The sequence below is a fragment of the Cylindrospermum stagnale PCC 7417 genome, assembly GCF_000317535.1.
Classification (GTDB): Bacteria; Cyanobacteriota; Cyanobacteriia; order Cyanobacteriales; family Nostocaceae; genus Cylindrospermum; species Cylindrospermum stagnale.
Genome location: NC_019757.1, coordinates 3,215,929 through 3,331,271, shown reverse-complemented (window position 1 = coordinate 3,331,271; position 115,343 = coordinate 3,215,929). Strand labels below are relative to the sequence as shown.

General features: G+C 41.8%; 104 protein-coding genes, 1 tRNA gene, 1 pseudogene and 1 riboswitch (2 of these 107 only partly in view). Of the genes and pseudogenes, 52 read left to right on the top strand and 54 right to left on the bottom strand.

What is annotated here, in order from left to right:
* The 4 genes from lepA to CYLST_RS13540 all read left to right on the top strand — a co-directional run.
* Positions 1-1,788, top strand: partial view of a translation elongation factor 4 gene (gene lepA, locus CYLST_RS13555; RefSeq protein WP_015208300.1) — the 3' portion only. It extends 24 nt beyond the left edge of the window; only the last 1,788 of its 1,812 coding nucleotides appear in the window; its start codon lies beyond the left edge, outside the window; its stop codon occupies positions 1,786-1,788.
* 750 nt (positions 1,789-2,538) lie between these two features.
* Positions 2,539-3,729, top strand: coding sequence for a glycosyltransferase family 4 protein (locus CYLST_RS13550; protein ID WP_015208299.1), 1,191 nt, complete (start codon positions 2,539-2,541; stop codon positions 3,727-3,729).
* Between the two features lie 254 nt (positions 3,730-3,983).
* Positions 3,984-5,831, top strand: a complete 1,848-nt coding sequence (locus CYLST_RS13545; RefSeq protein ID WP_015208298.1) for an alpha-amylase family glycosyl hydrolase — start codon at positions 3,984-3,986, stop codon at positions 5,829-5,831.
* 242 nt (positions 5,832-6,073) lie between these two features.
* Positions 6,074-7,093, top strand: a complete 1,020-nt coding sequence (locus CYLST_RS13540) for a cyanophycinase (protein ID WP_172642160.1) — start codon at positions 6,074-6,076, stop codon at positions 7,091-7,093.
* Positions 7,094-7,119: 26 nt separating this feature from the next.
* Here CYLST_RS13540 and CYLST_RS13535 read toward each other — a convergent pair whose 3' ends face one another.
* Positions 7,120-8,328 (bottom strand): RNA-guided endonuclease InsQ/TnpB family protein, encoded by a 1,209-nt coding sequence (locus CYLST_RS13535; RefSeq protein WP_015208296.1) that lies wholly within the window; start codon positions 8,326-8,328, stop codon positions 7,120-7,122.
* A gap of 354 nt (positions 8,329-8,682) precedes the next feature.
* Here CYLST_RS13535 and CYLST_RS13530 point away from each other — a divergent pair, with 354 nt between their 5' ends.
* Positions 8,683-9,687 (top strand): cyanophycinase, encoded by a 1,005-nt coding sequence (locus CYLST_RS13530; RefSeq protein ID WP_245587502.1) that lies wholly within the window; start codon positions 8,683-8,685, stop codon positions 9,685-9,687.
* Positions 9,688-9,920: 233 nt separating this feature from the next.
* On the opposite strand, the gene CYLST_RS13525 is transcribed toward CYLST_RS13530, so the two are convergent.
* The 5 genes from CYLST_RS13525 to CYLST_RS13505 form a co-directional block, all read right to left on the bottom strand.
* On the bottom strand, positions 9,921-11,105 hold the full coding sequence (locus CYLST_RS13525; RefSeq protein WP_015208294.1) for an IscS subfamily cysteine desulfurase: 1,185 nt from the start codon (positions 11,103-11,105) through the stop codon (positions 9,921-9,923).
* 37 nt (positions 11,106-11,142) lie between these two features.
* Positions 11,143-11,751 carry a type I restriction enzyme HsdR N-terminal domain-containing protein gene (locus tag CYLST_RS13520; RefSeq protein ID WP_015208293.1) on the bottom strand — a complete coding sequence of 203 codons (609 nt, stop codon included), beginning with the start codon at positions 11,749-11,751 and terminating at the stop codon, positions 11,143-11,145.
* Positions 11,752-12,072: 321 nt separating this feature from the next.
* Positions 12,073-12,552 (bottom strand): thioredoxin-dependent thiol peroxidase, encoded by a 480-nt coding sequence (bcp, locus tag CYLST_RS13515; RefSeq protein WP_015208292.1) that lies wholly within the window; start codon positions 12,550-12,552, stop codon positions 12,073-12,075.
* A 309-nt stretch (positions 12,553-12,861) separates the two neighbouring features.
* Positions 12,862-13,335 carry a WD40 repeat domain-containing protein gene (locus CYLST_RS36775; RefSeq protein WP_425389083.1) on the bottom strand — a complete coding sequence of 158 codons (474 nt, stop codon included), beginning with the start codon at positions 13,333-13,335 and terminating at the stop codon, positions 12,862-12,864.
* A gap of 30 nt (positions 13,336-13,365) precedes the next feature.
* The gene (locus tag CYLST_RS13505; RefSeq protein ID WP_051056121.1) at positions 13,366-14,730 is read right to left on the bottom strand and encodes a serine/threonine-protein kinase; all 1,365 of its coding nucleotides are present in this window, start codon (positions 14,728-14,730) and stop codon (positions 13,366-13,368) included.
* A 243-nt stretch (positions 14,731-14,973) separates the two neighbouring features.
* Between CYLST_RS13505 and CYLST_RS13500 the strand changes: the two genes are divergently transcribed.
* From CYLST_RS13500 to CYLST_RS35925, 6 genes are all read left to right on the top strand, one after another.
* Positions 14,974-15,816 (top strand): FAD-binding domain-containing protein, encoded by an 843-nt coding sequence (locus CYLST_RS13500; RefSeq protein WP_041233096.1) that lies wholly within the window; start codon positions 14,974-14,976, stop codon positions 15,814-15,816.
* Between the two features lie 509 nt (positions 15,817-16,325).
* Positions 16,326-16,742, top strand: a complete 417-nt coding sequence (locus tag CYLST_RS13495; protein WP_015208290.1) for a hypothetical protein — start codon at positions 16,326-16,328, stop codon at positions 16,740-16,742.
* A gap of 204 nt (positions 16,743-16,946) precedes the next feature.
* Positions 16,947-18,341 carry a TldD/PmbA family protein gene (locus tag CYLST_RS13490; RefSeq protein ID WP_015208289.1) on the top strand — a complete coding sequence of 465 codons (1,395 nt, stop codon included), beginning with the start codon at positions 16,947-16,949 and terminating at the stop codon, positions 18,339-18,341.
* 419 nt (positions 18,342-18,760) lie between these two features.
* Positions 18,761-19,282, top strand: coding sequence for a hypothetical protein (locus CYLST_RS13485; protein WP_015208288.1), 522 nt, complete (start codon positions 18,761-18,763; stop codon positions 19,280-19,282).
* 139 nt (positions 19,283-19,421) lie between these two features.
* Positions 19,422-19,916, top strand: coding sequence for a DUF4365 domain-containing protein (locus tag CYLST_RS13480; RefSeq protein WP_015208287.1), 495 nt, complete (start codon positions 19,422-19,424; stop codon positions 19,914-19,916).
* A complete protein-coding gene (locus tag CYLST_RS35925) occupies positions 19,913-20,752 on the top strand; it encodes a hypothetical protein (RefSeq protein ID WP_015208286.1) in 840 nt (279 codons plus the stop codon). Before CYLST_RS13480 ends, CYLST_RS35925 begins: the two co-directional genes overlap by 4 nt.
* Positions 20,753-20,808: 56 nt before the next feature.
* Here CYLST_RS35925 and coaE read toward each other — a convergent pair whose 3' ends face one another.
* The 5 genes and pseudogenes from coaE to CYLST_RS13445 all read right to left on the bottom strand — a co-directional run bounded on the left by coaE (position 20,809) and on the right by CYLST_RS13445 (position 25,519).
* Positions 20,809-21,405, bottom strand: a complete 597-nt coding sequence (gene coaE / locus CYLST_RS13470) for a dephospho-CoA kinase (protein ID WP_015208284.1) — start codon at positions 21,403-21,405, stop codon at positions 20,809-20,811.
* 87 nt (positions 21,406-21,492) lie between these two features.
* A pseudogene (cobA, locus tag CYLST_RS35920) lies at positions 21,493-23,073 on the bottom strand (uroporphyrinogen-III C-methyltransferase).
* Positions 23,074-23,225: 152 nt separating this feature from the next.
* The gene (locus tag CYLST_RS13455; RefSeq protein ID WP_015208281.1) at positions 23,226-23,687 is read right to left on the bottom strand and encodes a tetratricopeptide repeat protein; all 462 of its coding nucleotides are present in this window, start codon (positions 23,685-23,687) and stop codon (positions 23,226-23,228) included.
* Positions 23,688-23,691: 4 nt separating this feature from the next.
* On the bottom strand, positions 23,692-24,633 hold the full coding sequence (locus CYLST_RS13450; protein ID WP_015208280.1) for a homogentisate phytyltransferase: 942 nt from the start codon (positions 24,631-24,633) through the stop codon (positions 23,692-23,694).
* 43 nt (positions 24,634-24,676) lie between these two features.
* Entirely contained in the window at positions 24,677-25,519 is an 843-nt protein-coding gene (locus CYLST_RS13445; RefSeq protein WP_015208279.1) for a methyltransferase domain-containing protein, read from the bottom strand.
* A 240-nt stretch (positions 25,520-25,759) separates the two neighbouring features.
* Here CYLST_RS13445 and CYLST_RS13440 point away from each other — a divergent pair, with 240 nt between their 5' ends.
* Together CYLST_RS13440 and CYLST_RS13435 are read left to right on the top strand one after the other, a co-directional pair.
* Positions 25,760-27,094 carry a TrkH family potassium uptake protein gene (locus tag CYLST_RS13440; protein ID WP_015208278.1) on the top strand — a complete coding sequence of 445 codons (1,335 nt, stop codon included), beginning with the start codon at positions 25,760-25,762 and terminating at the stop codon, positions 27,092-27,094.
* 132 nt (positions 27,095-27,226) lie between these two features.
* On the top strand, positions 27,227-27,922 hold the full coding sequence (locus CYLST_RS13435) for a potassium channel family protein (RefSeq protein WP_015208277.1): 696 nt from the start codon (positions 27,227-27,229) through the stop codon (positions 27,920-27,922).
* 6 nt (positions 27,923-27,928) lie between these two features.
* Here CYLST_RS13435 and CYLST_RS13430 read toward each other — a convergent pair whose 3' ends face one another.
* Together CYLST_RS13430 and queA are read right to left on the bottom strand one after the other, a co-directional pair.
* Positions 27,929-29,077, bottom strand: a complete 1,149-nt coding sequence (locus CYLST_RS13430; protein WP_015208276.1) for a tetratricopeptide repeat protein — start codon at positions 29,075-29,077, stop codon at positions 27,929-27,931.
* An 82-nt stretch (positions 29,078-29,159) separates the two neighbouring features.
* Positions 29,160-30,338: a tRNA preQ1(34) S-adenosylmethionine ribosyltransferase-isomerase QueA gene (gene queA / locus CYLST_RS13425; RefSeq protein ID WP_015208275.1), complete on the bottom strand. Its 1,179-nt coding sequence runs from the start codon at positions 30,336-30,338 to the stop codon at positions 29,160-29,162.
* Positions 30,339-30,669: 331 nt separating this feature from the next.
* Here queA and CYLST_RS13420 point away from each other — a divergent pair, with 331 nt between their 5' ends.
* Complete coding sequence (locus CYLST_RS13420) at positions 30,670-31,059, top strand: hypothetical protein (RefSeq protein WP_015208274.1); 390 nt, start codon at positions 30,670-30,672, stop codon at positions 31,057-31,059.
* A 171-nt stretch (positions 31,060-31,230) separates the two neighbouring features.
* On the opposite strand, the gene CYLST_RS13415 is transcribed toward CYLST_RS13420, so the two are convergent.
* Positions 31,231-31,746: a YraN family protein gene (locus tag CYLST_RS13415; protein WP_015208272.1), complete on the bottom strand. Its 516-nt coding sequence runs from the start codon at positions 31,744-31,746 to the stop codon at positions 31,231-31,233.
* A gap of 15 nt (positions 31,747-31,761) precedes the next feature.
* On the opposite strand from CYLST_RS13415, the gene CYLST_RS13410 reads away from it, so the two are divergent.
* The 3 genes from CYLST_RS13410 to CYLST_RS13400 all read left to right on the top strand — a co-directional run bounded on the left by CYLST_RS13410 (position 31,762) and on the right by CYLST_RS13400 (position 33,914).
* Positions 31,762-32,277, top strand: a complete 516-nt coding sequence (locus CYLST_RS13410; protein WP_041233095.1) for a pentapeptide repeat-containing protein — start codon at positions 31,762-31,764, stop codon at positions 32,275-32,277.
* Positions 32,278-32,398: 121 nt separating this feature from the next.
* Positions 32,399-33,460, top strand: coding sequence for a trypsin-like peptidase domain-containing protein (locus tag CYLST_RS13405; protein WP_015208270.1), 1,062 nt, complete (start codon positions 32,399-32,401; stop codon positions 33,458-33,460).
* A gap of 256 nt (positions 33,461-33,716) precedes the next feature.
* Complete coding sequence (locus CYLST_RS13400; protein ID WP_015208269.1) at positions 33,717-33,914, top strand: hypothetical protein; 198 nt, start codon at positions 33,717-33,719, stop codon at positions 33,912-33,914.
* Positions 33,915-33,959: 45 nt separating this feature from the next.
* Here the strand turns inward: CYLST_RS13400 and dnaG are convergent, their stop codons facing one another.
* Positions 33,960-35,867 (bottom strand): DNA primase, encoded by a 1,908-nt coding sequence (gene dnaG / locus CYLST_RS13395; protein ID WP_015208268.1) that lies wholly within the window; start codon positions 35,865-35,867, stop codon positions 33,960-33,962.
* A 134-nt stretch (positions 35,868-36,001) separates the two neighbouring features.
* On the opposite strand from dnaG, the gene tftA reads away from it, so the two are divergent.
* Entirely contained in the window at positions 36,002-37,354 is a 1,353-nt protein-coding gene (gene tftA, locus CYLST_RS13390; RefSeq protein WP_015208267.1) for a hormogonium tapered terminus morphoprotein TftA, read from the top strand.
* Positions 37,355-37,449: 95 nt separating this feature from the next.
* Here tftA and CYLST_RS13385 read toward each other — a convergent pair whose 3' ends face one another.
* Together CYLST_RS13385 and CYLST_RS13380 are read right to left on the bottom strand one after the other, a co-directional pair.
* Positions 37,450-38,223 (bottom strand): hypothetical protein, encoded by a 774-nt coding sequence (locus tag CYLST_RS13385; RefSeq protein ID WP_015208266.1) that lies wholly within the window; start codon positions 38,221-38,223, stop codon positions 37,450-37,452.
* 173 nt (positions 38,224-38,396) lie between these two features.
* Positions 38,397-38,804, bottom strand: coding sequence for a hypothetical protein (locus CYLST_RS13380; protein WP_015208265.1), 408 nt, complete (start codon positions 38,802-38,804; stop codon positions 38,397-38,399).
* A gap of 746 nt (positions 38,805-39,550) precedes the next feature.
* On the opposite strand from CYLST_RS13380, the gene CYLST_RS13375 reads away from it, so the two are divergent.
* Complete coding sequence (locus CYLST_RS13375; RefSeq protein ID WP_015208263.1) at positions 39,551-40,447, top strand: hypothetical protein; 897 nt, start codon at positions 39,551-39,553, stop codon at positions 40,445-40,447.
* Positions 40,448-40,620: 173 nt separating this feature from the next.
* On the opposite strand, the gene CYLST_RS13370 is transcribed toward CYLST_RS13375, so the two are convergent.
* Positions 40,621-41,559: a DMT family transporter gene (locus CYLST_RS13370; RefSeq protein WP_015208262.1), complete on the bottom strand. Its 939-nt coding sequence runs from the start codon at positions 41,557-41,559 to the stop codon at positions 40,621-40,623.
* A gap of 220 nt (positions 41,560-41,779) precedes the next feature.
* Between CYLST_RS13370 and CYLST_RS13365 the strand changes: the two genes are divergently transcribed.
* On the top strand, positions 41,780-42,130 hold the full coding sequence (locus CYLST_RS13365; RefSeq protein WP_015208261.1) for a hypothetical protein: 351 nt from the start codon (positions 41,780-41,782) through the stop codon (positions 42,128-42,130).
* An 81-nt stretch (positions 42,131-42,211) separates the two neighbouring features.
* On the opposite strand, the gene CYLST_RS13360 is transcribed toward CYLST_RS13365, so the two are convergent.
* Positions 42,212-43,234 (bottom strand): ATP-grasp enzyme, D-alanine-D-alanine ligase, encoded by a 1,023-nt coding sequence (locus CYLST_RS13360; RefSeq protein ID WP_015208260.1) that lies wholly within the window; start codon positions 43,232-43,234, stop codon positions 42,212-42,214.
* A gap of 748 nt (positions 43,235-43,982) precedes the next feature.
* Here CYLST_RS13360 and CYLST_RS13355 point away from each other — a divergent pair.
* Positions 43,983-44,231: a hypothetical protein gene (locus tag CYLST_RS13355; protein WP_015208259.1), complete on the top strand. Its 249-nt coding sequence runs from the start codon at positions 43,983-43,985 to the stop codon at positions 44,229-44,231.
* A 667-nt stretch (positions 44,232-44,898) separates the two neighbouring features.
* A complete protein-coding gene (locus CYLST_RS35915; protein ID WP_085960611.1) occupies positions 44,899-45,102 on the top strand; it encodes a hypothetical protein in 204 nt (67 codons plus the stop codon).
* Between the two features lie 204 nt (positions 45,103-45,306).
* Here the strand turns inward: CYLST_RS35915 and CYLST_RS13345 are convergent, their stop codons facing one another.
* From CYLST_RS13345 to acnB, 4 genes are all read right to left on the bottom strand, one after another.
* Entirely contained in the window at positions 45,307-45,762 is a 456-nt protein-coding gene (locus CYLST_RS13345) for a DUF29 domain-containing protein (protein ID WP_015208257.1), read from the bottom strand.
* 78 nt (positions 45,763-45,840) lie between these two features.
* The gene (locus tag CYLST_RS13340) at positions 45,841-46,038 is read right to left on the bottom strand and encodes a hypothetical protein (protein ID WP_015208256.1); all 198 of its coding nucleotides are present in this window, start codon (positions 46,036-46,038) and stop codon (positions 45,841-45,843) included.
* 14 nt (positions 46,039-46,052) lie between these two features.
* Entirely contained in the window at positions 46,053-46,301 is a 249-nt protein-coding gene (locus tag CYLST_RS13335; protein ID WP_015208255.1) for a type II toxin-antitoxin system RelE family toxin, read from the bottom strand.
* A 73-nt stretch (positions 46,302-46,374) separates the two neighbouring features.
* Positions 46,375-49,035 (bottom strand): bifunctional aconitate hydratase 2/2-methylisocitrate dehydratase, encoded by a 2,661-nt coding sequence (gene acnB, locus CYLST_RS13330; protein WP_015208254.1) that lies wholly within the window; start codon positions 49,033-49,035, stop codon positions 46,375-46,377.
* A gap of 273 nt (positions 49,036-49,308) precedes the next feature.
* On the opposite strand from acnB, the gene CYLST_RS13325 reads away from it, so the two are divergent.
* The 4 genes from CYLST_RS13325 to CYLST_RS13310 all read left to right on the top strand — a co-directional run bounded on the left by CYLST_RS13325 (position 49,309) and on the right by CYLST_RS13310 (position 51,777).
* On the top strand, positions 49,309-49,629 hold the full coding sequence (locus tag CYLST_RS13325) for a 2Fe-2S iron-sulfur cluster-binding protein (protein ID WP_015208253.1): 321 nt from the start codon (positions 49,309-49,311) through the stop codon (positions 49,627-49,629).
* A 261-nt stretch (positions 49,630-49,890) separates the two neighbouring features.
* Entirely contained in the window at positions 49,891-50,073 is a 183-nt protein-coding gene (locus CYLST_RS13320; protein ID WP_015208252.1) for a hypothetical protein, read from the top strand.
* Between the two features lie 50 nt (positions 50,074-50,123).
* Positions 50,124-51,167 (top strand): DUF3326 domain-containing protein, encoded by a 1,044-nt coding sequence (locus CYLST_RS13315; protein ID WP_041233094.1) that lies wholly within the window; start codon positions 50,124-50,126, stop codon positions 51,165-51,167.
* 28 nt (positions 51,168-51,195) lie between these two features.
* Positions 51,196-51,777, top strand: a complete 582-nt coding sequence (locus CYLST_RS13310) for a CPBP family intramembrane glutamic endopeptidase (protein ID WP_015208250.1) — start codon at positions 51,196-51,198, stop codon at positions 51,775-51,777.
* A 110-nt stretch (positions 51,778-51,887) separates the two neighbouring features.
* Here the strand turns inward: CYLST_RS13310 and fcmC are convergent, their stop codons facing one another.
* The 4 genes from fcmC to CYLST_RS13290 form a co-directional block, all read right to left on the bottom strand.
* Positions 51,888-52,379 (bottom strand): filament morphology membrane protein FcmC, encoded by a 492-nt coding sequence (gene fcmC, locus CYLST_RS13305; RefSeq protein ID WP_015208249.1) that lies wholly within the window; start codon positions 52,377-52,379, stop codon positions 51,888-51,890.
* 8 nt (positions 52,380-52,387) lie between these two features.
* Complete coding sequence (fcmB, locus tag CYLST_RS13300) at positions 52,388-53,533, bottom strand: filament morphology actin-like protein FcmB (protein WP_015208248.1); 1,146 nt, start codon at positions 53,531-53,533, stop codon at positions 52,388-52,390.
* A 276-nt stretch (positions 53,534-53,809) separates the two neighbouring features.
* Positions 53,810-54,424: a DedA family protein gene (locus tag CYLST_RS13295; RefSeq protein WP_015208247.1), complete on the bottom strand. Its 615-nt coding sequence runs from the start codon at positions 54,422-54,424 to the stop codon at positions 53,810-53,812.
* Positions 54,425-54,614: 190 nt separating this feature from the next.
* Entirely contained in the window at positions 54,615-55,697 is a 1,083-nt protein-coding gene (locus tag CYLST_RS13290; protein WP_015208246.1) for a Gfo/Idh/MocA family protein, read from the bottom strand.
* A gap of 470 nt (positions 55,698-56,167) precedes the next feature.
* On the opposite strand from CYLST_RS13290, the gene queC reads away from it, so the two are divergent.
* Positions 56,168-56,863: a 7-cyano-7-deazaguanine synthase QueC gene (gene queC / locus CYLST_RS13285; RefSeq protein ID WP_015208245.1), complete on the top strand. Its 696-nt coding sequence runs from the start codon at positions 56,168-56,170 to the stop codon at positions 56,861-56,863.
* A 39-nt stretch (positions 56,864-56,902) separates the two neighbouring features.
* Here queC and CYLST_RS13280 read toward each other — a convergent pair whose 3' ends face one another.
* Positions 56,903-58,252 (bottom strand): hemolysin family protein, encoded by a 1,350-nt coding sequence (locus CYLST_RS13280; protein WP_172642184.1) that lies wholly within the window; start codon positions 58,250-58,252, stop codon positions 56,903-56,905.
* 321 nt (positions 58,253-58,573) lie between these two features.
* Complete coding sequence (locus CYLST_RS13270; RefSeq protein ID WP_015208243.1) at positions 58,574-59,269, bottom strand: hypothetical protein; 696 nt, start codon at positions 59,267-59,269, stop codon at positions 58,574-58,576.
* Positions 59,270-59,560: 291 nt separating this feature from the next.
* Between CYLST_RS13270 and CYLST_RS13265 the strand changes: the two genes are divergently transcribed.
* Positions 59,561-59,633: transfer RNA gene (locus CYLST_RS13265), tRNA-Met, on the top strand.
* Between the two features lie 224 nt (positions 59,634-59,857).
* On the opposite strand, the gene CYLST_RS13260 is transcribed toward CYLST_RS13265, so the two are convergent.
* Positions 59,858-60,292, bottom strand: a complete 435-nt coding sequence (locus CYLST_RS13260; protein ID WP_015208242.1) for a hypothetical protein — start codon at positions 60,290-60,292, stop codon at positions 59,858-59,860.
* A 101-nt stretch (positions 60,293-60,393) separates the two neighbouring features.
* Here CYLST_RS13260 and pyrE point away from each other — a divergent pair, with 101 nt between their 5' ends.
* Both pyrE and CYLST_RS13250 read left to right on the top strand, forming a co-directional pair.
* Positions 60,394-61,011: an orotate phosphoribosyltransferase gene (pyrE, locus tag CYLST_RS13255; protein ID WP_015208241.1), complete on the top strand. Its 618-nt coding sequence runs from the start codon at positions 60,394-60,396 to the stop codon at positions 61,009-61,011.
* A 240-nt stretch (positions 61,012-61,251) separates the two neighbouring features.
* Positions 61,252-61,476 (top strand): DUF5615 family PIN-like protein, encoded by a 225-nt coding sequence (locus tag CYLST_RS13250; RefSeq protein ID WP_342663891.1) that lies wholly within the window; start codon positions 61,252-61,254, stop codon positions 61,474-61,476.
* Between the two features lie 122 nt (positions 61,477-61,598).
* Here the strand turns inward: CYLST_RS13250 and CYLST_RS13245 are convergent, their stop codons facing one another.
* The 10 genes from CYLST_RS13245 to CYLST_RS13200 form a co-directional block, all read right to left on the bottom strand.
* Complete coding sequence (locus CYLST_RS13245; protein ID WP_015208240.1) at positions 61,599-61,961, bottom strand: group I truncated hemoglobin; 363 nt, start codon at positions 61,959-61,961, stop codon at positions 61,599-61,601.
* A gap of 308 nt (positions 61,962-62,269) precedes the next feature.
* Complete coding sequence (locus CYLST_RS13240) at positions 62,270-63,184, bottom strand: RpnC/YadD family protein (RefSeq protein ID WP_015208239.1); 915 nt, start codon at positions 63,182-63,184, stop codon at positions 62,270-62,272.
* Between the two features lie 55 nt (positions 63,185-63,239).
* Positions 63,240-63,683 (bottom strand): hypothetical protein, encoded by a 444-nt coding sequence (locus CYLST_RS13235; protein WP_015208238.1) that lies wholly within the window; start codon positions 63,681-63,683, stop codon positions 63,240-63,242.
* Positions 63,684-63,938: 255 nt separating this feature from the next.
* Positions 63,939-64,343, bottom strand: coding sequence for a type II toxin-antitoxin system VapC family toxin (locus CYLST_RS13230; RefSeq protein ID WP_015208237.1), 405 nt, complete (start codon positions 64,341-64,343; stop codon positions 63,939-63,941).
* A 9-nt stretch (positions 64,344-64,352) separates the two neighbouring features.
* Positions 64,353-64,592 carry an antitoxin gene (locus CYLST_RS13225; RefSeq protein ID WP_015208236.1) on the bottom strand — a complete coding sequence of 80 codons (240 nt, stop codon included), beginning with the start codon at positions 64,590-64,592 and terminating at the stop codon, positions 64,353-64,355.
* A 146-nt stretch (positions 64,593-64,738) separates the two neighbouring features.
* Complete coding sequence (locus tag CYLST_RS13220) at positions 64,739-66,661, bottom strand: hypothetical protein (protein WP_015208235.1); 1,923 nt, start codon at positions 66,659-66,661, stop codon at positions 64,739-64,741.
* A 39-nt stretch (positions 66,662-66,700) separates the two neighbouring features.
* A complete protein-coding gene (locus tag CYLST_RS13215) occupies positions 66,701-67,828 on the bottom strand; it encodes a hypothetical protein (RefSeq protein WP_015208234.1) in 1,128 nt (375 codons plus the stop codon).
* Positions 67,829-68,144: 316 nt separating this feature from the next.
* Positions 68,145-68,324, bottom strand: coding sequence for a PCP reductase family protein (locus CYLST_RS13210; protein ID WP_015208233.1), 180 nt, complete (start codon positions 68,322-68,324; stop codon positions 68,145-68,147).
* A 111-nt stretch (positions 68,325-68,435) separates the two neighbouring features.
* Positions 68,436-69,809, bottom strand: a complete 1,374-nt coding sequence (thiC, locus tag CYLST_RS13205) for a phosphomethylpyrimidine synthase (RefSeq protein WP_015208232.1) — start codon at positions 69,807-69,809, stop codon at positions 68,436-68,438.
* Positions 69,810-69,816: 7 nt separating this feature from the next.
* Positions 69,817-69,913, bottom strand: a riboswitch (TPP riboswitch).
* A gap of 315 nt (positions 69,914-70,228) precedes the next feature.
* Positions 70,229-70,975, bottom strand: a complete 747-nt coding sequence (locus CYLST_RS13200; protein WP_041233633.1) for a Uma2 family endonuclease — start codon at positions 70,973-70,975, stop codon at positions 70,229-70,231.
* Between the two features lie 195 nt (positions 70,976-71,170).
* Between CYLST_RS13200 and CYLST_RS13195 the strand changes: the two genes are divergently transcribed.
* The 3 genes from CYLST_RS13195 to CYLST_RS13185 all read left to right on the top strand — a co-directional run bounded on the left by CYLST_RS13195 (position 71,171) and on the right by CYLST_RS13185 (position 75,383).
* The gene (locus CYLST_RS13195; protein ID WP_015208230.1) at positions 71,171-71,779 is read left to right on the top strand and encodes an rRNA large subunit pseudouridine synthase E; all 609 of its coding nucleotides are present in this window, start codon (positions 71,171-71,173) and stop codon (positions 71,777-71,779) included.
* Between the two features lie 237 nt (positions 71,780-72,016).
* Positions 72,017-73,993: a serine/threonine phosphatase gene (locus CYLST_RS13190; protein ID WP_015208229.1), complete on the top strand. Its 1,977-nt coding sequence runs from the start codon at positions 72,017-72,019 to the stop codon at positions 73,991-73,993.
* Positions 73,994-74,105: 112 nt separating this feature from the next.
* On the top strand, positions 74,106-75,383 hold the full coding sequence (locus tag CYLST_RS13185) for an FHA domain-containing serine/threonine-protein kinase (RefSeq protein WP_015208227.1): 1,278 nt from the start codon (positions 74,106-74,108) through the stop codon (positions 75,381-75,383).
* Between the two features lie 58 nt (positions 75,384-75,441).
* Here CYLST_RS13185 and CYLST_RS13180 read toward each other — a convergent pair whose 3' ends face one another.
* The gene (locus tag CYLST_RS13180) at positions 75,442-75,663 is read right to left on the bottom strand and encodes a DUF4327 family protein (protein ID WP_015208226.1); all 222 of its coding nucleotides are present in this window, start codon (positions 75,661-75,663) and stop codon (positions 75,442-75,444) included.
* 663 nt (positions 75,664-76,326) lie between these two features.
* Between CYLST_RS13180 and CYLST_RS13175 the strand changes: the two genes are divergently transcribed.
* The 6 genes from CYLST_RS13175 (at position 76,327) to CYLST_RS13145 (ending at position 85,285) form a co-directional block, all read left to right on the top strand.
* On the top strand, positions 76,327-76,734 hold the full coding sequence (locus CYLST_RS13175; protein WP_015208225.1) for a tetratricopeptide repeat protein: 408 nt from the start codon (positions 76,327-76,329) through the stop codon (positions 76,732-76,734).
* Between the two features lie 73 nt (positions 76,735-76,807).
* Positions 76,808-76,963: a hypothetical protein gene (locus CYLST_RS34495; protein ID WP_157162581.1), complete on the top strand. Its 156-nt coding sequence runs from the start codon at positions 76,808-76,810 to the stop codon at positions 76,961-76,963.
* 361 nt (positions 76,964-77,324) lie between these two features.
* Positions 77,325-80,291 carry a CmcI family methyltransferase gene (locus CYLST_RS32760; RefSeq protein WP_015208224.1) on the top strand — a complete coding sequence of 989 codons (2,967 nt, stop codon included), beginning with the start codon at positions 77,325-77,327 and terminating at the stop codon, positions 80,289-80,291.
* Positions 80,292-80,310: 19 nt separating this feature from the next.
* Positions 80,311-82,317 (top strand): glycosyltransferase family 4 protein, encoded by a 2,007-nt coding sequence (locus CYLST_RS13155; RefSeq protein WP_015208223.1) that lies wholly within the window; start codon positions 80,311-80,313, stop codon positions 82,315-82,317.
* A gap of 124 nt (positions 82,318-82,441) precedes the next feature.
* The gene (locus CYLST_RS13150; RefSeq protein ID WP_015208222.1) at positions 82,442-84,574 is read left to right on the top strand and encodes an O-linked N-acetylglucosamine transferase, SPINDLY family protein; all 2,133 of its coding nucleotides are present in this window, start codon (positions 82,442-82,444) and stop codon (positions 84,572-84,574) included.
* Positions 84,575-84,646: 72 nt separating this feature from the next.
* On the top strand, positions 84,647-85,285 hold the full coding sequence (locus CYLST_RS13145) for an REP-associated tyrosine transposase (RefSeq protein ID WP_015208221.1): 639 nt from the start codon (positions 84,647-84,649) through the stop codon (positions 85,283-85,285).
* Positions 85,286-85,355: 70 nt separating this feature from the next.
* Here CYLST_RS13145 and CYLST_RS13140 read toward each other — a convergent pair whose 3' ends face one another.
* From CYLST_RS13140 to CYLST_RS13130, 3 genes are all read right to left on the bottom strand, one after another.
* Positions 85,356-87,584 carry an O-linked N-acetylglucosamine transferase, SPINDLY family protein gene (locus CYLST_RS13140; protein WP_015208220.1) on the bottom strand — a complete coding sequence of 743 codons (2,229 nt, stop codon included), beginning with the start codon at positions 87,582-87,584 and terminating at the stop codon, positions 85,356-85,358.
* Positions 87,585-87,803: 219 nt separating this feature from the next.
* Positions 87,804-88,394 carry a type IV pilin-like G/H family protein gene (locus CYLST_RS33360; RefSeq protein WP_015208219.1) on the bottom strand — a complete coding sequence of 197 codons (591 nt, stop codon included), beginning with the start codon at positions 88,392-88,394 and terminating at the stop codon, positions 87,804-87,806.
* A 306-nt stretch (positions 88,395-88,700) separates the two neighbouring features.
* Positions 88,701-89,261: a Uma2 family endonuclease gene (locus tag CYLST_RS13130; protein ID WP_015208217.1), complete on the bottom strand. Its 561-nt coding sequence runs from the start codon at positions 89,259-89,261 to the stop codon at positions 88,701-88,703.
* Positions 89,262-89,408: 147 nt separating this feature from the next.
* Between CYLST_RS13130 and trxB the strand changes: the two genes are divergently transcribed.
* The 4 genes from trxB to CYLST_RS13115 all read left to right on the top strand — a co-directional run bounded on the left by trxB (position 89,409) and on the right by CYLST_RS13115 (position 93,098).
* Positions 89,409-90,779 (top strand): thioredoxin-disulfide reductase, encoded by a 1,371-nt coding sequence (gene trxB, locus CYLST_RS13125; RefSeq protein ID WP_015208216.1) that lies wholly within the window; start codon positions 89,409-89,411, stop codon positions 90,777-90,779.
* A gap of 69 nt (positions 90,780-90,848) precedes the next feature.
* Positions 90,849-91,745 carry an ABC transporter permease gene (locus CYLST_RS13120; RefSeq protein WP_015208215.1) on the top strand — a complete coding sequence of 299 codons (897 nt, stop codon included), beginning with the start codon at positions 90,849-90,851 and terminating at the stop codon, positions 91,743-91,745.
* Between the two features lie 111 nt (positions 91,746-91,856).
* Complete coding sequence (locus CYLST_RS35220; RefSeq protein WP_015208214.1) at positions 91,857-92,021, top strand: hypothetical protein; 165 nt, start codon at positions 91,857-91,859, stop codon at positions 92,019-92,021.
* A gap of 144 nt (positions 92,022-92,165) precedes the next feature.
* The gene (locus CYLST_RS13115) at positions 92,166-93,098 is read left to right on the top strand and encodes an ROK family protein (protein WP_015208213.1); all 933 of its coding nucleotides are present in this window, start codon (positions 92,166-92,168) and stop codon (positions 93,096-93,098) included.
* Positions 93,099-93,165: 67 nt separating this feature from the next.
* Here the strand turns inward: CYLST_RS13115 and CYLST_RS13110 are convergent, their stop codons facing one another.
* From CYLST_RS13110 to CYLST_RS34490, 3 genes are all read right to left on the bottom strand, one after another.
* On the bottom strand, positions 93,166-93,588 hold the full coding sequence (locus tag CYLST_RS13110) for a hypothetical protein (protein WP_015208212.1): 423 nt from the start codon (positions 93,586-93,588) through the stop codon (positions 93,166-93,168).
* 193 nt (positions 93,589-93,781) lie between these two features.
* Positions 93,782-95,419: a CTP synthase gene (locus CYLST_RS13105; protein WP_015208211.1), complete on the bottom strand. Its 1,638-nt coding sequence runs from the start codon at positions 95,417-95,419 to the stop codon at positions 93,782-93,784.
* Positions 95,420-95,426: 7 nt separating this feature from the next.
* Positions 95,427-95,624 carry a hypothetical protein gene (locus CYLST_RS34490; protein ID WP_157162580.1) on the bottom strand — a complete coding sequence of 66 codons (198 nt, stop codon included), beginning with the start codon at positions 95,622-95,624 and terminating at the stop codon, positions 95,427-95,429.
* A gap of 69 nt (positions 95,625-95,693) precedes the next feature.
* Here CYLST_RS34490 and CYLST_RS13100 point away from each other — a divergent pair, with 69 nt between their 5' ends.
* Positions 95,694-97,523, top strand: a complete 1,830-nt coding sequence (locus CYLST_RS13100) for an N-acetylmuramoyl-L-alanine amidase (RefSeq protein WP_015208210.1) — start codon at positions 95,694-95,696, stop codon at positions 97,521-97,523.
* 254 nt (positions 97,524-97,777) lie between these two features.
* Here the strand turns inward: CYLST_RS13100 and CYLST_RS13095 are convergent, their stop codons facing one another.
* Together CYLST_RS13095 and argZ are read right to left on the bottom strand one after the other, a co-directional pair.
* A complete protein-coding gene (locus CYLST_RS13095) occupies positions 97,778-98,284 on the bottom strand; it encodes a DUF2085 domain-containing protein (RefSeq protein ID WP_015208208.1) in 507 nt (168 codons plus the stop codon).
* A gap of 38 nt (positions 98,285-98,322) precedes the next feature.
* Positions 98,323-100,434 (bottom strand): bifunctional arginine dihydrolase/ornithine cyclodeaminase, encoded by a 2,112-nt coding sequence (argZ, locus tag CYLST_RS13090; protein ID WP_015208207.1) that lies wholly within the window; start codon positions 100,432-100,434, stop codon positions 98,323-98,325.
* A gap of 258 nt (positions 100,435-100,692) precedes the next feature.
* On the opposite strand from argZ, the gene CYLST_RS13085 reads away from it, so the two are divergent.
* Complete coding sequence (locus tag CYLST_RS13085) at positions 100,693-101,118, top strand: GNAT family N-acetyltransferase (protein ID WP_015208206.1); 426 nt, start codon at positions 100,693-100,695, stop codon at positions 101,116-101,118.
* Positions 101,119-101,381: 263 nt separating this feature from the next.
* Here the strand turns inward: CYLST_RS13085 and CYLST_RS13080 are convergent, their stop codons facing one another.
* Entirely contained in the window at positions 101,382-101,990 is a 609-nt protein-coding gene (locus CYLST_RS13080) for a DNA-3-methyladenine glycosylase family protein (protein WP_041233627.1), read from the bottom strand.
* Between the two features lie 339 nt (positions 101,991-102,329).
* Here CYLST_RS13080 and CYLST_RS13075 point away from each other — a divergent pair, with 339 nt between their 5' ends.
* The 4 genes from CYLST_RS13075 to CYLST_RS13060 all read left to right on the top strand — a co-directional run bounded on the left by CYLST_RS13075 (position 102,330) and on the right by CYLST_RS13060 (position 107,715).
* Positions 102,330-104,966: a CHAT domain-containing protein gene (locus CYLST_RS13075; RefSeq protein ID WP_015208204.1), complete on the top strand. Its 2,637-nt coding sequence runs from the start codon at positions 102,330-102,332 to the stop codon at positions 104,964-104,966.
* Positions 104,967-105,121: 155 nt separating this feature from the next.
* The gene (locus tag CYLST_RS13070; protein ID WP_015208203.1) at positions 105,122-105,484 is read left to right on the top strand and encodes a hypothetical protein; all 363 of its coding nucleotides are present in this window, start codon (positions 105,122-105,124) and stop codon (positions 105,482-105,484) included.
* Positions 105,485-105,714: 230 nt separating this feature from the next.
* On the top strand, positions 105,715-107,208 hold the full coding sequence (locus CYLST_RS13065; RefSeq protein WP_015208202.1) for a hypothetical protein: 1,494 nt from the start codon (positions 105,715-105,717) through the stop codon (positions 107,206-107,208).
* A 198-nt stretch (positions 107,209-107,406) separates the two neighbouring features.
* Positions 107,407-107,715: an RNA recognition motif domain-containing protein gene (locus CYLST_RS13060; RefSeq protein WP_015208201.1), complete on the top strand. Its 309-nt coding sequence runs from the start codon at positions 107,407-107,409 to the stop codon at positions 107,713-107,715.
* 104 nt (positions 107,716-107,819) lie between these two features.
* On the opposite strand, the gene CYLST_RS13055 is transcribed toward CYLST_RS13060, so the two are convergent.
* The gene (locus CYLST_RS13055) at positions 107,820-108,854 is read right to left on the bottom strand and encodes an NADP-dependent oxidoreductase (protein WP_015208200.1); all 1,035 of its coding nucleotides are present in this window, start codon (positions 108,852-108,854) and stop codon (positions 107,820-107,822) included.
* Positions 108,855-108,913: 59 nt separating this feature from the next.
* Complete coding sequence (locus CYLST_RS13050) at positions 108,914-110,131, bottom strand: TetR/AcrR family transcriptional regulator (RefSeq protein ID WP_015208199.1); 1,218 nt, start codon at positions 110,129-110,131, stop codon at positions 108,914-108,916.
* A 154-nt stretch (positions 110,132-110,285) separates the two neighbouring features.
* On the opposite strand from CYLST_RS13050, the gene CYLST_RS13045 reads away from it, so the two are divergent.
* Positions 110,286-111,143, top strand: a complete 858-nt coding sequence (locus CYLST_RS13045) for an acyl-CoA desaturase (protein WP_015208198.1) — start codon at positions 110,286-110,288, stop codon at positions 111,141-111,143.
* On the opposite strand, the gene CYLST_RS13040 is transcribed toward CYLST_RS13045, so the two are convergent.
* A complete protein-coding gene (locus tag CYLST_RS13040; RefSeq protein WP_015208197.1) occupies positions 111,111-111,635 on the bottom strand; it encodes a methylated-DNA--[protein]-cysteine S-methyltransferase in 525 nt (174 codons plus the stop codon). The genes CYLST_RS13045 and CYLST_RS13040 overlap by 33 nt on opposite strands.
* Positions 111,636-111,987: 352 nt before the next feature.
* Between CYLST_RS13040 and CYLST_RS13035 the strand changes: the two genes are divergently transcribed.
* Both CYLST_RS13035 and CYLST_RS13030 read left to right on the top strand, forming a co-directional pair.
* Complete coding sequence (locus CYLST_RS13035; protein ID WP_015208195.1) at positions 111,988-112,908, top strand: ribonuclease D; 921 nt, start codon at positions 111,988-111,990, stop codon at positions 112,906-112,908.
* Positions 112,909-113,273: 365 nt separating this feature from the next.
* Positions 113,274-114,113 carry a tetratricopeptide repeat protein gene (locus CYLST_RS13030; protein ID WP_015208194.1) on the top strand — a complete coding sequence of 280 codons (840 nt, stop codon included), beginning with the start codon at positions 113,274-113,276 and terminating at the stop codon, positions 114,111-114,113.
* A 21-nt stretch (positions 114,114-114,134) separates the two neighbouring features.
* Here CYLST_RS13030 and CYLST_RS13025 read toward each other — a convergent pair whose 3' ends face one another.
* Positions 114,135-115,343 carry the 3' portion of a sodium:solute symporter family protein gene (locus CYLST_RS13025; protein WP_015208193.1) on the bottom strand. 447 nt of this gene lie beyond the right edge of the window, so only the last 1,209 of its 1,656 coding nucleotides appear in the window; its start codon lies beyond the right edge, outside the window; its stop codon occupies positions 114,135-114,137.

Here is a 115,343-nt window from a genome sequence, read left to right as displayed (position 1 = left end):
ATTCGCAATTTTTGTATTATTGCTCACATTGACCACGGGAAATCAACCCTCGCCGATCGCTTACTACAAGCCACTGGCACCGTAGAAAGCCGGCAGATGAAGGAACAGTTTCTCGACAACATGGATCTGGAACGGGAGCGCGGCATTACAATTAAGCTGCAAGCTGCCCGGATGAACTACACAGCTAAAGATGGTCAGCAGTATGTGCTGAATTTAATTGATACTCCTGGTCATGTAGATTTTTCTTATGAAGTGTCGCGCTCTCTTGCTGCTTGTGAAGGAGCGCTGTTGGTAGTAGATGCTTCCCAAGGTGTGGAGGCCCAAACTTTAGCGAATGTGTATTTAGCGCTGGAGCATAACCTGGAAATTATCCCGGTTTTGAATAAAATCGATTTGCCGGGGGCAGAACCAGAGCGAGTAATCGGCGAAATTGAAGAAATTATCGGTCTAGATTGCAGTGGTGCGATTCTGGCTTCCGCTAAAGAGGGACTGGGAATTGATGAAATTTTAGAAGCAGTTGTCTCGCGCGTACCGCCACCAGCCAACACAGTCAATGAACGCTTACGGGCGCTAATTTTTGATAGCTACTATGATAGTTACCGGGGAGTAATTGTCTATTTTCGGGTAATGGATGGCACGGTGAAAAAAGGCGATCGCATCCACTTGATGGCATCGGACAAAGAATACGAAATTGATGAGTTGGGTGTACTCTCTCCTACCCAAAAGCAAGTTGAAGAACTGCACGCCGGGGAAGTAGGCTATTTAGGCGCATCAATTAGAGCTGTCGCCGATGCGCGGGTGGGAGATACAATTACCCTAGCTAACGCCCAAGCTACGGCAGCTTTGCCTGGTTACACCGAAGCTAACCCAATGGTCTTTTGCGGGATGTTCCCCATTGATGCAGACCAATTTGAAGACTTGCGGGAAGCCCTGGAAAAGCTCGAACTCAACGATGCGGCGCTGCACTACGAACCGGAAACTTCTAGCGCGATGGGGTTTGGCTTCCGTTGCGGGTTCTTGGGGTTGCTGCACATGGAAATTGTCCAAGAACGCTTAGAGCGAGAGTACAACCTAGATTTAATCATTACAGCCCCCTCGGTGGTTTACAAAGTAATCACCATCAAAGGTGAAGAACTGTACATTGATAATCCTAGCCGCTTACCCTCGCCTAACGAGCGCGAAAGAATTGAAGAACCCTACGTCAAAGTAGAAATGATTACGCCGGAAGTCTACGTTGGCTCTTTAATGGAGTTATCGCAAAATCGGCGTGGCATCTTCAAAGACATGAAATATCTTACTCAAGGACGCACCACACTCACTTATGAGCTACCCTTAGCGGAAGTTGTCACCGACTTTTTTGACCAAATGAAATCGCGATCGCGTGGTTACGCCAGCATGGAATATCACCTCATCGGCTACCGCGAAAATCCTTTGGTGAAGCTGGATATTATGATTAACGGCGATCCTGTGGATTCCCTGGCCATGATTGTCCACCGCGATAAAGCTTATAACGTCGGACGTTCAATGGCAGAAAAACTCAAAGAATTGATTCCTCGCCACCAATTCAAAGTACCAATTCAAGCATCTATTGGCAGTAAAGTTATTGCCAGCGAACACATCCCCGCCTTGCGGAAAGACGTACTTGCCAAGTGCTACGGCGGTGATATTAGCCGGAAAAAGAAACTCTTACAAAAGCAGGCAAAGGGTAAAAAGCGGATGAAATCTGTGGGCACAGTGGATGTACCCCAGGAAGCTTTTATGGCAGTGTTACGCTTGGATCAAAACTAATCTAGGTTAGTCAACACCCACCACTAACTGATAGCGAATAGGGGAGTAGGGAAGATTCAATTGATCTAACCTGCTCCCCATTGCTTATTGGCGATCGCGATAGATCTGTATTGTTCTGTTGTCCATCCAGTTACTTAGCTAAGTTTTTAACTTTATAGGACTTACGCACACTCTACGAATTCTTGGCGTTCTTGACGCCTTGGCGGTTCAATAAATTAAGCTTTTTAGCGATTTTTGCGTAAGTCCTGCTTTATATACTGCATTGACAATACTTAAGTAACATAACCTCTCCCCTGCTGTCGGGTGAGGCTTTAATCTTACTCCCCTTCCCTTGCTCTTAAGGGGTTGGGGGTTAAGTCTATCTTATATTTTTTTACGCCCACCTACTTATTGATTGAATCAAGCTGTAAAAAAAACTGGAGAGCCGGAAAGTATAAGCTAGAAAGCAAACTCCGAAGTGTTCTTGTCAGATTATGTACATATTTATTAGCCGTAGCCCATTGATTACCAAGGCTGTCGGACGCAACTCCTATACTGGAAGCTGCTGCCGACAGCCTTTGTTTTTATAGTTTTTATGAAAAGAGGTGCAGTAACTTCCCCAAGTTTGACAACCTTTGATAAGCTTTATCAAAACAATGATTAAAAAAATCTAAAAATTTTATTGACTAGACTCGCGGCGATTGTCACAGTTTGTATTTTTAGATAAATGTAGTTTCTTAGATAATTGTAAATCATCGGGGAGTTGAGTCAATGAAGATACTAGTACTAAGTTGGGAATTTCCGCCAAGGATCGTCGGAGGAATTGCGCGTCATGTGGCTGAGTTGTATCCGGAATTGGTGAAGCTAGGCCATGAAATCCACTTGATCACGGTAGAGTTTGCTCAGGCATCACTGTATGAAGTGGTTGAGGGAGTATTTGTGCATCGGGTGCCAGTGGCTTATAGTAACGATTTTTTCCACTGGGTAGTTAACCTGAACGCGAGTATGGGGCATCACGGTGGTAAGTTGCTGCTGGAGGAAGGGCCGTTTGATTTAATCCATGCTCATGATTGGTTAGTGGGGGATGCTGCGATCGCTCTCAAACATAACTTTAAAATCCCTCTAATTGCGACAATTCATGCTACCGAATACGGGCGCTACAACGGTATTCACAATGATACCCAACAATATATTAATAGCAAAGAAAACTTACTAGCTTACAATGCTTGGCGAGTGATTGTTTGTACCGACTATATGCGAAGGGAAGTAGAACAAGCGCTACACACTCCTGGGAACAAAATCGATATCATTTATAACGGTATCCGCGCCGAAAAGAAACAGCAGCACAAAGATTTTTATGCTCAGGATTTTCGCCGCCAATTTGCCGGTGATCATGAAAAAGTTGTTTACTACCTCGGTCGAATGTCCTATGAAAAGGGTATACCTGTATTGCTCAATGCTGCTCCCAAGATACTCGCACAAATGGGGGGGAACGTTAAATTTGTGATCATTGGTGGCGGGAATACCGACCATCTCAAGCGCCAAGCTTGGGATTTAGGCATTTGGCACAAATGCTACTTTACCGGCTTTCTCTCTGATGAATACTTAGATAAATTCCAAACGGTGGCCGACTGTGCAGTGTTTCCTAGCCTTTACGAACCATTTGGGATTGTTGCTTTAGAAGGCTTTGCTTCTCGCGTACCTGTCGTAGTTTCTGATGCCGGCGGTTTTCCGGAAGTAGTACAACACACCAAGACAGGTATCGTTACCTGGGCCAACAACCCTGATTCCCTAGCTTGGGGAATTCTCGAAGTTTTGCAAAATCCAGGTTATCGGCAATGGCTGGTTGATAATGCTTATGATGATTTAGGACGACGCTTTAGCTGGCCGAAATTAGCCAAACAAACAGTGGCTGTTTATCAGCGAGTTGTGCAAGAGCGATCGCAAGTTGAGTGGTTTTAAATTGGTTACAGTGTTTCATATATGGCATTAGGGACGGCTAAAATTAGCTGTCCTAAGGAACTGATGACAAAGCAATTGCTACATTAAAAGATAAAATAAAGAAATGTAATCTTTTGTTAAATTTACATAAATCCCTGATTAAGCGTTGATAAATACACGAAAGGCACTGCTTCAGTTTTTTGATCAGAGCCTGTTTAGTCTGGTTTCAGACTTTATTTTTTCAATTGTGTAATCAGTTAATTAAGGATGAGCAGATGAAACTACTACCTTTGGATAAGCTAGGAGCTAGAGAAAACAATGGTATTGTTGATTTTGGAGTATTTCTCCCTTGGGTTGCTAAAAAGGACGGGAATAAACTATGGGTGAAAGTAATCCACGAAAAAGATCAATTTCTGCAAATTACTCAGCCATCGATATTTGAATTAGAGCATTCTATCGACCCAGAGTATGGTGATTATTGGTCAACTCAGATAAACATCAATACTACACCCAAACCACACCTAAATGCAGCATGGGGAGAACCAGGAAGGTATGTTTACCGCTATTGTCTCCAAAATCCCAATAAGGGAGAAATAGATTGGATTATCGACCCTTTTGCCAGAGAGTTTGGTGTAGGTAAATTATCCGCCTTTACACTGGGATATCAACCTTATGAATGGAGTCCCAATGAAAGTACCTGGAAAAGTCCAGACTTAAAAGATATTGTACTGTATGAATTGATGATCAGTGAGTTCGGTGGAGATATTGAGCGAACAATTGAACGCTTAAGTTATCTGGCAGATTTGGGAATTAACTGTATTGAAGTTATGCCCCTTTCTAACGTAGCCTTGACAGTAGATTGGGGCTTTTTGCCGATTGGCTACTTTGGTGTAGATGAGCGCTTTGGTCAAAGAAAAGATTTACAAAATTTAATTGATGCTGCACATCAAAACAAAATTGCTGTAATTGTGGATGCTGTCTATGGTCACACCAGCGATCATTTTCCCTACTCTTATCTTTACAAGCAATTAGGATACAATGAAAACCCGTTTATGGGGACATTTGCTAAAGACCTCTTTGCTGAGAGTACGGATTATAAACGCAAGTTTACCCAAGACTTTTTCTACACAGTTAACTATCACTGGTTGGATGTTTATCACGTCGATGGTTTTCGCTATGACTGTGTACCCAATTATTGGGATGGTTCTACAGGAGTTGGTTACGCCAACTTAGTTTTCAACACTTACAAAACTGTTAAAGAAAAAGCAGGTGCGGGTGAGTACTGGCAGAGATTTTTTAACAATAACACCATCAATTTAATTCAGTGCGCTGAACAATTAGAAGGACCAAAAGAGGTTCTGGAACAGACTTATAGCAACAGTACCTGGCAAAATGAAACCTTGGGTGCAGTCAAAAATGTAGCGGCTGGAAGCCGAAATGATTTAGTTAACCTCGGCTTTAAACTTGGTCTAAATGGCTATCCAGAAGAAATTACAACCAACGGCGACAAAATTGCCAAGACAGCGCTGCAATATATTGAAAATCATGACCACTCCCGTTTTGTCTGCAACTTTGGCACGATTGCACGTGATAACGATTTATTACAAGAAGGTAATCGCAGTCTGTGGTATAAAGTTCAGCCGTACCTAATTGCGTTCTTAACCGCCAAAGGTATTCCCATGCTATGGCAAGGGCAGGAATTTGGTGAAAACTATTATCTGCCAGAACAAGGTTTTGGGCGAGTAATGTTGCTGCGACCTGTGCGATGGGATTATTTTTATGATTCCATTGGTAAAAGCATGATTGGCTTAGTACGGAAGCTGATTAAACTGCGTCGTCAGCAATCGCAGTTTACTGAAGGTAATCATTTCTTTTACAACAATTACGATCGCTATCACTCGAAAAATGTCTTGCTCTTCTCTCGCCAACATGGTAATAAATTTAGCCTGGTAGCACTTAACTTTGGCGATAGTGATCAGGATGTACCCTTCTGGTTTCCCATTGCTGGCGATTATCAGGAAGAACTTCACGGTGAAAATAATTTAATTGGCGTCCCCAGTTATTCAGAATATTGGGTAAAAATTCCTGGCAACTACGGCAGAATCTGGACAGTAACGATCTAGATCAGGTGCTCAAAGTCCCCATCCAGCCTCCACCGTGCCTTTGGCACGGTTGGGCAACAGCGATCGCTAATTGTCTGGTTTAAAAACGCACAAACAACGGCAGATTAAGCAAAATAATGCAGTAATCATTAATTTTCTGGGTTATTTTGCTTTAAAAAACAGTACAAAACCTGTACGCTGGGAATTCTACCCTCTCTGGTGAGAGAGTTAGCAATAATTGCAGTTTGTACCAGAAGGTTAGCATGACAAAGGCATTCCCAAATATAGCAAGGTACTTGAAGACTGTAGGAAACAAGTTGTTGAAGATGGGAACCTTGCTCATAACCCGTGTTACAGCAAACTTGACAAACTTCTTCAAAGGCAAGGCTGTTGTTCTCCCTCCCACCCTAGCTGGCCCCGTTCATAACTTGGGTGGAGGTGGTCCCGATGTCGATGAAGCTATTCAGTGGATGATCAACCAAGTGAGGGGATCTACTAACAACGCCGCCAAAGTTGACGTGATAGTTATTCGCGTTTCTGGTAATAGCGATTACAATCGGCTAATTTATGCCATGAAAGGCGTCAACTCTGTAGAGACTCTTGTCGTCAGCAGTAGGCAAGAAGCAAACAAAGCTGAGATTGTTGAGAAAGTCAGAAATGCTGGCGTGATTTTCTTTGCAGGTGGCGACCAATGTCAATACATCCGCAACTGGAAAGGCACCAAACTGGAGAATGCCGTAGAGACAGTCTACAACCGGGGAGGTGGCATTGGTGGAACCAGTGCAGGCGCAATGATCCAAAGTGATTACATCTACGATGCTTGCGCTTCTTCTACAAACGGCATTGAAACTAGAGACGCACTTGAAGATCCCTACCGAGACATTACCTTTACTTACAACTTGTTCAAATGGAACAATTTGCAGGGAACGATCATCGATACGCACTTCGACAGGCGGGAAAGAATGGGTCGGATTATGACTTTCATTGCCCGTCAAATTAAGGACGGTGTCTCTAAAAGCGCTTTAGGCATAGCGGTTAGCGAAAGTACATCGTTGGTTGTGGATAAAAACGGTCTAGCGAAAGTTATAGGTAAGGGTGCAGCATACTTTGTACTTGGTGATCATCAGCCGGAAGTATGCGAACCCCGAACTCCTCTAACATTTTCCAACTACAAAATTTGGAGAGTTAAGAGCGGCGACACATTCAATTTGAGAAATAGACCGATATCTGGGTACTATCTCAGGAGCGTTAAGAAGGGGCGAATTGACTCTAATCCCTACTAAGTCATTCGCTGCACTCCAATTGTGAACTACCCACACTGACCTGACGGTACAGTGTGGGCTTCCTGCCCAACAGAAAGCGTAGTAGTGGATTTCTTACGTCCTCCCTGACTACGACTTACATCTGGGCGACAGGCTTTATCCCCCGTTCCAGAGGTCAAAATTCGTAGACCCTCATCTCTGAGGTTGATACTTGCGTTCACATCCCTATCATGCTGAGTTTGGCAGTTTTCACAAGTCCAAAATCTTAGAGCAAGCGGCAAACTACCAACTTGATTAAGACACACATGACAGGTTTTTGAACTCTTAAAAAATCTATCAACTTCTAGATAAATTTTCCCTTCCATTTCTGCCTTGTATTTCAACATGGTGCAAAACATTCCCCATCCAACCTGATGGATAGACTTAGCCAGACAATGATTTTGCATCATGCCCTTAATATTGAGATTTTCAACCACAATCACTTGGTTTTCGTTAACTATCCTCCGCGATAGCTTGTGTAGAAAATCGTCACGACAGTTAGTTATTTTTCTATGAACTCTAGCAACTTTTTTTCTAGATTTGCTCCGGTTAATAGAACCTTGTTGCTTTCTAGATAGTTGTTGTTGTTTAAGTTTTAAATTCTTTTCATGCTTGTTTAGTATTCTCGGGTTATCAAACTTAGACCCATCACTGGTAACAGCAAAATGAGTCAATCCCAAGTCAATACCTATTGCTTTACCTTCGGCATTGGATAACGGCTTATCTTGACCATCATCAAATAGAATAGCTGCAAAGTATTGGTTAGAGCCGTTCTTGGATATAGTTACAGTTTTGACTTTTCCCTCAATCGGTCTATGGATAATTGCGGTTACATCTCCTATTTTTGGGAGGGTTACGCAATTATCAGCCACCTTGACATTCTGAGGATATTGTATTGACTGTTTACCGTGTTTAGATTTGAATCTAGGGTATTTAGCCCGGTTTTCAAAAAAGTTATTGAAGGCTACTCCAAGATTCAAACAAACTTGTTGCAAACATTGTGAGTAGGTTAGTGACAACCACTCATGCTCTTTTTTTAACTGCGGAATTATCTTTTTAACTTCGTATCTAGACAATCCCTTGCCAGTTTCAATATATGTTTGGTTCATCAAGTTCAGACAATAATTCCACAACCAACGACAAGAGCCAAAAGCCTGGGCTAGTGACTGTTGTTGTTGGATATCTGGATATAACCTGACTTTAACGACTTTTAACATATTAGAGTAAACGACGTTTAGTATAAAAGAGGATAACACGGAAAATGTTCGTTTCCTCCATGTCCTTCTGTTTCCCCTGCGGGGAAAATTGGTCAAAGGACTGTCGTCAACTCACCCGCCATTCATCCCACGCTCCCCTTCGGGTGAGACGTGGGGCTTCTGTCGGATTGAGCTAAATTCAAAATTAAGAATACAATTTTTGAATTTAGAATCTATTCCCCATCTTCCCCAATTGTCTGGCTACAATTCCTGTACGCTGTGAATTTCCACCCCCAAATGAGAGATTGAACATAATTGCAGTTCGATTCAGAGGGCAAACTGATGGCAAATGCATTTTTCGGGAAGAATTCACCAATGCCTGGAAGCACAGCCACAAAGTTCTTGAAGATTGGGGGAACGCTGCTGTTGATCATGGGAAGCTTGCTGACATTGCCAGGTATTGCTAAGACGACAGGCTATTTGCAGGGCAACGCTGCCAATGTCAATCCCCCATTAGCTGGCCCCGTCTATGACTTAGGCGGGGGTGGCCCCGATGTGGATGAGGCGATTCAGTGGATGATTAATCGGGTTCGCGGCTGCACCAATTGCTCCACTAAGGTTGATGTTGTAGTCATTCGCGTTTCTGGTGATGATGGCTACAATCAGCCAATTTATGCCATGAAGGGTGTAGATTCTGTGGAAACTTTGTTGATTAAAAGTAAACAGGACGCCAACAACACTGAGGTTGTGAATAAAGTAAAAAATGCCGAAGTGATTTTCTTTGCAGGTGGCGACCAATGTCAATACACCCGCAACTGGAAAAATACCAAGCTGGAGACTGCTATCGAGTCAGTTCACAGCCGAGGAGGCGGGATTGGTGGCACTAGTGCAGGTGCAATAATCCAAAGTGATTTTGTCTACAATGCTTGCTCACGGGCTGTTGAGTCTAGGGATGCACTCGAAGATCCCTACCGGGACATTACCTTTACGCAAAACTTTTTCAACTGGAGGAATCTTCAGGGAACCATCATTGATACACACTTCGACAAGCGGGAAAGAATGGGTCGTTTGATGGCCTTTATTGCTCGTCAGATTCAGGACGGTGTCTCGAACAGTGCTTTGGGGATAGCGGTGAGTGAAGATACCTCGGTGGTTGTGGATAAAACCGGGTTGGCGAAAGTTATGGGTAATGGTTCAGCTTACTTTGTACTTGGCGATCGCAAACCAGAAATATGCGAACCCAGAACTCCGCTGACTTTTTCTAACTACAAAATTTGGAAAGTTCGGAGTGGTAGCACTTTCAACCTGAAAAACAGACCAACGACAGGATACTATCTCCGCAGTGTCAAAAGGGGACGGATTAATTCAAATCCCTATTAGAAATCTGCTGAAAAACAATGTAGAGACGTTGCATGCAACGTCTCTACAAGGGTCTTGATGCATATTTACAGCATTTTTCAGGTAAATGAAGTATACGGGTAGACAGCATGCTGTGCCCCTACGATAATCTGTACCTCACCAAGTTGCAATCTGCTGTAATTTTCACTGCTGTGTCTATTGATCAACTTGCTTGGAAGCCAACAAATATCCAATTAATTCTTGTGGGATGGGCGTTATACCCGTCCTAGATCCTGTCTAACGACTGACGAATTTCGTAGACTTTGAATTGTAGAAATTACCTGTTCTGCGACTTTGTCAATTTCCTCTACCGTGTTGAAACGTCCTATACCAAAGCGTATCGAGGCATAAGCTAGCTGTTCTGGGTGTCCTAGCGCCGTGAGAACATGAGAAGGTGCCGTGTTTGCTGAGGTGCAAGCAGAACCAGAAGACACCGCCATTACCGGCTGCAATCCGAGGGAAAGCGCGGCACCATCCACCCCCTCAACACTGATATTCAAATTTCCTGCTAGTCGCTGGGTGGAATCTCCGTTGAGATGAATTCCCCCCAAGCTTGAAAGCTGTAACCACAATCTTTGCCTGAGTTCCGTAAGGCGTTGGGTTTCTGCCACTTGTTCTGCCAAAGCAATTTCTACAGCTTTCCCAAAACCGACAATTTGCGGCGTGTACAAAGTCCCAGAACGCATTCCCCGCTCATGTCCACCACCATGCAGCTGAGGAGCAAGTTGGACTCTAGGATTGCGTCTGCGGACGTATAGCGCCCCAATGCCCTTCGGCCCGTAGATTTTATGTGCTGTCAGGGACATCAAGTCAATTTTCATCCCTTGCACATCCAGGGGGATTTTACCAATTGCCTGAGCTGCATCTGTATGAAATAAGATTTGGCGATCGCGGCAAATTTCCCCAATTTTTTCTAACGGCTGCACTACACCAATTTCGTTATTTGCCGCCATCACCGACACTAAAATTGTCTCAGGACGCAAAGCTTTTTCTAACTCGGTTAAATCAATCAGTCCATCTTTCTGAACCGGCAAAATTGTAATTTCAAAACCGAGAGTTTTTAAATATTTACAAGGGTCAAGAACTGCACTATGTTCAGTCGCCACAGTAATAATATGCTGACCTTTAGAAAAATAAGCTTCAGCCACACCTTTAATAGCTAAATTGTTAGCTTCTGTTGCCCCACTGGTAAAAACAATTTCTTCTGGGGTGGCATTAATAGCTGCTGCTAAAATTTCCCGCGTTTGTTTAACAGCCGCTTCTGCTTCCCAACCGTAAACGTGATTAATACTAGCTGGGTTGCCAAAGTTTTCTGTGAAAAAGGGAATCATCGCAGCTAATACCCGTTCATCTACGGGGGTGGTAGCGTGACAATCGAGATAAATAGGGCGAGTAGACATAATTACTTCAAAAATTGACCTAGTTTTTTTAAGATATTCAGAACTGTATATAATTCATTTTCGCGTCTATATAAAGTAAAGCATACATTGGCTTATCTTGTTGAGTTAGTTTGATAAATTGAAAATCTTCTCCATTGATTACCAACGAATATACAGGATGATTAGCCTTAGGATTAGCCAGCATATAAGTAAGCGCTTGGGGAATAGCCTTAGCTAAAGAGAAACTAGACCTTTTAGCCTCAATGACTATTAACCATAACTGATTCTGGAGAACCAGTACGTCAATTTTGCCTTTGATAATCTCTTTAGTTTCTTCTCCATTCTCTTGAATATCTATAATTATTTCTTCACTAATTTCTATAGATTCTTCTGTGGCAAGATGAAAAGGAGGACGATAAAAACCAGCCAAATCTAACAGGGGAGATAATATTACCATCTTCACAGCATTTTCTAAGATGGGTGGACGCTTAATTAAGCTGAGAAAATTAGCTTTAACTCTATCTAGATATTGCTTTTCTAAATCTGTAATTGCTGGGAGATTGTCAAACCATTCTGTAAAAGAATCTTCAGTTTCAGCCTGTCGCAGACCAAATCTTTCTTCTAAATAGGCAATACTGACATTTTGCGCTTGGATAAATTGAACCATAATAAATACAATAGCGGTGATATTCCTATTGTATATAGCGGTTCTCGATTGTATGTAATACACCTTGACCTCTCTCCAAACCTCTCCCTAACCCTCCCCTGCAAGGGGAGGGAAGAGGAGCAGCTTTTATTGTTGGGGGAGAGGCTTTGAGGCTTGCTCCCCTTAAGAGCAACAAAAGTTTTTCCTTTCCCCTCTCCTCTTAGGAGAGGGCTAGGGAGAGGTTGTTGGGGTTGGTGGTTAGGTCTGTATTGAACTCAACTGCAAACCGCTATAAGATATGTCTGACAGTGTTTAAGTGATGTGATCAAATCAAACCAAATTTCATTTAACTACCAATTCTTGCAATTTTGTTAACACTGCTTGAGCATGACCTTTGGCTTTGACATTGGGCCAAGCATGGGCGATGATTTTATCAGGTGAAATAAGAAATGTTGAGCGAGCCACACCCATATATTCTTTACCCATAAACTTCTTTAAGCGCCAAGCACCATAAGCCTCTGTAAGAATATGTTCAGGGTCACTCAAAAGGGTAATTGACAAGTTATGTTTATTAATAAATTTGCAATGTATTTTACCAGAATCTGGGCTTACACCTAATATTTTTGCTCCTAGTTCGCTGAAGTCTTGATATAACTCGGTAAAGTCTTTTGCTTCGGTGGTACAGCCGGGGGTGTCGTCTTTGGGGTAGAAGTAAAGGATAACCCACTGTCCGCTTAAGTCGCCGAGAGTAACTTGGTTGTCGTTTTGGTCAGGTGTAGAGAACTCAGGCGCCGGTTGTCCAGCTTGGGGAATATTGGTCATGATGGGATTTTCAGAGATTGCGGCTTGAGTATTCTAACGGGATATTGCGCTTTAGGACTACAGGGTTTTTGTCTCACGCAGAGGCGCAGAGGCGCGGAGAAGAATGTACGGAAGTTATTTGATAGTGTTAAGAATTTATCAGCACCAGACGATTAAAATCGCGGCTACCAGAACAAAGCCTGCCTAAGCAGGCTCTAAAATCCTTGACTTTAAGTTAGTCCGCGCAGGCGGACTTTGTTTTTATAGCCGCGATTTTAATCGTTAGGGCTAGGTGCAAGATATGACTAAGCGTGTTTTTCTGGTTTCTAGCTAATTAATTTCCCATACTTTTACTGTACAGTCATTACCTCCACTAGCTAAAATCTTTCCATCCTTGCTAAAGGTAATTGCATTAATACCGTTTGAATTTCCAGGGAAAGTGCAAATTTCCTCCTCAGTTCTGAGATTCCATAGTTTAATTGTGCCATCATAACCGCCGCTAGCTAAAGTTTGACCATCTGGACTCATAGCTAATGATTTAATAGGGCCTATATGTCCAGTTAGTTTACCAATTTCTTCACCACTATTCAAATTCCATAAACTAATTACTGGTTCATTACTACCACTAGCTATCATTTGAAATCCTGGTATGATTACTACAGAATTAACAGGATATATATGTGCAGAAATAGTCTTTATTGAATTTGAGTATACATTAATTTTTTTGTCTTCACTACCACTAACTATAGTCTGACTATCTGGACTAATTGCTATAGAATTTACAAAATCTGAATGTTTATCTATATTACGAATATGGGAACAATCCTTTAATCTCTATACCTGAATTCCTTTGTAACTTCCACTAAATAAGGTTTGCCCATCTGGACTAATTATTAATGATTTTACAGGGCTCATAGAAGCTCGAAAGTTACGAATCTTTTCTCCTGTGTCAATATTAAAAATCTCAAGATAACCCTCATGGTCATTGGCACTAATTAATGTTTCTCCATCTAAACCAATTACTAGAGAGTTAATTGAACATTGTTGTCTTGAATGTGAAAAAGTCCGAATTTGTTCTCCACTGCTAATATCCCAAAGTCTAATTGTGGCATCGTTGCTGCCACTAACTAAAGTCTGACCATTTGGGCTAATTGCTATACAAGTTACAGCTTGTGCGTGTCCTGGAGAATCCCAACGACCACCTAGATTTTGCTTAAGATAGATATTTTGTCCGTTGATTTGAGGTAGTGGATATGCAGATAGTGGTTGAGATAATTTTTGTGGATACAAAGCTTGCTCAATTTCTTTCAGACTTTGCAAAATTATCTTAGTATCTGCTGGACGCTTATTAACCGAACGCGCCATTAAATCATCAATAAAATCTGCTAGTAAATCTGATATATCCGGATATTTTTCACGCCAATTCCACTCATCATCTGTATTGGGGTCACAATAGTTATTACCAATTTCGTCAGGTTGCTTTCCTGTAAGCAGATAGACAAAAGTACGACCCAATGCAAAAAAGTCTGATTGTGGAACGGCTTGACCAACCACTTGTTCTAATGGGGCGTAGCCAGGAGTGTGAGTTGTCGTAATGGCTCCTTCAGAAAGTTTTTGTTCGTATGTTTGAGTGACTTCTCTTGCTATGCCAAAGTCAATTAATACCAGATATCCATCTGGTTTAAGCATGATGTTAGATGGTTTAATATCTCGGTGAATAAGCGGTGGTTGCTGTTGATGTAATTCATGCAATGTATTTGCTATTTGAATTAACCAATCAACTGCTGTTTTTTCATTAATTGGGCGATTACTTCTATTTTCTAGCCAGTCGTGTAAATTTTCTCCCTCGATTTTCTCCATTACTAGACAGTAAACAGGTGTTTGAGTGTTTTTTGGGTAAAATGTGAAATCATCTTCTCCTTGGGGAATACCAGGATGATTCAGCCGACGTAAAACTTTAGCTTCTCGCTGGAATTGCTCTACAGCCTTGGGTGTATTTTTTTTCAGAACTTTGAGAACTTTCGGGATACCATTACGATCTATCACCTCAAAAGTTTTGCCAAATCCCCCTTTGTCACTCAGTAACCGGGTAACTCGATAACGCCCTTCAAGCAGCAATTCAGAACCGCAGCTTTGACAGCGTGGTAAATTATCAGGATTATCAGGATTTTGGCAGTTGGGATTGATGCAGCGACTCATCTTGTAGCAAGGTAACAGATTTATCCCATATTGTAACGTTAGTTACTGAATGAGCCGGAAGAAAATTGACAATAATGGCGCATTTGTTCATTAGTTAATTTGCAAAAATCTTGCTTTCCGCCTTTGCGCCTTTGCGCGAAACAAAAAAATATTTATATTCTCTCCACCAAAGGAAAGTGATAATAATGAATGAGTATGCTAAAAGTAGCCATATTTTGTCTATTCCTACCCTGCGAAAGTCCCATGACTGAAGATATGCGCCGCGAATTTGCTAACCGTGAGGAATTGGTAGCTTACCTCCGCGAACAATTCCCCACCGCCGATAACCATATCAGCGATACTGTGGGGGGACGCCAAGCGGCTGAGGAAGTATTGCAAAAAATCAACCCAGCGCTTTACGGAAAAACACGTAATTTATTAACAGGTGCTGTCACGCGACTTTCGCCTTACATTCGCTATGGCGTACTCAGTTTGCGAGAAATTCGGGATTATGTACTTGACCATGTACAGCAGCGAGATGACGCCACTAAACTGATTAACGAGTTGGGTTGGCGCGACTACTGGCAGCGGTTATATGTCAAATTAGGAAACGGCATTTGGCAAGATCAAGAAGAATACAAAACTGGTTACGCACCCAAACGCTATGCAGCAGACTTACCTCAGGACATCAAAGAAGGTACGACAGGGCTAGTTTGCATTGACAGCTTTAGCCGCGATTTGCAAGAAACTGGCTACCTGCACAATCACCCCCGGATGTGGATAGCAGCTTACATTGTCCATTGGCGGCAGATTCGTTGGCAAGCAGGAGCCAAATGGTTTTTGCAACATCTTCTTGATGGTGACCCAGCTAGTAATAATATGTCTTGGCAATGGGTTGCTAGCACCTTTAGCCATAAACCCTATTTTTTCAACCGCGAAAACCTAGAACGCTATACCAAAGGCGTTTATTGTCGCAAATGTCCGCTTTATGGTCATTGTGACTTTGAAGGCAGCTATGAAGAACTGGAACAGCGCCTTTTCCCTCATGGGGAATTTAACAAACAACCCAACAGCCAAAGTTGGCAAAAAGGAAAAAAGCGAATCTAAAAGTTTTTAGTTCGTTAGGGAGATAATTCAAAAACCTTAGCGAACCTCTGCGTGAAAAAACATCCCCACAAAAAAAATCAATAATAACTTTCTGATTTTACAGACAATGATAGCACAAAAAGTCAAGGGGTAAATATCAATCGCTCAAATAACGTAATTGCGTTAAATTGTTGACATTATTATCAATATTATTGAGAATAGCCCTATTTATTGAGAAAAATAGAATAAAAAAGAAATTTTCTAAAATTTATATTTAAAAAACTTATAGCAACGCAACACCTGCGTCTTTGCACGACGGATACTTTTGATTGTGAGATCCAAAAGTAAGGTAGGATTGTTAATCATATAAACTAGTACAGCACGGCGCAAATAAGCAGACCATTCCAAATTAACAAAACGCTTACGCTGTAATGATTTTGAATTTTGAATTTTGAATTTTGAATTCTGCCTTGCGGTACTAGCTAGTTCTGATTATTTAAAATCTTGCCAAACCAAACTTGAAATCTTTGATGAATCAACCAATTGTTTGGGTACATGGAGACTGTCTGAGTCCCAAAAATCCTGCATTACAAGAATACGCCAATGCTCCAGCCGTTTGGGTTTGGGACGATGCTTTGATAACAGAATGGCAACTAAGTCTCAAACGCCTCACCTTTATATATGAATGTTTGCTAGAGTTACCCGTTGTCATTCGCCGTGGCGATGTGGCGCAAGAGATTTTAGCCTTTTCCCAAGAGCATAATGCTAACTTAGTTGTGACGGCGGCAAGTCCCAGTCCCCGGTTTAATGATATCTGCAAGCAAATTGAGCATTCTGTAGCTGTGGAAGTGCTAGAGGTGGAGCCATTTTTTGAGTATGACGGCTATATTGACTTAAAGCGCTTTTCGCGATATTGGAAAGTAGCTGAAAAATATGTTTTTGAATAGCTGAACAAGAATTACCCATAATTTTTCGTTTATACATAATTTTTTTGCCTGTTGTCTAGCTTAAAAAGCCCAGACAGAATATGGAATTTTTTATTAATTCTCCTACTGGTTTGTGAGTGGCGTAATTGAAATTCCGCATTCAGTAGCAAATATTGCCCGAAAAATTGGAAAATAAATGTAGTTCGTCATGGTGACTACCTAGAAATGCCGACTACACTTGCTGACGCACAAAATTTGCTCTCGGACCTGATCGCCCGCTACGCATCCCGCGTGGATTATCTGATGATTCGCCTGGAAGAAGCAGAAGGGACGGATATCTTGTTGCGCGGCGACAAGGTAGAAACTCTCTGCGAAGGCATATCTATTGGTGGACATATTCGTGCTTGTTATAAAGGTGGGTGGGGGTTGAGCAGCTTTAACCAACTGGCGACAATTAAAGAACGGATTGAAGAAGCGATCGCAGCTGCGCGAATGGTTGGTGATGAAGAAACCTTACTAGCCCCGATTAATCCGGTGCAAGCAGTCTGTCAGCTACCCCTGACAGGCGTAGATCCGCGCCAAATTCACTTGCAGAAAAAGAAAGAATTGTGCGATCGCTATACCGACTTGCTCAAAAGCGTTGACTCTCGCATTACCACTACCTCAGTACGCTACAGCGACAGCGCCCAAAAAATCATCCTCGCTACCTCAGATGGCACTCTGATTGAACAATCTTGGGTAGATATGGAAATGCGCTTTGCTGCCACTGCCAGAAACGGTGAAACCGTACAAACTGGCAGAGAAACCACTGGTTCTCGCAAAGCCTACGAAGATTTGACCGATTTGGATACCCAAGTCAAAAGCGCCGCCCAGAGAGCCGTTGCCGCCCTATCTCTGCCACCAGTCAAAGGCAACACCTACACCGTAGTAATTGACCCAATTCTTAGCGGTTTATTTGTCCATGAAGCCTTTGGGCATCTTTCGGAAGCTGATATGGCTTACGAAAACCCCGACTTGCTGGAAGTTATGACCATCGGCAGACGCTTTGGCCCAGCAGAACTGCAAATTTTTGATGGTGCTGCCCCAGAGGGACATCGCGGTAGTTATTTTTACGACGACGAAGGCACACCCGCCACTACTACCCAACTGATTAAAAATGGTGTTTTAGTCGGGCGTTTACATTCCCGTGAAACCGCCGGCAAATTGGCGGAAGCACCTACAGGTAATGCCCGTTGTCTCAATTACCACTTTTCGCCGATTGTCCGCATGACAAATACCTGGATTGAACGGGGTAATACGCCAGTTGCAGACTTGTTTACTGGCATTAAAGAAGGAGTTTATGCCCGTAATTGGTTGGGTGGAATGACGAATGGGGAAATGTTCACCTTTAGCGCCGGGGAAGCATGGATGATTAAAAATGGCAAAATTGCTGAACCTGTGCGGGATGTAACGCTGTCGGGTAATGTTTTCCAAACCCTAGCGGATATTGAGGCTATTGGTGATGATTTTTACTGGGATGAATCAGGTGGTTGCGGTAAAGGTGGACAAAACGGTTTACCTGTAGGTTGTGGCGGACCAAGTCTGCGAATTCGAGATGTAGTGGTTGGTGGGGAAATTTAATCTCGAAATGGCAATTTGACTTTCTCGTTCGTAAAATCTCAATTTGAAGCTAAGGGCTACACAGACGAAGAAATCAATAATTTCTGGAAGATTATTGATATTGCCAAAGATGCCACACTTTCTAATAGTGAATTTTTTGAGAACTTCTCATGCTTCTTAGTCTTAAAATCTTAAGGATAATTAGCTGACATTGTGACTATAGCCCTACTTAATCATTCATGATCAACAAGATACCCGACTTATTTAAGAAGTCGGGTATCTGAATCTTGCAATGTTCACCAATCAAAATTAATAATTTGTATAAGGATAAAATAGATATTTTTAGAAACCCACTAAAAATACCAATATTATATTGGTACAAAAAACTCTAGTTATGTCAAAATGAAGGACAATCTTTATACCATATCAAATTATCAAATATGGCAGCATCTGAAAAACCGACTCAAAAAGCCGTAAAAGCGACGATTTCTCTAGGCTCTATCCCTCTAGATGTTTATCAGATGCCAGATGGAAGTTATAAACTATACGTAGAATCAGTAATTGGCGCTATTGATAGACCTAATGACGACTTGCTACGTTTTTTGAATGGAAAATCGCCGCAAGCATTGCCATACAAGGACAGAAGCTTACAACAAGAGCCAATGGTTGAGGTAGAAGATTATGGTGGCTACATCAAGCCTATCCCTGTAAATTTAGCCACTGCATACTGGTTATACCATACTATTAAAGGCAACCCAAAGGCACAGGCCCTCGTCCAAGCCTCACTTATAGAAACAATAGAAAGACGAGCAGATAAAGCCTTTGAATTTAAACGCACCGAGGAAGAATACAACCAAAAATTTGGTGAAACATTAGAGGATATTTTAGCTGACAAAAAGGAGGAAATTAGCGATAGAAGAATGCCAGGAGATGATTTGTACCTACCAGAGGGGATTAACTAACTTAAAAGTTTCCTGGCTCTGACAGGGAACGCAAATCAGAATGCTTTGCCTCTTATTCTCAAGGCAGAAACTCTAAGATAATACGTTCCCTATTCAAAAATCAAACTGATTATTAATCGTCCAATGCTTCTTGTTTATAATGGATATCAACCAACAAAAAGAACAATTTAGTCTCACATATATCAGAGCAATTGCTGCGGTAGCAGGTTATTCTTTATATAGACCAGAAATTGATAATGACAGCATAGACTTAGGTATAGTTAGCAGAGGAGGCGTAGGTAAAATCCTTTCCCCTAGACTGGAACTACAACTAAAATGTACAGCCAGAGATATTCTGGATAAAAGCTATATTAAATATCCCCTCATACTGAAAAATTATAATGATTTAAGAATAAATGCCCTTGTACCACGAATTTTAGTAGTCGTTTTAGTTCCCGAAAGAATCGCAGACTGGATAAAACAAACCGAAGAAGAATTGTGTCTCAGGCATTGTGCATACTGGGTATCCTTGCGCGGAATGCCAGAGACTGCAAATAGAAATAATGTTACTATTGAATTGCTGCGTAGTAACCAGTTTACACCAGATGTACTCCAAGGCATCATCAACCGCATTAGTTTTGGAGAGTTGCCATGAAAGCTACTATCAAAGATAGCCAAATACTTAAAACTGTTAACCCTGATGTCTTACAGGCGCATTTGCAAGCCACAGGCTGGCATGAAACAGGGAGAATTTATAATGATGCAGGAGCAATTTGGCGACTGAGAAAAGATGATGAAAATGAGTATGAAATCTTGCTACCTCTCCAACATAACTTAGGAGATTACGCCGAAAGAATCAGCGACATATTAAAAACATTAGAGATAGTAGAAAATCGCTCTCAAGTTGAGATTTTAAGCGAATTTATCACCAATTATCCCAACTTCACTGTGCAAGGCGTAGTCATGCAAACCGCCACTTCTGAAAAAACCACCCAAAAAGCCGTAAAAACAACGATTAATCTAGGCTCTATCCCTCTAGATGTTTGTCAGATGCCAGATGGAAGTTATAAACTATACGTAGAATCAGTAATAGCGGCTATTGATAGACCTAATGACGACTTGCTACGTTTTTTGCAGGGAAAATCACCGCAAGCATTGCCATACAAGGATAGAAGCTTACAACAAGAGCAAATGGTTGAGGTAGAAGATTATGGTGGCTACATCAAGCCTATCCCTGTAAATTTAGCCACTGCATACTGGTTATACCATGCTATTAAAGGCAACCCAAAAGCACAAGCCCTCGTCCAAGCCTCACTCATAGAGACAATAGAAAGACGAGCAGATAAAACCATTGAATTGAAACGCGCGGAGGAAGAATACAACCAAAAATTTGGTGAAAAATTAGAGTATGCTCTAGCTGACAGCAATCAGGAAATTAATGATAGAAGACTCCCAGGTGATGATTTGTATATATCATACGGGTTTACCTAACTTAGAGGAGGTTTTATATTGCCGTGTTAATTTATTTTTTGGGCGAAAAATTAGGGCTAATTAACGCTTCCCTTTTCCAAGGCTTGATCAACCTGCTTCAGTAATACTTCTAGGGTGGAAGAGTTATCTAAAACGACATCGGCACGAGATGCTTTTTCAGCAATAGATAATTGGCTGTTGATTCTGGCTATTGCTTGTTCTGGAGTTAAATTATTTCTTTGGATTAGTCTTTGCATTTGCATCTGCTGGGAACAACTGACTACCCAGATTTCTGTAACTAAATTAGTCATTCCAGCTTCAAATAGTAATGGGATAACTAACACCAAGACTTGTGCAGATGATTCAGCAATTTCTTTGTGGAAGCGATCGCCTACGTAAGGATGAATCAACTTATCTAACCAATGGCGTTCTTCAGGAGAATTGAAAATAATTTCCCCCAGTTGTTGACGGTTAAGGCTTCCATCCGGTGATAAAGTTTGCATACCGTAACGTTGGGCGATCGCACCGAGAATCGGCGAACCTACTGCTACTGCGTCTCTAGCGTAAATATCTGCATCCAAAATCGGCAGATTGTAAGCAGTAGCCAAATAGTTGGCGACAGTCGTTTTACCAGTAGCGATACCGCCAGTTAAGCCGATTAAGCGTTTAGTCATTGGTCATTGGTCATTGGTCATTGGTCATTGGTCATTGGTCATTGGTCATTGGTCATTGGTCATTGGTCATTGGTCATTAGTCATCTGTTACTTAGAATTGGTTGCCCATTTAATTAGTGCTTGAGTTAAGCCTTCTAAAGTATATTCTTCAGCTTCTATATCTACGCGTCCAAATAAAGTCTGACAAGTTTTTGAGGTTTGAGGTCCGATAGAAGCAATACAAATTCTATCTAAATAAGTTTTAACTACGTTGCTTGAAAATTTAATTGCCGTTAATTGATAGAAAAATTGCACAGTTTTAGAACTGGCAAAGGTAATTATATCTACTGTGCGATTTTGTAAAGCTAACTCTGCCGCTGGGGTAATACTACTAGGACAGTATGATTCATAAGCGGGAACCTCTATCACCTGGGCACCCTTGGCAGTTAATTCCTTGACCAAAATTTCTCTACCGCCGCTTTCAACTCTAGGAAATAAAACTTTTTTACCTGATATTGGTTCAGGGAAATTTGCTACTAAAGAATCAGCGACAAAGTTGGGGGGAATAAAGTCTGGTTTGATGCTGTGTTGTTTGAGACTTTGGGCGGTTTTCTCGCCAACAACGGCAATTTTGACGTTAGCTAAGGCATGAGTATCTTTACCCAAGGCGGTTAGCCTAGCAAAAAAGTAGTCTACACCGTTGGTAGAAGAGAGGATTAACCAGTTGAAATCAGATAAATTAGCGATCGCCTGATCCAACGCCAACCAACTCGAAGGCGGGCCAATTTCTAGGGTAGGCATTTCAATTACTTTTGCACCTAATGCGGTGAGGCTAGAGCTAAATTGACTCGACTGTCCGAGTGAACGCGTCACCAGAATCGTTTTACCAGCAAGGGGTAGATTACTTGACATAGCTGACGGACTAAGAATTTTGACTATAGTTTAATCTTCAGAGTACATTTTCTCAGGTTGTAAGAAATGGCGTAAACCGACAACTTCACCAACCACAATTACCACCGGAGAGAGAGATAAAGAGGCGGTTTGTTCCAGAATGTTACCCAGAACGCCAGTCCAGATTTGTTGACTAGGAGTTCCCGCCCAACGGATGATAGCAATCGGTGTAGAATGCGATCGCCCATAGCGCAACAATTGATTGACAATCTCTGAGAGATTTTGCCCCCCCATCAAAATCACCAATGTCTCTAAGCGTGATAGTGCTTCCCAGTCTAAAACATCTGGTTCGTGTGCGGTTAACACAGCAAAACAGCGACTGAGAACCGGATCTGTGAGGGGAATACCAGCCAGCAAAGGTGCAGCAAGGGCTGAGGAAATTCCTGGTATAACTTCAAATTCACAACCCGATGCTTTCAATGCCTCAATTTCGGCAGTACAGCGCCCAAAAATAAACGGATCACCTGATTTCAGCCTGACAACTTGTTTTCCTTGCTGGCAATATTTCACCAGTAACTTGTTAATCTCACCTTGGGGAGTGCTGGGTTTACCACCACGTTTACCCACATCTAGCTTTAAGCAATCTGGTGATACGCACTCTAATAATTGGGTATCTACTAAAGCATCGTAGACCAATACTTGAGCGACAGCCAAGAGTTGATAAGCTTTTACTGTCAGATATGCTACATCTCCTGGCCCAGCACCCACAAGGTAAACTTTGCCTTTTTCTTCAGCCATAATTTCGCTCTAGGTGGAATTGCACTCTTGTATTTTCAGGTTTCTTGCGAATTTTCTCGCCAAATTGCTAATTTACCAGATCGGAATAACGCCAAAGTAGACCAAATTCAAAAAGCGGCTTTAAGCTTCAATAACACAGTTAAAACCGCAGACTACAATTTGCTGATTTCTTGGAGAATTTGTTCAAGCTGTTGAGCTTTTTGAGGATTGCGTTGTTTTTGAAATAATTCTTTAGCTTGTTGGAGATTAGTTCTGGCTTCTGCTGGCTTTTCTTGCTGCATGAGAATATTCGCCAAACGCAAGTAAGCATCAGCATTTTTGGGACTGCGGCTAATTACTTCACAGAATAATTCCTTAGCTTCCTCGATTTGTCCTTTCTGGTTGAGAATATCGCCCAAGAGCAAGCGCACCACATCATTAGTAGAGTTGATAGCAATCACTTGGCGAAATGCTGCTTCTGCACCTTGGTAATCTTTTGCTTGATAAAGCTTGACTCCTTGTTGAAACAAGTTAGATGTAATCAAGGTTTTCCAACCAAAATAACCGAGAATAGCGAGACTGGAACCTACCACAAAAAGAGCGATAATATTACTTGTTGGCAAATTTTCTAACATTATTTTAAGCTAAAATGCAGGCGATGGGAAACATTAGATATTCCAGGAAAAATAGTTTCCAGATAAATTGATAGAAGCGGGAGATCGCACTTTTATCTTGCAAATCCACCGCCCAACTTTGCAACCACATCACAACCAGCAATACCAGGTGAGTGATCACCAGAAATATGGCGTTAATGTCGGCGATGCGGAGAACACCAGCCAGAATTATCCCCAAATAGCAGACAGTTAACACCCAAAGCGCCAGATTAAACACTGCTTGCGCCCCCATTTGGATGGTAAAAGTGGTGATATTGTACTGGCGATCGCCTTCGATATCGGGGATATCTTTAAAAATAGCGATCGCAAAAGTGAACACCAAAACAAACACAGTCAGCAGCCACACCACCGGGGGAATCGCTTGGCTTTGTTGCAACACCCAACTAAAATGCAAAAACAGCCCTAAATTGACAACCGTTCCCCGCACCGAAAAAATACACAGCGCCGCCCAAAAGGGAAACTGTTTTAAGCGAATTGGTGGTAAAGAATAAGCCGTACCAATCGCCAAACTAATAGCCACCATCCCCAATAAAAACGGCCCAGATAGCCAAGCCAAAACCAACGCCAAAATTCCAGTAACAATGACAATCAATTGCCCAGTACTGCGAGAAAAAGCCCCAGATGCTAGTGGTAAATCAGGCTTATTAATCTTGTCAATATCAATATCTTCTAATTGATTCAGCCCCACAATATAAACATTGCCACACAAACAGGCAATCCAAGTACCAAAAAGCTGTTCTAGATGAATACTAGAAACCTCTGTAGAAGATACAGCAATCGCAATCAAATATAACCCCAAAACACTTAGACTCGTGCCAATAATCGTGTGCGGACGGGAAAACTTCCAAAAAGCACCAAGCCAACTACCTTGAACACCAGAAGACCTTTGTCCAGAAAACTGATTCATTCTCTCCTCTCTCTGCGCTCTCTGCGCCTCTGCGGTTCGTAACTTATTTCCTGCCACACAACAAACCAAACCTAATCAACCCAGATTCATAACCCCGACGCATCAACCCCAGAGACAAAGCCCCCTGAATTGTACTCCAACCCGAAAGCAGCAACCCGACAACTGCCTGGGGAGTGAATGCCGAATCGATTACAAAATTCCAAAAAGGGGCCACAGCGGTTGACCAATCAGCCGTGCGAATGTTGTTTAATGGAAGTTGATGTGCGATCGCTTCATACTCTGGCAAAGAAAGCACATAAGGCAAACAATACACCCGATAAATGTCCTGCAAATGCTTTTGCTCATCAGCAGTCAGCGGTACAACATCAGTCGGACGATGACACCAAGTCACCATAATCAAAGTCCCCCCAGGCTTTAACACCCGATAGCACTCTTGCATAAACTTGGCCTTATCTGGCATGTGCTCACCACTTTCCAGCGACCAAACCAAGTCAAAAGAATTGTCAGCAAAGGGCATTGCTTGAGCATTAGCCACCAGAAACTGACTTCGATCACTCAAATTAGATTCTTTTGCCCGTTCCGTAGCTCTCGCGGCTTGCACAGGACTCAGGGTAATTCCTGTTGCTTTAGCATTAAACTTTTCTGCCAAGTAGAGAGAACTGCCACCAATCCCACAACCCACATCTAAAATGTTCTCTGCTGCCTTTACACCTGCCCAGTTCAGCAGTTCTTCAATTAAATCGATTTGAGCCTGACGGCGGTCTTTTTTCTGGGTACCATCCGGGCCATAGTAGCCGTGATGCATATGTTCTCCCCAAATCTGTTCCCACAGAAGAGAGGAAGCATCGTAGAATTGCTGAATTTGCTGGTAAAGAGTTGCACTCATGAATAAATCAGTATAAAGATCAAACAGAATTCAATTAAAAAACATACTGGTACGCTACCATATATGTTTTTAATAATATAAGACTGTTTTTATTCCCAGGCGCTTATACTCCCAGTTCATTCTGCCTAAAAAAAACGATAAATTTACCTGAATATGCTATCAGGTATTTAATTTGCGTTTGTTCAGTAGCTAAGATGCCGACCAAGGCTAGTTTTTATCCTTTTTGAATTTTGAATTTTTATGACTGCTGCTCGCACAATAATCTTGGGATTTCTGGCTGTCATCCTAGCGGGAACAATCCTGTTGATGATGCCTTTCTCAACTAGCGAAGGTACGTGGAATGACCCAATTGTGGCACTTTTCACTTCTACTTCCGCAGTTTGCGTTACAGGTTTATCAGTAGTTGACCCTGGTACTTATTTTTCCTTTTGGGGTCAGTTCTTTATTGCATTGTTAGCTCAGGTCGGTGGGTTGGGCTATATGACAACCACAACTTTTTTGATTTTGTTAATTGGGCGGAAGTTTGATATGCGGCAAAAAATCGCAATTCAACAAGCCTTAGACCGACCAGGAATGAGTGGTAGCACTCAAGTTATCCGCTCAATTATTGCCACAACCGTAATTTTTGAAATTACCGGAGTCTTATTATTACTGCCAGCTTTTGTACCTGATTATGGGTGGAGTCAAGGACTGTGGTTAGCAATTTTTCATAGCGTTAATGCTTGGAATAATGCTGGTTTTAGTTTATTTAAAGATAATTTGATTGGCTATCAGTCATCTGCTCTAGTAGTCTTTACGATTACAGGATTGATTATTTTTGGGGGAATTGGTTATCAGGTGATTTTAGAAATGTATCTTTGGTTGCGCGATCGCTTTCTCAAAAAATCAAGTTGCGTCATACTTTCACTTAATTTTAAAGTCGGAGTCAGTACTACAATATTACTTCTCTTTATAGGGACAATTGCCTTTTTTTGTATAGAGAGACGAAACCCTGAGACATTTGGTAATTTGAGTTTACGTGACCAGTGGTTAGTAGCTTGGTTTCAGTCAGTGACTCCTAGAACGGCTGGATTTAACACCATTGATAATGGTAAAATGACCACTGCTGGTTTATTTATTACGATTGCACTCATGTTTATTGGTGCAAATCCAGGTGGGACTGGAGGCGGTATAAAAACCACAACTCTGCGAGTTCTCACGAGTTGTACAAAAGCAATTCTTCAAGGGAAAGAAGAAGTTTTACTTTATGATCGTAAAATAGCCATATCATTAATTTTAAAAGCTGTTGGTGTATTAGTGGGTTCGATAGCTACCGTGATTTTATCTACAATTTTAATTGCTCTCACAGATCCAGAATTAGATTTTATTCAAATTCTGTTTGAAGTGATGTCAGCTTTTGCTACGGTGGGACTTTCTACGGGCATCACTGCTAGTATTTCCACAGCAGCGAAACTCATTTTAATTGCCACAATGTATATTGGAAGAGTTGGAGTTTTATTACTTATGTCTTCTCTACTAGGAGACCCCCGTCCTACTAGAATTCATTATCCTGAAGAGAATTTACTTGTAGGATAGTTGAGCACAGATGCGGAAATAAACAACTAATAGCTGATTCAATTTTAGCTTGAAGAAGAATTAAAATTTTCTTTTTCCCCGCAAATTTTCAAGTTCAAAGTTTAATAACAAACGATAAATGGCGAGTAAATCATGAACCTTTCATCATTAAAATTTTTTCGTTCTTTACGTAAAGACAACCAACAATTTGCCGTAATTGGGTTAGGTCGTTTTGGTCGTTCTGTCTCTTCAACTCTGCACAAACTAGGTTATCAAGTTCTAGCCACAGATATTGATGAAAAGCGGGTATCAGAAGCATTAACTGAAGAAATAGTCGGTCATGCTTTGCAACTAGACTCAACTGAACCTGGCGCCCTGAAAGAAGCTGGTATTTTTGAATTTGATACGGTAATTGTGGCGATTGGTAACTATATTCAGGAAAGCATCATCACCACACTTAATGTGAAAGAGGGTGGTGTACCCCACGTAGTTGCTAAGGCTTCTAGTGAAGTTCACCGCAAACTATTAAAGCGAGTAGGTGCAGATCATGTAGTTTTTCCTGAGTTTGAGGCGGGTTGTGCTTTAGCGCGGACACTCACCAAACCATCAATTCTAGAGAGATTTGACCTCGACCCAGATAACAGCATTGTCGAGTTGATTGTTCCTGATGAATTTCAGGGTAAAACCATCACCGAAATCCAACTTCGTAACCGTTATGGTTTAAATGTTTTAGCGGTGAGTCAGGATGGTAAATTTCAAATTAATCCTGACCCGACTAAGCGTCTAGAACGTGGTTCGGTAATGGTAGTTATTGGCTGCAACAAAGATATTAATCGTTTGCCGATTTAACTTTAATTATTTGCCATCACTGCCAGTAACCTCTGGCGTTGGACTAGGAAATAGTGGTTGATTTGGCATATCTGGCTGTGTCTGTGGCTGTTGTTCAACGGGGACAGGCACATCAATTTTTTCTGCTGGTTTTGGTGTTTGTGAGGGAGTAGCTGTTTGACTAACTTGAGGTGCCTTTTTTGCTCTTAACTGGGCAATGTGCTGGATTAGCTGCTCAACTTTCTCAGCTTGCTCGACGTTGCCTTGTTCTCGGTATTGTTTGCTGGCCCGGGTTAAGGCACTGCTGGCTGTCTTCATATCGCCCTGATTGTATAAAGTCACGCCTAAGTTATGGTAGGCTGAGGCATTTTTGGGATTTTGGCGAATAGCTTGTCGGTAAGAAGAAATCGCCCCTGAAGCTTGACCTTGAATTGCCAATAGACTTCCCAAGTTGTTGTAAGCCATAGCATTTTGGGGATCTAGTTGTAAGGCTTGCTGATAGGCGGCGATCGCAGATTCTATTTTACCTTCCCGTTGGAGAGCGATCGCTAAATTAAAGTAAGCATTGGCATTACTGCTATCTAGACTAATGGCTTGCTGATAAGAAGCGATCGCTTCCTCTAGCTGTCCTTGTTGCTGTAATAGCAATCCTAAATTATAGTGAGCCGCTGCCATTGTCGGATTGACAACTAAACTCTGACGATAAGCAGTAATCGCTGCTTCTTTTTGTTCTTGTCGTTGCAACGCTAGCGCTAAATTGTAATAAGCCTCACCGAGATTGGGACTCAGCCTCACCGCTTCCCCATATTCTTGCACCGCTAAATCTAGGCGATTTTGCTGCATGAGGATATTGCCCAAATAATTCCGTGCAGCCCCCATGTTGGGATCTTTTTGCAAAGCCTGACGAAAAGCAGATTCTGCACCTTGTATATCTTGGCGGTTATAGCGCATGACTCCCTGCTGAAAAAAGCTAGCTGCTTCCAGATCCTGAGAAACTACATTCTGTGCCAGCAATTTGCTTCCTGGTAAATCAGTAATTGTTGGTAAAACCGACACCAAAAAAGCTGATAAGGCCAACAGAAGTCCAAAATTAGGCTTTTGCCGAGTAGAACTTCTGTGAAACGTCAGCTTAAATAACCAGTTTGACCACGGTAACTGTTGAATATTTTTAGACATTATTAGCAGACTTGTACTGATAGTTAGCTCCTTACAAGGTGAGAGTACCCATTTACTACCTGAAAAATGCAAAATGCAAAATTCAAAATTCAAACTTCTCCGCTTCAGCACTCTTAGTAGCTTCTGGCAAAACTAGCATGGCATCACCAAAAGAATAGAAACGATATAGATTAGCGATCGCCTCTTGATAGAGATTCAATAATCTCTGTCTACCGATGAAAGCGCTTACCAGCATCAGCAAACTAGAACGCGGCAGGTGAAAATTAGTAATTAGACCATCCACCACCCGCCATTGATAGCCGGGATAAATAAACAAGTCTGTTTTGCCGACATAAGGCTGTAAATCACCCGATTTCGCCGCCCCTTCTAAAGCGCGTACTGCCGTTGTCCCTACGGCAATAATCCGCCCACCAGCGGCTTTCGTGGCGCGAATTTGCTCGACAGTGGCGGCGGGAACTTCAATCCATTCTTCATGCATTTGGTGGGTAGTGACATCTGCCACTTCCACAGGGCGAAAAGTGCCCACACCAACGTGGAGAGTGACAAAAGCTTGATTAATGCCGCGATCGCTTAACTGTTGTAATAATTCTGGGGTAAAGTGTAATCCAGCCGTTGGCGCAGCGATCGCACCAGGCGTCTTTGCATACACTGTCTGATACTGTTCATCTTCAGCAGTCGAGGCGGTAATATAAGGTGGCAGAGGTACTTCCCCAAATCGGTCTAGCATTTGCACCACAGACATCCCCGCTGGCAGATCAAATTGCAATAACCGCCCAAGAGTCGCCGCGTCTGTTGCCAAAACCGTAGCCGTTAATTGAGTGGTGAGTTCCCCCCCATCTCCCCTAGGAGCAAAAACAATCTTCGCCCCCAGTTTGAAGCGTTTTCCTGGCTTAACTAGGGCTAACCAACAGTTATGCTGACGTTCCTCCAACAGCAACACCTCTATTTCGGCACCAGTGGATTTATGACCATACAACCGCGCTGGAATGACTTTCGTATTATTCATTACCAGCAAATCCCCAGGTTGTAGTAGCTGAGGTAAATCGCGGAAAATGTGGTGTAGTGGCGGTAAATCCTGGCCTGTACCAGGAGAATTCACCACCAGCAACCGCGAGCTATCTCTAGGAAATGCTGGGTTTTGGGCAATGAGTTCCGGCGGCAGTTCGTAGTCATACCCAGCTAACGAATAGTTTAATTTAACATCTTCTGCCATTGAGCCAGAGGTTTCATTCAAGTTTGCTTGTGTAATTTGTTGCTCCATCTAGATTCGTACTGCCTTTTTCACAAAACTGCTGAGAGTTTTTCTAGGGACTTCCATCGGTAGGGACACAGCAATGCTGTATCCCTACAAGTCTACGGTGACTGGATAATTTATTTTTTGGTATTCCCCTAGACAAATGACCCCACTTTAAAACATTACAGGTTAATTTCGTCCCTAGACTTGAAGATTGATACTATTGAGTAATAGGGGAACACCGCTCTAAAATTGGGTAGACCTCCCCATATAAAAACGGGGGCTTTTACCCTACCGGGATCAGCATTTTATTGACGAAGATAGAGAAGTAGGATTGGCTTTGATCCCAAGTACCAACATGGAATATTTGTATTATCTGGCAAATGCCAGTCTCACCCTGAGGGTTGTTCAACACCTCCACGGCAGACCCCAAACACCTGTTTCGTTCCTCACCGTCATTCATCAAATTGATGGCTGGGTGGTGAGAGTCAAACTCACTCATCAAGTTTCGCCTCAAGAAGATGGCGACTTTCGGGCTTTTCTCAATGAATTAGGAATTAGCTATGAGCCACCAATGAGAGTGCAAATGGCACTTTGGAGTTTGGAGGCGGGACAGTGCCCTGTAGATGTGATGCGTCGCTACCAAGTGGCGATCGTTTCTCATGGTAGTCCAGAGAGAGAGGAAATTGAGGCCTTCCGGCAACAGTTTGTTCGGGGCTTGGGCTACTGTCCAGAAACACTGGCGTAATATCGCTGAGTTATAAGGTTCATTGAAAAATAATCGGCTTGAGTTTGTAGGGTGCTTTTGCCAGCACCATTGAAGGTCTGATGAACTGACTCTTCAAAAACCCTCAAACTTTGCTGCTTGTGGCTTTCAGCCTTCAGAAGAAAAGGCATTAACCAGCGACAGTGTCAATAATTAACTATTACTGCTATCAATTGAATAGTCGAAAGCCGCTGGAATGTATTCTTGCAGCTTCAATTTGTGTTCATCTGTTGATAAACTAGCTAGAGCTTTTGGGATAACTGTAACTTCACTCAGCTTTTTGGATATCCGCTGACAGTAGACAATAGCAACATCAAAGCGGCATGGATAATCAGCCTTTTCTGGATACTGAGCTAAAAACGTACTTGCTGTGCGCCAGATTTTCCCTTGCTTTTGCAGGGTAATTGCGCTTCTTCCCCCTACATCCCAATTACCGGAACTGCGGGTTTTCACTTCAACAAATGCCAGCATTGAGTTTTCTGTGCTGTGATTTTCTGCCCCTGCCTTCCCTGTTAGCCCTTGATATTGGGCAATAATATCGATTTCTCCCCAGCGAGAAGAATAACGCCGGTGCAAAATTACCCAACCTGTAGATTGTAACCATTGGGCTACTAGGTCTTCTCCTAATTCACCAATATCAGCATAATGAGATGGAGGAGGGTTAAGCATTTACTAAAAAATATGATGAATAATCGGTTAAGCAGTGGCCATCGCCTAGTCGGCAACATACTCAGTTTATTGCTTTGGGGAATCTTATGCACCACGGCGGTTGTTGGTTTTGCATCAACAGCTTTGGCCCTTGAATACAACAAAGAAATTTTAGTTGGGGCTGATTTTTCAGGACGTGATTTATCAGACTCTAGTTTTGCTAAAGCTAATCTTCGCCAGAGTAATCTGAGCCATACTAACTTAAACGGGGTCAGTTTTTTTGCCGCTAATCTGGAATCAGCAAATTTGGAGGGTGCTGATCTCAGAAATAGCACTTTAGACTCGGCTCGCTTAGTTAGAGCAAATTTGACAAATGCGCTTTTGGAGGGTGCTTTTGCGGCTAATGCTAGGTTTGATGGTGCAATTATTGATGGAGCAGATTTTACTGATATGCTGCTGCGTCAAGATGAGCAAAAAAAATTGTGCAAGCTGGCTAAAGGTACTAACCCCGTTACTCTCAGGGACACGCGAGACACGCTGTTTTGCCCGTAGTATTTAGGTGATTGATCACTACAAAACCATCTGGGGTAACTGGGAATCATCAAGGCTGATCGGTACTTTACTTGTTCCTAAACCTAAAATATATTAGTTCTCCTGTATAGGAATAGTAACTGTGACCGTTCAGCTTTCACCACCAGACTTCCAAAGGCTCACCCGTGTAGTTCAGAATTTACCAGATTTTGCCAATGTGCGCGATCGCCGTCGCTTGGTTGTAGGTGCCTTAGAAGGTGTACCCCAGGCTGATGTTATTTTGGCACGGTTAGATTTGGATGGTGCGCCGATGGGTGTGTCGGTGGAAATTGTCCGCTTTTTGTCACAGTTTGGACAGGTAGCTTACGGTAAAGAAGCTTTGGCGGTCTTCCTTAACTATATTCAGCCCTACACTGGTGATCAAGACAAAGATTTCATCATTGAGTTATTTCAAAAATATCCCCTCAATTTTCCAGTCAGTCCTAGCCGGGAAATTGACAATTGGCGCGGCACAACCAGTCTGGCTGAGGTACAAGAAAAGATTATTGGGGAAAATACCTTACGCCACATTTACATTTTGAACCTAGCTTTTGAGGCTGCTAAAGCTGTGGTGCATATAAGTACACCAACGAGTCTGGGTACTGGTTTCATGATTACGCCGGATTTGCTCATGACTAACAATCATGTTATTGCCAGTCAAATCCAGGCTGAAGAAACTGAATATACCTTTAATTACCAATTGAATAGCAATAGTCAAGAATGCACTACACATACTGTTAAAGCATTACCTGAAGGTGCATTTTACACAAATTCTCAACTGGATTTCGCAGTGGTGAACCTGAAAGATGTGCCTGAATTTGGCAATCCCCTGATTCTCAAGAGTCAGCAAATGCGGCGAGACGATCGCGTGGCAATTATTCAGCACCCTGGTGGACACCTGAAAAAAATCTCGATGCAGAATAACTTTGTCGCCTATGCAGATTCCCAGATTTTACAATATACAACCAGTACTTTACCGGGTTCATCAGGTTCCCCGGTGTTTAATGATGACTTTGAGGTAGTTGCGATTCACCACAGCGGCGGCATCTTGCGAGAACCGGGAACCAACCAACGAAGTTTACGCAATGCTGGTACAAGTGCGATCGCGCTTTTGCTTGACTTGAAGCACAATGCACCAAAAATTTACAATCATCTATCGAGATAAACCCTGGTTTATCTCTGTTTTGCCCTGATGGTGATACTATGTAGTACAAAAGAGTTCCAAAAGACTACGGGCGCTGCTTTAGACCGAATTGACCGAGTTTTAGAATACCTGCTGAAACAGTCGGGGGGACAAAATTAGGCGATGGGAAAGGAGGCCTGCCAAAGGCGATCGCATCTTTTCAAGAATGCCGATATTAGCAAAAAATACGAACTTCCACATTTAACAACCGTTAACGTCAAAAGGAGGCAACAGGCAGATGACAGAACCTAACGGCGACTACAAAATGGCACTGTATGAGACAATTACCTGGGAACACTGCAAAGTTGTCAAAGCCCAGTTAGATAAGGCATTACAAGGCATGACAATATCTAATCATCTCAGCAATGAGGAGTTGGTGGTACTGCTACGGGTTGCCAAAGTTCATCTCGATGAGGCGATCAGACGCCTTTCTTAAGTCTCATTCGAGCCGAAATCAAAATTAATCGCCCCCATGCCCAGCCTAGAGCAAATCTGTGAGCGAAAATAACCTCTGTCTATCTAGTGCTTGAAGCCGCATTTTTTCGGCATATAAAGCCTGGTAATAAGATTGATATCGCTCTGGTTCTGCTTCTGGATCTGTTTCTTGCCACAGTTGGGAGAAGTAGCGACAACGCTTTTCTCGCAATACTCGTTCCATACAAGCGATCGCCGCTTGAACTACTTGGTTCGTGCGGAGTATATCTTTATGGGTTTTCTCGCTCAAATGAAACAGATGGGAAATTGAACCCAATTCTTCAGCCGATTCTAGATATCTATTTTGCAGATTTGAAATTAAATCTACCTGTTCGGTCTTTAACTGAAAAATCTGTTGCCACAAAAAGCGATGATGAGAAAGGCTAAATTCCAAATCTCGCGTTTCTAGTTCATCAATAATTGCTTGACGCTGTTCGGGACAGTGCAGATAAATTCGCAGCAATAAAGCCTCTGCTAGTTCTAAAAGACTGCGTTCGCTAGGTACTATCGATAGATTGGCTCTTTGTTGCTGCTTGCGTACCGCCATCGTTGCCGGTTGTAAACTAGCAGGTGCAATTTGAGTTAACAGATTTTCTACTCGCAGGGGAATAAGTCTAGTGTCTCCTAAGCTGAGTATTTGAGCGCAGTCGGAAAGGTAATAGTTAAGAGTATCTTTATTAGCAATATTTTTCAGCAGTTTTACCATTTGTTGGGTGACTTGCTGAAAATCGGTCGCTTGTCTTAAATCGCGATCGCTAATTATCTGCTGAATCTGCCAATCAATCCACAGTGGCGCATTTACCAAAAGTTGCTGATAGTCTTCTGGGGTATGGCTACGCAAGTATTCATCAGCATCTTTACCATTAGGCAGATTGAGAATTTTTAGCTGGACTTCACCCTTATATGCTAAATCAGCAATTTCACCGATCGCTCTTTCGGCAGCATTAGTCCCGGCTTTATCAGCATCAAAGTTGAGTACTAATTGTTTAGACTCGGTGTAACGTAAGATTAACCGCACTTGTTCCAAGCTGAGGGCAGTGCCTAGAGAAGCGACAACGTTGGTAATGCCGGCAGCGTGGGGAGCGATCGCATCAAAATATCCCTCAACCACCACCGCTTGGTCGAACTTGGCAATTCCCCCTTTAGCTTGATCAAGAGCAAATAAAGTTTTACCTTTACTGAAAAGCTCAGTTTCGGGTGAATTTAGATATTTAGGCTGTTCATCGCTGAGGGTTCTACCACCAAAAGCAATCACACGTCCTTGAACATCGCGGATCGGAATCATCAGGCGATCGCGAAACACATCATAATAACCGCCCCCTTCCTTGCGTGGTTTAATCAATCCCGCCTTTTCTAGCAGTTGCACCGGATAATGTTTATCTTCCACCAGATAGTGATAGAGGGTTTCCCAGCCTGCGGGAGCATAACCCAAGCCAAACTGCTGAATAGTTTCTTCTCGCAATTGGCGATCGCCCAGCAAATACTCAAGTGCCCTTTGCCCTTGGGATTGTCGCAAAGCGTGTTGATAAAATTGTGCAGTCGTTGCCAGAACCCCATATAACTGCTCACGCAACGACAACTGACGCTGCAATTCTTGCCGTTGTTCAGGTTCCAAGGTTTGCACAGGCACTTGGTAACGCCGCGCTAAATCCAGCACAACTTCTGCAAACTGCCGCTTGCCCAAATCCATCAAAAACTTAATCGCATTTCCCCCAGCTTGACAGCCAAAGCAATAGTACATTTGCTTATTCTGGCTAACTGTGAAACTGGGACTTTTTTCATCGTGGAAAGGACATAAACCGACAAAATCCTTGCCCTGCTTGCGTAAAACTACGTATTCCGAGACAACATCGACAATGTCAGCCCGGAGTTTAACTTCCTCAATCGTGTCTGGGTGCAAGCGGGGAATTTGCATTCTTGTTAATTAATGAGTAAGTAGTGAAAATTGCCGTTGGAATACTCACTGATAGCTATTATATTCTTGTTGCCAAAGCTAGAAGGATATATGGAATTGCTGACCCTGAATCTTAACAACAGGAAATACTGACGATGGGACGTATATTTATTTCGGCGGCTCATGGAGGCAAAGAAGCAGGAGCAACCGATCCAGGCTCAATTGCCGGTGGGACAACCGAAGCCAAAGAAATGATTTTGCTACGGGATTTGATTGTCGCTGAACTGAGGGCACGTAATTTTGAAGTTTTAGCTGTTCCCGATGATCAAAGTGCGGCCCAAACGATCGCCTGGATCAATTCTCGCGCTCGTGCAACTGATGTGGCAGTAGAAATTCACGCTGATGCCGCCAACAGTCCGACAGTCCGTGGTGCTAGCGTCTTCCACATTGCCAATAATAATCAGCGCAAGAACAATGCAGAACTATTGCTGGTGGGACTTTTGCGCCGGGTTCCCCAGTTACCCAATCGGGGAGTCAAGCCGGATACAGATAGTGGCTTGGGGAGTTTGAAATTTTGTCGTCAAACTGCGATCGCATCTTTATTAGTGCAAGTGGGCTTTCTCAGCAGTCCCGAAGATCGCGCTTTACTGCAAACTCGTCGCCGTGATTTCGCCTTGGGAATTGCCGATGGGCTAGCCTCTTGGAGTCGGGTGATAGACCCCAAGCCGGGAACTCCCCCAGAACCAAATTATGATGCTGTCAGCATTAACATTAATGGGCAAAAATACTCAGAAAAAGGGGTATTGATTAATGGTAATGCTTACATCCCAATAGATTTAGTTGACCGCTTGCGAATCGATTTGTCAAAAGCTCCTGATGTGCGCCGTGTTACTTATCGCCAAATAGTCTATATCAAAGCAATTGAGCTACGAGATTTTAACGTTGTCATCACCTGGGATAGTACAACTCGCACCGTCAACTTACGCTCAATTTTAACAGTTTGCTCCGCCCAAATTGACCGGATTATCTCAAATGGCAATACCTCAGAAGTGCAGTTGCAATTATTTTTGAAAAATAACAATGAAACCGCCCTCGTCAAGTTTCCCGACTTACCAAAACTCTATCGGGAAGAAGCCGCCGCCGAGGGGGTAAACCATGATATTTCCTTCTGCCAAATGTGTATAGAAACTGGATTCTTACGCTTTGGTGGTGAAATTAAACCAGAGCAAAATAACTTTGCAGGTTTAGGCACAATCGGTGGTGGTACAGAAGAGGCATCTTTTCCTAGTGCCAGAATTGGGGTGAGGGCACATATTCAACATTTGAAAGCTTACGCCAGTTTAGAACCTTTAGTACAAGAAGAAGTAGACCCCCGGTTTCGCTTTGTTACACGCGGTATTGCCCCATTAATTGATCAGCTATCAGGACGCTGGTCAGCCGATTTAGAATATGGAGCAAAGATTACAGCCATGATCAAACGATTGTATGAATCAGCAGGAATGCTATGAGATATTAGTGTGATCAAAGTCTTGAAAGAGTCTAATTTAATTTTGTTATAGCTTATTCCTGTCCCCCAACAAAATTGCCTAACACTCAGCACCGATTAGGCTGTTTTAAAAAATCTGATAATTTCCCGGACATGATCGAGAAATTGCCCATCTGTAGAAAGTTGCGCGATCGCATTTCTGGCTTCCCGCGACAGCCGCTCATGTTCAGTTTGATTTGTCGCCCGTAACTCTTCTAAATTAGACATAATCCGGGCTAACTCTCGGCGAGTTTCTTCACTAAAGCGTTGTTGAGTCGCTGGAATTGAATAAGGCTGTTCTGGGTTGAGTTGATCTTCTAAACTTTGAGTTTTGTTTTCTAAGGCAGAGAAGCGACTGCGAAGTTCAATAATATCTTCACGGGGATAAGTAAATTCTTGGCGAATCATTCTCAACCGAGCATATAAATATTCATAAGCGCGGATAGCTGGACGGAGGATGGTTAACAATAAAGCTGCACCAGAACTGATATATCCCACAGTACTAATACCAGTGGCAGCCAGAGTATAAAGACCAACGGCTGAAAATATGTGTAAGGCCACGGCCACCCAGAGCGATCGCTTTGCCAAAACACTAACATATTTAACTTGTTTCTCATCGACGGGAATGCCTTTTTCACTTGATTGCGCCGCTTCTGCTAAAACTTCTTTAGCCTGAAAATGCACATTCCAAGGTACGGTAACAATTACCAACAACCACCAAAAACTGGCGCCAGCAATCACCCAGTCGAGAAAATTGCCAGCAGGTATGTGGAGCCATTGCAGAACGCCAAAAGCCAACAGTACTGTCACCACAATTCCGACAATAGAACTGATGAAAAAGTTGATATACATCTTGCTCTATCTCCGGTGAAACTATCACCCCGATCATGGCTGTGGGTTAGTAGTTATACAGGCACACCTGTGATAGTTTTTCTAGTAGCACATGGAATTCACGGCATCAGCTAGCTGTGGGTTAGCAGAAATCCGATGATGCTTGTGCTGCTTTTTTAAGTAGCACAACTCAATTATGGTATGAGATAGCTACGCCAAATTGCTTGAGTATCTTGACTTTCCTTGTCTGGAAGTAGCAAGCGCCAAGTTTTACGTTCTCGCTGAAGTTGTAGGTAAACCTCAAAGGACTTTTGCGGTTCCGTCAAGCTGCGTTTGGGTAATTTTAAAACTAGATCGTAAGTTCCCCGAATTTTGTAGGATAGTAGATTTTGGATTGTCAGGGGTTGTTCTTGGGTAATTGATAGCCGCTGAATGTCAAACCCTCGGAAATCTAGATCTAGCTTTTGGCTAAGTTGCTCTTGGGTTTGTTCTAGCTGTAGTGCGATCGCTTTTTGCACTAACTCGCTAGTCGGTAGCAGCGAATTACCGCCACAAGCTGTCAAAGAAAGTAGCAAAATTGCCGTGAAAACGAACCGCACCATGATTTTTACATACCACTCTCCAGCGATAGTATAGCGGTAGATGCTCTAAATTTTCTCGTCTGCCATATCAAAACAGACTATCAATCTTGATAACCAACTTTACAACTAGTTTTAATCCATTTCTCCAAGGGAGCCAGAGATTCTCCAAAAATTGCGCCAAGAAACCGTTATGGTTAATTGGACTTCTGGCAAAAGTTTGTTTGTTAAGTTATACCAATTTTAAAAATGATTGCTACATATGTAGGTTGGGTACAGATACGAAACCTAACTATTCAAAATCTTTTAGACGTTGAGTTTCTCTTGGCTCTACTCAACCTACCTATCTGTCGTTTTCTTGATAAAATTGGTATTTTTTTGCACCTTGCTGTCAGAAAAACATTATTTATGTAATAAGTATATTCGAGTAGATTCGCAAATCACTGTAACCTGGCTCCGATAAAAATTTCTTTTCTGGATTAGTTCCTACCATAATATAAACTTTTATTTACCGTCTACGGTTGCCAGTTTTCATAAAAAATATAACTAAAGAAGGATAGTAAACCTTACTAGAGGAAGCTATCTTGACCTGAGGTTCAGTTAATATATAATTGCGTCAATAAAAATCTAAAATTTCTATGCAAACAGCAATAAATGATGGTTAATTAGAATTTTAGATTTGCCAGAAGGGGATAGATTACCGTAGTTCACAGATAGTTCTTGATCTCAAAGCTTACACTTAACCGGAAGAAAATCAAAAACAAAAAATTATGTATACATTGCTGCAAAAAACACAGAACAAAATCTTAAAACAGATTCATACAATCCCATTTGTACGAGATAAAGCTGAAATGGCTTATCAAATTGCAGTTGAAAAACATATTCTAAGTTTACCGGTTCTTTCAACGACTGACATTGATTTAGTCGAGCAAATAAAGCAGGAAGGAGTTGTAATTACTTCGTTAGAAAATTTGGGAATTCCATCAACTCCCCAGTTACTCCAGGCAGCAAAAAACCTGATACCAAAAATCTCACAAAATATTTATATTCAAGAAAATGAATATGTTATTCATGCTAGTTCCCAGCAAATGATTGAATATCCAGATATTTTCTTATGGGGGCTAGAACAACGTTTGCTCAATATTGTGGAAAATTATCTTGGACTACCAGCAGCCTATCATGGTGCATATTTTCGCAGAGACCTCGCCAATAAAGTAGAGAAAGGTTCAAGGTTGTGGCATATAGATAAAGAAGCCCGAAAGCTTCTGAAAATTATAGTTTATTTAAACGATATTAGTGAGGACAAAGGCCCATTTCAATATATTCCCCAGTCTTTAACTTCAAAAATAGCTAACTATCTGAAATATACATCTGGCTATATCACAAACGAAGCCATGCAAAAGCTTACATCTCCAGCAAATTATAAATCATGTACAGGATCTGCTGGCACAGTAATTTTTGCTGGCACTGGTGACATTTTCCACCGGGGCAAGATACCTATCGCAGCAGACAGATTTGCCATCTTTTTTGATTACAGTCCGCGAGTAAAAAATCAGTCATTTTATGGTGCATCTTCCCTGCCACATAATGAATTGCTCTCACTGACAAAAAATCTTTCAGAACAACAAAAGCAGTATATTTTTTGGCAAAAAAATTCTTGGGTTTAGCGGTATAAAATGAGATGGTACGGAGCGCCCGCACGAAGAGCGATTGGCTGTGCACCTTGATCAGGAAATCACCCCTGTAATATAGTTATGTGTGGTAAGAAACAGGAAAAGTTACAGGAAAAAGAGGGGCATCCTAGCCAAGTGCTGTGCGGCACTCAATTCTTGAGTGTCAGCTAGTTTAGATAGAACAATAAACCAATTCCGGCGATCGCAATTATCACTCCAGCGATCGCTCTCCAACTAACTTTTTCACCCATACAGACAGCGATCGGAATCACAAACAGTGGGCTAGTTTGCATCAGTGTGGAAGCAATTCCCGCAGAAGTGAGTTTTATGGCTGTCTGTTGTAGCCAAATTCCTAAGTAAGTTCCACAGAACGCCGCAAAGAAACTAATGAGAATTATCCGCCTTGATTGCCAGTAGGGATAAGAGAAAGCGGCATCTCTGCGGCTAGGAAACCAGGCCCAAACTAAGATAATTACTACGCCTGCGCTTAAACGCAACAAGGCCGCCCACAACGGGGCAATATTTGTATCTACAAATGCTGCACGGGAGAGGATAGATCCTGTGGCATTTGTCATGACTGCTAACAAACCAAATCCGACTCCCTGCCATCGCTGCGTTGCAGAAATATCATTTGCCTCGGTGACTCGTTCCGTCACTACCCAAGCAACTCCCAAAATGGTGAGCAGAATACCACACCAAGCGCTGATGTTTAGCTTTTCCTGGAGAAAAATCATGGCGGCGATCGCTGTGATTGGTGGCGCCAGGGTACCCAAAAGTAAAACGCGCCTTGCCCCCAGCCTATTGATGGCAGCTAAAAAAGCTGTATCCCCCAAGCCAATGCCCACAGCGCCGCTGAGAAGGAGTAAACACACGGGAATGAGGGCAAGGGTGGGCAGGAACTGGCCACTGAGCAAAATAGTGGCTATGAGCAGGGCGATGGCAATTATCCCTTTAATCAAGTTCAGTTGTAGTGGGGGAATCCGTTGCCCCAAAAGACCATAGATCACCGAAGCGATCGCCCACAAACAGGCACTAGACAAAGCTGCTACTTCACCTTTGCCATCGGTGAGTGCAATAATTAAGAAAATATTAAAAATAATATACACTCCTTAATTAATGCCTGAAACTCTTTAATAATACATTAAACAACTGAATAAAAATTAGCACTCTCATCCCGCAAGTGCTAATCTCTGCCTGAAGTTAAAGACCTATGACATCGACGTCAATTCTACTTTGTATATAGGAGAATTCAGTACTATTTCACAAATTATTCTTGGCAAAACCTCAAGCTTCCATACAACTGAATTAATCATTGGGAGGACTGGAATGAAGTACAGTTTTGATATTGTCGGCGTATCTCCAGTTTTGTACTTTTTTCATCACCAACAGCAGAGTTGGCAAGCACCACAGCCCCAAGGCGTGGAATATCTAGGAACGCATATTTGTACACTAGATGCATTTTTAGAGTCTGTAGAATCAGTGACAGCAACCTGGGGTGGTAATCTGGATCAAGTGATGGACACCGTAGTTCAGTTTTGGTTGAATAACTCAGAGAGCGTTAACTATTGGAAAGGACGTTTAAGTGATGCTGGTAAGGATAATTTGCTAGTCGCTAGGGTAGCAGATATCCAGGGTCTACAAGCTGAATTTGAATTCCTTCTAGGTAAACTTTGGTGAAGGTTATCACTTATCTTAAAGGGGTAAGATTGTGCATCAGGTATCAGTTGCTTTTCGCAGCGATACCTGAATATTCATAACTTAGATTTTGGGGGTTACTGGGTTTTCATGCTGAATTCGCTCATTTTCAAGCGCTTTGAGAATTTTGAGATATAAATCTTCTACTCTTTTAATTTGAGTATCCCCACTTGATGCATAGTGAGTTAAGCCAGGAGAGCCGTTGACTTCGATGATCGTATAGTCTAAGATTGGCTCTGTGATAGAACTGGTAATAATATCCACACCTGCTAGTCTCAGCGCCATATCTTTTGTGATATTGATTGCTAATTTTTGAAAGTCAAGATGAATACTCTCAGTTAAATCTACTGCCTCGCCTCCGCTGGATAAATTGGCATTGTCTAAGAGATAGACAATAGTATCTTTGGCAATCACACTATTCAGCGTTAGATTCTGTTTTTGTAATTTCTGATGAATTCGGAAATCCTCAATATTTATATGTGTTTTTCTCCCATTGTTGAGAAATATTTCCTGCTTTTGTTGCAGAAGTTCTAGAATTTTAGATTTACCGTCTCCGGTGATAAATAAGGGAATCCTTTGATAAGCAGCGATAATTTCATCATCTAATACTACAATTCTATAGTCATTACCACTATAGAATCGCTCGACAATTAATCCTGAGTTAATTTGCAAAATCTTCTCAGCTACTTCATAGTATTCTGTCTGATTGTGAACCTTGGCTACTAATATTCCTTGACTGAGATTTAGCGGCTTGACAATTAAAGGAAATCCAAGTTCTTTAGCAAAGCTAAATCCATCATCAATATTCCGCGGATTGGCTATTCTTGCACATATTTTCTCATTAAAAAATGTTTGCCCTTCCGTAACTCTATATCCAAAATGATTGAGGAAAAAGTTGGAATAAGCTTTATCCTTTGCTAACTCCGCTGAACCATAACCATTAATATTTAATTTGCTTCTGTCAAAAAATGCCTTGTTCCCATTTTTAAAAGTAATATGCCCCACTAATTTATATTCGGGTTCTACTACAACTACTGCTCCTATTTGAGGGGCTACTTTTTGAAGAATTGATGTCACTAATGACATTTTGATGATCCGAGTGTAATTTATACGCCAGAATTTTAACGAATTTGCAAAAATTGGTCAAGATGGTATAATATTAAAAAGCTGCACTAGCAAAATATTCTTGTAGCTATCATAAAAATAACTTCAAAAATGAGGGCTAGTACATTTCAAATATCTCAATAAATCTTGAAAATTTTCATGCCTGTAAATCAATCACCCTACTGACTAGTGAAAGGCGCGAATGCCTGTAGTCGGGTTGAGAAAAACTACTTACACATTGGTATACCTGGAGACGACACCAGTTAAACCAGGCTAATCACCTGCCATATCTCCAGCTTTGGCGCTTCTCTGGGTTTTCCCAGATACTTGAATTTGGATCTTGCACCGGGTGATGAAAATCCCACGGTAATCATCTTAAGTCAAGCCACTGCATTGCTTTTATTCTCAAAGTTGTAGCAAGTGGCAAGGGAAAACTACCCATGCAGCAGCACCAGCTAGTTAAACAAAACCCCATCTGGGTTCTAGAACGATTGATTGATTTGTCTTCAGTCCTTGCCCTGCGGGCTTAGTTTGTGTCTCCGTCAACTTTGCGAATAATTTTTGTCTCAGATCTAAATTTTAGCTGACGCTAAGTTGTAGCACTAAGTATTGACAATTCATAAATTATGTAATAACAAGGTGGCATCATCAATTGCAAAGGCGCTAGTGCATCCCCCCCAAAGAGACTCATTAACGCTGTTTACTACAAGTACATACGGATATCATAATCATGCCACAAAATACTGAATACAAAGAACCTAAGTCAGAAAATCAGTTAGATAGTCAGGCGATCGCTTACAAAGCGCGTCTGAATGGTTGGGCTATAGCTCGTGTAGTCCCCAACGCAGAACGAGTGATTGTCGCTCGATTCCGCAGTCGTTCTGATGCTGACGGTTATATGAGACACCTACGTCAAGAGACACCTAATGCTGCCTTTGAGGTGATCTTCGATCATCAACGTGAAGAAGCTGTAATTTAAATTTTCTGGGATATTTAATGGCGCGGAGCGCCTGTTAGCAGTGATCGCCTGATTTTAGGGTGCAGCAATGGCGATTGCGCGGAGCGCAGTGCCAAAGGCGATCGCGTTTGCAAGGGTATTAAGGGTGCAATCTATCGACATTAGAATGCAGTGGCAGCGCGGAGCGTAGTGTGAGAAGCGATCGTACTTGTGAAGGTATTAGAGGTGCGATCATGCTCCGCGCATGTGGAGGGGAAAATAGCTGGAAGGGAAAGAAGAAAATTTATATCCTTCAGTAAAAGCAATACAAGCCATGTATTGCAACTGGTAAAACCTTTTCTATGTAATACTTAAGTATTTGATAATTTAATAAAATAATAAAACTCTTGTGGGGTAGGACGGACAACCTTTGCCAACCTCAAATATATTAGTGGCAGGATTTTAAAATCATAATTCTGTGTAACTTAGGTAAAAATAGTTATTTCTTACTTTTAAGGTTGCGGCCTTTAATATGGTCTTTAATATATAAATGTCAGAAACCTCTCTAAGGCTACGGTAAGTCCCACACTCCTCATAGCCCAGACTGTTCCTATACCTCTTTAGCTGACATATTACTAAATACCTTATAGATAACCTAATCATGCCACAGAATCAGTATTACAGCGATTCTTCGTGAGAAAATAAGGCGATCGCATACAGAGAACGTCTTAATGCTTGGGCGATCGCACGGTTGCTTCCCAATATGCAGCGGCTGATTGTAGCTAGATTCCGCACACGTGCCGATGCTGACGGACATTTACAGCGTTTACGTCAACCGATTCCTGATGCTTCTTTTGTGGTGGTGTTTGACTTTTTCCTTCAACAAATAAAAATTCGTGTAATTCATCTATAGATATGGGATATTTATAAATATCACTTTCAGACTCATAGACTATTTCAAAAGATGCAATAGCTTCCTTTAGTTTATTAACTGCCTCCTCTTGAGTATTTCCCTGTGCAACAATGCCATTTTCTAAACATAAAGCTAACCAATAGCCAGAACTCTGTCTGAGGACAACTGTGTAAAAGTTCATTGTTTTTTACCTGTTGATAATATTTAATTATTTAAAAAGTAATTGTTAAGCACTTCTTCTAAGCTAAAAGGAGATTCATTAGGAAAGAAATTTAATTTAATACCTGTTTCATCAGATGCTTTCAGACGAGCTTTTTGATAACAATCTGCAAATACTTCTGTAAGTAGAGGTTGCAAACTGGGACTATCTTCTAATAATATTTCAATACAGATGCGTTGTTCAGTAATGGTACTGCGCCAACTTTCACTACGTTTTTCTGGTTGGTATTGCCATTTAAGCAAGTGCATTAATAGGATTATTAAACGGCTTCTTAATTCCCGTTTTTCACTTTTACCCATGCTTTCAATTTCTTCAATTAGATTAGGTACATCTATTTCATTAAATTTATTATCTTTTAACTGCTGGGCAATAGTTTGTGTCCACAAGTAAAAGTCTTGATTATACAGATTTTTGTTATAAATAAAAGATTGGCTAGCCATTAATATTCCTCACTAATTGAGTTATGTTATTAGATAACTGCTCCTAGCTAGTTATAGTGGGTTAACTTGCCCATATCATCAAGTTATTAACATTTCTTTTACTTCGGCTAAAGATACTGAAGGACTATCTTTCTCTTCTTCTTTAGCTTCCCTTAAATCTCTTAAATCTTCTAAATCTTCAAGCAATTCCTTAATCTTCAAAAACTCCTCGTAAGGCAAAACAGCAAATTCCTTTTGACCATTTTTTGTTAAAAATTCAGGATGTAGTTCAATCATTTATTAATCTCCTTTTATTCATAAGCTTTGCTACGATGTTTAATCACGTAAATGATTATAGTTTGTTCCTCTAATTCAAACAAAACTCGATAATCACCAACTCTTAGACGATATTCTGGAGTAAAGTTAGTTAAGCGTTTTACGTCTCCCTGTAAATCATCTTGCATTGCTTCAATTTTAGTAATAATGCGTTGTCTAACATTGACAGTAAGTTGTGCTAAATCTTTAATGGCTTTGGGCTTAAATTCTATTTGGTACTGCACATAATTTAACCTATTTAAATGGATTCAGGTGAGCCAAAAAGACTCACCCTACCATCATACTAATTAACCCCGACTACTTCACCGCAGCCGGCATACCCAAAATCTCCTCAATTCTGGGCATTTCTTCCAACGGAATTACCCGCCCTTCATCCTCAAAACCGGCGATTTGATCAAAGTTCAAATACCGATACAAATTATCAGCAAAAGGTTGAATCTTCTTCGCCACAATCTCCAAATATTCCTCCACTGTGGGAATGCGTCCCAATAGCGCACAAACTGCTGCTAATTCAGCCGAACCTAGATAGACTCGTGCATCTTTACCCATGCGGTTATTGAAATTGCGGGTAGAGGTAGAAAATACCGTTGTGCCATCAGCAACTCGTGCCTGATTTCCCATGCACAAACTACATCCGGGCATTTCTGTTCTCGCACCGGCAGCACCAAAAACGCTATAGACACCTTCCTCTTTTAATTGGTGTTCATCCATGCGGGTTGGTGGTGCTATCCACAAGCGAGTTTTTACTTCACCCGCACCTTCCAAAACCTTCGCAGTTGCCCGATAATGTCCGATGTTTGTCATGCAAGAACCGACAAATACTTCTTGCACAGGATCATTAGCAACTTCCGATAATAATTTAACATTATCCGGGTCATTGGGAGCAGCGACAATTGGTTCTTTGATTTCGTTCAAATCAATTTCAATTATTTCTGCATATTCGGCATCGGTATCACCTGCTAACAACACGGGATTTGCTAACCATTCTTCCATTTTCGCTATGCGACGGAGAAGGGTACGCTCATCGTGATAGCCCCGTGCTATCATATTTGTCAACAGTGCTACATTAGAACGCAGATATTCGGCAACTGTCTCTTCACTCAGTTTAATTGTGCAGCCGGCGCAAGAACGTTCTGCGGAAGCATCTGTCAATTCAAAGGCTTGTTCCACTTTCAAATCGGGCAAACCTTCAATTTCCAAAATCTTGCCAGAGAAGACATTTTTCTTATTCTGCTTCTCTACTGTCAATAAACCTTTTTGCATTGCTACATAAGGAATTGCATTGACGATATCCCGCAAAGTAATTCCTGGTTGCAATTCTCCTTTGAATCTTACCAAAACTGATTCTGGCATATCCAAGGGCATTACACCCAAAGCACCAGCAAAGGCGACTAACCCAGAACCGGCGGGGAAGGAAATTCCTAAGGGGAAGCGGGTGTGTGAGTCGCCACCTGTTCCCACGGTGTCGGGTAGCAGCATCCGGTTTAACCAAGAGTGAATAATTCCATCTCCAGGACGCAAGGCGACACCGCCACGGGAGGCGAAAAAGTCGGGTAAGTCGTGATGGGTTTTGATGTCTACTGGTTTGGGATAGGCTGCGGTGTGACAGAAACTTTGGATAACTAAGTCTGCACTAAAACCGAGACAGGCGAGTTCTTTTAGTTCGTCGCGGGTCATGGGGCCTGTGGTATCTTGGGAACCAACGGTTGTCATGATGGGTTCGCAAGATGTGCCAGGACGGACACCGGGTAAACCGCAAGCTTTCCCTACCATTTTCTGTGCTAGGGTGTAGCCTTTGCCAGAGTCAGCAGGTGCTTGGGGACGAATGAAGACGGTACTGGGTGGTAAACCTAATGCTTGGCGGGTTTTGTCGGTGAGGGTACGGCCGATAAGTAAAGGGATGCGTCCACCAGCGCGAACTTCGTCAAAGATGGTTTCGGGTTTGAGGGTGAAGGTGGAAACGACTTCGCCGGCTTCGTTGGTGATTTCGCCTTTGTAGGGATGAATGGTGATGACATCGCCGGTTTCTAGTTTGGTGACATCGCACTGAATGGGTAATGCGCCGGCATCTTCGGCTGTGTTAAAGAAAATTGGGGCGATCGCACTTCCTAAAATATATCCCCCAGCGCGTTTGTTGGGCACAAAAGGAATATCATTTCCCAAATGCCACAATACAGAGTTAATGGCAGATTTCCGCGAGGAACCTGTACCCACCACATCGCCAACATAAGCGACGGGATGCCCTTTTTTCTTTAACTCAGCTATGGTTTCCAAGCTTCCCGGTTGGCGCGACTCTAGCATCACCAAGGCGTGTAAGGGTATATCTGGACGGGTGGTGGCGCTTTGGGCGGGGGATAAGTCGTCGGTATTGGTTTCACCTGGGACTTTGAAAACAGTGACGGTGATAGCTTCGGGTAATGTGGGACGAATGGTGAACCACTCAGCTTCAGCCCAAGAGTCAATTACCTGCTTGGCTAAGGGGTTGGTTTTCGATAACTCCAAAACATCATGGTAGGCATCGTAAACCAACAGGATTTTGCTTAAAGCGGTGGCTGCATAAGCTGCTATTGGTTCCTTTCCTTGTCCCCCCATGACTAGAGGTGTTTCGGAAGAGTCGGATACAGATACGGTGGGTAATTGCAACAAGTCGATTAATGATTGCACGTTATAGCCACCTACCATTGTCCCCAGCAATTCTACTGCTTCTATAGGTGAAACTAAGGGACTGGTGATTTCTTCTTTGGCAATGGCGGTGAGGAACCCGGCTTTAACGTAAGCTGCTGCATCGACACCGGGCGGAATGCGATCGCGCAATAATTGTAATAATACTTCTTCTTCACCCTTTGGCGGATTTTTCAGCAATTCGCATAATGCTGATGTTTGCTTTGCATCTAGCGGTAAAGGGGGAATTCCTAGTGCTGCCCTTTCCACAACGTGTTGACGGTATGATTCCAACATTCTACACTCCAAGATATTTAGCCAAACACTCGTTAAGTATTTATAATCTACTTCCCCAGTTTTAGGAAAATTCAACCTCATTAGTCGTTGCAGGGAGAATTAACAGGAAGTGAGCCTCCTTACTTTATTTTTTTGTCTGGCCAGGACTTATAATTATCACTGTATAGCGACTTTTGCCGATAAAGCTATTTGAAAATAATTCCTTTGTTTGTTGCGTACCTATTTATCAGATAAAATAATTGACTTGTCCGTTGTCACCCGTTGCTTTTGTATATGTCCAAAACTTACACCGTAGAAATTAACCACCAAGGCACAATTCATACTTTACAAGTGCCCGAAAACGAAACTATTTTATCAGTTGCTCAATCTTCTGGTTTGGACTTGCCAACTTCCTGCGGTGCTGGTGTTTGCACAACTTGCGCCGGTCAACTTAGCGAGGGAACTGTAGATCAAACTGACGGTATGGGTGTTAGTCCAGAACTGCAAAAAAAAGGCTATGTGCTGCTTTGTATTGCCAAACCCCTTTCTGATTTGAAACTAGAGACAGAAAAGGAAGATATACTTTATGATTTGCAATTTGGTAAAGGCAAATAAACTGGGATCAGGATTTAGAGGATTAGAGGATTAACAGGATTAATTTGAGAATGATCAATATTAATCATCATCATCTTTAAATCCTGATTGGGAAAAAGGTAATGGGCAAAAAAGATTACATTAAAGATTCATTACCAAACCTCATCGATTACGTATTTCTCTGCGTCCTCTGCGTCCTCTGCGGTTCGTTTCCAGTCCATATTCCCAAACCTCAGCAGATAGCTGTATTCTAGAAATCACAAAACAACAGGATTTACCCCTATGACCACCCATTTTATTACCGCAGAAATCGACCTTCAAGAAACCCCCACAGAGTTACAAACAGCAATTGAAGCCGAGTTGAAAAAACAGGGTGAACCGCTACGTTGGGCAATTACTTCTGTAGATGAACAACAGCAAAAGGCTACAGTAGAAGCTGTTGTGACTACAGCCAGTGCTGATTAATGAGTGTTGAGTGCTGAGTAATTATCAGTACTCACAAATGACAACTGATGATGCAACGTCCTTACACTGCTATTTTAATTGTTCCTACAGGCATTGGCGCAGCGATTGGGGGTTATGCCGGAGATGCAATACCAGTTGCTAAAGTTCTAGCACAAGTTTGCGATCGCCTGATCACTCACCCCAACGTCCTCAACGGCGCCAGTTTGTACTGGAATCTCCCCAACACTTTCTACGTTGAAGGTTATGGACTTGACAAATTTGCCGCTGGATGCTGGGGTTTGCGTCCCGTCCACAGTAATAAAATAGGTTTGCTTTTAGACCGGGGTATTGAGCCAGAATTACGGCTGCGACACCTGCAAGCCGCAGATGCAGCCAGAGCCACTTTAGGATTAACCATTACAGATCATGTCATCACTGACGCACCCTTAAACGTTGAATTGCGTATTTCCCCATCAGGTACGAGTTGGGGGACGATTGGCAACCCAGACAGCTTGTTACGGGCGGCTGAGAAACTGATTAAAATGGGAGCAAATGCGATCGCCGTTGTTGCTCGGTTTCCTGATAATCTTGATCAAGAGGCAGAACAAAACTACCGCCACGGAAAAGGTGTAGATCCCCTAGCAGGTGCAGAAGCAGTAATTAGCCATTTAGTAGTGCGAACCTTTCAAATACCTTGCGCCCATTCTCCAGCCCTAGGGACTGCACCCCCAGATCCTGATTTATCTCCCCGTTCCGCCGCCGAAGAATTGGGCTATACTTTCTTACCAAGTGTACTGGTAGGCTTGAGTCGCGCCCCACAATTTATTGTAGAGAGGGAATTAAGCAATTCTCTACAAGAAGATATCTGGGCAAATCAAGTTGATGCCATTATCATACCCGCAACAGCTTGTGGTAGTAGCGCCTTACTGAGTTTAAACCAAAGGCTGTGTCAAATAATTACAGTGGCAGAAAATAAAACACTCATTCAAGTTTCTTCCCCAGCGTTGGGGATCAAATCCATACAGGTAAACTCATATTTAGAAGCAGTAGGTGTATTGGTGGCACATAAAGCAGGTATCAATCTATCTGCCATCAGTCCACAATTAAGTTATTAGTCAATTATTCTTCTATCCCTAAACTCCTGTGGTTGAACAACAAAAGCAAGAGCCAGAAATTCCCTACTTGACACGCACCCAAGTGCTTGTAGCGATGGGAGTGACTGCAATCATTTTGTGGATAGCAGCCAAGCTTTGGTTAAGCTTTGGTAACTTATCCCTCTTTTCCTGGAACTGGCAAGGAAGGGATTTACTCTTGGGGGTGGGATTGGGTTTATTCATCACCGCTTTGAGTGGTTTAGCTTATCGCTTTTCCCCTCCCTACCGTAAAAGTGCAGATTATTACCTAGAAATAGTGCTCAAGCCTTTAGCAATGCCCGACTTAATTTGGCTGGGGCTGCTACCGGGGTTGAGTGAAGAATTATTATTTCGGGGTGTGATGCTGCCAGCTTTAGGTTTGGATCATGTAGCTGTGATCGTGTCGAGTCTTTGCTTTGGCATCTTGCACCTCAGCGGTCCCGAACAATGGCCTTATGTGATTTGGGCAACCATTATCGGTATCATCCTGGGGTATAGCGCTTTATTAAGCGGTAACTTATTAGTACCAATTGTCGCCCACATGCTGACGAATTTGATTTCTAGCTATTTGTGGAAAATTCAGCGGTTATAGGAGAATAACCCAAAAAATCCCTCAACAATATGAATGGATTCGCGGATTCTACTGGGGTATTTGTAGAAACCCACCCCTACTTTGTTGAGGGGTGGGTAGTTCATTTGTTCTTAAAAATCATCAAGAAACTGACTAAGGCGACTGATTACAGGGTCAACCTCTTGAGGAGGGGAAGCAGGAGTATAAGCAGGATGATTTACTACTTCTACCGTTGGTGCTGATGGGTTTGGAGACTGAAAGAATGGTCGCTCATTCAGCATGATCGCCAGTTGTGCCACTTGTTGAGTAAGTTGTAACAGCTGGTTTTCCATTACCTCCAAACGATTTGATTCCTTAGCAAAAAAACGTTCCTCAAGTCCAGCCAATTGACGTTGCAGATCGCCGATTTGTTGTTCAATCGAAGCGATCACTGCTGTATTCAGACTAGGTCGTGCAGATTCCGGTACACATAAAGCTTGCCACAACGACTCTTTACAGAGGTCGCTGAAAGTCTTGTCAGGCTGTGTCTCCAAATGGCTTTCCACTTGCGCCAACAAGCTTTCATCAGCAATCTCTGGGTTGAACGTAACGGATTTAACTACCTTTTTTGACCATTGGAACATCAGTTTTATTACCTAGCAGCGCGAACAGCGGATAATTGCGCCTCTCCATAAATATACTGCCCCAGAGCGTTAGCCTGCCGAGAGGGTGCAGCCAAATAAGCATTAATTTTGGCTTCCTTAAGCAGACGTTGAACATCTTCCCAGAAGAACTCACCACCCCCGCCAGTGAGAATTACATCAGTGACGCGCTCTGGCAACCAGGCTAACACACGGCTACAAATATCACGAGAAAACATCTCAATGAGATTAGGAAGAAAATCATCTAAGTTAGCGGGCTTGCTGGCGCCTTTGGGACGGTAGAAACGTTCGCCTTTAGGTTTGTTAACAGCAGAAATCAGCGCTAGAGATTGACTATCAGCTCCCTCAATTTCAGCGGCTACCATTTCATAAAATTTGTTCATCCCGAATTCTTCACTCTTAGAAGCGCCTCGGGCAAAGCGGAAGTTATCAACCATCAGAAAATCGATGGTTTGATGGCCAATATCGACAATCGCCACCGATATTTTCGTAAAATCGGGAACTGTCGCTCCTTTATTAGGTTGAGCCTCAGACCACAGCAAACTGCCGTAACCTTCTGGCATTACCCAAACCTTAGTTATGTTAAGTGATAAAGATTCGCCACGGAAATTTAACACATGGGGCCCAGTTACCAAGCTGGTCAACTGAGCTTTTTCTTTTTCAAATTGCTCTAAAGAAAGGAACGGCAGACCCAGTACGACTGCAATTTCGTCTTTGAGTTTGAAGTAGCCAGCACTTGCCAAAACTTTTACCAGTGCATCCTCTACCTTAGATTGGCCGACTCCTAGATTCGCGCCAAAGTCAGCTGCCAACTGACCAACAGCGTATCCACTACCTTGGTACTCTAGCCATAAATCCATTAAAGGGTCAGTAGCGCGGGATTCAAAAACGCCCCCGCGAACTTGTTCTATAGACATTTGTTTGACGTTGGCAGGTACAAACGCCACATTGTTTGGTTCGCGACTAACACAAGTCTTGGTGGAAGTTCTGCCTAAATCCACACTGAGAATGGTTTTTCCGCCGGGAACGTTGTTCGGCTTATTAACCGCCGCATTCATCGGGGTGGATGCCGATACTCTATTCATTGGTATAGATGCGGCATTCATTGGGGTGGCAGCAGTTGGTTGGTCTGTCATGAAAGCTCCTAGTCTTAGCTTAACTGTAAAAAGTTATCATGCTCATCTTACAAAAATGCGAGCTACGAGAAATTATAGGTTGCGTCAAGTGTAGCTAGAAATACGCCAAAATTTACTTCAGGCGATACCTTCTCTACGAGACGCTATTGGTTAGCGTAGCCAGTCCGCAGAACTGATGGTGGGCTTTGCCAACGCGAGGAAGGCGATGATTTGGCATAGTGTAGGCGAATATCGCACAGATGTAACGCCCTATTTCCCACCAAAAGCAGCGGTTTTTCATCTTCTAGTGCCTTGGCGCTGGCGCTTTAGTACCCAGACAACAAATAACAGAACTATACTCAAAAGCACAATTTTGGATACAACGGTAATGTACTTGTCCACAAGTGCATACTGACTACCCAACAAGTACCCTGAGAATGTTAACAAACCCACCCAAGCCGCACTACCTAGGGTTGTGTAAAATAGGAAAGGCAGCAAGGGCATATTGCTAATACCCGCAGGAACGGAAATTAAGGTGCGGACTCCCGGCACAAGGCGGCCAATTAACACTGCTTTGTTGCCTTGAGAGTCAAACCAGCGTTTCGCCTTAGCGATATCTTTGCTGGATACAGTCAGCCACTTGCCGTACTTGTCAGCCAAGGTTTTCAAGCGCTGTTCTCCCAAAAACTTACCAGGATAGTACCAGATAAGTGCGCCTAGTACAGAACCCAAAAGTCCGGCAAAAAACACGCCAATGATATTGAGATTGTCTGGCGTTGTCCTGGCTGTGAATCCCGCCAGCGGCATAATCAATTCTGAAGGGATGGGGGGAAAGAGGTTTTCTAAGAACATCAGCAGGGCAATTCCCCAATAGCCCAGGGAGTTAATGGTGTTAGTTATCCATTCAAGCATCGATTCAATTTTGGATTTTGGATTTTAGATTTTTAATTGGGAGAAAGAAGTTCCCATTCCCCATGCCCCTTATCCCCACTCCGTGGGGTAAACGAATTCCCCAGTACCTAGTTCCCAGTAAAGAGTCCCATTTTTAGTCAAAAGTTAAAAGGCAAAAGAATTTTCGACTTTTGCCTGGTTGGCTTTTCTTCTATAAAGTTGGGGATAAGGATTGCACTCTCTGTTCTGATTGCCAGTCTAATGGGTTCCAAACCCGATCTTCCAGAGCCATCTGCTCAATTAAACTTGCCAATCTTAGAGCTTTAAGAGCTTGTTCACCACCAACTGAAGGTTGATTACCACCGTGTACGCAGTTGACAAAATGTTCTAATTCTGCGCTCAGGGGTTGAATGTTACTGGTATAAACTTTCTCAATTAAACCATCTTGCCTGTAAAGCACTTGTCGATGGTCTGTGATTGGGTTGGCAGATGTTTGCCGATGAATCAAAATTTCATTCTTGAGGAAATCTGCTTCAGTGAATGAGTTTTTACAATGGGCAACAATGCGGCGAATTTTGCGATGAGTGACTTTGCTGGCCGTCAGAGTAGCGACAATGCCATTGGCAAACCCTAAGGTGGCAGTCACATAATCTAAATAACCAGAGTCTAGGGAACGAGTACCGCTAGCAGTCAACTTCACCACTGGGGAGGCGGCTAATTCTATAAGTAGGTCAATATCGTGGATCATTAAATCTAGCACCACCGAGACATCATTCGCTCGAGCCGAATAAGGACTCATCCGGTGAGCTTCTAGCGCCAGTACTTCCTCAGTTTTCAGCACTTGGCTCAGTTCTCTAAAAGCCGGATTGAAGCGCTCAATGTGACCTACTTGCAGGATACATTGAGACTCAGCTGCCGCATTTACTAAGGATTCAGCCTCAGAAATACTGGCGGCGATCGGCTTTTCAATCAAAACATGAATTCCGGCTAAAAGGCAGTTCATGCCAACGGCATAATGTAGGCGGGTGGGTACAGCGACACAAACTGCTTCCACATGGGGTAGCAGGTCGCTGTAATCTTCAAAAAAACGTACCTTGTATTTGCTGGCGGTTTCCAACCCACGCTCAACATTAATATCTGATACGCCGACCAGTTCAACATCTTTCATTGAACTCAGTACGCGGGTGTGATGTTGTCCCATGTTCCCCACTCCAATCACGCCTATGCGGATTGGTCGTGGCTGGTTGCGCTGTGTATATGAATTTGGTTCTGCCACTGACATGCTATCTTGCACTATTATCTCCTCAACCACCAAATTTAGAGACGCTGCGGTCGTTGGCCTTTATACTTAAATGCCATACGCGATCCGTCTAAAACCATCAAGATGGTAACATAGTGGTTCTATTTATGAAGAATTTCAAAGTTTATAATCAGTTCCCGTCATCGGGCTGTTATTTGGATGGACAAGTCTAAATTGAGCTATTGTTTGTCCGCTAGACAAAAGACAATTTGTTTTTTTATTGACTTTTAAAACTCCGTAAGACCTCAGTAGAAATTCCCAGCTATCAGTTGGGCAATTAATTACTGGGATAAATGTCCGATTGACACCATTGAAAATCAATCACTCTTTTTGTCAAAAAAATTACTAAATATTAGCAGAAATACGGTAATCCTGATCTTCAACCAGATTTTCTCAGGAATTGCCTCCCCGATAGCTTAAATAATTTATCCATAATTACGTTTCCACACTTACCACGAGGTTTTATGAAAGCTGTAATTCTGTTGTCTGGGGGATTAGACTCTTCCACAGTTCTATATCAAGCAAAGGCAGACGGTTGTGAGTGTCACGCCATTTCTTTTGATTACCAGCAGCGACACCGACGAGAGTTACAGTCTGCCCTGCTTGTCGCTCAAACCAATGGGGTGGTAAAACATCAGGTGGTTAATTTTGATTTACGGCAATGGGGTGGTTCCGCACTGACGGATGATGCGATCGCATTACCCCAAGAGCGTAGCCTAGATGAAATGTCTCAAAACATCCCTGTAACCTATGTCCCAGCCCGCAATACGATCTTTTTAAGTTTCGCCCTAGGGTACGCCGAAACGATCGCCGCTGAACGTGTTTATATCGGCGTCAATGCCTTAGATTACTCTGGATATCCTGATTGTCGTCCCGACTATATCCAGGCGATGCAGGACGTTTTCCGCTTGGGAACTAAACAAGGTCGCGAGGGACAACCAATCAGCATTGTCGCACCCCTGATTAATTTGAAAAAAACCGAAATTATCCAACTTGGTAACCAATTAGGAGTACCTTGGAAGCTAACTTGGTCTTGCTATGATGGTGGTGATATTGCTTGTGGCGTCTGTGATTCTTGCCGCTTGCGGTTAGCAGCTTTTGCCGAATTGGGATTAAAAGACCCGCTTCTTTACGCTGAGGACAAAAATTTTAAATTTTAAATTTTAAATTAAATATGATCCCCAGTCTCCAATCCCCGACTACTCACTGTGCAAGCGTCGGAGTTGAATTTGGTGTAGCCGTGGCCCAATGACTGACACCACGGTAAATTCGAGATTTTGATAGCAAAATGTTTCGCCTTTAGCCGGGATTTTCTGCATCTGGTAAAGTAAAAATCCCCCCAGGGTCTGGTATTCCCTCGTCAAGGGTAAATTGAGATGCAAAACTTGATTGAGTTCTTCCAGGTTGACCTGAGCTTGCACCAAAAATGTCTGATTGTCTAACATCTGGATCATGAGGTCATCGCTGCTGTCAGGTTCGCTGGAGTCGCCAATGATTTCGTTAATTACATCTTGGATGGTTACCAGCCCGACAATACCGCCAAATTCATTTACTACCATGACCATTGCTGGTTTCTCTTGCTGCATCATCGGTAATAGTTCACTCAAGGGCGTGTGTTCCGGTACAAACCGGGCCGGACGCATCCAAGGTTGGATCTGTGTCTCTAAGGTCAGCTTACCCACAGCTAAGGGTTTTGCTAAATCTTTAAAGTAAACAATGCCGCGAATGTCGTCTAAAGATTCACCAACGATGGGATAGCGCGAGTGACCAGTAGATGTCATTTCCTGGAGTAATGTTTGAAAGGTGGCTTCTTGGGGTAGAGCAACAATGCCAGTACGGGGAATCATTACATCTTGCGCTGTGACATCCCCGAACTCAAAGACATTATTCAGCAGTTCCCGCTCTGAAAGCTCTAACCCAGTGGATTCTCGTTCTGTAGAGATAATCAGTTGTAATTCTTCTGGAGTCACTGGTGGTCTCCAGCTTTGACCTGTATATTGAATGCCAAACAGTCGCAACAGCCAGCGGGTTGATTGATTGAGAATCCAGATGAAGGGGCTGAAAAAACGGACGATCGCTTTGACTGAAGGCCCCAAAAACCGCGCCAGCTTTTCTGAATAAAACATCGCCACTGACTTGGGGAATAATTCCCCTAAAACAATTTGCAGATAGGCAATCAGAAAAAAGGCGATCGGAATTGATAGAGAATGAGCTAGGAAGTTGGTTATTTTGATTGGTAAAGGCCAGGATTTCAACCAGGCATTGACCAACACAACAATCGTACTTTCTCCAATCCACCCCAGTGCCAAACTAGACAGGGTAATGCCTAACTGGGTTGTAGATAGCAACCTGTCAATACTGCGTTGCAGCATCTCAACGGCGATCGCTGGAATGTCCCCAGCCTGAACTAGCTGGTGAATACGCGATCGCCGCACCGTCACCATTGAGAACTCTGCCGTCACAAAAAAGGCATTGATCGCAATCAGCAGTAGCACTGACAACAATCGCAGCCCTACATCTGTCCAACTTAAGCTAGGAAAACCACTCACCGCCAAAGCTCGTGTAAAACTCACGCCCCTACTCTTTGATTTTGGATTTTGGTGAGGCAACGCGCAGAACTCTCTTGTTTCCACGCCACTTGCTTCAACTCTGGGAACCAGAGCAACGCAGTGGCTCCCCATGAGCGTGCCGTGCCTCTTGCTCTCTTTGGGAGAGCAACGCTTACAAAGGAGCTATCCACCATAGGCATCCCGTCAGGATACGCTAACGTGCAGCATCTCCGACAGGATTCGGCAAGGAGATCCCCTGATGTATTTTGGATTGAACAGCAAAAACCCCAATCACAAATCACAAATCGCTATCTTGTCCTCCTATCTTTCTACAGGAATATCTGACACCTGTAACTTCAATTTTTGAGCAGGATAATCCGTTAGCGCCAGAGAGATCTTTTTCACATCATCGAGTAAGGCTGAGGGAATGCTGACTGTACCTGAAAAAGTTGGGCCATTTGCTGGCAATTCCGCTGGTAAACCCTCTGTAATAGCACTCAGCGTTCGTCCTTTTTCATCTGTGACATCCAAAAAACTGTACAGGAAGCGCACAGAATCAGCACCTTTGTTCTGCATTTTCACTTTTAGGATTAAATCACCGCCAGAATAGCGAGCAGATTGCACAGATAGGAGCACACCCTCATTTTCGGCAGTAACCGGAAATCCTGGTAGGGGTTTTTCTTCAGCTACTTCCTTGGGCTTTTCCTTGGGTTTAGGCTTGCTGCTTTCTTCTTCATCTTCCTCTAGCTTTTCTGGTTTAGCGGACTTGGCCTTGCCATCGGTCCGTGACTTGACAATTTTGAGGATTTCCTCCTCTTTTAATAGCTCTATCCCTCCCTGTTGCGCGTTAGCTGTCTTGCTACTGGTAAATTTGGTTATGGGACGACCATCTGGTGTGGTAACACCTTTAAGTGCTGAACTCCCCATATTAAACCCCAACAACCCACTCACAGAACCTGCTCCCAACATCAGGGTTAACAAAATCAACGTTAGAAGTACAGTGGAATTTAGTTTCATCGCTGACAAGCTATTACAGAAGCATGCTGATCTATTTAAAAGTATTGAAGCGGTGTACCTCAATCCTTAAAGGAACTTAATCAATATTAGTCTGCAATATTTCATCGTCAAATTTTGTGTGATCAAAATCTGCTTAACTACTTTAAATTGCTCACATGCTGTGAACTTATGTTATAATCGAGTTGCTTATTCAAGCGTATTAAACGACTAACTCACGCTAATAATAGCAGTTTGGGACTACCTAAGGGTTGGATTCATCGACTCACATCTGCCCAAAAACCAACAAAATAAGCGCCCTTGGCCGATTGGGGAGGCGGCGAACTCATAATTCGTTTTCAGGCTGGTTCGATTCCGGCAGGGCGCACTAAATCATTAAAAACGGGCAATGTATCCCTTGTTTAACTCCCAATAATTTTTGGGAGCGAGCGAAACTACAGGATTACAAGCATTAACTTACTGAGTACTGAGTCTTGAGTCATAGGCTCAAGTTGGCCCGTTTTAGGTGGCGCAGGATGGAGGATGATGGTAAAAAAAATTATTACCATAAACTTCTTTCCTGGCCTTCTCAGAACTCAGCGCTCAAGAATTTTAGCGAGATTGTACAGTTTCAAACCGGAATTCAGTCCCGACTTTCAGCTTATCGCCATTGTAGCGCGGAGAAGTCAGCAGGGAAGAGTCGTAAGGATTTGGTAAATCTGGGCTGCGAAGATATGGATCATTGGTAGATTGCTGGGCAAGAACATCGCGATAGAGAGTGTTAACTAACTCAGCATCTCTGGCAATTTCATTTTCTGGGAAAGAGTTTTGGACGCCCGAACCGATTCCAAGTAGCGAGTCTAGCTGGCGTTTCGGGCTTTGATTTTCGTAGAAATTGCGATCGTACCTAAAATAAGCGTTCTCAAATGTATCATTCGGCGTTTGAGCATTTGGTGTTTCCATATCGGCAGATGCCACTGATGGAAACGCAACACTAACAGCTAGCAGCACCAATAAACCACTCAGGGATTTAAATTTTATACCCATGTTGATCACTCCTCAGTTTTTGGGCGAATCTTAACTTATGCTTAATTTCAGAACTCTGATGAGTTCAATCTTTGGTGTAGCACAACTTTGAATGTCTTGTAATGACTTATTCTACTGAAATTCTCAACCAATCAAATATTTGGGCAACTACTGCTGATTTAACTACCCTGCGCCACAATTTACTAGATTTATTTTGCCAGCTTGCTTATAAAGAGGGTGATTTTGTCCTTTCGTCTGGACAACGCAGTTCATACTATATCAATGGCAAACAGGTAACACTCCACCCCCAAGGCGCTTTAGCTGTAGGGCGGTTGCTGTTCTCCTTACTACCTGAGGATACCCAGGCTGTAGCCGGTTTAACACTAGGCGCTGATCCAATGGTAACAGCGGTGAGTGTAGTTTCTGTCTATGAAAACCGACCAATTCCCGCGCTGATTATTCGCAAAGAAGCTAAGGGACACGGAACAAAGGCTTACATTGAAGGTCCCACTTTACCAGAAGGTGCAAAAGTAGTGGTTTTGGAAGATGTAGTTACTACTGGGCAATCTGCTTTAAAAGCGGTTGAACGTTTGCGGGACGCAGGTTATAGTGTCACCCAAGTGATTTCCCTGATAGACAGGCTGCAAGGTGGAGCGGAATTATACCAAACTTCTGAATTACAGTTTCAAACTTTGTTTTCAATTACGGATCTTCAAGAAAGATATCGGCAGATAAATTGAGTTTTTTTTAACGCAGAGGAACGCAAAGAAATACTACGCGATCCTCTGCGTTAAAAAGAGATTTAACTTTGCGTTACAGGTTATGGAATATTTGTTTACTCTGATGTAAGTCGCTCTGCATCTATATTCCTCAAGCAAATTTATAATAAACGTCATCTAAAATCATGGTAAAATATTGTTGATTAGTTATTTGACTAATTAACTCAATGACTGAACTATTGACTCGTATTACGCAAATTCCTGATTTTTGAAGCTGCAAGCATCGCAAATGTCATAATTATGGCGAAAGACAGTGATTTCGTTGATTTAGTTTTTCGGCTAGGGATACCTCCTCAAATTCTCTGGCTGACCTGTAGAAACGTTACTAATCGTAATTTGCGTCAACTTCTGACAATTACCTTACCTGATACGCTGGATCAATTACGTCAAGAAGAAATGATTATGGAAATCAGCAACAGTCGGTAAACAGTTACTTTATCTCAAAGCGATTCCTACGGAGCGCTTCGCTATCGCACTCTTCACCACGATCGCTCTCCTCATCACAAGCGCAACCCCTCCATAAGCGATCGCCTTCCAGTATCCTCTTATTAAGATTCAACAATATCCAACTTTGTAGTTTGTATGAAGGCAATTACTTCATCACGTTCGTTTTGAGGAAGTTGAAAAAATTCAAGGGTAGCATTAAGATGAGCTAAAAATGAAGACCAATCATTTTCACTAATTTTCATTCCTTGATGAGAGGTCATCATATTGCGTCCAGTGTAGTACATGGGGCCTCCTGAACTTGCACACAGGAAATCAACTAATAATTGTTTTTCCCGTTTTAGTCCATCATCTCCTCGATACTGCCAAAAACGCCCTAGTTGGGGATCAGCTTGTAGGCGTGGTAATAAATTATCAGCAACTGCGGAAATAGCATCATAACCGCCAAGTCGTTCATAAAGAGTCATTTATTTAGTTCTCCTTCAATTATTAACAAACGATTTTATACTTTTTGGGGTAAAAGTGGCCAAGAGATAATTTGCCGCCATGTGAAGGCTGGAATCCCTGCTACAAAAGCGTGATCAAAATAAAATTGCTCTTAAGGACTTGCATAGAAATATCATACCAGCTATACAATTAACTTCCCAAAGAAACAGCTAAATAGTAATATTACGCAGTAAATACCTGATTTTAATAACTTAGTAAGCGATTCCTAGGTCGCGCTTCGCTATCGCACTCCTCGGCACAAGCACACTCCTAAAAAATCCTAGCTAGTTTAATCATTTTTCAATCTTTCTAACAATTCCTCACGCGATAAATTCCCCAAAGAAAGAAGTAACTGAGTGCGTTCTGAAATAGGAATTTGGGCAATCTTTTCAACCAAACCGGATAATTCAGAATCTAAAGTACCAAACCGCCCTTCCAGAAGACAAGCTATCATCAAAAGTTGCCCTTCTTGCTTTCCTTCTTGCTTTCCTTCTTGCTTCCACTCTTCCCGTTGTTGTAAATAAGCTGGTGATAGGTTCATAATCACTTCCTGTTCTTCTCTACTTAAATTATCTCTCAACTCTAAATTCTTGCGCCAGTCGGCTAAAATTTCTAACAAATTCTTTCTAAAAGGGTTCTGTTCTGGCAGTTCAGCCAATTCTTCTACGGCTCTTTTCTGCGTTCCTCCTTTCCCCAATACTCTCAACCATAAAGTATCTTCATTAACTGGTAACTGATGAATTGCGACTATTGCTGTTTTGAAAATATTCGGGAGAAAATAAACCCCTTTAACCCAATCTTCTTCATCAGCCTCTGTTCCCCCTAACCCTTGAATCATTCGAGATGAAAATGTTGGTGTTAAAATCCATAAAATGGGTAATTCAGCTTCAGAAATATTTCTGTTTTCCCGTTTAGACTTCCTTAATACATCGCCATGAACGGCATATAACTTGAGTAAACAACTGCGAATTTCTACTTCAGAGGGTGGGTTGCGAAAAGGCTCAAGCAAACACTGAGTTGTCGCCATTTTTCCTAATAAACCTAAAGGTAGATTCTCTTTAGGTTGAGGAGAAAATGGTTCAAACCAAACATCAATTTCTTGAACTTCACTTTTAACTTTTTCGCTCTTTCTGATGGTTCCTAGAGGTGCTAATAATTCCTCTAGATATTCTTTGGCAAATTGGTCATGGGTTTGACGAGTCATTTAAGTAATAAATTGATTTAGTGATTCCATATACTTTGTGCTTTTCATCTTCTGATTAATGTTTGTACAAACTTAAAGCGCAAACCCGTTGTAACATTTTCTTGCTGGCAAGGCTGTCAGCTTCAACCAGAAAATATTGAGGCCAATAGTCTATAAAAGAAGTGTAGGTTTTCCAGGTTGGATTAGGAGCCAAGTTTCCAGAGTTACAGGATTTGGTGTATGCACTTCTTTTCCTACCATTAATCCTGTAGTCAAATACAACAACTTTTATCTTGGGAAACTTGTCGTTATCGCTATAGAATCCATCTTCATTGTTGAGAGTATCGTCTACCAGCATCATTTGAAACCCAATACTGCTTTCGTTTAATTTTAGTGTTTCACCGCTATTGGTTTTACCAAAATCTACCCACCGTTCTTTGTTTATTTGAGCAATGACGGGTGTTGAAAATATAGACAGAGAAGAAATTGTGATAGCTGTCGCATATTTGATTAGTTGCATGATTCTATTGATCCAGATTTTTTGAATGGAGTTACTCAATTTAAATACACATTAGTTAAATATTATTTCGCAAATTGGTCGTGATATTAACGTGTTATTTAAGTAAAAATAAGATTTTTATATCAATGGACGATAGCGAAGTGCAACCTAGTAATCGCACTTTAACTTAACTTCCCCTTGTTGTATCTTAACTCACAGCGATCGCACTCCTCACCACAAGCGATCGCATTACTCAACCTAGGCATCGCGCAAAGACTATACTAACCAGTTATCTAAATTCAACGCAGGAACACGCTGAAATTCACGAGTATTTGCTGTTACAAGAGTTAGGTTAAGAGCGATCGCATGAGCAGCAATCAGTAAATCATTGGGGCCAATTGGGGTTCCGGCTTGCTCTAGGTGGGTACGAATTGCCGCATAATGCTGATCTACAGGTGACTCCAGAGATAGAACTGGGAAGACTTCAAGGATGCGTTCTACCTGCTTTACAAGTCGGGAAGAACTACTTTTAACTGCGCCAAACCGCAATTCGCACGCTACGATAATATTGGTACAAACGCTATCTTCCCCGACGGTAGCGATACGCTGGAACACCAACCCTTGAGGATGCCTAACCAAATCTGAGATGATGTTGGTATCGAGTAGGTATTGATAGGTCATTGGGCATGACTAAAGCGTAATATCGTCAAGAGGTAGTAGTTCTTCATCCACACTAGGAAAATCCTCTGTAATATCCTCTAGTGTAGTCAGCAGGGAAAGGAGAGAACCGGGACGAATGGGTTCAATAATTAATCGGTTTCCTTCTTTGCGTAACACAACTTCTGTGTTGGGTAAAGCAAATTCATGGGGAATAGTTAGGACTTGATTTTGTCCATTAGCTAAGAGAGAAACATGGCATGAGTTTGGCATACAGCGATATTCTGGGAATCCTAAAAAACTGTGAAGCCTATTTTAATCATATTGTACAGTGCGATCGCATTCCTCACCACAAGCACTGATTTGTAAGTTCGCTAATTTCACCACATCGCACTATCTCAACAACACAGTATTTTAAGTTACTTTTCTTCCGTCTCTAAATAGCTGTCAATTACAGCCATAATGTTAACACCTGTTAATTTAATATAATCATCCATATATTTTGGCAGCGGTGTCAGCAGTTCTTGAGTTGAAGAATAAGCTGGAAGCCAAAAATCGCTTTTTATATCCAATTCTTTCAATAGGCTTTTAGTATCTTCTAGATGCTTTTGCAGTAGATATTCATAAAGAAATTGTTTTCTAATACTATCTCTTTTGATTTCTTCTATATTTTGATGCCTTGCAAAATAGTCAGAATTATGATATTTAATATCTATGATATAAAAATGCAATTTTTTCAGAAAATCTGCAAATAGTTGATTTAGTTTTTCTACATTTCCTTTCATTTCTTGAAGATCTCTTTGCTTTGATCTTTTTCTAACTAATGAATCAAAAATAACATTATTATAAATATTTGAATTGTTACCGAAAACATGTTGAATTAACGAAGGTAAAAATTTTTTATAATCAATATCTTTTGTTTTTAAAGCCTGGTAAAATATATGATTTAAGCAGCGCATTCTTGTTAGTTCATCAATACTGATATCATTAATATCCCAATAAGAATATAAATTCTCTGCCAATCGCATATTGCTGTTAATAGTTAAAGTTTGAAAACAACGTTCACCACAAGATTGATTAATATCAGCAATTTTAATTGTATCCTCTATTCTAACGGTTATTTTAGTAGATTTTGTTTTTTTAATAGGTTCTGCGCGAAATTTAAATGTAGTACGATACCCATAGTCATCCCAATCCTTATCATCTTTATCGAGTTGATATTCAAGAGTAGATGCACTGGTTTTTTGATTTGTAAATAATGATTCTTTACGCTCTTTTCCACAAAATGAAATAATAACAGCATCAGGACGAAGTTTAGATTCTTTATCAGAAACAGAAGGATTATCAGTATCTTTTAATATAAATATTTTGGAAATGTCAATAATTTTATTACAATTATCCCATTTACTTAAAATTTTGTCAGACATGAATTGTTTATCCAAGTAAAGAATAAAATCAGGGTCTACTGTTTTAACTAAGTACGTTAAACACATTGCTTCCCAGATACTATAAAAATTACTAAATCCCCAGATTTCACCTTGAATAGAAGTATCTAATTCTCCAAACAAGAATTTCTCAATCGCTTCGTAAAAATCCCAATAATCACTATCTTTTATTGGAGTATAATTATCAATGCTTTCTAAAGCGTCTTTTAATTCATTAATGACTTGTAGATGATATTTTTCATTAAATAAACTAGATTCTGAACCTAGATACTTTTCTCTAAACCTTTCTGCTAAAGGGTTTATCTCAGGATTAATTTCTTGTTTTAATTGTTCCTTGATTTCAGCAAAAATATAACAATACATAGCAACTATATCAGTTGCATCAAAATGTATTTCTTTTCGGGGTAAATTCATAGCATCAATATAAATTGCACCATTATTTAGAAAAACAGCTTTGTTTAAATAACGGTGTAATTTACTGTAGTCTATTCTTTCTGATTTTCCTAATCTGCTAACAAGTGCGAGTATTTTTAATTCATCATAAGCATCTAATATGCTTCCCAAAGCATCAATTTTAGAATAAAAAATGTTCTTGCTATCGTCATTAGATGTAATTTCTGAACCGGTATCATCCTCAACAACTCCATCACGATCATCGGCTTTGGTAATAACTCCTGTTTTAAAATAACCCTTTTCGATACAGGTTTGTTTAAAAAGGTTCAAAACTCGATAAAGACGAAAAAATAAATCTCGCTTGCTGTCAAATGTGTTTAATGAACTGTCAGATTCAGAAAACCCTTTAGGGATATGAAAGATAAGTTTTGAACCTTCTTTTTCTATCCCTACAAAGGAATATTTAGTATTAACTTTGAGTTCTAAGTCTCCAAAATTTATCATTTTTCTTTAGCTTAAATCTTTTTGTTAGATAAATAAAAACTAATAAAAAGGTGTGTCATCAGAATCAGTGTCTTTAATATCTTTAACTTCTTCTGGTGCTATTTTATCTACAAATTCATAAGATAAATTAGCAAAATCAGCATAGGTAATCAACTTTTTACCTAGTAGTTCTTCTAAGGGTCGTTTATCTTTTGCAAAAACACTATCCCAAAGATAAAACATGAGCTTGTTTCTAATTGCTGAGTGTGTAATCTCATTGTTTTCATCAGCCTTTAAAAACCACCAACCAATTTGTTTATCTTCAATTCTTCTGATAGACTCATGCTTAGATTTTATAAATTCATTTAGTTTAATTACTAGACTAGACCAATAGTAAATAACACAACCATCATCAAACCACATAATTACCGTAATATCTTTGATTTCGTCTGGTATTTTACTTTTACTATTAGGTGCATCTATATATTCCCAATCCCAACGGCGTTTAAATGCACTATCCAGATAATAGATTGATTCATCTGATGTATTAATGGTAGCAATAATAGATAGGTTGTGTGGTATGGTAATACTACCATTTTTCAGATTTTCTAACACTCGCAACGCATTGTAATTATTATTTTCTCGTAGATATTTCTCTGCAAGATTAGTAACACTACTAAAACTACTGCTATCTAGTGTTATATGTTCATTAATAATTACAGATCCCATTGTTCTCCAAAGTCCAACTATCTCAAGTTCAGATAAATTAACTTCATAAGTTGACCAATAATCATCTTCTCTATCTAATAACTGAAAAATTGCTCCAAATATAGCAGCAGCATTACCCCTATTTAATTCATCTATAACTAAAAGAACATTTTCATTAGTACCATCAATTATTTTTTTATATGCTAAACCTAACGCCCGTAAAAAATGACCTTCATAAAATTTATATATTACCGAACTACTTCCATCAGTTCGTGGTAAAAGCTTGCCTACAAAATAAAAATAAGTATATTCTGGATGAAAAACTGTTTTGATTGTATTTTTTAACGATTGAGTTTGTTCATTCCACTCTATACCTAGTTCTTGCTTTGCAATTTCACGAACTTTATAGCTTTTTCCTGTTCCTGGACTTCCAAAGAGAATCTTCTGAATTGGTTTAATTTTTTGCTCATTTTCAGACATCGGTTAACCTCAAAAATTTTTAGCTGATTAATACTAAAAGTTAGGAAATTAGGTAAAAAAATATCTATGTCAGTTTTCCCTTGGATGCAACACGCGGTAGGGGCACAGCACTGCTGTGCCCCTACGAATGCTAGGTATTGCACACAAACTCCTAACCTCTTAACTTTTAAAAGTATAGCAAATATACTAACTTATTTAGTCTACAATAGTATCAGTGTTATAAACCATAAAATTAGCCTGCGAAGGCAGGCTTTGTTGGTGTAGCTCTAGATTTCTAATCTGAAGGGCTATAAACTCAAAAAAATCCCTTAAAAAATTAGTTAAATTTTTTGTTGAATAGTTGTTTAGCCTGGTCATAAATTTCGAGAGTGATGAGAGATATACTATTCTCTTGAGCATAGGTTTCAATTTTTTTGCGGGCAAAAGGACGGACAAAAAAAGGAATGTCTTTGAGTTTAGCTTCGGCTTCACCAGTCCATTTAATTGGTTCACTCATTGATTTTTAGGGTTTAATTTCAATATAAAGATTTGAATTGGTGTACAGTTACCCTTGACATTAATATCGTTACCAGGTTCAACCCAGTAACGATATTTAACGGGAACTATGTTAGCTTTGCGCTACAGGTTCCTTCGCCAAAAACTTCTCCAACTCAGTCAACGCATCTGCATCAACCTTGGTTTGCATTGGGCAGAATTTCGGCCCACACATCGAACAAAACTCAGCGGTTTTATAGATGTCTGCTGGTAAAGTTTCGTCGTGATATTCCTTGGCTCTTTCTGGGTCTAAAGATAACTCAAATTGACGATTCCAGTCGAAGTTATATCTAGCTCTAGAAAGTTCATCATCTCTGTCTCTAGCACCAGGGCGATGTCTAGCAATATCCGCTGCATGAGCTGCTATTTTGTAAGCAATTAACCCATTTCGCACATCTTCAGCGTTGGGTAAACCTAAATGTTCTTTAGGTGTGACATAACACAACATCGCTGTACCATACCATCCAGCCATAGCTGCACCGATCGCAGAAGTGATATGGTCGTAACCGGGGGCAATGTCTGTCACCAAGGGGCCGAGGACGTAGAAAGGTGCTTCTGAACACTCTTCCATTTGTTTGCGGACGTTGAACTCAATTTGATCCATTGGTACATGTCCGGGGCCTTCTACCATGACTTGTACATCATGTTCCCAGGCTTTGCGGGTGAGCTTTCCGAGGGTTTTCAGTTCGGCTAATTGAGCTTCGTCTGAGGCATCATGGGTACATCCTGGGCGCAGGGAGTCGCCTAAACTGAAGGAAACATCATATCTTTTAAAAATCTCAATGATGTCGTTGTAGTGGGTGTATAAAGGGTTTTGTTTATGGTGATGCAACATCCACCGCGCCAAAATTCCGCCACCGCGAGAAACAATACCTGTAAGGCGGTTTCTGACTAATGGTAAATGTTCAATCAAAATCCCGGCGTGGATGGTTTGATAGTCTACCCCTTGCTGGGCGTGTTTTTCGATGATGTGGAGAAAGTCGTCGGCGGTGAGATTTTCAATTGTGCCGTGAACGCTTTCTAAAGCTTGGTAAACTGGTACTGTGCCAATGGGTACGGGTGAAGCTTTAATAATGGCGGTGCGAATTTCGTCTAAGTTTCCGCCACCTGTGGACAAGTCCATCACGGTATCAGCGCCGTATTTTACCGCTAGGTTCAGTTTATCCACTTCTTCCTGAAGGTTGGAAGAGTTGGGGGAAGCGCCGATGTTGGCGTTGACTTTACATTTGGAGGCGATGCCGATCGCCATTGGTTCTAAGTTAGTGTGATTTATATTTGCAGGGATAATCATCCGCCCCCGCGCTACTTCATCACGAATGAGATCCGCTGGAAGGTTTTCCCGCTGGGCGACGTAGTGCATTTCTTCAGTAATTACACCCTGACGGGCATAGTGCATTTGCGAAACGTTGCTGTGTCCACGTCGCTTGTTGATCCATTCTGTACGCATATTGAATTCCTCAAATAAACAGCTTCCCTCCGCTGGTATTACCCAGACTCAGGTGTTAAGGGTTTGATCTCAGCCTGGTTTTTCAGGCACCCCTAGCATGGTGTAAATTCTACCATTTTCGTTAAATGAGGGGGGACGGCTGTTAACAATATTTTTTGTCTCACGCAAAGGCGCTTTCGTCGCGAAGAATAGCGCAAAAGGAGTTGCGGGAGATTCAAATATTAGCAAGGATAGATGGTTTGCAATATTTTTCAATTAGGGATTTGGCATTTTCTCGACGTTCGCCTGTGAATAAATTAAATATTATTTCTTCGTTCTGAGAATAAAGGTGTAATAATCCAAAGTCTTTAATTCGTGAATAAAGTAATGGAACGCCTGCTAATTTTAGTAAATGTAATTTTTTATGATCACGCTTTTAATCAAACCTCATCCGGGTTAACCCCCAACTCCCGCAACCTTTCCGCCAAACGTGCAGCTTTTTGCTGTTGCTGTTCTAACTGAGATGTTAATTGCTGCGTTTTCTCACCACTATGTAACAACAAATTATCCTGTGCATCCCACCAACGTAACCAAGGCGCTTCCATGTTGTTATATTGCCCTTGCCAAATTCCTAATTCAACACCTAAAGGCGCAATTGGATAGTTACCTCTTTCGTTGGCTGGTACTGGTTGATAATGACCATCTACTAAGTGATAAACTTCTACTTTGGCTTTATTTACTTCATAAATCCCATAAAACGGTACTCTGATAGCTTGCTCATACACCCAAAATTTACCGTTAAGCGGTGTATTATCTCGCTCTTCTGAACCATCGCCAGAAACAAATTCTAAGACAATTAACGGGGCGATATATTCTTGCCACAATACATAAGAACGCCGAAATTTACCATTTAACATTGGTGGCACATTTGGCACATAAAACCAATCTGGTGCTTGGGCACCTCTTTCTGGGGGGTCAGTTAAACGCCAATAAATACCGCAATCTTGACCAATAGCGTACTGTCCATCTGGATGTAGTTGTTGCAAGACGCTGTTAATAGAGTCAGTCAGCAGAATACTTTGGGGGTGTTCTTGAAAATTTTTCACGAAACTACCGTCTGACTCTGGTAACTCTGTGTGGTCGGGAAGATGAGTAATATCTAGTTTAGAAGGTTTAGCAAGAGTCATAGAACTTGGGGAATGGGTTAAAGACTCAATTGCATCTATTCTAGCCGTGCCATCAAACAGGCGGGACGCCTGTTCTACGAGATATTTGGGATACTCTAAATTATGGTAGTGTGGGGCGATCGCCAACTCTCACCCACTCCTCCCCATTCCTCAAGCAAAATTACTCTTAAACTAATGACCAATGACTAATGACTAATGACTAATCGATATATTATTTTTCATAAACCCTACGGCGTTCTCAGCCAGTTTACCCAGGAAACTCCTAAACATAGCACCCTCAAAGACTATATCCAGATTCCCGATATCTATCCTGTGGGGCGTTTGGACTGGGACAGCGAAGGGTTACTATTGTTGACTAATGATGGTCAATTACAGCATCGTCTTTCTAATCCACGCTTTGGCCACAAACGTACTTACTGGGTACAGGTGGAGCGTATTCCCGATCAAGATGCGATCTACAAGTTACAAACAGGTGTAGAAATTCAAGATTACCGCACTCGACCAGCCCAAGTTAGACTGTTGTCAGAGGAACCGGTCGTAGGTGAGCGTACCCCGCCGATTAGATTTCGCAAAAATATTCCCACAGCTTGGCTGGAAATGACTTTGACAGAGGGGAAAAATCGCCAAGTGCGGCGAATGACTGCGGCTGTAGGTTTTCCAACTTTACGATTGCTCAGAGTGACCATAGCCCACCTGCAATTAGATAGCCTACAACCTGGTGAGTGGCGCGACCTCACCCCCTCGGAAATAAAATTGTTGCATATTAGCACCCAATCAACCCCCATTGGTGGGCGTTCTAGTTAGTAAAGATTTGTCTGAACTGTTTGGACTGCAATTTCAGCACCGACAGTTCAGGGCTACTAAAAACCCACACTGTATCTTCAGGTCAGTGTGAGTAGTTTACAATTAATACTGCCACCAAATTTCCTTGGTGAAACCACAATATCTTGTAGGTCTACTGTAGGCAGGGATGGCCTATTGTGGCACTTTGGATCTTAGTGGCTAGAAGCACCTTAGAAGGAAAATTAAGGAACTTCCACTATGCTAATTTGCCCTGATTGTAAATTTGAAAACCCCGATAGTAATAAATTCTGTCAAAACTGTGGCACCTCCCTAACTCACAAAGTTTGTCCTGAATGCAGTACAGATGTAGCTTTGAACGCACAACATTGTCATAACTGCGGCGCGGAATGTGGCACAGTTTGGTGGGCGATGATTGCTCAAAAAGCAACTTGTGCAGTTTCCGAACCAGGGAAGGTGACGGTAACTGTAGGCGGAGGAAATGAGGAAGTTTTCACCCGATCACAATTCTCAGTAGGTTCCTATTTAGACCAAGAGCAGCGTTATCAATTATTAGAACCGCTACCTACTCCAGCGGATATTGCCACCAATACGGAGGTAGGGGTGAGAGTCTTAGACTGCCAACCGTATCAAGTATCACCTATTGAGGCAATGCTAGAAAATGAACCCAAGGGGCTGATCACCCCATCAGTGGGTGCAAATGGAATTCCTAGTTTGGCTAAAGCTTATATTGGCTTACAATCAGAAATTCAACCAGGTATACCGCTGATTCATGATGCATGGCAGCAAGGTGGTATGCAGGTGGTACTGATCGAAGACCGCTCCTATTGGCAGCCTTTACTCGATCTGTGGCAAAATGAGACAACGAGTTCGTTACAAATTTTACACTGGTGTTATCAGATGACCCAACTCTGGGCGGTACTGGAACCAGTGAATTGTCGTCAAAGTCTGTTGGAATTGTCGAATCTGCGATTAGATGAAGACCAAACGCTGGCATTACAAAGATTGTATGTAGATTCATTGAATAGTCAGCCGAATAGTGAGTTAGCAACTTCTGCTACAGACAAAATAGCTGCTGTGGTAGAACAACCTTTAACTATCAAGGCTTTGGGGCAGGTTTGGCAGACACTATTTAGACATTCCCAACGCACTCAATTTGGTTCTGTTGTGCAGATGTTGGAGGATTTGGAACTTGGTGAGATTGAGACGCTGGCGCAGTTGCGATCGCGTTTGGAAGAAATAGCTACAGAACTAGAAGTACCCTCGATCCCAACTACTTATCCCACAGAGGAGAGACAGACTGCTGTGCCGACAATTCTGCAATTAGATGATCAGCCAGACGATACCAGTGGCAAAAGCGATGATCTGCCAACCATTGTGCTGTCAATGCAGTTGAGCAGCTTGGAAGATGCTGGACGCACTGATGTAGGGCGTCAACGTCGTCACAACGAAGACTACTTTGGCATTGAAACCAAAATTAACAAGCTGGAATTGCCCAAAAGTCGAGTCTTGCAAGCCCATGGTTTATATATTCTCTGCGATGGGATGGGGGGACACGCTGGCGGCGAAGTTGCCAGTCAGTTGGCAGTCACTACACTACAACAATACTTTCAAGAACACTGGACTTCCCAGCAATTGCCAACGGAAGACTGCATCCGGGAAGCGGTATATTTAGCTAATCAAACGATTTACAATCTCAATCAAAAAGACGCCCGTTCTGGAGTTGGGCGCATGGGTACTACCCTGGTATTATTATTACTACAAGACACTCAGGTAGCAGTCGCTCATGTGGGAGATAGCCGTCTCTATCGTCTGACTCGCAAGCGGGGACTGGAACAAGTCACAGTAGATCACGAAGTCGGTCAACGGGAAATTGCCAGGGGAGTAGAAACGAGCATAGCTTACGCCCGCCCAGATGCTTACCAACTCACCCAAGCCTTGGGCCCCCGCGACGAACATTCGATCAATCCCGATGTGGCGTTTTTCGATATCAACGAAGATACGCTCATGCTGTTGGCATCAGATGGTCTATCAGATAATGATTTACTAGAAATCAACTGGCAGACTCACTTAGAACCTCTGCTAAGTTCTGGCGCTAACTTAGAACTGGGCGTCACAAACTTAATTGATTTGGCGAACCAACATAACGGTCATGACAACATTACAGCTGTAGTTATTCGGGCAAAAGTCCGCCCAAATCAGGAAAGCTTGAAATGAAGGCACTGACATTTGAGCTATTCAAAATGCAGATTAAATTTTTTATTGGCATTTTGATTCACCCCAGGGAGAAACCCCTAGTCCTCGTACCTCTTAGTTTTTAGGTTGTATTGTGGTTACTCTGACCCTGTTAGAAGCGCAACAAAAAACGCCGCTCAAGCAGTGGTGCTTTGAGAATTCCGCTGTGATTCGCATTGGTCGAGCAGCGGATAATCACGTAGTTTTAACTGATAGTTTGGTTTCTCGATATCATCTAGAACTTAGGCAAGTCGCTACTGTTAACAAGGGCGATTCTTGGCAGGTGATTAGTCAAGGCACAAACGGCACCTTCCTCAATGGCATCCTTGTGATCCAATGTCCTCTGCCAGATAATTCATTGCTGCAACTGGCACAGGGAGGGCCGATACTGCAATTCCAAATTCAAGAGGTAACAGCACCAAGCAAATTACCGTGGCAACAACTCCACGGGGAAGCGACATCCGCTAATACACCAATATTCTCAGCGCAGAGCTATGCAACTTCTGCCAACTTTTGTACCCACGAAGGGAACTCCCCAGGGAATCTATTTTGTATCCACTGCGGTCAACCCCTGTCGGTGCAAAAGACGATTCGCCACTATCAGGTGTTGCAAACCTTAGGACAGGGAGGTATGGGTACTACCTATTTAGCCTGGGATGCAGTAGGTTTAATTGCGGGACAGCCGCAACTCCTAGTGCTGAAGCAGATGAATGCTGATATGGCTAAAATTGCCAAGGCCCAAGAATTATTTGAACGGGAGGCATATACCCTCAAAGGACTTAACTATCCAGGAATTCCCAAGTATTACGACTTCTTTGTCGAAGGGGGCAAAAAATACTTGGCAATGGAATTAATTCACGGTCTAGATTTAGAAAAACGTATTTACAGCACTGGGCCGGTAACGCCAAGCCAAGCGATCACTTGGATGATGCAAACCTGCGATATCTTAGGCTATCTCCATAGCCAAGATCCACCACTAATTCACCGCGATATTAAACCCGCTAACCTGATGGTGCGAATTTCTAATAATCAGATAGTGGTGTTGGATTTTGGCGCTGTCAAAGAAACTGGCACCGCACCTGGCACCCGGATTGGTGCAGAAGGTTACTGTGCTCCTGAACAAGAACGGGGACAACCTCTGACACAATCAGATTTGTATGCCATTGGCCCAACATTAATTTTTTTGCTTACGGGCGAAAATCCTTTCAAGTTTTACCGCCAACGGGGGAAAAACTTTAGGTTTGATGTGGCAAAAATTCCCACCATTACGCCTCAGTTGAGAGATGTTATTGACCGCGTCACAGAACCTTTGCCACGCGATCGCTACCAAAGCGCTAACGAATTGGCTATGGCCTTAGCTGCTTGCCAATAGAAGGCTTCAGGGGTGAGGAAAGGATGAAGACATGATCATCCTTTCGGTTAGCTTCCCGTTATCCCTCTTCATCCCAAGTTTCTACTGCGAGTAATTCACTAATTGGGTCTTGCGTACTAAACCCAAAATCTAACAGTTCCTGTTTCCAGTGCTGCCATTCATTACCGTAGAGCAAAGCAATTTTCCAAATGCTGTCGGTTGGCTTGATAATATTCGATTCTACGAGTGATTGCACATTACGCTGCAATTTCACCATAGGGTGAATCACTTGCTGAGTCATAACGTCGATAGAGTTCAGATTTTGTTTGGTAAATGCTTAATCAAAACTGCTTTCCGTCTTGCAATGGTTACCGATGCGTGGTTGTAGTTTGGTAAAGCTAGTCTTAACTATCTAACTATACCATAACTAACTCTACTAAGTAGCTGGAGAATTCGGTTTTGTACGGTAATTACCACCACAAAACCCTAATCTTGCCAAGCAGTCATCGCGGAAGCCGAGTCAAAGAGTGAATCGTCCTAGAGATTGCAATCATAGCGCGGGTTGGGACGAATTGGAAAATTTTCTTGGTTTTGGTGAGTAAAAATATCTGCGCTTTCTGAAAAACCTATTCATTCAATGGCTGTTTCGCCGATTTGTGACCAACGAGCAAAGTTGCAATGGCAGGAGAATTATCTAGCGTTTATATAAATTTAAACGCCACACAATATTTACTTAGCGCAAACATCTGGGATTAGGCAAAATCCTCACAAATATTTATATAAATTTCATATTTTCTGAAATAATAAAATTATTTATGACTGGGCATAGAGCATTGCTTCTGCGCCCTATGCCCGATTATTATCTGTCAATATGCTTTAAATGATAATTTCTTGAGGGTTGTGGGTATCCTCATAACAGAAGGATTGCTGCAATATAAGTATTTACCGCAGCAACTATGAAAACATGGCAATTTCAGGTGATAATTACTTAGTTAAGCGCGGTAAGCAGATTGATCAGAAGAAAAGAATCGTAACATATATTTCCATCGTGTCTTTTGGTGGTTCAATGTTGTTTGGAGGGTTTTATACCATAAAACAATCTTGGGAGCAGCCTCGTCCGCCTCAGCAAGCAGCTATTCAGTCTGTTGAAACTGAATTACAGAAACAGGTAGAAGGTTATGAGTTGGTTTTGCAACGAGAACCAAATAACCAATTGGCGCTGGAGAAACTGTCTATCCTCCGGGTACAGATGAAAGACAACAAGGGTGCGATCGCGCTAATGGAGAAGTTGGTTAAGCAACATCCTGATAGGCAGGATTATCAGACTATTTTGGAGCATGTGAGGAAGAAAACGAGAGAAGAAGCAAAGTAAGCAAAAATCCACAGCAGTATTAACTAATTGCTCTGATGTTAATTTAGGTTGTCGAAAAAGAGTTAGTAGTGGTTTGGATTGGATATTTGAGCAGGTAGAAGAAGCGATTACTTTAGAAGATGACTATGTACCTCATCCGACTTTTTTCCGTTACAGTCAAGAATTATTAGAGAAATATCGTGATGATGAACGCATTATGATGATTTCGGTTGATAAACTGCCAATTTGAACACCAAAGAACCGAACATAGTTATTATTTTTCTCTTTACAGTCATATTTGGGGTTAGGCTAGTTGGAGACGTGCGTGGACAAACTATGATGATTCAATGCAACTATGGACAGAATTAAGAGATAATGATTGGCTTAATGATGTCTTGCCAAATGAGCAGGCAGTTGCTTACTGGTCAAGAATGTTTCAATGTGTTTATGATGGCTTTAATACTTGAGATTATATTTGGCTGTTTACCCTTTGGGCTAATAATAGCTTAACTATATTACCTAATGTAAATCTAGTTTCTAATATTGGTTTTGGCTCTGGTAATCTCACAAAAAGTTTTAATGGTTTTTTAACTAATACGGCAGTAGTTCAAATGAAATTTACTCTTAAAGATTCTCCTATGATTAATCGAAATGTTCAGGCAGATGATTTGACTGAAGAAACAATCTTTAGTGGTGGAAAAACGAAATCGGTTGTTATTGAAACTCCTCATATATCTAAGGAAAAATTAATAGAATATATCAACAGTAACAAAAATACTGAAGTCCTTAATCTTATTAGTTCTACAAAACAGCCAAGTTCAAGCTATTACTATCTCAAAGCATTAGCTGAGATCAGATTAGATTATATTTCTGAAGCCAAAAATTCTCTTCGCTCTCTTTTAGCAAAAGTACCCAATCATATTAAGGGGAAACAGCTTTTACAAGAAATTACTCAAGATTCACAAAAAGAAGTTGAAGCAATAATTCACCAAGCTTTAGAAAGTTTTAATCAAGGGGATAAAATCAAAGCTCTCCGTTTAAGTGAACAAGCTGCTACTTTGGGTATTTTTGTACCTGGATTACATTATTTAAGAGCAATTTTTAATGGCGCTGTTGCCAGATATGAAGAAGCTCTGGAAGCAGCTAAACAAGAATTAGAATATAATCCTGAGAATATTCAAGCACAACAACAGGTTGCATCACTAACCGAAGCATTAATTAAACCGAAAAAGGTCAAGATTCCCAATGAGCAAAGGACATGGAATACAGCCTTACCCTATGATTTAATGATGTCAATTCAAAATAGCCTTCATAATTATTCTTATCGTGGTGTACCAACACAAAAAAATCCCTTTGATTATGCTATCTATCCTGTCTTGATTTGGAATCTAAAGCCTCGCACTATTATTGAAATTGGCTCAAAAAGTGGTGGTAGTGCCTTATGGTTTGGAGATTTATTGAACAATTTTGGGATTGAAGGTCACGTTTACTCTGTGGATATTGTAAAAGTGACAAAATATTCTCATTCTAATGTTACATTTATGGAAGGAGATGGTCAAAATTTACAAGAAATTTTTTCTCCAGATTTCTTAAAGCAATTACCTCGTCCTTTATTAGTAATAGAAGATGCGGATCATTCCTATCAAACAAGCAAGGCAGTTCTAGGTTTTTTCCATCCATATCTTGATCAAGAAGAATATATCGTAGTTGAAGATGGTATTATTTCCGATATTGTTCAAGATAAATCTTATAACAGTGGACCCCATCAAGCATTAAAAGCTTTTCTGGCTGAATATAACAACGAGTATGAGATTGATGGTGAATATTGTGACTTTTTTGCTCATAACTTGACTTGGGCTACTAATGGTTATCTGAAAAAGCTTACACCAGCAAATGTTAAATCTTTAAATTTATCTAGTTCAAAAGAATTGGCTCAGAATAATGATTTTATTACAAAAGCAAATCACGCTTTAAATAATAATCAACTTCAAGAAGCCTTTAAAATCCTAAATGATGCCAAAGCTTTAAAACAGCCAATTATGGGGCTAGATTACTTAAGGGCAAAATGTTTTTTGCAAATCCAACAACCTGGCGATTCTATTCAAGCCTTGTATGAAGAGTTGCGATATTTTCCCGAAAACAAGCAAGCTGATAATTTACTCAAGCAATTATTAAATCAATATCCTCAATTTGTATCTAGTCATATTCAAGACTCTGAGTTTCAAAATTTATATGGGTTAGTTCAACCTTATACAATGCTCAGTGAGGCGAGACTATATTCACTATTTACGCTAATCAAAAGAATTTGTGTGGAAAATATCCCCGGTAACTTTGTTGAGTGTGGAGTTGCAGCCGGAGGTTCAACAGCCCTTGTAGCCGCAGTGATTAAACGCCATACCAGACAACCTCGTTGGGTTTATGCCTTTGACTCTTTTGAGGGATTGCCAGCACCGACAGAAAAAGATAAATCTAATGGTATTCTGGCTGAGGTAACGGGATGGGGTACAGGTACTTGTGCTGCACCAGAAGCTAGTGTGAAGGAAATCTGCAATAAACTGGGTGTTGGTGATATTGTCCAGGTAGTTAAAGGTTATTTTGCAGATACCTTACCGAAAATGAGAGATCAAGTAGGGATGATTGCTCTTTTACATATGGATGGTGATTGGTACGAATCAACTAAAACCATTATTAATAATTTCTATGATCGCATTTCTAATGATGGATTTGTGCAAGTAGATGATTATGGTTGTTGGGAAGGATGTCGTCAAGCCTTACATGAATTTGAAGCCGAGCGTCAACTTGAATTTGAGCTTCACCAAATAGATAGTACAGGAGTTTGGTTTAATTGCCCTCACAAATTTGCCATTAATCCAGTGTTTGGAACCTCATTAATCGAAGAATTTGACCAAGATGATCCTGTGAAGTACGGTATTCAAAGCCAGATGTCGAAAAATGAGCGGTTTCAACTTTATTACGCAATCCGTAACCTTTTACCAACTAATTCCTCTCCTTTGAGGTTTGTGGAAATAGGCTCTTTTGCTGGAAGTTCCTTATTTTTGAATCAAAAGGCCCTAGTCAGAGAGCATAATAATGTAGAAGGATGGGCGATTGATCCAGGATTACACCCCCAATTAAAATTAGTATTGGATAACTTACCCTCAGAGATTACTCATTTGAGAATGTTTTCCCATGATGCTTTAGCTCAATTACAACAAATTTTTGAGCGAGATGGCAATTATCCACCTTATATCTTTGTCGATGGCGATCATTCTTATGAAGGTGTGAAAAAAGATATTATTAACTATTATCCCTTACTTGCTCCTGGTGGCTTAATGATTTTCCATGATTATTTACCTCCCCTGGATGAGCAAAATAGCCAATCAATCCTTTTTCATCATGGAGGAAATGAACCCGGTATCAGGCAGGCTTGCCAAGAATTAATAGAAAATACTTATCATTGCGAAATTATCGAAGTACCTTTGTTGTATCCTGATGATCCAACTCAAACTCAAGCCTATTTACCGATTATTCCGGGAGTATTCTCTTCTCTAAAAATCTATCGTAAACCTAGTAATTAAAGTAAAAAATTAAGGTTCCATGATTAAAGTTCTTCACATTATTGATTTCTTGTGTCTTGGTGGTGCTGCTCGCTCCATGATTGCCATTTCTAAATATTCTTCCCGTTTAGATGAGCATTTTAAACATCAAGTTATCTCCCTAAAGGAAGCTGATCCTATAGCAGTAGAATTAGCTGAATTAGGAGAGATGGAATTTCTTGATCCAGTTGACGAAATTGCTCGTAATCAACTAATTGCTGAAGCAGATTTAGTGCATATTCACTACTGGAATAATCCCCAGACGTTCTCATTTCTGCATTCAGAACTACCTCCTGCAAGGTTAATTATCTGGTTTCATGTGTCGGGAGATAGCGCCCCACAGGTGATTACTCGTGATTTAATCAATTATGCTGATTTTGCTATTCCTTGTAATCCCCATTCTTATGACTTACCTGTAGTGCGACAATTAGCACCAGAAATAAGACAAAAAAAAGTTGGGATGGTCTACGACGCGGCAGATTTTGAACGAGTTAAAAATGTTCAACCCAAACCACATGATACTTTTAATGTTGGCTATATGGGAGCTTTAGCGTTTAGTAAAATGCACCCTGAGTATATCTCCATGAGTGCTAAAGCTAATATTCCTAATGTTAATTTTATTCTCTGTGGTGGTGGAGATATTGATTTATTACAACAACAAGCCTCTGATTTAGGAGCATTATCTAAATTTGATTTTCGTGGTTTTGTGGAAGACATTAGCTCAGTAATTGCTGAATTTGATGTCTATGGTTATCCATTGTGTGAAGATACCTATGCTGCCGCAGAATTAAATTTACAAGAAGTCATGTATGCCGGAATTCCTCCAATTGTATTTCCTTATGGTGGCATTAGAAAATTAGTCATAGATAACTACACAGGTTTGATGGTTGATAGTGAATTAGAATATAGCCAAGCCTTAGAATATCTTTATCACAATCCCCAAGAAAGGTTAAGACTAGGCAAAAATGCCAAGCAATACGCCGAGCAAATATTTGGCGCAGAAAACGCAGCTAAACAGCTAAATCCCATCTATCACCGATTGATGGAAACACCCAAGAGAACGAGAAAATGGAGTATTCCTGTTGATGGTAGTTTGTTAGATGAACCTGTATCTCTCCTTGATATAGTCGACATTCCTGCACAGTTTGAAGGTGCAAAAATATTCATTGAGTCTATAGGAGATACCGCATCCCAATTTATTACAAGTTTAACTTCTGAAGATATTAATCAATTATTTACTGCTGACGAAAAAATAGCTAATTCTTCTACTCTTTTAGGATTAGGAGAGGGTGGAGTGCTTCAATATCTCCATCACTATCCCAAAGATGGTTATTTAATGTTATGGGTAGGGTTAATCTGTGAAAGTCTAGGAAAAACCTCAGACGCAATGAAACTATTCATAGATGCGATTAACTTTGGTTGTAATCATTGGCGTGGATTTTGGTATTTAGCCCAAGCAGCAGAGCATCTTCAGGAAACCTCTGTAATGCAAGAAGCCTTAGATAAGCTAAGTAATATTGTGCCTGACTTTGCCCCTGCTCAAGAGATGAGAGTAAGATTACAAACACTATTAGATTCGGACTTTGATTTATCTAGTTTCACTCTTAGAGAAATTAACTTAATTATCTTCCCTGATTGGTCACAACCAGAAGATGAACTAGGGTTAGAGTTAACAGAAATTATCAAAGCATTAGCTAGTTATCCTCAGAGTTCCAATACTACCCTACTAATTAGCATAAGTAGCATTGATGCTGAAGAAGCAGCAATGTTTTTATCTAGTGTTAGTATGAACTTACTCATGGAAGAAGATTTAGATATCAGTGAAGACTTAGAAATTGTTCCAGTAGGAAATTTAGCTGCTACTCAATGGGAAAGTTTGTTACCTCGTATTCATGGCAGAATTATCTTACCTAATGAAGATCAACAAGCTTTAGAAAAAGTACCAGTTGGAAATCTAAAATCCTATGAATTAGATAGCTGGATGAATCAAACCTCTACTTCGAGTTGAACAAAATTTACAAAATTAAAGTTTGTTTGCAGTGAGCGTTTGAATTATAAATTGCTCACTACAAGCAGTTAAACCTATTTAAAATTACTTACATAAAATTTCCCAAGTGGAACCAGGCAAATTAATGAACCAAACAGAAGAATATATGTTCGAGTCCTTGGTTATAACCCCAGGTAACATTAATATTATAATCTTCCCTGATTGGCAACAAACAGAAGAGTCACTGCTTTTAGAATTAGAACAAGCTATAAAAGCTGTAGTAAATCATCCTGATAGTCATCAGATGAGATTACTAATAGATACAAATGGTATTGACATAGAAGAAGCTAATTTCCTTTTATCTGCTGTGGCTATGAATTTACTAATGGCAGAAAATTTTGATATGACTACTGAATGCGAAATTTCTCTGCTTGAAGGTTTAAATGAACTTGAAAGAAAGAATCTATCCAGTTTTATTCATGCCCTAATCATTTTAACACATCAAAATCTGCAAGCATTAGCACTATTTGAAGCAGAGAAAATTCCAGCTTATGAGATAGAAAATTTTAGTAATGTACAACTAAGTCAATTAGTTTTTGATTTAGGTAATAAATTATTCCAAAAGGGAAGATGGCAAGCAGCTATTGAACAATATCATATATTGATGCAAATTCACTCAATAGATGTAGAGATTTATTGGCAATTAAGTCAATGCTATAGAAATTTAAATTTGCTAGATGAATATTTCCAAATACTCGAAGAAGGAATTAGAATTTACCCCACAGACCCAAGATTACATTTTTCATTTATTATCGATTTGCGGCGTCATGGACTCAATCAAGAAGCAATTATAAAGGCAGAGAATGCTTGCCAGTTATTACCTGGTGATTATACATTTCAAATACTTAAATATTTAACAGTACCCACAATCTATGACAACCAAAAAGAAATTAAAATTTATCGCCAGCGATATACTCAAGGGCTACAAAATTTAATTCAACAAACATCTTTAAACAGTTCAGAAGAAAGAATTAATGCTTTAGCTGGAATAGGTAGATTAACTAATTTTTACCTCTCTTATCAAGCTCAAAACGATGTGGAATTACAACGCCAATACGGACAGTTAGTACATAAAATTATGGCGGCTAACTTTCCGCAATGGGTTGTACCTTTATCTATGCCGAAACTTCAGCCACAGGAAAAAATCCGTATTGGCTATGCGTCTCATTACCTAGATTCTTATAGCGGCACACTTTGGTTAACTGGCTGGCTACGCTACTGCGATCGCCAAAATTTTGAAATCTATTGTTACTACACAGGAAACGAGCCTGACGCAGTTACTCAACAATTTCAAGATTATAGTGATGTTTTGCACCATATTCCTCATAATTTGTTAGCAGTCTGTGAACAGATAGTTGCTGATAAGCTGCATATTTTAGTTTTTCCCGAAATCGGTATGGACGCGCAAACCATGCAAATGGCTGGTCTGCGACTTGCACCTGTGCAATGTGTTGCTTGGGGACATCCGGTGACTACTGGTTTACCAACTATTGATTACTTTTTATCCAGCGAGTTAATGGAAGCAGAAAATGCTCAAGAACATTACTCTGAAAAATTAATCCGCTTACCTAATATTGGCGTTTCTTACCCCAAACCTTATATTCCACCAGTGGTCAAAAACCGCTCAGATTTTCAGCTACTAGATGATGCGGTTATCTATTTATCCTGTCAAGCGCCTTTTAAATATCTACCGCAGTACGATTTTATTTTTGCGGAAATTGCTCTTCGTGTTCCTCAAGCTAAATTTGTATTTCTGCGTGGAACCTTATTAAAACCTCGTTTGCAGCGTGCTTTTGCTGATGTCGGACTCAATAGTGAGAATTACTGTGTATTTCTCAGCATTCCAGAACGGCTAGACTATCTGATGATTAACTTACTTTCAGATGTTTATCTGGATACCTTCACCTGGTCTGGTGGGAATACTAGCCTAGAAGCGATCGCTTGTCATCTCCCCATTGTTACCTGTCCAGGGGAGTTTATGCGAGGTCGTCACACTGACAGCTTCTTGAAAATGCTGGGGGTGACAGACACCATCGCGCAAAACGAAGCAGAATATATCGAAATCGCTGTCAAATTAGGACTAGACCCTGCTTGGAGGAGTAGTATTGTTGAAAAAATGAGCCAAAATTGCGATCGCCTTTTTGATGATAAAGTCTGTGTCGCAGGTCTCGAAGCCTTCTATAAACAAGTTGTGGAAACAAGCTCATCAAGTTCGTAGTCAGCACTTTAGTGCTGATTTAAAGATGAGGACTTAAGTCCTCACTACAAGCACAAGGTTCGTAGTAAATTCATGTACGAATATCGTAAACTCACACCAGAAAAACAAGCTGAACTAGTTCAATATCGTCTAAATAGAGGCTATCCACCACACTCACCACCACATCTAGTCAGAGATAGACCACTTTACCTGTTGACTGCTGCTTGTTACGAACATCAGTGTTATATACACTCTGAATTTCGCCGGCAGCATCTGCTAAATATGATATTTGATATGTTTGGTAATAGTAATAGTGTAAGTGAAGAAATCAGCACTGAAGTGCTTACTACGAACTTAAGAATTTGTGGTTGGGTGATTTTGCCTAATCATTATCATTTGCTAGTTCAGGTTGTAGATTTTGATGAATTGAGTGAATTATTTCGCAGGATACATGGTTCTATTTCACGTCAATGGAATTTAGAGGACAATATCACTAAACGAAAAATTTGGTATTCTTGGAGTGATCGAGCTATTCGCTCTGAACGACATTACTATACGACTCTTAATTATATTCATTACAACCCAGTGAAACATGGTTTAACTAAATCTCCGTATGACTGGGTTGAAAGTAGTGTTCATTGGTATTTACAAACTTGTGGACGGCAATGGCTGCGTGATTCTTGGGTGCAATATCCGGTGTTAGATTATGGTAAGAATTGGGATAATTTTTAATGTTCGTCTTAATGTTTGTAGTAAGCACTTCAGTGCTTTCTTCCTACTCTTTTGAGGACTAAAGTCCTCACTACGAACTTGAGCGTGTTTGCCACATTTGCTCGTAGGCTTTCTCCATTTCACGGGTAAATTGTTTACCGTTCCACAGAGGGGCTGTTTGTCTTGATTGTCGCAGTTTCCCAGCAATTTGTTGTCTTAAACCAGCATCTTTACCCAAGCGCACACCCCACTCTACATACTCTTCATCTGTCCAAGCAAGACCTTCTGTTACACCTACATTCATCATCATGGTGTAGCTGTTACGAGACACAAATTGCTCTCCAACTCTGGTTACTAAGGGGATACCCATCCAGAGTGTTTCTAGGGTTGTTGTTGCTCCGTTGTAGGGAAAAGTATCTAGTACAACATCTGCAATTGCTAAATTAGCTCTGTGGACAGCTTCAGAGGGGTCTTGAGGCAAAAATCGCAGCCGGGAAGAATCTACACCTTCTTCTTCAGCTATTTTGTAGAAAAACTGTTTAATTGCTTCTTCGTCAGCGTCTCCTTTAATTAAGAAGTAACTATTTGGTACTTCTTTAATTATTCTCATTTGCCATTTTGTGGTTTCTGGATGACGTTTATATGACCTTTGGCTACTGAGGTAGACGACAGCATCACTAGGAATATCTAAATCTTGACGACGCAGTGTAGGGATACCGACTTCAAAGCCGTCAACGGCTATATAAGTCTGGGGTAATCGCCAGATTTTTTCTGTATAATAATTCTGGGCTGAATCTGGTAATACATAAGGGTCAGCAATAAAGTAATCAATTGCAGGTATACCAGAGGCATCCCAACCGAGCCAAGTAACTTGAATTGGTGCCGGTTTTAGTGACATTACGGCACAACTAATATCTAGAGTGATGCTATCTAAGTCTATTAGAATATCGATATCATCCTCATATATTTTTTCGGAAACCTCTAAAACTGTTATGCCTAATTTATTAGCTTTATCAGCTTTATTTACAAACCATTCTTCTGCAAATTGATCAACTGGATTATAGTTGATCAGATAAGTGTAAATTTCAAATTTATCGCGGTTGTGATGTTGAAATAGCCAGCGTGCTAACCAACCTACAGAATGCCTTTTTAGAACATAAGATACATAGCCAATTTTTAACTTTTTATTATAAGTTGATGTTTGTCGATAATTAATATTACGCTGGGAATAACGCTGAAATGGTTGATGATATATAGCTTGAATATTGTTCTGGCAAATTGCTGCTAGTGGATTATGAATTTTTCTAAAATCTGATGGGTTATCCTCAATGTGAGGTTTAGCAAAAGATGGTGTTAATAGAAGTAGAGTTTTTGCTTCATCTAAGGGAATTGGCTGGGCTGTGATAAATTCTTGTCGTAAAGCTTCCAATTGTTGGCTTGTTGAGCATATCTCTTCCCAATATCCACCAGCAGTCAACAAACCTCTTAGCACTAGATGAGTAGCAAAAATTTGATCAACTAGTTTTGTAGATAAGGAAAGACATAATTTTGCTTTTTCTATACCTAGAGCATAATTTTTAGCATTTTGATAAAAAGTAGCTAAATGCCTTAATATGTCTAATAATGTCTCTGAGTTAATTGGCGCTTGGTTTAAATATAATTCTAAAAGACTTGCGGCTTTTGCTGGCTGTGCAAATGTGTGACCGATTTTCATCACAGCGGCGGAAAATATATCAGCAAAATCTGGCGTAGTGATAACGTAGGGTAAACAAGATTGGATAAAGTCTATAGATTCTTGATTTAATGGTGGAGTATTAAAAATTTGCTGTAAGACTTGCTGTAATAACTCTAAATTCAAAGCTACAAAGTTTTGGGAATTTAATAATTCAATAATTTCAATATACTCTAATTGTATTTCTTCAAAATTGTCTATTTTGAAGGAAAGGTGCAGAAGTTTTAAGAGGTTATTTATATCGTAATTATTAATTTCTTTGATGTGCTGACGAATTGCCCAAGCGAGAGAATATTCTTCTAGATTTTCCCGTCTTTCTGCTTCTAGTTGTAAAACTTGGGTTAGTTCTTGCGTATAAGTTGGAATATTTTCTTCTTCTACATCTGCTAATGGCAGCATCCAAGTCATTTGCGCTTCTATTTCTTTTTCTTGTAAAAGCAGCATTAAACCTAAATGCCAATAGTGGGAAATTACATCGGGTTCAGATGCTATTGCTTGTTCATATAAATTGGCGGCTTGTTCGTATTGTCCTGCTATTAGGTGCTGTTGCGCTTGGGTGAGTGTATTTGGAGAAGTTTCGGTGTTCATAAGTGGGTTGATATAATTAAATATAAAATAAAAATTTTGTTTTTAGTGAGTGATTTCTCGCTTTAGCCAAGAATTTTCAGGACTGAAGTCCTTACTACAAGCTTTATTTTAATTCTCCTACTTATTAATATGAATACCTTCAACAAATACTAAAAAAGGTGGGTATAATTTACCCACCTGCGAATAATTTTGCTGGCAAAGTTGTTGCCAGCAGATTGATTACTTGACTTCTTTTTGGTTACCACCAGGATTAATCACAGTAGCACCACCCGTCGTAACCACAGCTGCATCAGGTATTTGGGTATCTGCGGCACCGTCGGTTATGGGGGTGAGAGTTTCGGTCAAAGCCGTTAATGTGGTTGATTCTCCAACACCCGCACCTGCTGTTTGTCCAACAGTTACAAAACCACCGTAGCCTTTGAGAACAGGAGCTGCGGTAGAGGGTGTTGTTGGCACAGCTTTAATAGATGCACCTTTAGCACCGTCGAATGTACCACCAAGGTTGTAGGTATAGTTTGCTGTTTGTGTTTTGATACCCAATTGTAGTTGGGAAAAATTAGTTTGGTTAGTAACGAAGGTTGGATTTTCTAAAATATAAGCTTGTTGAGCGCGGTTGACAGAACCTGCGTAGGTTTTTGCTTCTGAGGCGCGGGCTTTGTTAGCTTGGTTGAGGAAAGCGGGCAGAGCAATAGCTGATAGGATACCGATGATGATAATAACAACCAACAATTCGATTAGGGTGAAACCCTCGTCGTTTTTCTTTTTGTTGAGGATGTGTTGGAGGAATTTGGCTTTAAGTTCAGTTTTCATAGGATTTTTCCTTGATTTTGGGGCAGTGGGAGTGTTTCTCTGCTTCTAGGGATAACTTACCCAAGTGCGATCGCTTTCATATCACCCCAGCAAAATTTTTTTTACCCAAATATTTAACAGTATTTTTACTTGTATAGCGATCGCACCAATTTAATAGGTTAAAATCTTTACCCAGAAAGGGTTTTATCCGTTGCATATCTCCCTATCCTTTGTTATGGGGGTGGACTCAGGTGGTAGGATGGGTTCTTAATTGAGAAGTATTGAGAAGCGACTGGCTCAGGCACAACGTATACTCTCATGAAAAATTTATTCAAATTCCGGTGGCCAGAGTTCTGATACCGCCAGTTCCCAACCTGGGAGCAATTCTGGTAGTGTGAGCGTGTCGCCATTCTGCAACATCGTTGGAGTTTGGTTTGGTCGGTAAACTGTTACTGTCAATTTGTCAGGGTCAATTAAGATACCAACTGTAGAGCCAAGTTGCAAGAATAGCTGAATTTTTTCTTCTAAAGGTTTAATTCTGTCTGATTTAGATTTGACTTCAACCATCAAGTCTGGAAGCATCTCGACAAAGTCGCGCTTGGTCTTTTTGAGTCGGTCAGCTTTAACAAAAGACACGTCAGGCGCACGGAGGTTTCTTTTTTCTGAGTCTTCTATACTCGGCAAGATAAATCCGGCGCTAGAACCAGTTACACGTCCTAGTTTGCGTGACATTACCCAGTTATTCAAGAAGGTACTCAACCGAGTAGTAATTTCTTCTGACTCGTAATCTGATGGCCCCATAACTATGATATTCCCTTCTACCAACTCCATTTGCCATTCTGGATGCTCGGTTTGTAGTTGCTCTAGGTCTGTAATGGTGAGGGACATAATACACCAAAAAACACTTCTGTATTTATCATAAGTGTGAATGTCTATTGACAAGATTCCCGACTTCTTAGAGAAGTCGGGAATCTAAGCCGATCGCATTTTGCTATGCTATATTAAACGTAGTCGTTATGAGTTTATGTAATCGTCGTGACTAACTCAACAGTAGAAAACTTGGTAATTATCGGTTCTGGGCCAGCAGGGTACACAGCTGCTATTTATGCCGGACGTGCTAATTTGAAACCTGTTGTTTTTGAGGGTTTCCAAGCGGGGGGTTTACCTGGTGGACAATTGATGACAACGACGGAAGTTGAGAACTTTCCAGGGTTTCCCCAAGGCATCACCGGGCCGGATTTGATGGATAACATGAAGGCGCAGGCGGAGCGCTGGGGGGCTGAGTTATATACTGAAGATGTGATCTCTGTTGATTTGAGTCAGCGTCCTTTTATTATCCGTTCGGAAGAAAGGGAAGTTAAAGCGCACAGTTTGGTGATTGCAACTGGTGCGACTGCGAAGCGTTTGGGTTTACCCAGTGAACATGAATTTTGGAGTCGGGGGATTTCCGCCTGTGCAATTTGCGATGGTGCAACACCAATTTTTCACGGTGCAGAACTGGCGGTGATTGGTGCTGGTGACTCGGCGGCGGAAGAGTCAATCTATCTGACGAAGTATGGATCTAAGGTAAATCTGTTGGTACGCTCTGAGAAGATGCGGGCTTCTAAAGCGATGCAAGATCGGGTTTTGAGTAATCCCAAAATTCAGGTGCATTGGAACAGTGAAGTTGTGGATGTGTTCGGTAATGGACAAATGGCTGGGGTGAAAATTCGCGATCGCAATACAGGCAAAGAAACCGAACTCCACGCTAAGGGTTTATTTTATGCGATCGGTCACACTCCCAATACGTCTTTATTCAAAGGGCAAATCGAATTAGATGAGCTGGGTTACATTGCCACTAAGCATGGTTCTGTAGAAACCAGTGTTGAGGGTGTTTTTGCCGCTGGCGATGTTCAAGATCATGAGTTTCGCCAAGCAATTACGGCTGCGGGTACTGGTTGTATGGCGGCGATGTTGGCAGAACGTTGGTTATCGTCTAACGCTTTAATTCAAGAATTTCATCACCAGCCAGACGCCGCTGTCAATGAGTTAAAACCTCAGCCTGCCAAGAAAACTGAAGCGGAGGAAGCTGCTGGATTTGATTTGCAAGCGACGCGCCATTCTGGGGGTTATGCGTTGCGGAAATTATTCCACGATAGCGATCGCTTAATCTTAGTTAAATATATCTCTCCTGGTTGCGGCCCATGCCATACCCTGAAACCAATTTTAAATAAAGTAGTGGATGAATTTGACGGCAAAATTCACTTTGTGGAAATTGACATCGACAAAGACCGAGATATTGCCGAAAACGCTGGTGTGACAGGGACGCCAACGGTGCAATTGTTCAAAAATCAGGAACTGGTGAAGGAAGTTAAAGGCGTTAAACAAAAGACTGAGTATCGCCTGTTGATTGAAAGTAATCTTTGAGTGGGTAGGGGCAGAGTTACTCCGCCCCTGTAGAATGGTCAGCGTATCTTGCGTCCCGCAGACTTTCTCATGACGATCACAAAACGGCGATTGCCGTCATTTTTACGCTTCGCTGAAAATCCTAACCTTTCCCAACGGTTGATGCTGATTGGGTTAGGTATTACTTTCTGTTTCATCTTCCTGGCGTTCTTCTCTCCCGTCTTTCAGACTTGGGGATGGCTGCAAAATCCCAAAGATTTTCTTTCTAACTCAGTTCACGAACCACCCTCAGCTAAACATTGGTTTGGTACGAGTCGCTTGGGCTATGATGTATTTTCCCGTACGGTTTTTGGTGCTCAAGCTGCACTACAAGTGGTGATTTTAGCAACAGCGCTGAGTATGCTGATTGGTGTGCCTTTGGGCATGGTGAGTGGCTATCTTGGCGGTAGATTGGATAAGGTGTTGCTGTTTCTGATGGATAGCATCTATACTCTCCCAGGACTACTACTTTCGGTGACACTGGCGTTTGTAGTTGGGCGGGGAATCTTCAACGCTGCGATCGCCATCAGCATTGCTTACATCCCCCAATATTATCGTGTTGTCCGCAACCACACAGTCAGCGTTAAAACCGAAGTATTCATCGAAGCAGCGCAAGCAATGGGCGCATCTACCTGGGTTGTGCTGTCTCGATATCTATTTTTTAACGTTATTCAAAGCGTACCCGTACTATTTACCCTTAACGCCGCCGACGCAATTTTGGTTTTAGGCGGTTTAGGCTTTTTGGGACTGGGACTTCCAGAAGAAGTGCCAGAATGGGGACATGATTTAAAACAAGCCTTGGAAGCACTACCCACAGGCATTTGGTGGACTACCCTTTTTCCTGGTTTAGGGATGACATTCATGGTGGTAGGGTTATCACTATTGGGTGAGGGGTTAAATGAATTTGTCAATCCCCGCTTACGGCGAGAAAATGGTGTCCGGAAATAGTCATTAGTCGGTAGTTATTAGTTATAAGTCATTGAAAAAACAACGACTGACAACGGGCACCGAAGATCAATTTCATCGTCTAATAGTTGTATTTAATACAGAGAGATTTGAGTGAAAGATAACATTTCTTTAATTGCTGCTGCTGCTGGCGGGTTCATGCTTTCCGTCGCCCTTTCTGGCATATTAAGAGGTACACCCGTAACAGGTTGGCAAGAGCAATCGAGTTTCAGTTCATACCCAGTAGCTAATTTGCGGGTTATTAGTAATCACAGATAAACACAGATGCACACAAATAAAAAATATAGCTGTTTTCAGATCAGTGAGGTACAGTTTTAAATCGCAGAGTCTGTAGGGGCTGGGTTTCCCCGCCCTCGATTGTATTTCATTCGACCAACAATCGCTATATCTGTGTGGATCTATGTGCTTTTGTGGTTTGATGTTTTAGAGAAAGAATTGGAATTGGCGATAGTGGTGGAAGTAATTGGCATTGATTTAGGGGGAACAGCGATTAAGCTGGGGCGGTTTGCACCTGATGGCAGTTGCCGACAATCTTTAACTGTGGAAACTCCCCAACCTGCAACACCAGCGGCTGTTGTGGCTGTGATGGTAGATGCGATAGCTCAAATTGACCCAGAAAATCAAACTGTTGCCATTGGTGTGGGGACTCCGGGTCCCACCGATGCAGCAGGGCGGATTGCCCAAGTCGCCATTAACTTGGCAGGATGGCAAAATGTCCCCTTGGCAGACTACTTAGAAGCCAAAACTGGTAAACCTACCATTCTCGCTAATGATGCTAACTGTGCCGGGTTGGGAGAAGCTTGGTTAGGTGCCGGTCGCCGCTTTCAAAATCTCATTTTGTTGACTTTGGGCACTGGGGTTGGTGGTGCGATTATTCTCGATGGCAAATTGTTTGTGGGACATCAAGGCGCTGCTGGGGAATTGGGTTTAATCACCTTAAACCCCGATGGTCCGATGTGTAATAGCGGTAATCAAGGCTCTCTCGAACAGTATGCTTCAGTTACGGCAATTCGTCGCCGCACTGGCAAGGAACCAGCAGAATTGGGCGCCCTTGCCCAAGCAGGAGACATTAGTGCCTTGACTTTTTGGCAAGAATATGGTAAGGATTTAGGTATTGGCTTGTCTAGCTTAATCTACGTCCTGACACCACAAGCGATCATTATTGGTGGCGGAGTGAGTGCCAGTTTTGAATTTTTCTTACCAGCGGTTACAGCAGAAATTGAAAAACGCGTTATACCTACATCTCGCATGGGCTTAGAAATTTTGCCAGCAGAGTTGGGCAACTCAGCGGGAATGGTTGGTGCTGCCAAGTTGGCATGGCAGAAAGTTAATTAGGCGCTAAAATCTTCCTGAGATGATTGATAACTGACTCAGACGAAGTTAGGTTATCAACTCAGCATTCTCAGGATAAAGAATACCCAGTTGCCTGCTGAACATATTGCAAAACTTTTTGATATGATTCTGGATTATTTGTCGGGTTGATGATGATGGGAATTGTCACGTCTGGCAACCAAAAAGTTATCCTGCCGTTCGCTTCATAACAAAAAGAACTGATGCAGGTCAGGTTAATTACATATTCATTTCTGTCGTAATTGATTTTTACCCAGTGAGCATTCTCTAATTCCAATCCCTCTACACGTTCTAGATATTCGAGAATTTTTTGATAGTCTTGCAAGTTATTTTGCGGGTTAATCACTATTGGCATGGTACTATCAGGTAACCAAAATGTAACTCTGCCGTTCTTTTCGTAACAAAAAGTATTAATCCGGTCAAAATTAACTACATATTCTTTCCTCTCGTAAAATAACTTTACCCAGTACGCCACAAAGTACCCTCAAAATTGACCACATAATATTTCCTCTTATAAAGTAATTTTACCCAGTAAGGCCCAACATTTTCTCGAATTCTGAAGTTTACAGATAATTCTCATTTAGTGAGTAACAAAAGTTATAAGGGAAAATACAGTGCGCTAATTCAAAATTCAAAATAGGCATTTTGAATTTTGAATTTTGAATTTCTTAGGAGACTTCCACAGGTGTTGGTGTACCAGTAGTGGAGTGAGTACGGGATATGGCGGCTTGCACGAATCCTTTAAATAAAGGATGAGGGGTATTAGGGCGAGATTGAAACTCTGGATGAAATTGGCAAGCCAGAAAGAATGGGTGCTTGGCAAATTCGACAATTTCGACTAAGCGCCCGTCAGGAGAAGTCCCACTGATCAGGTAACCAGACTTCAATAAGAGATTGCGGTAAGCATTGTTAAACTCGTAGCGATGGCGGTGCCGTTCATAAATCACTTCTTTTTGATATAGCTCAAATGCCAGTGTGTTGGGGAGAAGATGACAAGGATAGAGTCCCAAGCGCATTGTCCCGCCTAAATCGACTACATCTTGCTGTTCTGGCAACAGGTTAATCACCGGATCGCTGGTATAGGGGTCAAATTCGGCACTGTTAGCGTCGATTAATCCCTCTACATTTCTGGCCCATTCAATCACGGAACATTGCATTCCCAGGCACAAACCTAAGAAGGGGATTTGGCGATCGCGTGCGTATTTAATCGCCGCGATTTTACCATCTACTCCCCGGAGTCCAAAACCGCCAGGCACCACTACACCATCAACACCTGCAAGATAGTTTTCGGCGGCTTCAGTTTCCAACACTTCTGAGTTGACCCACCGCAAGCGGAGATCGCCATGAGTCGCGATCGCGGCATGGCGGAGGGCTTCGACTACAGAGAGATAGGCATCGCTTAAACGCACATATTTGCCAACAATGGCAATTTCTACAGGGTACTTGGGACTATACAACCGCTCTACCATAGTTTGCCACTGAGATAGATTTGGCTTGCGTTGTTCCATTTGCAACAATTCTATTGCCCGCTCTGCCAATCCTTCCCGTTCTAGAATTAACGGGACTTCATAAATACTGCTGGCATCTTGGGCAGTGATGACGCATTCTGGCTGGACATCGCAGAATTCCGACATTTTTTGCTTTAGTCCCACAGGTATGGGGCGATCGCTCCGACAGACTAAAATATCTGGTTGAATACCAATAGATCTAAGTTCTTTGACAGAATGCTGTGTCGGCTTAGTTTTCATTTCCCCCGCAGAAGCAATCCACGGTAGCAGAGTGACGTGCATATACAGCACATTCTGCCGCCCCACCTCTTTGCGTAACTGGCGAATTGCTTCCAAAAACGGCAGTGATTCGATATCGCCGACGGTACCGCCGATTTCTGTAATTACTACTGAGGGATTCGTTTCTTTAGCAACTCTGACAATCCGCTCTTTAATTTCATTGGTAATATGGGGAATTACCTGGACAGTGCCGCCATTATAGTCACCCCGCCGCTCTTTATTAATCACTGATTGATAAATCAAGCCCGTGGTAACACTATTCAAGCGAGACATTGAGGTATCAGTAAACCGTTCGTAATGTCCCAAGTCCAAATCTGTTTCTGCACCATCTTGGGTAACGAACACTTCCCCATGCTGAAAAGGACTCATCGTCCCTGGATCGACATTAATATAAGGGTCTAGTTTGAGAATCGACACGGAATAATCCCGCGACTTGAGCAACCGTCCTAGACTTGCTGCTACAATGCCTTTACCGATACTGGAAACAACGCCCCCAGTCACAAAGATAAACTTAGTCATAGTAATTTCAATTTCTAGCAACTTCTAAAAATACAACCCGTCGTTTGAGGGATGGAGTGTCAAGTATGTGGATGCCCAGAAAGTAGCTTCCCATACTGCGGTCTAAGAACCGATAATGCCTGAGGCTAGGGCTGGGTGAATCTGCTTCACGAATGAATCTACTTGCTCTTATTTGATCTATTTGCTGCTTGTTTTCATTCTTCATCCTTGATGCTTCAACCTTCCTTGGTCATTGTGCCACAGTCACTCTTATGAAATATTCTGTGATTTTGCTGTGAAAAATTTTTTAGTATTATCATTATTCAGCTTTCTGATCACCTCCTCGGTTGCATTGTCACAATCATCTCTTTTAATAGTTTTTCCTCCGCCAAACTACCAAACCAGTACGGAAAAAATATTTTTTATTGGCACAGCACCACCAGATGGACAAGTTATCATCAATGGTAAGCCAATTAACCGCAGCAAAGCTGGTCATTTTTCCCCAAGTTTCCCCTTGCAGTTGGGAGAGAATCGCTTTACAGTGCGCCATCAAAATCAAGAAGTTCAGCTTCAGGTGACAAGGCTTAACACTCAGCCGGAACTGCCACAGGAGTTAGGCTTCGCGAAGAATTCTCTGACTCCAACCGCCGATATTGCCAGACTACCAGGGGAATTAATTTGTTTTAGCGCTATTGCACCCCCTAAAGCCAGTGTCTCTGTTAAACTGGCTAATCAAATTATTGCCCTTGCACCCCAACCACCACAGGCACAACTGCCAAATAATTTCGCTGCCCTTACGGGGCGAAATCAGCCTACTGCCCAGTCTAGCGCAGGAAAGTATGAGGGTTGCACTACCCTTCAAAAACCTGATCCTGATGCCTTCAGCCTAATTATCGGTAACAACATTATCTCCGGTGCTTTTGCCCCAGATACCAGCAAAGAAGTAGATTTGGGACAACCTCAGTTTCATCTGACACTCAATGGCAAAACTATCACTCAAACAGGTTCTGGTAAAGTTAAAATCCTTTCACCTGAGAAGTTGATAGTTGCTGAGGTGACTTCAGACTCAGGCGTTGCTCGCACTGGACCAAGTACCGATCATTCTCGACTCACACCCCTACCTCAGGGAACAAGGGCAACAGTGTCAGGGAAAGAAGGTGAATGGTTGCGCCTAGATTATGGCGCTTGGATTAACAACAAAGAAACCCGCATTCTCCCTGGTGCGGTGCCACCACAAACCGTAATTCGCAGTGTTGGATATCGTTTGAACCCTGGTATAACAGAAATACTTTTCCCCCTACAAGTTCCCGTGCCCGTGAGAGTAGAACAAGGCGATCGCACTTTCACTCTCACTCTCTACAATACCACTGCCCAAACAGATACTATTCGCCTAGATGATAACCCCCTAATTTCTCGTCTAGATTGGCAGCAGGTGGCTCCAGGACAAGTAAAATACACCCTTAATCTCAAAAATTCTCAACAGTGGGGATATAAGCTGCGGTACGACGGTACAACCCTGGTGTTAGCTTTGCGTCATCCGCCTGCTATGGGGCACAAAAGACGCAAGCCTTTAGCTGGTATTAAAATTTTACTTGATCCAGGACATGGCGGTAAAGAACCTGGTGCTAGTGGCCCAACTGGGTATTTAGAAAAAGATGTCAATTTAACTATTTCTAAGTTACTGCGTGACGACTTGGTGAAACAAGGGGCGACGGTGGTAATGACGCGGGAGGAGGATAAAGATGTGTCGCTGGTAGAACGGCAGGCAATAATTAGTCAAGCAGAACCTGCGATCGCACTTTCTATTCACCACAACTCCCTACCCGATGATGGTGATGCCGAAAATACCAAGGGATTTGGCAGTTTTTGGTACAACCCCCAAGCCCACAACCTAGCAATATTTTTGCATAACTATGTAGTCAAAGACTTAGGCAAACCTGACTACGGTGTGTTTTGGAATAACTTAGCCCTCACTCGTCCCACCGCTGCACCATCGGTATTGCTGGAATTGGGTTTTATGAGTAATCCTGATGAATTTGAGCAGGTGATCAACCCCCAGGAACAGAAGAAAATGGCAAAGACTCTCGCTGAGGGTATTACTGAGTGGTTTAAGAGTGTTAAATAAAATTACGGCTGTTTTCATGAACAGTCAGATCCCCGACTTCTTAGAGAAGTCGGGGATCTGAGACAAATAAAATAGGATTCCTAACCTTTTTTCAGGCTGTTTATATACTTTTTTGGTGCTTTAGGGATGCATCCTAGCCGTAGTGTGCGTTAGGAAACGCACGAACTAAAACACAAAAACTAATTCATAGCGATTGTCTGTACCGTCATTGTCATACAAATACTCTGCAAAAATTAGTTTGACAGGTGTTTTAGTCATAAATCTAACCTCCTAAAGTGCAGAATTGGCATCGTAAACAAACCCCAGGCTAAACCTGTAATCAAGCCAAAAGGCGTAACAATATAATTATTAAAACTCCACAAACCAAAAACTTGCGCTGCTAATTCCAACGGATAAGCCATCATCAAGACACTGGCAAAAGCTGCACCACTCCAACCATATTGACTTAGCCAATAAAAACCTTTACCACCAGTCAGCCCATACAACAGACGAGTGATCAGCAAACCCGTAACAGTGCCATAGCAGCGCATACAAACAGCCATAATAAAGGGTGGTGCTAAATCCAACCCCATAGTAGGTTGCGGACAAACATGATTACCCATGAAGTAAATGATGTCCGCAATCCCCGGAAGCAAAAACACCCCAGACGCAGCAAGAAAGGGAGCAACAGGCGGGCCCACAACCATCCCCACCAATAAGAAATCAGCAATAAAACTCACCCAATTAATCCGCGACTCCTCACGGAAAATTACTCTTGTCATTCCCTTTCTTCCCTTCGCGTCTTTGCGTGATACCTTTCTTAACCTACCTGAGTAATATAGGGACTTGTCAACTTATCCAACTGCTGAGTTAACAGACTGAGGAACAATCCCACATCTGTAACGACACCCACCGATTCTACCGAACCGCGATCGCTTAATTTGGTCACCACAGCCGGATTAATATCGACGCACACCATTCTCACACCCGCTGGAGTCATATTCCCCACGCCGATGGAGTGCAGCATACTAGACAGCATCAAAATCATTTCTGCACCTTCCAGCAGCTTGGCATATTCTTCCTGTGCTTGAATCAAGTTCATTTGGGTATCTGGCAAAGGGCCATCATCCCGAATCGAACCGGCAAGGGAGAAGGGGATATTATTTTTGACGCACTCATACATGACGCCACTTTTAATTACTCCTGCTTCCACAGCTTTAGCAATGCTGCCAAAACGACGGATGGTATTAATTACCTTCAGGTGATGACGGTGTCCACCACGAACGGCGATACCCCGCTTCATATCCATACCGAGGGAAGTACCCATGATATTTTGCTCGATGTCGTGGACAGCGATCGCATTTCCCCCCAAAAGCGCTTGCACATAACCTTCACGAATCAAGCGTGACAGGTGTTCGCCGCCGCCGGTGTGAATCACCACAGGCCCCGCTGTGACAACTACTTTACCGCCAGCATCGCGAATTTTGCGTAATTCCCAAGCCACTTGTTCAACCACCAGTTCCACGCGGCGTTCGCTGGAAACCCCCGACGACATAAAGCTGAATTCTTGGGCGTTACGGACTTCGCGGGATTCTGGTTTGCGGATGGTGCGGATACCCAATACATCGACAACAACGCGATCGCCAATTTCCAAGTCTCGTAATAGTTTACAGCGAGCTACAATCCCGTTGGCAGTTTGGGAAATAGCGATCGCACCATCCATCCGCTGATTTTCCACTTTCAGCCACTCACCATTTACCCGCACTTCTGTAGGATAAATTGTGCTGACATAGAAATCATCAGGCGCTACCCCCGCTTGAAGCACAGGCTCTAATTTAGTATCCCGCTCATCTTGGGGTAAGTCTACAGCACCCAAATCAATCAACCGCGAGATGATTTCTTCCATCACCTCATGGGATGGCGCTGAAACCTTTACCTCAGCCGCTGAAGTGCTTTGGCGCTGTTCTCCCAAGTTGAAATTCAGAACTTGGAAACTACCCCCAGCATCCACAATCAAATCTAAAGCGCGGTTAATTAAACCAGCATCGAGCAAATGTCCTTCCATGCGGATGATCCGGCTTTCTACCGACACATTGGCATGAACATCAACCTGTACTGGTTCCGTCACCCGCAAAGTTAAACACTTAGCCGCACCACCAGCTTTGAGAAATTCCGTTAGCGGCGTTTCAATCACTTGGAAACCCACCTGTGCAAGGCGTGTTTTCAAAGCATCACTCGCCTTGTTCATAATGACGATGTTTTCCACATTCACCGTATTACAGGCGAAGTGTACCGCATCAGCTTCTTCAATCGCAATCCGCTTTTCTGGTGCGACGCGCATTTCAATTAAGCGGTTGGAGTAAGAATCAAAAGCGCCAGGATAATAAAGTAAATAGCCGTTTGCTAAGGGACAAAAGCAAGTATCTAGGTGATAGAAGCGATCGTCTATCAGCCGCAACGACAGCACCTCAATATCCAACCATTTAGCCAGGTAGGGGTGAGAATCTAATTCTGAGCGGAAACCGTATCCCGCCCATAACCAGCGTCCTTCCCTGTCTAGGAGTGCGTCCCCAGCCCCTTCAAAAGGTAAATCTTTTGGCAGTTCATAAACTGTGTAACCATTTTCTTCAAACCATTTTTTGAAGAACGGTTCCTCTCCCTGACGTTCTTTGTGCAAAAAGCGACTGAGAACGACATTTTTTCCCAAAACTAAGCCAGCATTAGCGGTAAAAACTAAATCTGGCCAACCTTTTTCGGGTGGGACTAAGTCGACAATGGCGTGTTCTTTGAGGACATGGTTTAATTTCTGCCACTGTTCCACGGCGCGATCGCGCGATGACTTGTGAATATTTCCCTCCATCCAGGGATTAATCACATAGTCCACATCGTAGTGGTCAGGGGCACACATCAAAAAGCGAATCCGGGAAGTCATAAAAAATATTGCAAAGGTCTAGATGCTACAAGTCTATGCTTGGAGACAGAGTTTTGCCGCTCCAATTCTGTAAAATCTGCTACTACACGTCTACCTTTTGATAGTTGAAGGCTGTACAAATGCTTTGCTCTTAATTCTAAGATTAGCTGAGACTAAGAAAAAAGCAGCAGGAGATAAAGTGTCAAAGTGGCAATCGAAGCATGGGGCTAAAGCTACAAGTTCGTGCTATTCTAGCGCCGTTTGGTAATCATAATTTACATGAGTGAGCTAACAATTATAGTCGAAGATCATCCCTCCCCAGACACAATTCGGACTGTGATTAACAATTTGATTGAATACAACAATCTCAGTCAGGCGGAAAAGGACATATACCAGCCGCTGACTATCTTGTTACGAAACGATCACGGTGAAATAGTCGCTGGGTTACTTGGTAAAACACAATGGAGATGGTTGTTTATCTCTCACCTCTGGGTTGCTGAATCCTTGAGAAGGCAAGGATACGGAAGTAAAATAATGTTAAAAGCTGAAGAAGTGGCTAAACAACGCAATTGCTCTCATATCTACTTGGATACATTCAGCTTTCAAGCCCAGGGTTTTTATGAACGTCTGGGATATGAGATATTTGGCATTTTGCCAGACTTCCCTCCAGGACATCAACGGTATTTTTTCAAAAAAGATATTTAAATTTTAGACTTGTTGCAAAATCCTGTTTGATTATTTTAAACCACAGATATAGGACTTACTTCTTTTAGAAATTTATCCTAATTTTGGTTTTTTAAATAGTGTTTTGATGCGTCCCCTGACGCATTTTAGTAGGGTGCGTTCCCTAACGCACGCATTAAGATTTTAAATTTTATCTATAATCCAAGATTCCTAAAATTGATCATCCAGGTTTCTAATTATTTGGAAAAAGCAAGTTTGAAATCACATTAGTTGAGCCAGTTTTTTTAAAGTTCTGCACTTTGCCACAGATACCAAGATGCTACAGTGCAATAAGGTTTCCACTTTAGCCCAAAATGCTCTACAGTTTTCTTATCTGGCAATTCTGGCAGCGCATAGAGGCGGCGAATTCCCGAACGAACTCCCAAATCATCCACAGGTAACACATCAAGGCGATGTAGGCGAAAAATCAGCATCATTTGCACAGTCCAACGTCCAATTCCTTTGACTTGTGTCAGGGTTTGGATAATAGCTTCATCTTCCATTACCTCTAACTCTGCAAGACTTGGTAATCCATCAATTATTTTCTGAGACAAATCTTTGAGATAGACAATCTTGGGGCGGGAAATACCTACCCCGCGCAATATTGCATCTGGGGTATTGAGGATAGCTTCTGGAGTGGGAAAAGGTTGTTCAGCATAAAGTTCGAGAAATCGGCGATGAATTGCAGCGGCGGATTTACCAGAAAGTTGCTGATAGAGAATTGCTCTAGATAGAGAAAAAAATAAATCTCCAGTTGGCTGCACTTGGTCAAGTTTACAATCACCAACTTGCTCAATTACAGTTGCTAGAATCGGATCTTTTTTGAGTGCCGCAATAGCCAAAGAATAATCCATTGTTTTTATAGCTGCTAACAGTATTTTAATTAAATTTGCCCTCGCTTCCATTCCGATTACCCAAAAATCTTGAAAAACCTCACCCTGTCCTAACGGACATCCCTCTCCTTCGCAAGGAGAGGGACAGGTTTTGCGTAGCACAACCAGGGTGAGGTTTTGTATTTTTCAAACAACCTACTTTCTAGAGAAATAGGATTAAGGCGAAATTCTGGGAAAAACTTTATACCTACAGTGATAATAATATATGGAGGTCAGAAAACCTCGCCCTGAGTTGGAAAAAGCGAGTTTATGCCAGAAAACCGCTTTCTGGATAAATTTATAGCCAGATAATATCCCTCGATGCCTTATAACCCGCGCCTTAAGTTTTTAATCCAAATCTTAAAAGCCGTCGCCAAGAACGACACGCCGGCAAACATCTATCGTCGGCTGAAGGCGAAGCAACATCTATTAGATCAAGAATTTGCTCAAGTTTTGCAAAGCTGGGCTAGGGAACAGTTCGCTACAGTGGAGAGGGAAGCAGCGCTAGATATTGCCACCCATATTGGTAATTTCACTAATCGGATGTGTGAATTCCCCTTGGGCAACCGGGCGAATAATCTAGAAATTGCCATTGCCGGTTACGAGGCAGGACTGACTGTTTTTACCCCCACAGACTTTCCACAAGAATGGGCAACTACCCAAAACAATCTGGGAAATGTATACAGTAACCGGATACTTGGGGACAAGGCAGAGAATTTAGAACAAGCGATCGCATTTTACCAAGCAGCACTGCAAGTCGACACCCACACAGCCTTTCCCGAAAAATGGGCAATGACCCAAAACAATCTGGGAACTGCATACAGTCACCGGATATTTGGGGACAGGGCAGATAATTTAGAACAAGCGATCGCATTTTACAAAGCTGCATTGCAAGTCCACACCCGCAAAGACTTTCCCGATAAATGGGCAATGACCCAAAACAATCTGGGAACTGCATACACTGACCGGATACTTGGGGACAGGGCTGAGAATCAAGAAAATGCGATTGCATCTTGCCAAGCTGCATTGCAAATCCTCACCCAAAAAGACTTTCCCGAAAAATGGGCAATGACCCAAAACAATCTGGGAACTGCATACAGTCAGGCAGGGAATTTAGAACAAGCGATCGCATTTTACAAAACTGCATTGCAAGTCTACACCCGCAAAGCCTTTCCCGAAATGTGGGCAATGACCCAAAATAATCTGGGTGCTGCATACAGTGAGGTAGGGAATTTAGATCAGGCGATCGCATCTTACCAAGCAGCATTGCAAGTCCGCACCCGTACAGCCTTTCCCCAATACTGGACACAGACCCAAAACAATCTGGGTTTTGCATACAGTCAGGCAGGGAATTTAGAACAAGCCTACAACGCCTATAAATCTGCCATTGAAGGTGTAGAATTTTTGCGGCGGCAAATTGTTTCTGGTGATGAAAGTAAACAAAAACTAGCAGAAGAATGGAACGAACTTTATCGCCAGATGATAGATGTGTGTTTGCAACGGGGTGATTCCTCCGAAGCGTTGGCATATATTGAACGGAGTAAAACGCAGAATTTAGTTGAAGTAATAGTTAAGCGAATTCTCCAACAGGAACTGCAACCTCTAGAAAACGAAATTGCTGAAGAACTGCTACGCCTCAAAACTTCAGAAAACCTAGATCAAATCTACCTTAATCAACTCCAAGCAAAACGTGAGGAAATTCAAAAGCGTGAAGTTCCTTTATCTACCATCAGCTTCAGCGATATCCAAGCCTTAATAGATGATCACACCGCTATATTGCAATGGTACATTTTTGCTGATTGCTTCCGCGCCTTCATTATTACCCATCACCATCCAGAACCACAAGTTTGGTCATCTACACGGGAAGATTTAGATAATTTAGAAAAATGGAAAGCCGATTATCTCAACATCTACGAATCCAAAAACAGCACTTGGCGACAAAACCTAGCCGCAAAACTACAGCAGTTAGCAGAAATTCTCCACATTAACGAAATTTTCGCCCAATTCATCCCCTCCAACATCCAAGCGCTAATTATCGTCCCCCATCGCTACTTACATTTATTTCCCTTCCATGCTTTACCTATAAAAAGCAATGAACAATTCCTGATAGATAGATTCACCAAAGGCGTGAGATATGCCCCCAGTTGTCAGTTATTGCAACTTGCTAAAAATCAACCACAGCCTTCTGGAGAGTTGGGTAAAATGTTCGCCATTCAAGACCCCAATGATGACCTGTATTACACTAATATCGAAGTTGAAACCATTGCCCGTCACTTTGAACCAACACCAATAGTTTTGAAAAAAAGCCAAGCTACTAAAGACGCTTTATATCAACCTCCACATAATAATAGTTTGCAGTCTGCCCAGTGTTTACACTTTTCTTGTCACGGTTATTTTGACCTCGAATCACCTTTAAATTCTGCCCTAGCCCTAGCTAACTCTCGCGTTTCTTCTGTTCCCAATGCCGACAGCAGACGTTTTCGCCGCTTTACTAAAGATAGCGACTTCGACTTACAAAAATGTCTAACTTTAGGTGATATTTTTAATCTTAATCTCAGTCAATGTCGCCTTGTCACTCTCTCAGCTTGTCAAACCGGAGTAATTAACCACGAAAATACCAGTGATGAATACATTGGCTTACCTAGCGGTTTTCTGAAAGCAGGTAGTGCAGTTGTAATTAGTACCCTATGGTCAGTGGAAGATTTTTCTACTACTTTATTAATGATTCGCTTTTATGATAATTTAAACTCTCTACCCATCGTGAAAGCCTTACAAGAATCTCAGCTTTGGTTACGTAACTCCACCCAAACAGAATTAATTCAATGGACTAGCGAACACCCAAAAATTGAGCCAACATATAAGACAGAAATTCAGGAATTATTGGATTGGTATCGTCTAGATCCAAAACCATTTAATCAACCGATTCATTGGGCTGGTTTTTGTATAATTGGAGAATAAATTAAAACGAAAGTATCTATGATAAAAACAACAGCAGGTTTCATCTATTTGAACCACATCTCTCGTAGGGACACAGCATTGCTGTGTCCCTACCCATGTGTTACACCTTAAATAATAGTCAATTTGTTTAACTACTCAAATGGAATGTCTTAATCATGGAAACTAATACAATCATCGAATCTTTTCTACGGGTTCTTGAAAATAATGATTATTCGTTGAAAGCAGAAACTATTGCTGATTTATCTGATATTGATCAAACTCTGTCAAATTTACAAAATCAACCCATGCAATTAGCCGCTGCGGAAATCAAAGAATGGTGTATAAAACATCCAGAATTTAGAGATGCAGTCCTCTCAAATATAAGAGAAATTAAGACAGCAGGTTCAGGTGAATCAGCTAGTACAGAAACTACCCTCTTCAATTCTTATCCCCGCACAAAATCAGCAATTGAAAATCGTCAAAATCCTCCAAATCCACCTGCTGATAGTACAACTAATAATTCCAGCAATAATTCTTAGAGGATGTTTTAAAAGTTATAAAATTTACAAAAAGACCTCTCTCCTTGCAGGAGAGAGGCTTTGAAACTCCTATTACATCTAACAAAAGTTATTCTGCTTCCTTCTCCTATTAGTAGAAGTCGGGAAGGGATGATCTAGATACGATTTGATACTTGACAAAAGTCCTCTTAAATTATACAGATGGATTAACCATATTTAATGCACTATAAAAAATAAATCAGGTACAGTCAATGAGTTTTAAACTTTACGCGCCAAATGTACATTTATTTGCCTTTCATCTGCAAGAAGATGAACATGGTAATGATACAGATTGGCTTTGGCAAAACTGTGATCAGATTATCGCTAAGGTTCTCCAGCAACGATTTCAGCTTAAACATGATTGGCTGGATGTAACGCAAAAAAAAGATTCTTATCGCATCGCTTTAACTAAACCTGAGAAAGTCAAAAATAATAACTTTCTAGTTTCCCTGAAGGGGGATGTAAATTTCAATAGCCAACCTATCGCAGTTACAGGTATAGTTTACCCTCTCCGGCTATTTGATAGTTACGGTTTGTGGTTGAATTTGCGTCGTCCTCAAGAAGAAAATGGTCAAAAAACTGAAGATGTAGAAATAGAGTTTTTACAGCAGCTAAATCCAGATAATTGCTTATTTTTAACAGATACAGACGAATTTCTGGGGGAAACTCTTTTAATTACAGCCTTCCTGACTGATGAAGATAAAAATAAGAGTGCGGCAGAATTAAGACTTTTAGCTGATGCTTGTTTAACAGCTTTTTTACCTGCTGATTCTCTACCACCTTTTAATCGTTCTGCATCGCTAATTGGTAGTCAGATTTTTGAATATGGTTTGAGCAATTTATCTAATTATCGCCATATTTTAGTTTGGCTATTTGCTAATACCGATGCTGAGGATAAATTAATTGATAAATATTATACTCAATTGATTGAGCTATTTTTCTTTAGAAATAAAGTCATCAGTGCTTTTAAAGATAGTAGAAAAATTTATCAAAAATTAAAAGAGTGTTATGCCAAAATAGAAGTAGAAATTCAAATATTACAAAATTTAGGAAATGACCCTAGATTAAGTAATGATGATTTAGATAAATTACAAATAAAAATCAAGAGCTTGCCTCAACTAGCATTAGATCATGAGAATTTGCTGCGGTATTTAGTAGATTTTCAAAATACAATATATATCAACGGACAGAATTATAAAAATAAGCTGGAAGAAATACAGAGTTTATTACCTGATGAAAACCTCGAATTTTTAGAATATTTTTATCAGAAAAATTACCCTTATTTTCAAGAACAGATAAAGGTTGATTTAGGTTATTTCCAAAATGGTTCTAGCTTGCTCGATAAGGCGATCGCATCGATTCGCGGTATTGTGGAGATTGAGCGATCGCGTTTAGCCCGTGACCAAGCAGAACTTGCTGAAACAGATCGGACTGCCCGTGAGCAAGCAGCAGCACTGGTAAGAACCGCCAAAGAGAAGGCTGATCAGCAACTACAAAATTCCATTACATCTATTGGTACAGGAATCGCTGCTGGTTCATTTATCGCCTCCAGTTCTGGATTAATCACCACACCTTGGCGAATTCCTGGGGATAAAGATGCTAGCAACTATCCCCATCCCTTCATTATCTCCTTAGTGTTAAGTACTGTGATTGGTCTTGCCGTTTGGTTGCTTTGTAAAACTTGGCTGCCAGAAAAGAACAAGTAAATTGCCAACATAAAGTTATGTAACATTTTTCAAATTTCCCCCCCAATCGTTCATTTCTATGCCATCATGGTAGTTGAGAAGTAATTCGGCGACAGTGTTTGTTTTTAGTATTGACAGGCTTTTCCCTTTTGGTATGGTATATACAGACTTTTCTCCGAAATCTAAATCTCTACACTCTTATGATTTTGGAGACAATTTATGTCAATTTACGTAGGCAACCTCTCTTATGAAGTTACCCAAGACACTCTGAGCGCAGTTTTTGCAGAATATGGTTCTGTAAAACGCGTTCAACTTCCTACTGACCGTGAATCAGGTCAGCTACGCGGTTTTGGTTTTGTAGAAATGGGTACAGAAGCTGAAGAAACAGCTGCCATTGAAGCGCTTGACGGCGCTGAGTGGATGGGACGTGACCTTAAAGTGAATAAGGCTAAACCCAGAGAAGACAGAGGTTCCTTTGGTGGTGGTAATCGTGGCGGCGGCGGCGGTGGTAACCGTAACCGCTACTAAGCGAAATAGGATCAACCTATTTAGTTAACTCGTAAGTTATTAGTAACTTAATTGGAGTTAGCAGAGGCTCAGGCAGTAATGCTTGAGCCTTTTTAAGGCCCAAATTAACTTGGTTCTTCGGAAACTTTTACAACCAGTTTTCCATTCTTGTCGCCATTGAAAAGCTTGAGGATTGCCTGTGGCGCATTTTCTAAGCCCTCAACCATTTCTAGAGTATATTTAATTTTCCCCTCTTGTAGCCACTGTCCTATTTCCCTGAAAGCAACACCCGATTGCGCTAAATAATCGGTGACAATAAACCCCTGCACGCGCAAACGCTTCATCAAAATCTGGCTGTAATTATAGGGGCCAGGAACAGGCTCTTGAGCATTATAAGTTGATATCAAACCGCACAGGGGAATGCGTGCAAATAGATTTACCTGTGTCAGCACGGCATCAAGAATCGGCCCGCCAACGTTATCAAAATAGACATCAATGCCATCGGGACATGATTGAGCTAATGCTGTTACAAGGTCAGCAGTTTGATAGTTAATTGCGGCATCAAAACCTAGTTCTTCGCGCAGCCAGCGACATTTTTCGTCGGAACCGGTGATCCCCACTACACGACAGCCTTTAATTTTGGCAATTTGCCCAACAAGGGAACCAACTGCACCGGCGGCGGCGGAGACAACTACAGTTTCGCCTGCTTTCGGCTGTCCGATGTCTAATAGTCCAAAATAGGCGGTGCAACCGATAATAAAACTGAGGGGTCCCAAGAATGCCGTCAGGGGAGCAGGTATTGGCTGGGGTAGTTTTGTTAGGGGAAGGAGTTTTTGAGAGGAGACTAGAGCATAATCTTGCCAACCCAGCAGACCAGAGACCAGATCCCCTGGTTGAAAGTTGGGATTTTTAGATTCTTCGACTACACCGATAGCTACACCACGCATCACTTCTCCAAGTTCTACAGGAGGCATATACTGGGGGCTATCGGTCATCCAAATGCGATTGGTAGGATCTAAAGAAAGATATATATTGCGGACTAATACCCCACCGTCTTCAGGGCTGCTAATTGGTTCTTCTCGGTACTCAAAATCACTTTCTTTGATGGCACCAACTGGACGTGTAGCCAGCCGCCACTGGCGATTTATCGATTTTTTCATAGATTTTTAGTTGAAAATTTGAACTCAGCACCATTGCTGATCATTGTGCCATATAACTTCTATCCTAATTTCTGATCTAAACGGGTAGCTTGCTCTAGGGCGGCTTTTTCTCTAGCTCTCCGGGCATAGGGCTGTAATTTAGTGCGATCGCAACCGGTGAGAATCGTCAGATTATCTAAGCTAATGCCGCGCATCAACATTTCTACACACCAAGTATGTTGTGCTTGGGCTAAAGCAGGTGGTTTTCCTTGGGGAGTCAATGTTCTCTCAGTCCATGCTTGCCAATGTCCCAGAAGCTCTAATTCCGAAATGGGTTTGCCTGCGGCGTTAATAAACATCGCAGGTTGAGGATCTTTGCGACTTTTGTGCCATTTGCTTAAGGGATTATTTGTGTAGGAGCCATAGCGTTTGCCTAAAATCCACTGATTTACGGGTACCTGACGGATGCTTCCTGGAGTTGTAATTTGTAGGAAATACCCTTTGGTGTCGTAGATTTGGTGAGATCGCTGCAAGCTAACTATTTCTATGGGAGATAATCCTGTGCTAAATAACACGTAAGCCAAGGCATAATCTTGAATTCCCATTTTTCTGGCTTGGTGTAAAATTTCATGAACTAAACCAGCAGGCAAATCAGCCACTTCCCTGTTGATGGAGCTTTCTAAGGTTGATTCCCCTAGGGGTGACATGGCTCCATGTAAAAATAACTCCACTAAATTTTCGAGAAAATCATCCCTACCCTCCCACAATTCGTGAAATTCACTTGTAAATTCGATCACGGCATATCCTAAGATCATTCCATTGAGCAAACTGGCTAATTTCTCAGCGGGTAAATAAGTATTTAAATGTCCCTGCTCAATAACGGTGGCTAAATACTGGGCTACATAGCGGTTCGCCTCTGTTAACCCCCTGCCTAAGGCACGGCGATTTTCCATCGGATACTGGTCTGCTTCTCCCACCACAGACCGAACAAACTCAGGCACTCGTTCTAATGCTAGTAGACTGTCACTTGCATAATCTTTCAGTGCTTGATAGACATTACCAGGCGGAGTTGCCCGCTGTACCAGTGACTCGCCTAAATTCTTAAAAGCTGCGGATTCTTCCAATACCGCTAACAGCAGTCCATGCTTATTGCCAAAATGTCGAAATAGTGTAACTTCATTGACTTCGGCTTTGATGGCAATTTGACGGGTAGTGGTGGCAATCACTCCTTGGGCAGTAAACAACTCAAGTGCCGCTTGAATCAGGCGTTGACGAGTTGAACTCGGTTGAGATGACATATAATAATGCAAGCGTCACTTGCATAAAAAGAGGAGAATTGATAGCATAGCAAATGTAAGTTAGACTTGCTTTGCTTTACTTTAACGAAATCCTTTGTCAGGTTGCACCAGACAAACAACCGATCACTTAAATAACCCATCCACAAGAATTTTTATGCCCGCAAAATTTCTGGCGATCGCCCCTGAGGGAGGCCAAGCACTACGCCTCAGTTGGACGAATGTGGCATTTTTTGCCGCAGTTCATGCTTTAGCTCTCTTGGCCCCTTGGTTTTTCTCCTGGTCGGCACTAGGTTTGCTGCTATTTCTCCACTGGTTGTTTGGGAGTATCGGCATTTGCCTGGGGTATCATCGATTGTTAAGCCATCGGAGTTTCCAAGTGCCCAAAGGGTTAGAATATGCGATCGCCTTCATTGGAGCACTTGCACTTCAAGGAGGCCCCATTTCCTGGGTTGGCGCACATCGCCAGCATCACGCCCACACTGAAGATATTCACCTCGACCCCTACTCGGCTCAACGAGGCTTTTGGTGGAGCCATATTCTGTGGATTTTATATCCTCGTCCAGAGTTTTTTGATTACCAAATTTATCAAAAATTCGCGCCAGACCTCGCACGCCAACCATTTTACCGCTGGTTAGATCGCTACTTTTTGCTGCTACAAGTTCCCCTTGCCGTGCTGCTGTATGCTTTAGGCGGCTGGTCTTTTGTGATTTACGGGATGTTTGTCAGGACAGTATTGATTTGGCATTCCACTTGGTTTGTGAATTCTGCATCTCACATCTGGGGCTATCGCACCTTTGAAAGCAACGACGGTGCGCGTAATCTGTGGTGGGTATCCCTGGTAACTTATGGAGAAGGATGGCACAACAACCATCATACTTATCCCCACATGGCAAAATCAGGATTGCGCTGGTGGGAAATTGATGTTACTTGGTGGAGTATTAAAGCCTTGCAGACTCTAGGTTTAGCCAAAAAGGTGATTTCATCTCCCCCTCAAGGTGCAGGTCAAGGTTGACACGCCCTCATGGTGAAGTAACCAACGTTTCCGCTCTAAACCCCCCGCGTATCCTGTAAGTGCAGCGTTTGCACCAATTACCCGATGACAGGGAAGGACGAGGGCGACCGGATTGAGTGAATTTGCCAAGCCGACAGCACGATAAGCAGTCGGCTTACCAATTTTCGCTGCTAGCTCACTGTAGGAAATTGTTTTTCCCCAAGGAATAGTTCGCAGTGTTAGCCACACCTGCTGCTGAAAGGCAGTACCCCCAGTATTTACAGGAATATCATCTAAACTTTGAACATCACCTTTGAGATAAGCCCGAATCCGGCTACTAAAACCCTGCGGGTCTTTGACATCAAGGAGCGAGAAGTTGCCATAGCGCCGCTCTATAAGTTTGATCATTCTTAGCTCATAGTCGGCAAAGTCAACAGCGCAGAGTTTCTCACCATCCGCAACAATCAAAATTGTCCCAATTTCCGAATTGATTTTGTCAATTAGCAATTGCACAATCTGGGATCAACTCAAATAAAGTTAAAATAGTAGCAAACTATATCATATTTTTATATATTCCCAAAAAACATAATTTTTGTCAAGTAAAAATGAGGAAGTTACTCAAATCTTTTGTTCCTGGTTCGTGCCACCTACCAAATGCGCCTGAGCAAACTTGAAAGAAACCGTTTACGCCAACAATAGGAAAAATCATCCCTAAGTATGAGTTTCTTGGCAGATTGGCAGGATATTTTCGAGAAAATCATCATAATGATTGGGCAGTACTTGCCAGTAAAATCAAGCAACAAAATGTTAACTTGGGAAACTATGACTTACTTACCCTTAACCAAATCTTGGGAAATATTAGCCAATGCCTTATCTGACTACCGCCAGCGAAATTCATTGCCTGACCGATGAATATAGCAAATCTAAAACATTGTGGATAGATACAGAAGTGGCTGACTATAAAAGTCGTAAGCCCAAACTCTCACTGATTCAGATATTGGATAATCCTCAAGATATGAGTGGCGATTGTGTTTATCTTTTGGATGTATTGGATCAGCCTGATGTTATAGATAACTTTATTGAGCAAATCATGGTAAATTCAGCCATTGAAAAGGTATTCCACAACGCCAGTTTTGATCTAAAGTTTCTGGGAAATAAGCAGGCTAAAAATATTACCTGTACTTTAGAAATGGCCAAAAAAATTCCTTATTATCTCTTGCCATTACCTAACTATCAACTTAAGACTCTCGCTACAGAACTTTGTAAATTTAACAATATAGATAAACAAGAGCAAACGAGTGATTGGGGCAAACGACCATTAACTGAAGAACAGATAGAATATGCATACTTAGATTGTATTTATCTGGCTCAAGTACACTGGCATTTATTAAAATTACAGGCTGAAAATATCACTGACCCCACCACAGAAGACTTAACATCTCTTGGTGCTAAATATTCGCAACTAGAGCAGCAGCGAAAGCTAGTGACTTCAGAGTGTGAGCATCTGCAAGAGCGAATTAAAAAAGCTATGCAGGTGCAAAATGTCTCGGAAACTGCCTATTGTCAGTTGAATAGTTATGAGCGTAAAACTGTAAAAGTTACGTTTGGAGAATTAGTAAGGCTAGTCCAAACTCAAGGTATTGATTTGGATTTTTCCATCACACTGACCGAGAAACTCCAAAAGGATTTAGGGCAAAATCTAGAACAACTAGCTGTAGATATTGACAAAACAACTGCTTGGCGACTGACTTCCAAAGCTCAGGAAACTGATGTTGAGCAGGGGTAAATTAGTTATCTGAAGGTGAATGCTAGAAATTATCGGGTTATGGTGAAGCAGAAAATTTAGTCAGGAGAAGAGAAAATATATTTTTTGTCAAAAGTATCATCAAAAACATGACTAGCAGTATCAAACAGGTGATTATCAGACAACGGCTGAAGCATAAAGGTTGAAAAATGAAAGGTTTTATACTTCATGATTAACTTTGCCGAATATATCCTTTAAAAAACCGTTAATTGCACCAATAAAATATCAGGAAATATTGTCAATTGACTGTAAACCTCAGCCAAAAGTTAGAATTATTTTGGAGTTAAATAATTAACTAGATTTTGGTACTAAATTCCTCTAGGTATAATGGCGGTTTATAGAAACTTATGAGATGGCGGTTATTTACACACAAAGGTCAAAGGGTAGGCAGAGTATTTACTATAGCTTTGTTTGCCGCTTTGACCGGAATGACAATTGTTTCTTGTAGTAGCAACAAGGATGTATTGGTAACAGAAGTAGGAGTCAGTCCTCCAAATCGTCGGACAGCGAAAACAACTAAAGCTGGGGACTTTTATATTCAGGGACAAAATCAGCACGCCAGAGGCAATTCTCAAGCGGCGATCGCTGCCTATAGCAAAGCAATTAGTCTGAATCCCAGATATGCCCCGGCTTTCAGGAGTCGGGGACTGGCGTATTTTGATATCGGCAACAAAGAGGGCGCGATCGCCGATTATAGTCAAGCGCTGCGCCTCAATCCCAATGATGCCGAGGCTTTCAACAACCGGGGGAACGCCCGTGCATCGTTGGGAGACAACAAAACGGCGATCGCCGATTATAACGAAGCAATTCGCTTGGCTCCCAACTACGCCGAAGCTTTCAATAACCGGGGGAACGCCCGTGCTACCCAAGGAGACAAAAACGGGGCCCTAGATGATTACAACCAAGCCATTCTCCTCGACCCGAAATATACCATTGCTTACAATAACCGGGGAAATGCCCGCGCTGCTAAGGGAGATCCCCAAGGTGCGATCGCCGATTACAATGAAGCCGTTCGCCTCAATCCCAACTTTGGACCTGCCTACAATAACCGAGGAAATGCCCGCGCCGCCAATAAAGATAAAATGGGGGCGCTGCAAGACTTACAACGGGCCGCTGCGATCTTTCAAAAAGAAGGTAACGATGACTTGTATCAACAAGTGATGAAAAACATTCAAGAAATGAGGTAGTCAGCAATTTTCACAATTCGTCTATTCTTCAATATTCGGGCTGCGGAGGTCTTCTACTAGCGCTTGAATTTCTGCGCTTGGGGGTGGTGTGAGGCGAGAAACCACCAAGGCAACTATGAAGTTAAAGATCATCCCCAAAGTGCCAATTCCTTCCGCTGAAACTCCAAAAAACCAGGGTTGCATACCCCCGAATTTGACTCCAATAATGTAGATGATTGTAAAAATCAAACCGGTCAACATCCCAGCGATCGCCCCGGATGCATTGGTACGCTTGTCAAAAATCCCCAGAAATATCACCGGGAAAAAGCTAGCAGCAGCTAAACCGAAGGCAAAAGCCACCACCTCACTCACAAATCCCGGCGGATTCACCCCAAAATATCCGGCGAGGACGAGGGAAAAACCAACCATAACGCGCCCAACAAACACTCGTTTCTCTTCCGAGGCGGTGGAATCTATGATCCGGTAGTAGACATCATGGGCGATGGAACTGGAAATTACCAGCAACAGTCCTGATGCAGTAGACAAAGCCGCAGCCAACCCCCCAGCAGCCACTAAGGCAATTACCCAAGGTGGGAGTTTTGCCACTTCTGGGGTGGAAAGGACAATGATATCTCGGTCAATATTAATTTCGTTGGTGTCTTTATTGGGGGTTAATTGCAAACGCCCATCTTGATTTTTGTCCTCAAAACTTAGCAGTTTGGTTTTTTCCCACTTGTTCGCCCAGTCTAGCTGCTGCACTTCTGCAACCGTGTGGTTATGCAGAGAATCAATTAAGTTATAGCGGGCAAACATCGCCAGGGCGGGGGCTGTGGTATAAAGAATGGCAATAAACAACAGCGCCCAACCAGCAGAAAAACGAGCAGCACGCACATTTTTAACCGTATAAAACCGGACGATGATATGAGGTAAACCAGCAGTACCTACCATCAGGGCGAGAGTGGTGAACAGCACATCTAACATCGACCTATTGACAAATGCCTCAGTATACTGTTTAAACCCCAGATCAACCTGGATTTGATTGAGCTTGTCAGCCACATCACTAAAGGTAAATGCTAATTGGGGGATAGGATTACCCGTTAACAGCCAAGCGATCGCGATCGCCGGAATCAGATAAGCAAAAATCAATACGCAGTATTGCGCCACTTGCGTCCAAGTGATGCCTTTCATCCCCCCCAACACAGAAAAAAAGCCGACGATCACCATGCCGAGGATCACACCTGTATTGATATC

What these genes read in the sequence shown, in the direction of transcription:
- CYLST_RS13505 (WP_051056121.1), bottom strand. Translation starts at nt 14,730, where the DNA reads ATGAGTCGCTGCATCAATCCCAACTGCCAAAATCCTGATAATCCTGAT.
- CYLST_RS13180 (WP_015208226.1), bottom strand. Translation starts at nt 75,663, where the DNA reads ATGACTCAGCAAGTGATTCACCCTATGGTGAAATTGCAGCGTAATGTG.
- CYLST_RS13060 (WP_015208201.1), top strand. Translation starts at nt 107,407, where the DNA reads ATGTCAATTTACGTAGGCAACCTCTCTTATGAAGTTACCCAAGACACT.
- CYLST_RS13320 (WP_015208252.1), top strand. Translation starts at nt 49,891, where the DNA reads ATGACCACCCATTTTATTACCGCAGAAATCGACCTTCAAGAAACCCCC.
- CYLST_RS13365 (WP_015208261.1), top strand. Translation starts at nt 41,780, where the DNA reads ATGAAGTACAGTTTTGATATTGTCGGCGTATCTCCAGTTTTGTACTTT.
- CYLST_RS13540 (WP_172642160.1), top strand. Translation starts at nt 6,074, where the DNA reads ATGACAAAGGCATTCCCAAATATAGCAAGGTACTTGAAGACTGTAGGA.
- fcmB (WP_015208248.1), bottom strand. Translation starts at nt 53,533, where the DNA reads ATGACAGACCAACCAACTGCTGCCACCCCAATGAATGCCGCATCTATA.
- CYLST_RS13215 (WP_015208234.1), bottom strand. Translation starts at nt 67,828, where the DNA reads ATGTCTGAAAATGAGCAAAAAATTAAACCAATTCAGAAGATTCTCTTT.
- CYLST_RS13080 (WP_041233627.1), bottom strand. Translation starts at nt 101,990, where the DNA reads ATGGATTATTCTTTGGCTATTGCGGCACTCAAAAAAGATCCGATTCTA.
- CYLST_RS32760 (WP_015208224.1), top strand. Translation starts at nt 77,325, where the DNA reads ATGAAATTTACTCTTAAAGATTCTCCTATGATTAATCGAAATGTTCAG.
- CYLST_RS13410 (WP_041233095.1), top strand. Translation starts at nt 31,762, where the DNA reads ATGAATAATCGGTTAAGCAGTGGCCATCGCCTAGTCGGCAACATACTC.
- CYLST_RS13435 (WP_015208277.1), top strand. Translation starts at nt 27,227, where the DNA reads ATGAACCTTTCATCATTAAAATTTTTTCGTTCTTTACGTAAAGACAAC.
- CYLST_RS13055 (WP_015208200.1), bottom strand. Translation starts at nt 108,854, where the DNA reads ATGAAAAAATCGATAAATCGCCAGTGGCGGCTGGCTACACGTCCAGTT.
- CYLST_RS13045 (WP_015208198.1), top strand. Translation starts at nt 110,286, where the DNA reads ATGCCCGCAAAATTTCTGGCGATCGCCCCTGAGGGAGGCCAAGCACTA.
- CYLST_RS13430 (WP_015208276.1), bottom strand. Translation starts at nt 29,077, where the DNA reads ATGTCTAAAAATATTCAACAGTTACCGTGGTCAAACTGGTTATTTAAG.
- CYLST_RS13535 (WP_015208296.1), bottom strand. Translation starts at nt 8,328, where the DNA reads ATGTTAAAAGTCGTTAAAGTCAGGTTATATCCAGATATCCAACAACAA.
- CYLST_RS13155 (WP_015208223.1), top strand. Translation starts at nt 80,311, where the DNA reads ATGATTAAAGTTCTTCACATTATTGATTTCTTGTGTCTTGGTGGTGCT.
- CYLST_RS13190 (WP_015208229.1), top strand. Translation starts at nt 72,017, where the DNA reads ATGCTAATTTGCCCTGATTGTAAATTTGAAAACCCCGATAGTAATAAA.
- coaE (WP_015208284.1), bottom strand. Translation starts at nt 21,405, where the DNA reads ATGACTAAACGCTTAATCGGCTTAACTGGCGGTATCGCTACTGGTAAA.
- CYLST_RS13085 (WP_015208206.1), top strand. Translation starts at nt 100,693, where the DNA reads ATGAGTGAGCTAACAATTATAGTCGAAGATCATCCCTCCCCAGACACA.
- CYLST_RS35925 (WP_015208286.1), top strand. Translation starts at nt 19,913, where the DNA reads ATGAAAGCTACTATCAAAGATAGCCAAATACTTAAAACTGTTAACCCT.
- thiC (WP_015208232.1), bottom strand. Translation starts at nt 69,809, where the DNA reads ATGCGTACAGAATGGATCAACAAGCGACGTGGACACAGCAACGTTTCG.
- CYLST_RS13225 (WP_015208236.1), bottom strand. Translation starts at nt 64,592, where the DNA reads ATGCCAAACTCATGCCATGTTTCTCTCTTAGCTAATGGACAAAATCAA.
- CYLST_RS13140 (WP_015208220.1), bottom strand. Translation starts at nt 87,584, where the DNA reads ATGAACACCGAAACTTCTCCAAATACACTCACCCAAGCGCAACAGCAC.
- CYLST_RS13480 (WP_015208287.1), top strand. Translation starts at nt 19,422, where the DNA reads ATGGATATCAACCAACAAAAAGAACAATTTAGTCTCACATATATCAGA.
- CYLST_RS13065 (WP_015208202.1), top strand. Translation starts at nt 105,715, where the DNA reads ATGAGTTTTAAACTTTACGCGCCAAATGTACATTTATTTGCCTTTCAT.
- CYLST_RS13145 (WP_015208221.1), top strand. Translation starts at nt 84,647, where the DNA reads ATGTACGAATATCGTAAACTCACACCAGAAAAACAAGCTGAACTAGTT.
- CYLST_RS13245 (WP_015208240.1), bottom strand. Translation starts at nt 61,961, where the DNA reads ATGACTCTTTATGAACGACTTGGCGGTTATGATGCTATTTCCGCAGTT.
- CYLST_RS13445 (WP_015208279.1), bottom strand. Translation starts at nt 25,519, where the DNA reads ATGAGTGCAACTCTTTACCAGCAAATTCAGCAATTCTACGATGCTTCC.
- CYLST_RS33360 (WP_015208219.1), bottom strand. Translation starts at nt 88,394, where the DNA reads ATGAAAACTGAACTTAAAGCCAAATTCCTCCAACACATCCTCAACAAA.
- CYLST_RS13130 (WP_015208217.1), bottom strand. Translation starts at nt 89,261, where the DNA reads ATGTCCCTCACCATTACAGACCTAGAGCAACTACAAACCGAGCATCCA.
- CYLST_RS13550 (WP_015208299.1), top strand. Translation starts at nt 2,539, where the DNA reads ATGAAGATACTAGTACTAAGTTGGGAATTTCCGCCAAGGATCGTCGGA.
- CYLST_RS13120 (WP_015208215.1), top strand. Translation starts at nt 90,849, where the DNA reads ATGACGATCACAAAACGGCGATTGCCGTCATTTTTACGCTTCGCTGAA.
- pyrE (WP_015208241.1), top strand. Translation starts at nt 60,394, where the DNA reads ATGACTTATTCTACTGAAATTCTCAACCAATCAAATATTTGGGCAACT.
- CYLST_RS13295 (WP_015208247.1), bottom strand. Translation starts at nt 54,424, where the DNA reads ATGCTTGAATGGATAACTAACACCATTAACTCCCTGGGCTATTGGGGA.
- CYLST_RS13175 (WP_015208225.1), top strand. Translation starts at nt 76,327, where the DNA reads ATGGCAATTTCAGGTGATAATTACTTAGTTAAGCGCGGTAAGCAGATT.
- CYLST_RS13455 (WP_015208281.1), bottom strand. Translation starts at nt 23,687, where the DNA reads ATGTTAGAAAATTTGCCAACAAGTAATATTATCGCTCTTTTTGTGGTA.
- CYLST_RS13075 (WP_015208204.1), top strand. Translation starts at nt 102,330, where the DNA reads ATGCCTTATAACCCGCGCCTTAAGTTTTTAATCCAAATCTTAAAAGCC.
- CYLST_RS13235 (WP_015208238.1), bottom strand. Translation starts at nt 63,683, where the DNA reads ATGCAACTAATCAAATATGCGACAGCTATCACAATTTCTTCTCTGTCT.
- CYLST_RS13240 (WP_015208239.1), bottom strand. Translation starts at nt 63,184, where the DNA reads ATGACTCGTCAAACCCATGACCAATTTGCCAAAGAATATCTAGAGGAA.
- CYLST_RS13200 (WP_041233633.1), bottom strand. Translation starts at nt 70,975, where the DNA reads ATGACTCTTGCTAAACCTTCTAAACTAGATATTACTCATCTTCCCGAC.
- CYLST_RS13050 (WP_015208199.1), bottom strand. Translation starts at nt 110,131, where the DNA reads ATGTCATCTCAACCGAGTTCAACTCGTCAACGCCTGATTCAAGCGGCA.
- CYLST_RS13195 (WP_015208230.1), top strand. Translation starts at nt 71,171, where the DNA reads ATGACTAATCGATATATTATTTTTCATAAACCCTACGGCGTTCTCAGC.
- CYLST_RS13230 (WP_015208237.1), bottom strand. Translation starts at nt 64,343, where the DNA reads ATGACCTATCAATACCTACTCGATACCAACATCATCTCAGATTTGGTT.
- CYLST_RS13415 (WP_015208272.1), bottom strand. Translation starts at nt 31,746, where the DNA reads ATGCTTAACCCTCCTCCATCTCATTATGCTGATATTGGTGAATTAGGA.
- CYLST_RS13495 (WP_015208290.1), top strand. Translation starts at nt 16,326, where the DNA reads ATGAATCAACCAATTGTTTGGGTACATGGAGACTGTCTGAGTCCCAAA.
- CYLST_RS13545 (WP_015208298.1), top strand. Translation starts at nt 3,984, where the DNA reads ATGAAACTACTACCTTTGGATAAGCTAGGAGCTAGAGAAAACAATGGT.
- acnB (WP_015208254.1), bottom strand. Translation starts at nt 49,035, where the DNA reads ATGTTGGAATCATACCGTCAACACGTTGTGGAAAGGGCAGCACTAGGA.
- CYLST_RS13270 (WP_015208243.1), bottom strand. Translation starts at nt 59,269, where the DNA reads ATGAAACTAAATTCCACTGTACTTCTAACGTTGATTTTGTTAACCCTG.
- CYLST_RS13530 (WP_245587502.1), top strand. Translation starts at nt 8,683, where the DNA reads ATGCCTGGAAGCACAGCCACAAAGTTCTTGAAGATTGGGGGAACGCTG.
- CYLST_RS13220 (WP_015208235.1), bottom strand. Translation starts at nt 66,661, where the DNA reads ATGATAAATTTTGGAGACTTAGAACTCAAAGTTAATACTAAATATTCC.
- CYLST_RS13260 (WP_015208242.1), bottom strand. Translation starts at nt 60,292, where the DNA reads ATGGGTATAAAATTTAAATCCCTGAGTGGTTTATTGGTGCTGCTAGCT.
- argZ (WP_015208207.1), bottom strand. Translation starts at nt 100,434, where the DNA reads ATGACTTCCCGGATTCGCTTTTTGATGTGTGCCCCTGACCACTACGAT.
- CYLST_RS13525 (WP_015208294.1), bottom strand. Translation starts at nt 11,105, where the DNA reads ATGTCTACTCGCCCTATTTATCTCGATTGTCACGCTACCACCCCCGTA.
- CYLST_RS13095 (WP_015208208.1), bottom strand. Translation starts at nt 98,284, where the DNA reads ATGACAAGAGTAATTTTCCGTGAGGAGTCGCGGATTAATTGGGTGAGT.
- CYLST_RS13520 (WP_015208293.1), bottom strand. Translation starts at nt 11,751, where the DNA reads ATGGTTCAATTTATCCAAGCGCAAAATGTCAGTATTGCCTATTTAGAA.
- CYLST_RS13500 (WP_041233096.1), top strand. Translation starts at nt 14,974, where the DNA reads ATGACTGAAGATATGCGCCGCGAATTTGCTAACCGTGAGGAATTGGTA.
- CYLST_RS13030 (WP_015208194.1), top strand. Translation starts at nt 113,274, where the DNA reads ATGAGATGGCGGTTATTTACACACAAAGGTCAAAGGGTAGGCAGAGTA.
- CYLST_RS13360 (WP_015208260.1), bottom strand. Translation starts at nt 43,234, where the DNA reads ATGTCATTAGTGACATCAATTCTTCAAAAAGTAGCCCCTCAAATAGGA.
- CYLST_RS13325 (WP_015208253.1), top strand. Translation starts at nt 49,309, where the DNA reads ATGTCCAAAACTTACACCGTAGAAATTAACCACCAAGGCACAATTCAT.
- CYLST_RS13315 (WP_041233094.1), top strand. Translation starts at nt 50,124, where the DNA reads ATGCAACGTCCTTACACTGCTATTTTAATTGTTCCTACAGGCATTGGC.
- CYLST_RS13490 (WP_015208289.1), top strand. Translation starts at nt 16,947, where the DNA reads ATGCCGACTACACTTGCTGACGCACAAAATTTGCTCTCGGACCTGATC.
- CYLST_RS13380 (WP_015208265.1), bottom strand. Translation starts at nt 38,804, where the DNA reads ATGGTGCGGTTCGTTTTCACGGCAATTTTGCTACTTTCTTTGACAGCT.
- queC (WP_015208245.1), top strand. Translation starts at nt 56,168, where the DNA reads ATGAAAGCTGTAATTCTGTTGTCTGGGGGATTAGACTCTTCCACAGTT.
- CYLST_RS13355 (WP_015208259.1), top strand. Translation starts at nt 43,983, where the DNA reads ATGCCACAAAATACTGAATACAAAGAACCTAAGTCAGAAAATCAGTTA.
- CYLST_RS13070 (WP_015208203.1), top strand. Translation starts at nt 105,122, where the DNA reads ATGGAAACTAATACAATCATCGAATCTTTTCTACGGGTTCTTGAAAAT.
- CYLST_RS13035 (WP_015208195.1), top strand. Translation starts at nt 111,988, where the DNA reads ATGCCTTATCTGACTACCGCCAGCGAAATTCATTGCCTGACCGATGAA.
- CYLST_RS13105 (WP_015208211.1), bottom strand. Translation starts at nt 95,419, where the DNA reads ATGACTAAGTTTATCTTTGTGACTGGGGGCGTTGTTTCCAGTATCGGT.
- CYLST_RS13375 (WP_015208263.1), top strand. Translation starts at nt 39,551, where the DNA reads ATGTATACATTGCTGCAAAAAACACAGAACAAAATCTTAAAACAGATT.
- CYLST_RS13345 (WP_015208257.1), bottom strand. Translation starts at nt 45,762, where the DNA reads ATGGCTAGCCAATCTTTTATTTATAACAAAAATCTGTATAATCAAGAC.
- CYLST_RS13450 (WP_015208280.1), bottom strand. Translation starts at nt 24,633, where the DNA reads ATGAATCAGTTTTCTGGACAAAGGTCTTCTGGTGTTCAAGGTAGTTGG.
- CYLST_RS13150 (WP_015208222.1), top strand. Translation starts at nt 82,442, where the DNA reads ATGAACCAAACAGAAGAATATATGTTCGAGTCCTTGGTTATAACCCCA.
- bcp (WP_015208292.1), bottom strand. Translation starts at nt 12,552, where the DNA reads ATGACCAATATTCCCCAAGCTGGACAACCGGCGCCTGAGTTCTCTACA.
- CYLST_RS13400 (WP_015208269.1), top strand. Translation starts at nt 33,717, where the DNA reads ATGACAGAACCTAACGGCGACTACAAAATGGCACTGTATGAGACAATT.
- CYLST_RS13420 (WP_015208274.1), top strand. Translation starts at nt 30,670, where the DNA reads ATGGAATATTTGTATTATCTGGCAAATGCCAGTCTCACCCTGAGGGTT.
- CYLST_RS13485 (WP_015208288.1), top strand. Translation starts at nt 18,761, where the DNA reads ATGGCAGCATCTGAAAAACCGACTCAAAAAGCCGTAAAAGCGACGATT.
- CYLST_RS13440 (WP_015208278.1), top strand. Translation starts at nt 25,760, where the DNA reads ATGACTGCTGCTCGCACAATAATCTTGGGATTTCTGGCTGTCATCCTA.
- CYLST_RS34490 (WP_157162580.1), bottom strand. Translation starts at nt 95,624, where the DNA reads ATGAAGAATGAAAACAAGCAGCAAATAGATCAAATAAGAGCAAGTAGA.
- CYLST_RS13210 (WP_015208233.1), bottom strand. Translation starts at nt 68,324, where the DNA reads ATGAGTGAACCAATTAAATGGACTGGTGAAGCCGAAGCTAAACTCAAA.
- CYLST_RS13340 (WP_015208256.1), bottom strand. Translation starts at nt 46,038, where the DNA reads ATGATTGAACTACATCCTGAATTTTTAACAAAAAATGGTCAAAAGGAA.
- fcmC (WP_015208249.1), bottom strand. Translation starts at nt 52,379, where the DNA reads ATGTTCCAATGGTCAAAAAAGGTAGTTAAATCCGTTACGTTCAACCCA.
- CYLST_RS13385 (WP_015208266.1), bottom strand. Translation starts at nt 38,223, where the DNA reads ATGTATATCAACTTTTTCATCAGTTCTATTGTCGGAATTGTGGTGACA.
- dnaG (WP_015208268.1), bottom strand. Translation starts at nt 35,867, where the DNA reads ATGCAAATTCCCCGCTTGCACCCAGACACGATTGAGGAAGTTAAACTC.
- queA (WP_015208275.1), bottom strand. Translation starts at nt 30,338, where the DNA reads ATGGAGCAACAAATTACACAAGCAAACTTGAATGAAACCTCTGGCTCA.
- tftA (WP_015208267.1), top strand. Translation starts at nt 36,002, where the DNA reads ATGGGACGTATATTTATTTCGGCGGCTCATGGAGGCAAAGAAGCAGGA.